This is a genomic window from Micromonospora sp. Mcm103 (genome assembly GCF_024519755.1).
GTDB lineage: Bacteria > Actinomycetota > Actinomycetes > Mycobacteriales > Micromonosporaceae > Micromonospora > Micromonospora aurantiaca.
The window spans coordinates 1-111,987 of record NZ_JALJRJ010000020.1 but is presented as its reverse complement, the minus strand read 5'-3'; the positions used below and the strand labels follow the sequence as shown (position 1 = coordinate 111,987).

Annotated in this window: 112 protein-coding genes and 2 pseudogenes (1 of these 114 only partly in view); 60 read left to right on the top strand and 54 right to left on the bottom strand. The window is 72.9% G+C overall.

Features of this window, described 5'->3' with window-relative positions:
* Nucleotides 1-479, top strand: the 3' portion of a protein-coding gene (locus OC439_RS23410; protein WP_262015312.1) for a PIN domain-containing protein. It extends 595 nt beyond the left edge of the window; only the last 479 of its 1,074 coding nucleotides appear in the window; its start codon lies off the left edge, out of view; it ends in the stop codon at nt 477-479.
* 326 nt (nt 480-805) lie between these two features.
* Here the strand turns inward: OC439_RS23410 and OC439_RS23405 are convergent, their stop codons facing one another.
* Nucleotides 806-2,062: a hypothetical protein gene (locus OC439_RS23405; protein WP_262015311.1), complete on the bottom strand. Its 1,257-nt coding sequence runs from the start codon at nt 2,060-2,062 to the stop codon at nt 806-808.
* A gap of 91 nt (nt 2,063-2,153) precedes the next feature.
* Between OC439_RS23405 and OC439_RS23400 the strand changes: the two genes are divergently transcribed.
* Together OC439_RS23400 and OC439_RS23395 are read left to right on the top strand one after the other, a co-directional pair.
* The gene (locus OC439_RS23400; RefSeq protein WP_262015310.1) at nt 2,154-2,627 is read left to right on the top strand and encodes a molybdenum cofactor biosysynthesis protein; all 474 of its coding nucleotides are present in this window, start codon (nt 2,154-2,156) and stop codon (nt 2,625-2,627) included.
* 148 nt (nt 2,628-2,775) lie between these two features.
* Nucleotides 2,776-3,342, top strand: coding sequence for a sigma-70 family RNA polymerase sigma factor (locus OC439_RS23395; protein ID WP_262015309.1), 567 nt, complete (start codon nt 2,776-2,778; stop codon nt 3,340-3,342).
* A 92-nt stretch (nt 3,343-3,434) separates the two neighbouring features.
* On the opposite strand, the gene OC439_RS23390 is transcribed toward OC439_RS23395, so the two are convergent.
* Nucleotides 3,435-4,169, bottom strand: a complete 735-nt coding sequence (locus OC439_RS23390) for a zf-HC2 domain-containing protein (RefSeq protein WP_262015308.1) — start codon at nt 4,167-4,169, stop codon at nt 3,435-3,437.
* Between the two features lie 49 nt (nt 4,170-4,218).
* Nucleotides 4,219-5,619: an acyl-CoA synthetase gene (locus tag OC439_RS23385; RefSeq protein WP_262015307.1), complete on the bottom strand. Its 1,401-nt coding sequence runs from the start codon at nt 5,617-5,619 to the stop codon at nt 4,219-4,221.
* A gap of 116 nt (nt 5,620-5,735) precedes the next feature.
* On the opposite strand from OC439_RS23385, the gene OC439_RS23380 reads away from it, so the two are divergent.
* Nucleotides 5,736-6,863 (top strand): CaiB/BaiF CoA transferase family protein, encoded by a 1,128-nt coding sequence (locus tag OC439_RS23380; RefSeq protein ID WP_262015306.1) that lies wholly within the window; start codon nt 5,736-5,738, stop codon nt 6,861-6,863.
* Between the two features lie 25 nt (nt 6,864-6,888).
* Here OC439_RS23380 and OC439_RS23375 read toward each other — a convergent pair whose 3' ends face one another.
* Entirely contained in the window at nt 6,889-7,305 is a 417-nt protein-coding gene (locus tag OC439_RS23375; protein ID WP_262015325.1) for an ASCH domain-containing protein, read from the bottom strand.
* A gap of 480 nt (nt 7,306-7,785) precedes the next feature.
* Nucleotides 7,786-8,175: pseudogene (locus tag OC439_RS23370) on the bottom strand (alpha/beta hydrolase); the annotation flags it as partial.
* 108 nt (nt 8,176-8,283) lie between these two features.
* Between OC439_RS23370 and OC439_RS23365 the strand changes: the two are divergent.
* Complete coding sequence (locus tag OC439_RS23365) at nt 8,284-8,820, top strand: GNAT family N-acetyltransferase (protein WP_262015305.1); 537 nt, start codon at nt 8,284-8,286, stop codon at nt 8,818-8,820.
* Nucleotide 8,821: 1 nt separating this feature from the next.
* Here OC439_RS23365 and OC439_RS23360 read toward each other — a convergent pair whose 3' ends face one another.
* A complete protein-coding gene (locus tag OC439_RS23360) occupies nt 8,822-9,232 on the bottom strand; it encodes an MmcQ/YjbR family DNA-binding protein (RefSeq protein ID WP_262015304.1) in 411 nt (136 codons plus the stop codon).
* Between the two features lie 169 nt (nt 9,233-9,401).
* Here OC439_RS23360 and OC439_RS23355 point away from each other — a divergent pair, with 169 nt between their 5' ends.
* The 4 genes from OC439_RS23355 to OC439_RS23340 all read left to right on the top strand — a co-directional run bounded on the left by OC439_RS23355 (nt 9,402) and on the right by OC439_RS23340 (nt 13,335).
* Nucleotides 9,402-10,517 (top strand): WD40/YVTN/BNR-like repeat-containing protein, encoded by a 1,116-nt coding sequence (locus OC439_RS23355; protein ID WP_262015303.1) that lies wholly within the window; start codon nt 9,402-9,404, stop codon nt 10,515-10,517.
* On the top strand, nt 10,514-10,810 hold the full coding sequence (locus OC439_RS23350) for a MoaD/ThiS family protein (protein WP_135240025.1): 297 nt from the start codon (nt 10,514-10,516) through the stop codon (nt 10,808-10,810). The genes OC439_RS23355 and OC439_RS23350 overlap by 4 nt, the downstream gene beginning before the upstream one ends.
* 120 nt (nt 10,811-10,930) lie before the next feature.
* Nucleotides 10,931-12,853, top strand: a complete 1,923-nt coding sequence (locus OC439_RS23345; RefSeq protein ID WP_262015302.1) for a beta-propeller domain-containing protein — start codon at nt 10,931-10,933, stop codon at nt 12,851-12,853.
* 56 nt (nt 12,854-12,909) lie between these two features.
* The gene (locus OC439_RS23340) at nt 12,910-13,335 is read left to right on the top strand and encodes an integrase (protein WP_262015301.1); all 426 of its coding nucleotides are present in this window, start codon (nt 12,910-12,912) and stop codon (nt 13,333-13,335) included.
* Nucleotides 13,336-13,376: 41 nt separating this feature from the next.
* Here OC439_RS23340 and OC439_RS23335 read toward each other — a convergent pair whose 3' ends face one another.
* From OC439_RS23335 to OC439_RS23295, 9 genes are all read right to left on the bottom strand, one after another.
* Nucleotides 13,377-13,991, bottom strand: a complete 615-nt coding sequence (locus tag OC439_RS23335; protein ID WP_262015300.1) for a hypothetical protein — start codon at nt 13,989-13,991, stop codon at nt 13,377-13,379.
* A complete protein-coding gene (locus tag OC439_RS23330) occupies nt 13,988-15,340 on the bottom strand; it encodes a hypothetical protein (protein ID WP_262015299.1) in 1,353 nt (450 codons plus the stop codon). The genes OC439_RS23335 and OC439_RS23330 overlap by 4 nt, the downstream gene beginning before the upstream one ends.
* Entirely contained in the window at nt 15,337-16,134 is a 798-nt protein-coding gene (locus OC439_RS23325) for an ABC transporter ATP-binding protein (RefSeq protein ID WP_262015298.1), read from the bottom strand. Before OC439_RS23325 ends, OC439_RS23330 begins: the two co-directional genes overlap by 4 nt.
* 73 nt (nt 16,135-16,207) lie before the next feature.
* Nucleotides 16,208-17,020, bottom strand: a complete 813-nt coding sequence (locus OC439_RS23320; RefSeq protein ID WP_262015297.1) for a zf-HC2 domain-containing protein — start codon at nt 17,018-17,020, stop codon at nt 16,208-16,210.
* Nucleotides 17,017-17,601, bottom strand: coding sequence for an RNA polymerase sigma factor (locus OC439_RS23315; protein WP_262015296.1), 585 nt, complete (start codon nt 17,599-17,601; stop codon nt 17,017-17,019). Before OC439_RS23315 ends, OC439_RS23320 begins: the two co-directional genes overlap by 4 nt.
* Before the next feature lie 64 nt (nt 17,602-17,665).
* Nucleotides 17,666-18,832, bottom strand: coding sequence for an SGNH/GDSL hydrolase family protein (locus OC439_RS23310; RefSeq protein WP_262015295.1), 1,167 nt, complete (start codon nt 18,830-18,832; stop codon nt 17,666-17,668).
* A 74-nt stretch (nt 18,833-18,906) separates the two neighbouring features.
* Entirely contained in the window at nt 18,907-19,746 is an 840-nt protein-coding gene (locus tag OC439_RS23305) for a sugar phosphate isomerase/epimerase family protein (protein WP_262015294.1), read from the bottom strand.
* Entirely contained in the window at nt 19,743-20,906 is a 1,164-nt protein-coding gene (locus OC439_RS23300) for a dihydrodipicolinate synthase family protein (RefSeq protein ID WP_262015293.1), read from the bottom strand. Before OC439_RS23300 ends, OC439_RS23305 begins: the two co-directional genes overlap by 4 nt.
* A complete protein-coding gene (locus tag OC439_RS23295; protein WP_262015292.1) occupies nt 20,903-22,054 on the bottom strand; it encodes a Gfo/Idh/MocA family protein in 1,152 nt (383 codons plus the stop codon). The genes OC439_RS23300 and OC439_RS23295 overlap by 4 nt, the downstream gene beginning before the upstream one ends.
* 103 nt (nt 22,055-22,157) lie before the next feature.
* Here OC439_RS23295 and OC439_RS23290 point away from each other — a divergent pair, with 103 nt between their 5' ends.
* Together OC439_RS23290 and OC439_RS23285 are read left to right on the top strand one after the other, a co-directional pair.
* Nucleotides 22,158-23,177 (top strand): LacI family DNA-binding transcriptional regulator, encoded by a 1,020-nt coding sequence (locus tag OC439_RS23290; protein ID WP_135240037.1) that lies wholly within the window; start codon nt 22,158-22,160, stop codon nt 23,175-23,177.
* A 39-nt stretch (nt 23,178-23,216) separates the two neighbouring features.
* The gene (locus OC439_RS23285) at nt 23,217-23,726 is read left to right on the top strand and encodes a pyridoxamine 5'-phosphate oxidase family protein (protein ID WP_262015291.1); all 510 of its coding nucleotides are present in this window, start codon (nt 23,217-23,219) and stop codon (nt 23,724-23,726) included.
* Between the two features lie 40 nt (nt 23,727-23,766).
* Here the strand turns inward: OC439_RS23285 and OC439_RS23280 are convergent, their stop codons facing one another.
* Nucleotides 23,767-24,387: a class I SAM-dependent methyltransferase gene (locus OC439_RS23280; protein WP_262015290.1), complete on the bottom strand. Its 621-nt coding sequence runs from the start codon at nt 24,385-24,387 to the stop codon at nt 23,767-23,769.
* Between the two features lie 73 nt (nt 24,388-24,460).
* Nucleotides 24,461-25,405, bottom strand: a complete 945-nt coding sequence (locus OC439_RS23275; RefSeq protein ID WP_262015289.1) for a sugar phosphate isomerase/epimerase family protein — start codon at nt 25,403-25,405, stop codon at nt 24,461-24,463.
* Nucleotides 25,406-25,552: 147 nt separating this feature from the next.
* Here OC439_RS23275 and OC439_RS23270 point away from each other — a divergent pair, with 147 nt between their 5' ends.
* Complete coding sequence (locus tag OC439_RS23270) at nt 25,553-25,966, top strand: NUDIX hydrolase (RefSeq protein ID WP_262015288.1); 414 nt, start codon at nt 25,553-25,555, stop codon at nt 25,964-25,966.
* On the opposite strand, the gene OC439_RS23265 is transcribed toward OC439_RS23270, so the two are convergent.
* On the bottom strand, nt 25,963-26,853 hold the full coding sequence (locus OC439_RS23265; protein ID WP_262015287.1) for an arginase family protein: 891 nt from the start codon (nt 26,851-26,853) through the stop codon (nt 25,963-25,965). The genes OC439_RS23270 and OC439_RS23265 overlap by 4 nt on opposite strands.
* Before the next feature lie 22 nt (nt 26,854-26,875).
* A complete protein-coding gene (locus tag OC439_RS23260; protein ID WP_262015286.1) occupies nt 26,876-27,607 on the bottom strand; it encodes a class I SAM-dependent methyltransferase in 732 nt (243 codons plus the stop codon).
* A gap of 79 nt (nt 27,608-27,686) precedes the next feature.
* Here OC439_RS23260 and OC439_RS23255 point away from each other — a divergent pair, with 79 nt between their 5' ends.
* A complete protein-coding gene (locus tag OC439_RS23255; protein ID WP_262015285.1) occupies nt 27,687-28,154 on the top strand; it encodes a hypothetical protein in 468 nt (155 codons plus the stop codon).
* Here OC439_RS23255 and OC439_RS23250 read toward each other — a convergent pair.
* From OC439_RS23250 to OC439_RS23240, 3 genes are all read right to left on the bottom strand, one after another.
* Nucleotides 28,096-28,527: a hypothetical protein gene (locus tag OC439_RS23250; RefSeq protein ID WP_262015284.1), complete on the bottom strand. Its 432-nt coding sequence runs from the start codon at nt 28,525-28,527 to the stop codon at nt 28,096-28,098. The genes OC439_RS23255 and OC439_RS23250 overlap by 59 nt on opposite strands.
* Nucleotides 28,528-28,625: 98 nt before the next feature.
* Nucleotides 28,626-30,320, bottom strand: coding sequence for a DUF6119 family protein (locus tag OC439_RS23245; protein ID WP_262015283.1), 1,695 nt, complete (start codon nt 30,318-30,320; stop codon nt 28,626-28,628).
* A 99-nt stretch (nt 30,321-30,419) separates the two neighbouring features.
* Nucleotides 30,420-30,992 (bottom strand): DUF4352 domain-containing protein, encoded by a 573-nt coding sequence (locus OC439_RS23240; RefSeq protein WP_262015282.1) that lies wholly within the window; start codon nt 30,990-30,992, stop codon nt 30,420-30,422.
* Nucleotides 30,993-31,091: 99 nt separating this feature from the next.
* Here OC439_RS23240 and OC439_RS23235 point away from each other — a divergent pair, with 99 nt between their 5' ends.
* From OC439_RS23235 to OC439_RS23200, 8 genes are all read left to right on the top strand, one after another.
* Nucleotides 31,092-32,996 carry an N-6 DNA methylase gene (locus OC439_RS23235; protein ID WP_262015281.1) on the top strand — a complete coding sequence of 635 codons (1,905 nt, stop codon included), beginning with the start codon at nt 31,092-31,094 and terminating at the stop codon, nt 32,994-32,996.
* Nucleotides 32,997-33,207: 211 nt separating this feature from the next.
* Entirely contained in the window at nt 33,208-35,169 is a 1,962-nt protein-coding gene (locus OC439_RS23230; RefSeq protein WP_262015280.1) for a class I SAM-dependent DNA methyltransferase, read from the top strand.
* Nucleotides 35,166-36,371 (top strand): restriction endonuclease subunit S, encoded by a 1,206-nt coding sequence (locus tag OC439_RS23225; RefSeq protein WP_262015279.1) that lies wholly within the window; start codon nt 35,166-35,168, stop codon nt 36,369-36,371. Before OC439_RS23230 ends, OC439_RS23225 begins: the two co-directional genes overlap by 4 nt.
* Nucleotides 36,368-39,415 (top strand): type I restriction endonuclease subunit R, encoded by a 3,048-nt coding sequence (locus OC439_RS23220; RefSeq protein ID WP_262015278.1) that lies wholly within the window; start codon nt 36,368-36,370, stop codon nt 39,413-39,415. Before OC439_RS23225 ends, OC439_RS23220 begins: the two co-directional genes overlap by 4 nt.
* A 29-nt stretch (nt 39,416-39,444) precedes the next feature.
* Nucleotides 39,445-40,227 carry a hypothetical protein gene (locus OC439_RS23215; RefSeq protein WP_262015277.1) on the top strand — a complete coding sequence of 261 codons (783 nt, stop codon included), beginning with the start codon at nt 39,445-39,447 and terminating at the stop codon, nt 40,225-40,227.
* Between the two features lie 46 nt (nt 40,228-40,273).
* The gene (locus OC439_RS23210; RefSeq protein WP_262015276.1) at nt 40,274-41,896 is read left to right on the top strand and encodes a serine/threonine-protein kinase; all 1,623 of its coding nucleotides are present in this window, start codon (nt 40,274-40,276) and stop codon (nt 41,894-41,896) included.
* A 5-nt stretch (nt 41,897-41,901) separates the two neighbouring features.
* Nucleotides 41,902-43,053: a hypothetical protein gene (locus tag OC439_RS23205; protein ID WP_262015275.1), complete on the top strand. Its 1,152-nt coding sequence runs from the start codon at nt 41,902-41,904 to the stop codon at nt 43,051-43,053.
* The gene (locus OC439_RS23200) at nt 43,050-43,742 is read left to right on the top strand and encodes a DUF6308 family protein (protein WP_262015274.1); all 693 of its coding nucleotides are present in this window, start codon (nt 43,050-43,052) and stop codon (nt 43,740-43,742) included. Before OC439_RS23205 ends, OC439_RS23200 begins: the two co-directional genes overlap by 4 nt.
* A 43-nt stretch (nt 43,743-43,785) precedes the next feature.
* Here OC439_RS23200 and OC439_RS23195 read toward each other — a convergent pair whose 3' ends face one another.
* Nucleotides 43,786-43,986 (bottom strand): DUF397 domain-containing protein, encoded by a 201-nt coding sequence (locus OC439_RS23195; RefSeq protein ID WP_262015273.1) that lies wholly within the window; start codon nt 43,984-43,986, stop codon nt 43,786-43,788.
* On the bottom strand, nt 43,979-44,863 hold the full coding sequence (locus OC439_RS23190) for a helix-turn-helix domain-containing protein (RefSeq protein ID WP_262015272.1): 885 nt from the start codon (nt 44,861-44,863) through the stop codon (nt 43,979-43,981). The genes OC439_RS23195 and OC439_RS23190 overlap by 8 nt, the downstream gene beginning before the upstream one ends.
* Nucleotides 44,864-45,183: 320 nt before the next feature.
* Between OC439_RS23190 and OC439_RS23185 the strand changes: the two genes are divergently transcribed.
* From OC439_RS23185 to OC439_RS23165, 5 genes are all read left to right on the top strand, one after another.
* Entirely contained in the window at nt 45,184-45,465 is a 282-nt protein-coding gene (locus OC439_RS23185; protein ID WP_073829583.1) for a DivIVA domain-containing protein, read from the top strand.
* The gene (locus OC439_RS23180; protein ID WP_262015271.1) at nt 45,462-45,713 is read left to right on the top strand and encodes a hypothetical protein; all 252 of its coding nucleotides are present in this window, start codon (nt 45,462-45,464) and stop codon (nt 45,711-45,713) included. The genes OC439_RS23185 and OC439_RS23180 overlap by 4 nt, the downstream gene beginning before the upstream one ends.
* A gap of 136 nt (nt 45,714-45,849) precedes the next feature.
* A complete protein-coding gene (locus OC439_RS23175) occupies nt 45,850-46,440 on the top strand; it encodes a DUF7019 family protein (protein ID WP_262015270.1) in 591 nt (196 codons plus the stop codon).
* A 9-nt stretch (nt 46,441-46,449) separates the two neighbouring features.
* Complete coding sequence (locus tag OC439_RS23170) at nt 46,450-49,905, top strand: protein kinase domain-containing protein (RefSeq protein WP_262015269.1); 3,456 nt, start codon at nt 46,450-46,452, stop codon at nt 49,903-49,905.
* A 4-nt stretch (nt 49,906-49,909) separates the two neighbouring features.
* A complete protein-coding gene (locus tag OC439_RS23165) occupies nt 49,910-50,521 on the top strand; it encodes a hypothetical protein (protein WP_262015268.1) in 612 nt (203 codons plus the stop codon).
* 23 nt (nt 50,522-50,544) lie between these two features.
* Here OC439_RS23165 and OC439_RS23160 read toward each other — a convergent pair.
* Nucleotides 50,545-50,806: pseudogene (locus OC439_RS23160) on the bottom strand (DNA-binding response regulator); the annotation flags it as partial.
* Nucleotides 50,807-50,924: 118 nt separating this feature from the next.
* Here OC439_RS23160 and OC439_RS23155 point away from each other — a divergent pair.
* Nucleotides 50,925-51,716 (top strand): class I SAM-dependent methyltransferase, encoded by a 792-nt coding sequence (locus OC439_RS23155; RefSeq protein ID WP_262015267.1) that lies wholly within the window; start codon nt 50,925-50,927, stop codon nt 51,714-51,716.
* A gap of 22 nt (nt 51,717-51,738) precedes the next feature.
* Here OC439_RS23155 and OC439_RS23150 read toward each other — a convergent pair whose 3' ends face one another.
* The 6 genes from OC439_RS23150 to OC439_RS23125 all read right to left on the bottom strand — a co-directional run bounded on the left by OC439_RS23150 (nt 51,739) and on the right by OC439_RS23125 (nt 54,520).
* On the bottom strand, nt 51,739-52,023 hold the full coding sequence (locus OC439_RS23150; RefSeq protein ID WP_262015266.1) for a hypothetical protein: 285 nt from the start codon (nt 52,021-52,023) through the stop codon (nt 51,739-51,741).
* Nucleotides 52,024-52,086: 63 nt separating this feature from the next.
* Entirely contained in the window at nt 52,087-52,296 is a 210-nt protein-coding gene (locus OC439_RS23145; protein WP_262015265.1) for a DUF4926 domain-containing protein, read from the bottom strand.
* A 2-nt stretch (nt 52,297-52,298) separates the two neighbouring features.
* On the bottom strand, nt 52,299-52,619 hold the full coding sequence (locus tag OC439_RS23140; protein WP_262015264.1) for a hypothetical protein: 321 nt from the start codon (nt 52,617-52,619) through the stop codon (nt 52,299-52,301).
* The gene (locus tag OC439_RS23135) at nt 52,619-53,815 is read right to left on the bottom strand and encodes a WXG100 family type VII secretion target (RefSeq protein ID WP_262015263.1); all 1,197 of its coding nucleotides are present in this window, start codon (nt 53,813-53,815) and stop codon (nt 52,619-52,621) included. The genes OC439_RS23140 and OC439_RS23135 overlap by 1 nt, the downstream gene beginning before the upstream one ends.
* Nucleotides 53,812-54,132, bottom strand: coding sequence for an ESX-1 secretion-associated protein (locus tag OC439_RS23130; protein WP_262015262.1), 321 nt, complete (start codon nt 54,130-54,132; stop codon nt 53,812-53,814). The genes OC439_RS23135 and OC439_RS23130 overlap by 4 nt, the downstream gene beginning before the upstream one ends.
* Nucleotides 54,119-54,520 (bottom strand): YbaB/EbfC family nucleoid-associated protein, encoded by a 402-nt coding sequence (locus OC439_RS23125; RefSeq protein WP_262015261.1) that lies wholly within the window; start codon nt 54,518-54,520, stop codon nt 54,119-54,121. The genes OC439_RS23130 and OC439_RS23125 overlap by 14 nt, the downstream gene beginning before the upstream one ends.
* Before the next feature lie 164 nt (nt 54,521-54,684).
* Between OC439_RS23125 and OC439_RS23120 the strand changes: the two genes are divergently transcribed.
* Genes OC439_RS23120 through OC439_RS23100 form a run of 5 tightly spaced genes read left to right on the top strand, consistent with a single transcriptional unit; the run spans nt 54,685 to nt 57,278 of the window.
* On the top strand, nt 54,685-55,542 hold the full coding sequence (locus OC439_RS23120) for a hypothetical protein (RefSeq protein ID WP_262015260.1): 858 nt from the start codon (nt 54,685-54,687) through the stop codon (nt 55,540-55,542).
* Nucleotides 55,543-55,561: 19 nt separating this feature from the next.
* Nucleotides 55,562-55,888, top strand: coding sequence for a hypothetical protein (locus OC439_RS23115; protein WP_120569993.1), 327 nt, complete (start codon nt 55,562-55,564; stop codon nt 55,886-55,888).
* A 1-nt stretch (nt 55,889) separates the two neighbouring features.
* A complete protein-coding gene (locus OC439_RS23110) occupies nt 55,890-56,384 on the top strand; it encodes a hypothetical protein (RefSeq protein ID WP_262015259.1) in 495 nt (164 codons plus the stop codon).
* The gene (locus OC439_RS23105; protein ID WP_030502361.1) at nt 56,377-56,862 is read left to right on the top strand and encodes an EndoU domain-containing protein; all 486 of its coding nucleotides are present in this window, start codon (nt 56,377-56,379) and stop codon (nt 56,860-56,862) included. The genes OC439_RS23110 and OC439_RS23105 overlap by 8 nt, the downstream gene beginning before the upstream one ends.
* Before the next feature lie 2 nt (nt 56,863-56,864).
* Nucleotides 56,865-57,278, top strand: coding sequence for a hypothetical protein (locus OC439_RS23100; protein ID WP_128136620.1), 414 nt, complete (start codon nt 56,865-56,867; stop codon nt 57,276-57,278).
* 6 nt (nt 57,279-57,284) lie between these two features.
* Here OC439_RS23100 and OC439_RS23095 read toward each other — a convergent pair whose 3' ends face one another.
* Both OC439_RS23095 and OC439_RS23090 read right to left on the bottom strand, forming a co-directional pair.
* Nucleotides 57,285-58,652, bottom strand: coding sequence for a pyridoxal phosphate-dependent decarboxylase family protein (locus OC439_RS23095; protein WP_262015258.1), 1,368 nt, complete (start codon nt 58,650-58,652; stop codon nt 57,285-57,287).
* A 41-nt stretch (nt 58,653-58,693) separates the two neighbouring features.
* Nucleotides 58,694-60,661 carry a BTAD domain-containing putative transcriptional regulator gene (locus OC439_RS23090; protein WP_262015257.1) on the bottom strand — a complete coding sequence of 656 codons (1,968 nt, stop codon included), beginning with the start codon at nt 60,659-60,661 and terminating at the stop codon, nt 58,694-58,696.
* Between the two features lie 95 nt (nt 60,662-60,756).
* On the opposite strand from OC439_RS23090, the gene OC439_RS23085 reads away from it, so the two are divergent.
* Complete coding sequence (locus OC439_RS23085; protein ID WP_262015256.1) at nt 60,757-61,638, top strand: alpha/beta fold hydrolase; 882 nt, start codon at nt 60,757-60,759, stop codon at nt 61,636-61,638.
* A 49-nt stretch (nt 61,639-61,687) separates the two neighbouring features.
* Here the strand turns inward: OC439_RS23085 and OC439_RS23080 are convergent, their stop codons facing one another.
* Nucleotides 61,688-62,659 (bottom strand): ABC transporter permease subunit, encoded by a 972-nt coding sequence (locus OC439_RS23080; RefSeq protein ID WP_262015255.1) that lies wholly within the window; start codon nt 62,657-62,659, stop codon nt 61,688-61,690.
* Nucleotides 62,656-63,489, bottom strand: coding sequence for an ABC transporter ATP-binding protein (locus OC439_RS23075; protein ID WP_262015254.1), 834 nt, complete (start codon nt 63,487-63,489; stop codon nt 62,656-62,658). The genes OC439_RS23080 and OC439_RS23075 overlap by 4 nt, the downstream gene beginning before the upstream one ends.
* A 119-nt stretch (nt 63,490-63,608) precedes the next feature.
* Between OC439_RS23075 and OC439_RS23070 the strand changes: the two genes are divergently transcribed.
* The 4 genes from OC439_RS23070 to OC439_RS23055 all read left to right on the top strand — a co-directional run bounded on the left by OC439_RS23070 (nt 63,609) and on the right by OC439_RS23055 (nt 67,217).
* Nucleotides 63,609-64,730, top strand: a complete 1,122-nt coding sequence (locus OC439_RS23070; protein WP_262015253.1) for a sensor histidine kinase — start codon at nt 63,609-63,611, stop codon at nt 64,728-64,730.
* Nucleotides 64,730-65,377 (top strand): response regulator, encoded by a 648-nt coding sequence (locus OC439_RS23065; protein ID WP_262015252.1) that lies wholly within the window; start codon nt 64,730-64,732, stop codon nt 65,375-65,377. Before OC439_RS23070 ends, OC439_RS23065 begins: the two co-directional genes overlap by 1 nt.
* Nucleotides 65,378-65,442: 65 nt before the next feature.
* Nucleotides 65,443-66,411, top strand: coding sequence for an ATP-binding cassette domain-containing protein (locus OC439_RS23060; protein WP_262015251.1), 969 nt, complete (start codon nt 65,443-65,445; stop codon nt 66,409-66,411).
* Entirely contained in the window at nt 66,408-67,217 is an 810-nt protein-coding gene (locus OC439_RS23055; RefSeq protein WP_262015250.1) for an ABC transporter permease, read from the top strand. The genes OC439_RS23060 and OC439_RS23055 overlap by 4 nt, the downstream gene beginning before the upstream one ends.
* A gap of 45 nt (nt 67,218-67,262) precedes the next feature.
* Here the strand turns inward: OC439_RS23055 and helR are convergent, their stop codons facing one another.
* A complete protein-coding gene (gene helR / locus OC439_RS23050) occupies nt 67,263-69,434 on the bottom strand; it encodes an RNA polymerase recycling motor ATPase HelR (RefSeq protein ID WP_262015249.1) in 2,172 nt (723 codons plus the stop codon).
* A gap of 224 nt (nt 69,435-69,658) precedes the next feature.
* Between helR and OC439_RS23045 the strand changes: the two genes are divergently transcribed.
* From OC439_RS23045 to OC439_RS23025, 5 genes are all read left to right on the top strand, one after another.
* Nucleotides 69,659-70,450, top strand: coding sequence for a TetR/AcrR family transcriptional regulator (locus OC439_RS23045; RefSeq protein ID WP_262015248.1), 792 nt, complete (start codon nt 69,659-69,661; stop codon nt 70,448-70,450).
* 102 nt (nt 70,451-70,552) lie between these two features.
* Nucleotides 70,553-70,699, top strand: a complete 147-nt coding sequence (locus tag OC439_RS23040) for a hypothetical protein (RefSeq protein WP_262015247.1) — start codon at nt 70,553-70,555, stop codon at nt 70,697-70,699.
* A complete protein-coding gene (locus tag OC439_RS23035; protein WP_262015246.1) occupies nt 70,699-71,913 on the top strand; it encodes a YeiH family protein in 1,215 nt (404 codons plus the stop codon). The genes OC439_RS23040 and OC439_RS23035 overlap by 1 nt, the downstream gene beginning before the upstream one ends.
* A 36-nt stretch (nt 71,914-71,949) precedes the next feature.
* Complete coding sequence (locus tag OC439_RS23030) at nt 71,950-72,483, top strand: flavin reductase family protein (RefSeq protein ID WP_262015245.1); 534 nt, start codon at nt 71,950-71,952, stop codon at nt 72,481-72,483.
* Between the two features lie 23 nt (nt 72,484-72,506).
* Nucleotides 72,507-72,818 (top strand): NIPSNAP family protein, encoded by a 312-nt coding sequence (locus OC439_RS23025; RefSeq protein WP_262015244.1) that lies wholly within the window; start codon nt 72,507-72,509, stop codon nt 72,816-72,818.
* A gap of 33 nt (nt 72,819-72,851) precedes the next feature.
* Here the strand turns inward: OC439_RS23025 and OC439_RS23020 are convergent, their stop codons facing one another.
* Entirely contained in the window at nt 72,852-73,862 is a 1,011-nt protein-coding gene (locus tag OC439_RS23020; protein ID WP_262015243.1) for a WYL domain-containing protein, read from the bottom strand.
* Nucleotides 73,863-73,948: 86 nt separating this feature from the next.
* Between OC439_RS23020 and OC439_RS23015 the strand changes: the two genes are divergently transcribed.
* Nucleotides 73,949-74,527 (top strand): DinB family protein, encoded by a 579-nt coding sequence (locus OC439_RS23015; protein WP_262015242.1) that lies wholly within the window; start codon nt 73,949-73,951, stop codon nt 74,525-74,527.
* 20 nt (nt 74,528-74,547) lie between these two features.
* Nucleotides 74,548-75,639 carry a winged helix DNA-binding domain-containing protein gene (locus tag OC439_RS23010; protein ID WP_262015241.1) on the top strand — a complete coding sequence of 364 codons (1,092 nt, stop codon included), beginning with the start codon at nt 74,548-74,550 and terminating at the stop codon, nt 75,637-75,639.
* Between the two features lie 8 nt (nt 75,640-75,647).
* On the opposite strand, the gene OC439_RS23005 is transcribed toward OC439_RS23010, so the two are convergent.
* A complete protein-coding gene (locus OC439_RS23005; RefSeq protein WP_262015240.1) occupies nt 75,648-76,859 on the bottom strand; it encodes a MalY/PatB family protein in 1,212 nt (403 codons plus the stop codon).
* 34 nt (nt 76,860-76,893) lie between these two features.
* Between OC439_RS23005 and OC439_RS23000 the strand changes: the two genes are divergently transcribed.
* Nucleotides 76,894-77,463: a GNAT family N-acetyltransferase gene (locus tag OC439_RS23000; protein ID WP_262015239.1), complete on the top strand. Its 570-nt coding sequence runs from the start codon at nt 76,894-76,896 to the stop codon at nt 77,461-77,463.
* Here OC439_RS23000 and OC439_RS22995 read toward each other — a convergent pair.
* From OC439_RS22995 to OC439_RS22985, 3 genes are read right to left on the bottom strand one after another with little or no spacing between them, the layout of a single operon-like run.
* A complete protein-coding gene (locus tag OC439_RS22995; protein WP_262015238.1) occupies nt 77,450-78,451 on the bottom strand; it encodes a PQQ-like beta-propeller repeat protein in 1,002 nt (333 codons plus the stop codon). The two genes, OC439_RS23000 and OC439_RS22995, sit on opposite strands and share 14 nt — an antisense overlap.
* Nucleotides 78,448-79,269: an MOSC domain-containing protein gene (locus tag OC439_RS22990; protein WP_262015324.1), complete on the bottom strand. Its 822-nt coding sequence runs from the start codon at nt 79,267-79,269 to the stop codon at nt 78,448-78,450. Before OC439_RS22990 ends, OC439_RS22995 begins: the two co-directional genes overlap by 4 nt.
* A gap of 10 nt (nt 79,270-79,279) precedes the next feature.
* Entirely contained in the window at nt 79,280-80,908 is a 1,629-nt protein-coding gene (locus OC439_RS22985) for an isovaleryl-CoA dehydrogenase (protein ID WP_262015237.1), read from the bottom strand.
* Between the two features lie 178 nt (nt 80,909-81,086).
* On the opposite strand from OC439_RS22985, the gene OC439_RS22980 reads away from it, so the two are divergent.
* Genes OC439_RS22980 through OC439_RS22955 form a run of 6 tightly spaced genes read left to right on the top strand, consistent with a single transcriptional unit; the run spans nt 81,087 to nt 88,290 of the window.
* On the top strand, nt 81,087-82,625 hold the full coding sequence (locus OC439_RS22980; protein ID WP_262015236.1) for an ABC transporter substrate-binding protein: 1,539 nt from the start codon (nt 81,087-81,089) through the stop codon (nt 82,623-82,625).
* Nucleotides 82,625-83,569: an ABC transporter permease gene (locus tag OC439_RS22975; RefSeq protein ID WP_013476859.1), complete on the top strand. Its 945-nt coding sequence runs from the start codon at nt 82,625-82,627 to the stop codon at nt 83,567-83,569. The genes OC439_RS22980 and OC439_RS22975 overlap by 1 nt, the downstream gene beginning before the upstream one ends.
* The gene (locus OC439_RS22970; RefSeq protein ID WP_013476858.1) at nt 83,566-84,447 is read left to right on the top strand and encodes an ABC transporter permease; all 882 of its coding nucleotides are present in this window, start codon (nt 83,566-83,568) and stop codon (nt 84,445-84,447) included. Before OC439_RS22975 ends, OC439_RS22970 begins: the two co-directional genes overlap by 4 nt.
* On the top strand, nt 84,444-85,457 hold the full coding sequence (locus tag OC439_RS22965) for an ABC transporter ATP-binding protein (protein ID WP_262015235.1): 1,014 nt from the start codon (nt 84,444-84,446) through the stop codon (nt 85,455-85,457). Before OC439_RS22970 ends, OC439_RS22965 begins: the two co-directional genes overlap by 4 nt.
* Nucleotides 85,454-86,491, top strand: a complete 1,038-nt coding sequence (locus OC439_RS22960; protein WP_262015234.1) for an ABC transporter ATP-binding protein — start codon at nt 85,454-85,456, stop codon at nt 86,489-86,491. Before OC439_RS22965 ends, OC439_RS22960 begins: the two co-directional genes overlap by 4 nt.
* Nucleotides 86,492-86,502: 11 nt before the next feature.
* Nucleotides 86,503-88,290: a gamma-glutamyltransferase family protein gene (locus OC439_RS22955; RefSeq protein WP_262015233.1), complete on the top strand. Its 1,788-nt coding sequence runs from the start codon at nt 86,503-86,505 to the stop codon at nt 88,288-88,290.
* 135 nt (nt 88,291-88,425) lie between these two features.
* Here the strand turns inward: OC439_RS22955 and sthA are convergent, their stop codons facing one another.
* Entirely contained in the window at nt 88,426-89,829 is a 1,404-nt protein-coding gene (gene sthA, locus OC439_RS22950; protein ID WP_262015232.1) for a Si-specific NAD(P)(+) transhydrogenase, read from the bottom strand.
* 82 nt (nt 89,830-89,911) lie between these two features.
* On the opposite strand from sthA, the gene OC439_RS22945 reads away from it, so the two are divergent.
* Nucleotides 89,912-91,390 (top strand): M1 family metallopeptidase, encoded by a 1,479-nt coding sequence (locus OC439_RS22945; RefSeq protein WP_262015231.1) that lies wholly within the window; start codon nt 89,912-89,914, stop codon nt 91,388-91,390.
* Between the two features lie 44 nt (nt 91,391-91,434).
* Here OC439_RS22945 and OC439_RS22940 read toward each other — a convergent pair whose 3' ends face one another.
* Nucleotides 91,435-92,832, bottom strand: coding sequence for a glycosyl hydrolase family 18 protein (locus tag OC439_RS22940; protein ID WP_262015230.1), 1,398 nt, complete (start codon nt 92,830-92,832; stop codon nt 91,435-91,437).
* A 142-nt stretch (nt 92,833-92,974) separates the two neighbouring features.
* Between OC439_RS22940 and OC439_RS22935 the strand changes: the two genes are divergently transcribed.
* Nucleotides 92,975-94,219, top strand: a complete 1,245-nt coding sequence (locus OC439_RS22935; RefSeq protein ID WP_262015229.1) for an ROK family transcriptional regulator — start codon at nt 92,975-92,977, stop codon at nt 94,217-94,219.
* A 25-nt stretch (nt 94,220-94,244) separates the two neighbouring features.
* Here OC439_RS22935 and OC439_RS22930 read toward each other — a convergent pair whose 3' ends face one another.
* The 9 genes from OC439_RS22930 to OC439_RS22890 form a co-directional block, all read right to left on the bottom strand.
* Nucleotides 94,245-95,657, bottom strand: coding sequence for a GH1 family beta-glucosidase (locus tag OC439_RS22930; RefSeq protein WP_262015228.1), 1,413 nt, complete (start codon nt 95,655-95,657; stop codon nt 94,245-94,247).
* Nucleotides 95,658-95,696: 39 nt separating this feature from the next.
* The gene (locus OC439_RS22925; protein ID WP_262015227.1) at nt 95,697-96,704 is read right to left on the bottom strand and encodes an ABC transporter ATP-binding protein; all 1,008 of its coding nucleotides are present in this window, start codon (nt 96,702-96,704) and stop codon (nt 95,697-95,699) included.
* A complete protein-coding gene (locus OC439_RS22920) occupies nt 96,701-97,747 on the bottom strand; it encodes an ABC transporter permease (protein ID WP_262015226.1) in 1,047 nt (348 codons plus the stop codon). The genes OC439_RS22925 and OC439_RS22920 overlap by 4 nt, the downstream gene beginning before the upstream one ends.
* A gap of 3 nt (nt 97,748-97,750) precedes the next feature.
* Nucleotides 97,751-98,728, bottom strand: coding sequence for an ABC transporter permease (locus OC439_RS22915; protein WP_262015225.1), 978 nt, complete (start codon nt 98,726-98,728; stop codon nt 97,751-97,753).
* Nucleotides 98,725-99,834 (bottom strand): ABC transporter ATP-binding protein, encoded by a 1,110-nt coding sequence (locus OC439_RS22910; protein ID WP_262015224.1) that lies wholly within the window; start codon nt 99,832-99,834, stop codon nt 98,725-98,727. Before OC439_RS22910 ends, OC439_RS22915 begins: the two co-directional genes overlap by 4 nt.
* Nucleotides 99,835-99,920: 86 nt before the next feature.
* Nucleotides 99,921-101,597, bottom strand: coding sequence for an ABC transporter substrate-binding protein (locus tag OC439_RS22905; protein ID WP_262015223.1), 1,677 nt, complete (start codon nt 101,595-101,597; stop codon nt 99,921-99,923).
* A gap of 119 nt (nt 101,598-101,716) precedes the next feature.
* Nucleotides 101,717-102,775: a LacI family DNA-binding transcriptional regulator gene (locus tag OC439_RS22900; RefSeq protein ID WP_262015222.1), complete on the bottom strand. Its 1,059-nt coding sequence runs from the start codon at nt 102,773-102,775 to the stop codon at nt 101,717-101,719.
* A 228-nt stretch (nt 102,776-103,003) separates the two neighbouring features.
* Entirely contained in the window at nt 103,004-103,726 is a 723-nt protein-coding gene (locus OC439_RS22895) for an FkbM family methyltransferase (protein WP_262015323.1), read from the bottom strand.
* 673 nt (nt 103,727-104,399) lie between these two features.
* Entirely contained in the window at nt 104,400-104,780 is a 381-nt protein-coding gene (locus tag OC439_RS22890) for a YccF domain-containing protein (protein ID WP_262015221.1), read from the bottom strand.
* A 128-nt stretch (nt 104,781-104,908) separates the two neighbouring features.
* Between OC439_RS22890 and OC439_RS22885 the strand changes: the two genes are divergently transcribed.
* From OC439_RS22885 to OC439_RS22865, 5 genes are read left to right on the top strand one after another with little or no spacing between them, the layout of a single operon-like run.
* Nucleotides 104,909-106,036, top strand: a complete 1,128-nt coding sequence (locus OC439_RS22885; RefSeq protein WP_262015220.1) for an FUSC family protein — start codon at nt 104,909-104,911, stop codon at nt 106,034-106,036.
* A gap of 10 nt (nt 106,037-106,046) precedes the next feature.
* Complete coding sequence (locus OC439_RS22880) at nt 106,047-107,156, top strand: M24 family metallopeptidase (protein WP_262015219.1); 1,110 nt, start codon at nt 106,047-106,049, stop codon at nt 107,154-107,156.
* Nucleotides 107,153-108,295: an acyl-CoA dehydrogenase family protein gene (locus tag OC439_RS22875; protein ID WP_013286268.1), complete on the top strand. Its 1,143-nt coding sequence runs from the start codon at nt 107,153-107,155 to the stop codon at nt 108,293-108,295. The genes OC439_RS22880 and OC439_RS22875 overlap by 4 nt, the downstream gene beginning before the upstream one ends.
* 9 nt (nt 108,296-108,304) lie before the next feature.
* Nucleotides 108,305-108,520 carry a DUF433 domain-containing protein gene (locus OC439_RS22870; RefSeq protein WP_262015218.1) on the top strand — a complete coding sequence of 72 codons (216 nt, stop codon included), beginning with the start codon at nt 108,305-108,307 and terminating at the stop codon, nt 108,518-108,520.
* A gap of 59 nt (nt 108,521-108,579) precedes the next feature.
* Nucleotides 108,580-109,083 carry an Lrp/AsnC family transcriptional regulator gene (locus OC439_RS22865; RefSeq protein WP_128138189.1) on the top strand — a complete coding sequence of 168 codons (504 nt, stop codon included), beginning with the start codon at nt 108,580-108,582 and terminating at the stop codon, nt 109,081-109,083.
* On the opposite strand, the gene OC439_RS22860 is transcribed toward OC439_RS22865, so the two are convergent.
* Nucleotides 109,016-109,627 (bottom strand): histidine phosphatase family protein, encoded by a 612-nt coding sequence (locus OC439_RS22860; RefSeq protein ID WP_262015217.1) that lies wholly within the window; start codon nt 109,625-109,627, stop codon nt 109,016-109,018. The genes OC439_RS22865 and OC439_RS22860 overlap by 68 nt on opposite strands.
* Nucleotides 109,628-109,692: 65 nt before the next feature.
* Nucleotides 109,693-110,667 carry a DMT family transporter gene (locus OC439_RS22855; RefSeq protein WP_262015216.1) on the bottom strand — a complete coding sequence of 325 codons (975 nt, stop codon included), beginning with the start codon at nt 110,665-110,667 and terminating at the stop codon, nt 109,693-109,695.
* 73 nt (nt 110,668-110,740) lie between these two features.
* Between OC439_RS22855 and OC439_RS22850 the strand changes: the two genes are divergently transcribed.
* Complete coding sequence (locus OC439_RS22850) at nt 110,741-111,625, top strand: LysR substrate-binding domain-containing protein (RefSeq protein WP_262015215.1); 885 nt, start codon at nt 110,741-110,743, stop codon at nt 111,623-111,625.
* A gap of 131 nt (nt 111,626-111,756) precedes the next feature.
* Nucleotides 111,757-111,951 carry a CsbD family protein gene (locus tag OC439_RS22845; RefSeq protein WP_073829538.1) on the top strand — a complete coding sequence of 65 codons (195 nt, stop codon included), beginning with the start codon at nt 111,757-111,759 and terminating at the stop codon, nt 111,949-111,951.
* Nucleotides 111,952-111,987 lie beyond the last annotated feature (36 nt).

Sequence of the window (111,987 nt, the reverse complement as noted above, 5' to 3'; positions counted from 1 at the left end):
CGCTCGCCGTCCAGCTGGTGCAGACGGTGGCCGGCATGCAGGGCAGCTCCAGTGGCGACGTGACCGCCTCCGCGCTCAAGCGCGCGCTGCTGCGCAAGGACCCCACGTTCAGCGAGTCCGACTACGGCTTCCGGACCTTCGGTGAACTGCTGCGCCACCTCGCGGCGCACAACGTGGTGGAACTGGCCGCCGGACCGGCGAAGGGCGACCCGGAGGTGTCCCTTCCCGAGCAGGGCGACCGGGAGGTCGCGTTCGGGCTGCTGCGCTCCGTGGTGGTGGACCTCGCCGCGGACGGCGGGGCGGTGGCGCTGTCCGGCCTGAAGGACCAGCTGCGGCGGGCTCGGCCCGACTTCAGCGAGAAGAAGCTCGGCTACCGCAGCTTCCTCCAGTTCTGCAAGGCCGCCGCGACGGGCGGCGTGGTGGAGTTGCGCTGGAGCCCCGACGACGGCGACTACCTCCTCACTCCCCAGACCCCCTGACCGGGCCCTCCCCGCCCTCCGCCGCCGCCGCCCGCCCGCCGCCCCCGCGATCTTGCACTTGCTGACCCCTGAAAGCGGGATGAATCGCCCATCCCGAGGGCAGTAAGTGCAAGATCGTCGGGGCTCGGGGACACCTCGGCTTGATCCACGCCAGCTCGGCGAGGTGGCGGGGTCCGAGGCCGCCGGATGCCGCCACCTCGGCGCACTGGTGTCGATCAAGCAGCTTCCGCGGCAACCGCCCGGGCGCGGACACCTCGTTCGCCGTCCTCGGCGGGACGTGAGGACGGCGGCACCTTCGTTCCCGGCCGGCACTCGGCTCTGCGAGGTCAGGAGAGGGCCGGGTCTACCTGGACTGTCGCGCCGAGCCCTACCGCGAGGCCGAGCCGTCGGCCGACCTGGCCCACCAGGCCCAGCAGGGGCGGCTCGAAGGAGACGGTCGGGCTCGGGCCGCCGGTGGGGCCGGGCTCCCCGGTCGGGTCCGGGTCGCTCGTCGGGCTCGCGGTCGGCGCCGGAGTCACCTGGCCGGCGGGAGGGCTGGGCGGCTCGACAGGTGTCGACGGGCGGTCGCCGACCCGTGCCGGCGGCGACCCGGCGACGGGCGGTGCGGTGGTGAGGATCCGCGCCCCGGACTCCGCGGTCGCCGCCGGGGGACGCTTCGGTGGCGGCGCGGGCCGGGTCGGCCGGACCACCGGCGACGACGGGTCGACTGGAGTCGCCACGGGCGGCACCCCAGGCGCGGGGGGTGCGGCTGTGGTGGCGGGCGCGGTCGCCTGTCCGTGCGCCGGGTCGGTCTGCCCGGCTGTCGCCGTCCAGGTGCCGGCGGACGTGACGCCCAGCAGCACGGCCACCGCCGCGACGCCCGCTGCGGCCAGCCGCTGGGGGAGTGCCCGGTCGGCCGGGGCGTCCCACGGGCCGAGCGGCCGCGGCGGCCGGGGCCGCTCGGCCCGGTGGGCGGACCGCAGCGCCTCGACGTCCTCGACGAACGCCTCCCGCGTACCGGTGGCGTCGGCGTGGGCCAGGGTGAGGTAGAACCTGGCGTTCGCCGCGCCCGGGGCGGGTAGGCGCAGGCCCGCCGGGGCGCCGCCGTCGGCGTCGTGCAGCAGGGTGACCGGACGGTCCGGGTGGTGCCCGAGACCGCGTACGTCCCGCAGGGGCCAGTCCCGCCGGGCGTCGTGCCCGGCGAAGGCCACGCGCCGGTCGGTCACCACGGCGGCGCCGCTGTCCACCACGCGTAGTCCCGCCGGCAGCGGGCCGTCGGCCGGGTCGAGACAGCCGGCGAGCGTGCGACCCGGCACGGGCAGCCCGGGCAGGTGCCGGGCCGTGACCTCGACCAGGTCGACTGTGGGCAGGATGCGGTAGACGACCTCGCCGTCGTCCAGCGGCACCGGCAGTGCGGTGCCGGGCAGTGCGCAGCCGCGGAAGCCCGCCGCCTCCATCGACAGGCGGTCGAGGTGGTCGGCGCGGCGGCGCCAGATCCGGGCCGCCGCCTCGTACGCCTGCCGCCGGCGCTCGTTCTCGCGCCGCGCCCAGGCCAGTCGCCGCTGCGGATGAGCCCCGATCGCGTCGGGTCGCCTCGCCGTCACACCTGGTACAACGCCCTGCGGAGAGCCCGGATACGTGAGCGCGGCTATCGTCCGGTTTGGCGGTGGTATGCCCGCGATTAGACTTCGGGGCATGGCGCGGATCGTCCAGTTGCTGGCCTCACCCGTGCACCGGTACGTGGGCCGCCCGGCTGACGGACCCGCCCCCGCGCCACCTGGTGAACTGGTCGGCCGGGTGGAGCTACGCGCCGGGCTCGGCATCGTCGGTGACCGCTACTTCGGCCGCCCCGCGCACCGGCAGGCGAGCGTCACGCTGATCGCGCGGGAGTCGCTGCCGCCCGGCGCGGACCTCACCCAGCTGCGGCGCAACGTGCTCACCGAGGGCATCCCGGTGGACGATCTGGTGGGCCGCGTGCTCACGCTCGACTCCGGCGACGGCCCGGTCCGGCTGCGGGTGCACCGGGCCGCGCCGCCCTGCGCCTGGCTCGACGTGGTGGTCGCCCCCGGTACGTGGAAGGCGATGCGCCGCCGCGGCGGCGTCCGGTGCGCCCCGCTCACCGACGGCGTGCTGCGGGTCGGACCGGTCACCGTGTCCGTCGACGACTGACGGCGAGGGAACTTTCCCGGCCCGCCGGCCGACCAACCGGAGGGCGAGCGGCACTGCGGCGCCGGCAGGAGGGACGCGGAATGAACCGAGCGGGGCGCGCATCCGTACCGTCAGGCATGAGCATGCCGGATCGGCGGGCCGGCCGCGGATGAGCCTGGACGCCGACGACGAGCAGGTGACCGGGTGGGCGCGCCGCGCCGCCCGGGGCGACCAGCTGGCCGCTGCCGCGTTCGTGCGGGCCCTCCAGGCGCCGGTGTGGCGTTTCCTCGCTCATCTGGCCGGGCCGGCCGAGGCCGACGACCTGGCCCAGGAGACGTTCCTGCGCGCGCTGCGCAGCCTGCCCGGCTTCGCGGGCCGGTCGTCGGCGCGTACCTGGATCTTCACGATCGCCCGCCGCGTCGCGGTGGATCATGTGCGGGCGGCGACCGCCCGGCCCCGGGTGGCCGCGCTGCCGGACTGGCAGGCCGCCGCCGAGGCGGCCGGCGCGGTGACCGGCGGCGGGGACGACGGCGTGGTGCTGCGCGGTCTCATCGCCACGCTGGCGCCGGACCGGCGGGAGGCGTTCGTGGCGACCCAGGTGCTCGGCCTGTCCTACGCCGAGGCGGCCGAGGTGTGCGGCTGCCCGGTGGGCACCATCCGCTCCCGCGTGGCCCGCGCCCGGGAGGACCTGGTCGCCGCCTGGTCCGGCGACGCCCGCGACCGCCGGGCCCGCTGACACCACGACCGCCGCGGACCGGCCGGGACCGCGACCGGCCGGAACCGGACTGCCGAAGGACGCCGCGACCCGGAGACCCGCGCGGCGGGCCGTCAGGCGGCGCGCCGGTCGCGGGCCTGTGCGGGGTACGGGCCGGGCGGCACCAGCCGCAGCGCCGGCGCGGCCGGTTCCTCGGCCGGCAGCGCCCACCGCGAGCCCCCCGACCGGCGCTGCCCGGGCGGGGTGTCGCCGGGGCGCCGGCCGAGGCGGGACAGCACCAGCATCACGGCCCAGCCGACCAGCAGGAATCCGTGGCTGACCAGCCGGGTCATCGCCACCTGCCCGGTGATCAGGTCGTTGACGGACAGCAGTACGAGCGTGGCGACGAACGCGCTGAGCATCGGCAGCAGGCCGGACGGGGCGGACCGGCGCGCGGCCACGTAGAGGAACCCGGCACCGACGGCGACGTTCCACGCCGCCGACTCGTGCCACAAGTGCTGGCCGGAGGCGTGTGCGTGCTCGACGACCGCCTCCCGGCCGATCTGGGCCAGGCCGAGGACGAGCTGCACCGCGCCGAGCAGGCCGAGCGCCCCGCGCAGGCCGAGCGTGATCCGGTGGCGGCGGCTGGGCCGGGGCGGGGGAGCGGCGGCCAGGACCGCGTCGACCAGGTCGGGCACCTGCGGGGCGAGCTGCGTACGGGCCCGCCGGGTCACCGACGCCGCGGAGTCGAACCAGCCGCGGCAGCCGGCGCATCCGTTCAGGTGCGCCTCGGCCGCCTCGATCTCCGAGCCGGACGCCTCACCGTCCAGCTGTGCCGACAGGATCTCCCGCCACTGCTCACACGCCATGTAGGGATAGTCGTCGCCAGAGCCGCGCTGGTTCCCGGCGGGGTGCGGGTCACGCCTCGGTCAGGCGGGATTTCTGCACCTTGCCCATCGCGTTGCGGGGCAGCGCGCCGACCAGCCGTACCTGCCGGGGGCGCTTGTGCGCGGACAGGTGCCGCGCCACGAAGTCGATCAGTTCGGTCTCGGCCACGCCGTCGCCGACCACGTACGCGGTCACCTGCTGGCCCAGGTCGGGGTGGGGCGTGCCGACCACCGCCGCCTCCCGCACGCCCGGGTGGGCCAGCAGGGCGTCCTCCACCTCGCCGGCCCCGATCCGGTAGCCGCCGCTCTTGATCAGGTCGGTGGCGGCCCGGCCGACGATCCGGTGCGCGCCGTCCGGGTCGACCGTCGCGATGTCGCCGGTGCGGAACCAGCCGTCGGCGGTGCGGGTGGCCGCGTCTGCGTCCGGCCGGTTCAGGTAGCCGTCGAACAGCGTGCCGCCGCGTACCTGCAGCTCACCCATTGCGGCGCCGTCGGCGGGCAGCGGGCCGCCCTGCTCGTCCACCACCCGCGTGTGCACGCCGGGCAGCGGCACGCCCACCGTGCCGGGCCGCCGGGGACCGTCCGCGCGGGCGCTCACCGTCACGAGCGTCTCGGTCATGCCGTACCGCTCCAGCGGCCGGTGCCCGGTCAGCCCGGCCAGCGCCGCGAAGACCGGCTCGGGCAGCGCCGCGCTGCCGGACACGAGCAGCCGGGCGCCGCGCAGCGCACGCGCCGCCGCCGGTTGCGCCGCGATCCGCGACCAGATCGTGGGTACGCCGAAGTACAGCGAGCCGCCGGCTGCCGCGTACCGCTCGGGGTGGGGCCGGCCGACGTGGTGCAGCCGGCTGCCGACGCGCAGCGGGCCGAGCACGCCGAGCACCAGCCCGTGGACGTGGAACAGCGGCAGGCCGTGTGCCAGCACGTCGTCCGGGGTCCAGGCCCACGCCTCGGCGAGCCCGTCCAGGCAGGCGGCGACGGCGCGGCGGGACAGCACCGCGCCCTTCGGCGCGCCGGTGGTGCCGGAGGTGTAGAGGATCAGCGCGGTGGCCGCCGGGTCCGGTTCGGGATGTGTGGTGTCCGCGCGCCGGGCCAGGTCCAGCGGTACGACAGGCGGCGAGCCGGCGTGCGGTGTGCCGGGCGGCGCGAGCAGCAGCTCCGCGCCGGAGTCGCGCAGGATGTGGTCGCGTTCCATCGGGCCGGCGTCGGGCGGCACCGGCACCACCGCCGCGCCGGCGAGCAGCCCGCCGACCACGCCGACCACCGTCTCCAGACTGGCCGTGGCGGGCACCGCCACCCGGGTCGCGCCGCGCAGGTCGTCGGCGACGGCGGCGGCCGCCCGGCGCAGTTCCACCCAGGACAGCGACCGGTCGCCCACCCGGACCGCGCCGGGGCGTTCGTCGGTGGACCCGGCGAGCCGGCTCAGCAGCGACACGCGCACCCCTTTCCGGTATGTCCGCCCGATGTACCGCGACCGTAGCCGGGCCGGCCACCCCTGCCGGGTGTGCCGTCGGGTATGTGTCATCGTGGTCGGCGGCGAGGGAGGGTGGCATGTCGGGTCCGTTGCACGGGGTGCTGGTCGCCGACTTCTCCCGGATCCTCGCCGGCCCGTACGCGACGATGCTCCTGGCCGACCTCGGCGCGGACGTGGTCAAGGTGGAGGCGCCCGGCGGCGACGACACCCGCGGCTGGCGGCCCCCGGTTCGCGACGACGTCTCCACCTACTACCTGGCGGTCAACCGCAACAAGCGCTCACTGGTGCTCGACCTGACCGATCCCGGCGACCTGACGCTGGCGCACCGGCTGGCTGACCGGGCGGACGTGCTGATCCAGAACTTCCGTCCGGGCGCGCTGCGCCGCTTCGGCCTCGACCACGACACGGTCACCGCCCGCAACGCCCGCCTGGTGTACGCCTCGATCAGCGGCTTCGGCGACGCCGGGGGCGCCGACCTGCCCGGGTACGACCTCATGGTGCAGGCCGCGGCCGGGCTGATGAGCCTCACCGGGGACGCGGACGGCCCGCCCTACAAGGCCGGGGTGGCGGTGTTCGACGTGATCGCCGGGCTGCACGCGGCGGTCGGGATCCTGGCCGCGCTGCGGCACCGCGACGAGACCGGGCGCGGGCAGCACGTCACAGTGGACCTGCTCTCCTCGGCGCTGTCCGGGCTGGTCAACCACACCAGCGCGTACGTCGCGGGTGCGGCGGCCCCGCACCGGATGGGCAACGCGCACCCGAGCATCGTGCCGTACGAGCCGCTGCCCACCGCCGACGGCGAACTGGTGGTGATCGCCGGGAACGACGGCCAGTTCCGTACCCTCTGCCGGGTGCTCGGCGTGCCGGAGCTGGCCGACGACGCGCGGTTCCGCCGCAACGCCGACCGGGTCGCGCACCGCGACGAGCTGCGGCCGCTGCTGGTGGCGGCGCTGTCCCGGCGCGGCAGCGGGCACTGGTTCGCCGAGCTGCGCGCCGCGGGCGTACCGTGCAGCCCGATCAACTCGGTGGCCGAGGGGGTGGCGCTGGCGCAAAGGCTCGGCCTGGACCCGGTGGTGACGACCAGCGGGGTACCGGGCATCCGGAACCCGATCGGCCTGTCCGGGGCGCCGCCCCGCTACGACCTGCCGCCCCCGGAGCTGGACGAGCACGGCGCCGAACTGCGCGCCTGGCTCGCCGCGGAGTGAACCGCGCGATCAGCCCGGGCCGCCGTCAGAGCGTCTCGACCAGCCGGAAGCGTTCCAGCACGGCCGCTGTGTCGTCGTCGACGGTGAACGCCGGGTCGCCGAGCCAGCCGCGGTAGTCGTCGCCGTGCCAGAACCGCTCGTGGCCGGCCCGCCAGGCGGCGACCGTCTCGAACCCCTCGCCCTCGTCCCGGGCGTGGTCGAGATCGACGTCACCGAGGCGGGCGACGCGGACCTCGACCAGCTCGATCACCGCCACCGGCCGCCCTTCGGAGTCGATGACCGCCGAGCGGGTGCCGACTGCCGGCAGTGGCTCACCCTCGATCTCGTAGTCCTGGAGCAGCCCGGTGGTGGTGGTCTTGCTCCCGTCGAGTACCGCGGCGACGAGCTGGTCGCGCAGCGGGCCGGGGAAGGCGAACTCGAAGGTGGGCAGGTCGGCGTCCATGCGCGGCAGCGTCCGGCCGAGCCAGTCCAGGAGCACCCGCTCGTACTGCGGGCTGACGCTGTCCAGGTCCTCACCCTCGCCGTGCGTGGGCGCGTGGTCGCAGCCGGCCAGCCGGGCCACCGTCAGCTCCGCGTCGCGGGCCGCCCGCCGCCACACCGCGAGGCTGTCCTCGATCGGGATCCACGCGTCCGTCTCGCCGTAGCAGAGCAGCACCGGGCAGGTCAGCCGCGCCAGCACCGGCGCCGGGTCGTAGTCCATGTCGGTCCAGGTGCCGGGCGTGGCGGGCAGTTGCTCGGGCAGGAACGCCAGCGGGAACCACGGCCGCCGCGCTGCCGCGTCGATCGCCGCCTGCGCCACCGGGCGCGGCACCTCGCCGCGCTGGTACCCCTCGGCGACGCGGCGCAGCTCGGCCAGCCCGGCGAGGTCGGCCGGCCCGTAGCCGTTGCGGCGGAGCTGCTCGGCGGTGCCGTGGCGCATCTGGACCGCGGGGCTCACCGCGCTGCACCCGACGAGGACGAGGAAGTCGACCGGGTGCCGGGTGGCGGTCAGCGCCGCCGCCCACGCGCCCTGGCTGAACCCCCAGAGCCCGACCGGGGCCGTCCCGACGTGCCGGCGCAGCTCGGTGAGCGCGGCGGACGCGTCGTCGGCCTGGTCGGCCAGCGGCACGTCGTGCCCGTCGATCCGGGGGCGGCGGTCGTAGCGCAGCACCGCGATCCCGGCCGGCGGCAGCAGCCGGGCCAGGTGTTCGTAGAGGAAGTAGGACCGCTGCCCGGCGTGCGAGCCGTGCAGCACCACCAGGCCGCCGCGTACCGGCCCGGCCGGCAGGTCGAGGACCGCCGGCAGGCCCGCCGCGCCGACAATCGTCTCCATGCCGGGCAGTGAACCACGAACCGTCCCGCCCGGTGGTCCCGGTCGCCGTCCGGGACACCCGCGTGCGTACGCTGACCAGGTACGTCGCCGCGACCGTGGAGAACCGCCATGACCAGCCCCGCATCCCGTACCGTCCGGGTCGCCCGCGCCGAGGACGTGACCGCCCTCGTCGACCTGATCGAGTCGGCGTACCGGGGTGAGCGCAGCCGGCAGGGCTGGACCCACGAGGCGGACCTGCTGGCCGGGCAGCGCACCGACCCGGAGATGGTCGCCGCGGCGGTCACCGGCCCGGGCGGCGTAGTGCTGGTCGCCGAGCAGGACGGCGACCTGGTGGCCTGCTGCCAGCTGGAACGCCGCGACGACCACGTCTACTTCGGCATGTTCGCTGTCGCCCCCGGCCGGCAGGGCGGCGGCCTGGGCCGGGAGCTGCTGGCCGAGGCCGAGCGCTACGCCGCCGAGCAGTGGCACGCCGGTGAAATGCGGATGACGGTGATCGTCCAGCGCGACGACCTGATCGCCTGGTACGAGCGGCGCGGCTACGTACGCACCGGCGAGCTGAGCCCGTTCCCGTACGGCGACGAGCGGTTCGGTGTGCCGCTGCGGCCGGACCTGGCGTTCGAGACGCTGCGCAAGAAGCTCGGCTGACTCAGCCGGGCCGGTCGACGAGCGCGACGAGCTTCTTCGGGGCCAGCACGCAGTAGCTCTCGGTGAGCAGCTCGGTGACCTCGGTCCAGTCCGTGTCCGCGTCCAGCCGCAGGCCCACCACGTCGGCGGCCCAGTCCGGCTTGAAGAAGTGCGGCCCGGCCGCGAGCAGCCCGGCGATCTCGTCGCCGGGGGAGCGGAACGTCATCACGCAGACCGGCTCGTCGGTCGCCGCGGCCCGCGCGTACGCCGCCTGGTGGCCGGGGTCGACGGTGAGCACGTGGGCGAACGTGCGGCCGCGGATCCGCCACCGCACGCCCACCCAGGCCGCTTCCTCGTAGGTCTCCGGCAGGCCGAGGCAGACCGGCCGCAGTCGGTCGAGGTGCTCGGGTGGGACGTCTCCGGGGCCGGTCATGTGCGCAGGCTAGCCGCAGCCCCCGACATTCCGGCCGCACCGGCGTGGCGACCCCGCCGTAGGGCGTCCGACCAGGAAATGTCGTACACGGGGAGTACGACAGCGATGAGTTTCGGTGAGCCGCACGGTCAGTGCCGGGAGAACCCCCTTCAGGACGGAAGGACGAGACATGAGCGGCATACGAGTACTTGTCGGCACGCGCAAGGGCGCGTTCATCCTGACCTCGGACGGCAAGCGTGACGACTGGACCGTCGACGGACCGCACTTCGGCGGCTGGGAGATCTACCACCTGACAGGTTCACCCGTCGAACCGGACCGGCTGTACGCGTCCCAGTCCGGCGGCTGGTTCGGGCAGCTGATCCAGCGCTCGGACGACGGCGGCCGGACCTGGACGACGGCCGGCAACGACTTCGCCTACAGCGGCGAGGTGGGGCAGCACCTCTGGTACGACGGCACCCCACGGCCGTGGGAGTTCAAGCGGATCTGGCACCTGGAGCCGTCCCGCCACGACCCCGACACCGTGTACGCGGGCGGCGAGGACGCCGCCCTCTACCTGAGCACCGACGGCGGCCAGAAGTGGTCCGAGCTGACCGCCCTGCGGCAGCACCCGACCGGCCCGTCGTGGCAGCCCGGTGCGGGCGGGATGTGCCTGCACACGATCCTGCTCGACCCGGCCGACCGGGACCGGATCTACGTGGCGATCTCGGCGGCCGGCGCGTTCCGCAGCGACGACGGCGGCGCGAGCTGGCTGCCGATCAACAAAGGGCTGCGCTCGGGCGAGATCCCGGACACCGACTCCGAGGTCGGGCACTGCGTGCACCGTCTCGCGCAGCACCCGTCCCGGCCGGACACGCTGTTCATGCAGAAGCACTGGGACGTCATGCGCACCGACGACGCGGGCGCGAACTGGCGGGAGGTCAGCGGCGATCTGCCGACGGACTTCGGCTTCCCGATCGCGGTGCACGCGCACGAACCGGAGACGGTCTACGTGGTGCCGATCACCAGCGACTCGCTGCACTACCCGCCGGAGGGCAAGCTGCGCGTCTACCGCAGCCGCACCGGCGGCGAGCACTGGGAGCCGCTGACCGAGGGCCTGCCGCAGTCGCACTGTTACGTCAACGTGCTGCGCGACGCGATGGCCGTCGACACGCTCGACCCGTGCGGCGTCTACTTCGGCACCACCGGCGGGCAGGTCTACCACTCGGCCGACGGCGGCGACACCTGGGCGCCGATCGTGCGCGACCTGCCGGCCGTGCTCTCGGTCGAGGTCCAGGTGCTGCCGTGATCCGGGTGGTGCTGCCGGCGCACCTGAAGAACCTGGCGCACGTCGCCGGCGAGGTACGCGTCGAGGTGGCCGGGCCGCCCACCCAGCGGGAGGTGCTCGACGCCCTGGAGACCGCGTACCCGATGCTGCTCGGCACGATCCGCGACCGGCACAGCGGGCAGCGCCGGCCGTTCGTCCGCTTCTACGCCTGCGAACTGGACCTCTCCAACGAGTCCCCGGACGCGCCGCTGCCGGAGGAGGTGGTCGCCGGCAAGGAGCCGTTCATCGTGCTCGGCGCGATGGCCGGCGGTTGAGCGGCGCGACCGGCGGTTGCGCACCGATCGGCGGTTGAGCGGCGCGGCCGGGAACCGTGCCCGTCACCGCCACGTCTGACCGGCATGACAGGTCACGGACCCCGGACGCTTGGATGGACGATGGCCGCCGCGCTGGCTCTCGCCGGCTGCACCGCGTCGCCCCCGGCCGCCGACCCGCCGGCCGCCGGCCCGCCCGCCGGGCAGGTCGTGCCGGCCGGCGGGCTGCGGCTGGTGGCGTTCGACGGCTGCGACGAGGCGCTGCGGCAGCTCCGCACGGCCGCGAAGGCGGCGGTCGGCCCGTGGGGTTTCGGGCCGGACGTCCTCCGGCAGTTCAGCGCGGAACGGGCGACGGCGCTCGGCGGCGCCGCCAAGGACGCGGGCGCGGCGGCTCACTCCGGCACCAACGTGCACGAGGCCGGTGTGGACGAACCGGACATGGTCAAGACCGACGGGCGGCGGATCGTCACGGTCACCCGGGGCGTGCTGTCGGTGGTCGATCCGGCGAGCCGCCGCGTGACCGGCCGGCTGGCGCTCGATCCCGATGCCGAGCGGTTCGCCGGTGACGAGGGGAGCCTGCTGCTGCACGGCGACCGTGCGCTCGTGCTGCTGCACGCGGGACGGATCGTCAAGGGCCCCGTACCGGACGGGCAGACCCGCCCGGGCAGGACCCCGCAGGCCCGGCTGGTCCTGCTGGACCTCGCCGGACCGCCCCGCGTGGTCGGGGAGTACCGGATCGACGGTCTCCTGGTCGACGCCCGGCAGTCCGGCACGACCGCCCGGGTGGTGATCCGGTCCGCGCCCCGGCTCGACTTCCCCTTCCGCTCCGACCGCAAGACCGACGCCCAGCGGATCGCGGCCAACCGGGCGATCATCGACAAGGCTGCGCTCGACGACTGGCTGCCCCGCTACGAGATCCGCGACGGCGTGCGGACCGTCGGCACCGGACGGGTGGGCTGCGACCGGGTCAGCCGGCCGGCCGGCTTCTCCGGCGCCTCGATGGTCACGGTGCTCAGCTTCGACCTGGGCGCGTCCGCGCTCGACGCCGGTGACCCGGTCACCGTGGTCGCCGACGGTGAGACCGTCTACAGCAACGGTCCGCGCCTCTACGTCGCCAACGACCAGCGCTGGCGGACGTGGCGCGGCGCGCCGTCCGGGGCGCGTGACGCCGGCACCGAGATCTACCAGTTCGACACCGCGGGGGCAACGCCACGCTTCGTCGCCGCCGGGTCGGTGCCCGGCTGGCTGATCGACCAGTACGCGTTGTCCGAGTGGGACGGTCACCTGCGGGTCGCCACCACCACCGGCGACACGTGGCGGCGGGAGAGGTCCTCCCAGTCCGGCGTCTACGTGCTGCGCGCCGACGGGGCCACGCTGAAGCGGGTCGGCGCGGTCACCGGCCTCGGCAAGGGCGAGCAGATCTTCGCGGTGCGGTTCGTCGGCGGCACCGGATACGTGGTCACGTTCCGGCAGACCGACCCGCTGTACGGCGTGGACCTGCGCGACCCGGCCGCGCCCCGGGTGACCGGTGAGCTGAAGATCAACGGGTACTCGGCGTACCTGCACCCGGCCGGCGACGGCCGCCTGATCGGCGTCGGCCAGGACGCGACCGGCCAGGGTCGGGTGACCGGCACCCAGGTGTCGCTGTTCGACGTGGCCGACCCGGCCCGGCCGGCCCGGATCGCTCAGCACCATGTCCCGGGCGGCTGGTCCGAGGCGGAGAACGACCCGCACGCGTTCCTGTACTGGGAGCCGGAGCGCCTGGTGGTGATCCCGGTGACCCGGCCGGGCGTGGTCACCGACCGCGCCGACGGCGTCAAGGGCACCCCGTCCGGCGGCGTGCTGGCGTTGCGCGTCGGCGACAAGGGCTTCACCGTGGCCGGTGCGGTCGACCACCCGGGCGTCCTGGCCGGCGACGGCAGGGAGTGGGCGCCGATCCGCCGCTCGCTGATGGTCGACGGCGTGCTCTGGACGGTCTCCGACGCCGGCCTCAAGGCGACCGCCCTGTCCGGCATGACCACCCTGGCCTGGGTGCCGCTGACCTGACCCCGACTCGACGAAACCCCGTGGCGGGTGCGGGCGTCGTCCCGGATGATCGGGCCGTGCGTAAACGACTGCGGCGACTGTGGATCGACGGGCGCGCCTTCACCTGGCGGGCGGAGATCCGGCATGTGCGGGGCGACGCCGACTGCCACCGCTGCATCCGGCTCCGGATCTGGGGCGGCGGGAAGACATGCGAGGCGCTCCAGGCGGACCTGCTGTCGACCACGTGGGGGACACCCTGGCTACCCTGTGCCGTCGACGACGCCTACCCGACGCCGGCCGACGTACGCGCCGTCGTCGAGTACGCCCTGCGGCACGGATGGCAGCCCGAGCGGCGCGGCGGCACATACCCGCTTGCTGAACGGGAGCACGCATCGCGGTTCCGGTTGCCCGGATTCCTGCTCACCGACCGGCTGCGCGGGCCGGAGGGCGGCGACCCGACGCGGCGCGTCGCGTCGGCAGGGGCCGCCACGAACGGCGGCTGACCGGACCTCGCCGCGCCACGAGCGCGACGAGGTCCGGCACGTCACTGTTCCAGCGCCGCCTCGGCCGCCGCGACCTGCGGCCCCACCCGCAGCGCGTACGCGACCACGCCGCCGAGCAGGAACGTCGTGGCGGTGACCGCGGCGATCCGGTTGCCCGGCTCCTGTGCCATCCACAGCGCCACCTGCCGCCACTCCGGCCCGCCCGGCGCGACCAGCAACGCGCCCAGCGCGGCCCAGGCGGTCGGCACCTGCCAGGCGGCCCGTGCTCCGGCGAGCGCGGCACCGAGTCCGACCAGCCCGATCAGGCCACCGGTGTTGCGGGCCAGCACGGACAGCGGCCCGAAGTCGGCGCCGAGCACGCGGGCGGCGGCCAGCAGGCCGACCACCAGTGCGCCGTACCCGAGCAGGTGCCCGGCCCGGCGCGGCGCCCACTGCCACGCGGCGGTCCGCTCCAGCGCCGGGTCGGTGCCGGCGAGCGTCGGCCCGAGCGGCGCCACCGCCAGCGCGGTGGTGAGCACGGCCAGGCCGGCGGGCACCTCGGGGCGGTCGGTGAAGGCGGACCAGGCGGCGGCCATCACGGCGACGGCGACAGCGGATCCGGCCAGGGCAGCGGGTAGCCGGCGGGACCGCACGTACAGCGGCAGCCAGCGGGTCACGGCGCGGCCCGTCCGGTGAGCGCCGGCATCAGGTCCGGCTCGCACCGCGCGGCCGCGTCCCGCAACGCGGTGACCCGCCGTAACTGCTCCGGCCCGGGCAGGGCGCGCAGCTGCCGCACCCCGGCCCGGATCTCCTCCTGCTGCTCGTCGGCGTACCGGTATCCGGTCCAGGAGTCCCACAGCCGTACGGTCTCGGCGTCGAGCAGCCAGGCCGCGACGATCGCCGGGGCGATGTCGTCGCCACTGCGCCCGCAGCCGTACCACATGGTGCCGCCGCCCAGGGCGATGCGCTCGGCCACGTCGGCGACCCGGCCGCTGTCCGGGTCGACCTCCAGGAGGAACTGCACGGTGTCCGGGGCCGGCTTGGGCCGGTGCCACTGCTCGCTGTCGTTGCTGCCGATGGTGTCCAGCCGCAGTTCCACCGCGCGGGTCGGTGCGTCCGGCAGCTTCGCCAGCGCGTCGAGCCCGCGGCGGGCCTCGGGAGTGATCTGGGGCAGCAGGTGCGCGTTGACGGCGGTGACGCACACCTGCGGCGTGCCGTCGGCGCAGACGTAGCGGCGCGCAGACTGGTCGAGCTGCCAGATGCCGGCCGGACCCGGTGCGCTGATCAGCAGGAGTCCCGCGACACCGGCGGCGAGGCTCGCCGCCGCGCCGGCCCGGAGCGGCCACGACCGGCCCGCCGTCAGCAGCAGTCCGGCGAGGACCAGCCCGACACCCAGCGCCAGGCGGCTGAGCAGCAGCCGGTCGGACAGCGTCTCCCACGGCGTGTCCGGCGGCCAGGAGATCATGAGGGACGCGTTCGTCAGTCGGCTACCGGCCGGACCGCCGAGCATGGCGGTGCCCTCCTGCGCCACCAGGCCGGCGGCGGCCAGCAGCGGCGGCAGCAGCGGTGAGGACCACAGCCGGCCTACCGCCACGCCGACCCAGGCCGCGCCCACCAGCACCAGCACGTCGATCAGGGGCCCGGCGAATCCGCGTACGCCGAGGTAGGCGCCGCCGGAGGCGATCACCGCCGCGCTGGCGGCGACCACGAGCAGGTGCGCGGCGGCGGCGGCGACGCCGAGCGCTGTCATCGCCGGCAGCGCGCGCTGCCAGCGGGGCCGGCCGGTGCTGTTCATCAGTTCGTCGGCGCGGGTACGGCGGTCCCGGCGGCCGAGCACCGCGCCACCGGCGAGCGCGAGCGGCATCAGCAAAAAGACGTTGGAGGCGTGCACGTAGCCCAGCCGCAGCCACTGTCCCTGCCAGAAGTCGTACATGCTGGCGGTGCCGAGGACGCCGACGGCGATCAGCAGCACCGCCACGACCGGCGCGTTGGAGCGGCGCAGTTCGACGCGTACCTGTCGGATCATCGGGCGCTCCGGTGCTGCTGGAGGAGGTATGAGTAGCCGCGCTCGGCGGCGCTGTCGCCGACGCCGCCGGTCTCGCCGTGGCGGACCAGGTCGGCGGGCAGGCCCTGGAACACGCGGGCGCCGTGATCCATCAGGATGACGTCGGAGCAGGCCGCGACCACGTCCTCCACCAGGTGGGTGGAGACCAGCACGCAGGCGTCCGCGCCGAGTTCGCGGATCAGCTCACGGAACTCGACCCGCTGTTCCGGGTCCAGGCCGACAGTCGGTTCGTCGAGCAGCAGCAGGTCCGGTTCGTTCACGATCGCCTGGGCGATGCCGGCCCGGCGCAGCATGCCGCCGGACAGCGACTTGAGCTTGGCGTCGGCCCGGTCGGTGAGGCGTACCCGGTCGATGGCCCGCTGGGCCGCGCCCGGCACCGCCGAGGCGGGCATCTCCCGCAGCCAGGCCACGTACTCGACGTACTCCCGGACGGTGAACCGGGGGTAGTAGCCGAACTGCTGCGGCAGGTAGCCGAGCCGGCGGCGCACCGGCCGCAGCTCACGCGACGCGGTGGCGTCCGCGCCGAGCAGCCGCAGCACGCCGGCGTGCGGCTTGACCACTGTGGCGAGCGCACGCATCAGGGTGCTCTTCCCGGCGCCGTTCGGGCCGAGCAGCCCGTGCACGCCGGCGCCGAGCGTCAGGCCCAGGTTGTCGACGGCCAGGTGCCGCCCGGCCTTCACCGACAGCCCCACCGCCTCGATCCGCCAGGCGTGCCGGGTCGGCGCCACCTCGTCGGCGCTCACTGCGCGTACCAATGTCGTCTCCTTCTCGGGGCAGGGTGGGCCACGGCGCCGGCGGGGCGCCGTGGCGTGGTTCCGGGGGCCGGCGTCAGCCGGCGGGCCGCCGCAGGTGTTCGGCGCGGAGCGCGGTCAGCGCGGTGAGCACGACGGCGGCCGCCGCCCAGGCGGGCATGGTGGCGGGCCGGAGCAGGGCCTCGGTCGCGGCGGCGGCGCGGGCCGCGTCGGTGTCGCCGGTGAACGACACGGCCGCGACCGCGGTGAGCCAGCCGCCGCCGAGGACGGCGGCGGCGAGCGGCACGCCGACGCGGCTGCCGAGCAGCAGCGTCGCGGCGGTGAACGTCAGGCAGGGCAGCAGCCACAGCGCGGGGTTGCGGCCCACGGCGAGCCCGGCCACCGCGAGCACCGGCGCGACCAGGAGCAGAACCGCGAGGGTACGGCGAAGCAGCAGTTCCATCCCGGCGCGGGCGGTGCCGGCGACCACCTCCCAGTTCGGGTTGGCGCGGCGGGACCAGGCCACCGCGAGCCCGGCCAGCGGCGCCACCGGCGCGAGCAGCAGCACCGCCGAGGGCTGCTCCGGGTAGTTGCGGTCCAGCAGCACCGCGGCGAGGATCGCCGTGCAGGTCATGGCCGCCCAGGCCAGCAGCGACCAGTCGGTCCAGCGCAGCCACCACCGTCGCAGCGGGCGCCGGCGCACCGGCTGCGGCCCGGTGCGGGCCTGTTCCAGGATCGTCACCCGGGCGTCGCCGAGCAGCGCCCGCAGTGGCGGGGCGGCCAGCTCGCCGAGCCGGTCGCGGCACTCGGCGCAGCCCTCCAGGTGCACCTCGATCGTCCAGGTGGTGGCGTCGTCGGGGCTGCCCGCCGCGTACGCGGCCAGTGCCGGCGGGGGAACGTGAGCGGTCATGCCAGTGCCTCCCGTAGCGCGTTGCGGGCACGCCGCGCCCGGCTCTTCACGGTGCCCTCCGGCACCCCCAGCAGGACGGAGGTCTCCCGGACGGTCAGTCCGTCCAGGACCATCGCGGCGAGCACCGCCCGCAGCTCCGGGGCCAGCGCGTCCAGTGCGGCGCCCACCTCCGAGCCGAACGACCCGGCGAGCGCCTCGTCCTCGGCGGCCGGCGTGCTGCGGACCGGAAGGACGTCGGTCGGCACCTCCTGCACCCGGGCGCGGCGGCGCAGCGCGTCGACCAGGCGCCGGGCCGCGATGGTCCAGATCCAGCCGGCCGCCGAACCACCCGGCGCGTCCGCGCCGTCGGAGCGCCGTAGCCCGCTGAACGAGCCGGCGGCCCGCCACACCGTGAGGTACGTGTCCTGGAGGACCTCGGCGACGATGCCGTCGTCGGCGCACCGCCGCCGCAGCCGGATCGCGAGCCACGGCGACGTCCGCCGGTACAGCTCGTCGAACGCGTCCAGGTCGGCGCGCGCGACCCGCCGCAGCAGTCGCTCCTCGTCCTGTTGGCTTCCTCCCACGCCTAGATGGTCGTTCACGGCACCTCCGACGGATCACGGCGCGGCGTGACCTGGGTCACACCGCGCCGTGGGTGGGTGTCCGTCACTCCGGTGCGGCGAACGGTCCCTTCGGTCCGAACGCCAGCGCGGCGAACCGCTCGCCGATGCGGCGGTCGGCGGTCGGGTCGGGGTGCAGCTCGTCGGGCAGCGGCAGTTCGGCGTAGTCGGCCTCGCCGTACAGCTCCAGCCCGTCGAGGTAGTGCAGGTTCGGGTCGGCGCCGGCCCGGGACGCCACGATCCGGGCCAGCTCGGCGCGGATGACGCGCAGCGAGAGCCGGCCGGATGCCACGTCGGCCGGGTCGCCGGTGGCCCGGAACCGCACCCGGCCGTCGACGAGGTCGACCGCGCCAGGGCCGGGCGTGTCCTCCTGGACCGGGCACAGGATCGACGACACGACCAGCAGCGGGGTCTCCGGATGCCCCTCCCGGATGGTGTCCAGGAAGCCGTGCACGGCGGGGCCGAACGCGCGCAGCCGCATCAGGTCGGCGTTGACCACGTTGATGCCGATCTTGACGCTGATCAGGTCGGCCGGGGTGTCGCGCATCGCGCGCGCGGTGAACGGGTCGAGCAGAGCGCTGCCGCTGAACCCGAGGTTGACCAGCTCCACGCCGGCGAGCGTGGCGGCGATCGCCGGCCAGGTGCCGGTGGGGCTCTCCGCGTCCGAGCCGTGGCTGATCGAGCTGCCGTGGTGCAGCCACATCCGGCGGACGCCCGTGCCGGCCGGCTCGACCGGCGCGTCGGTGCGCAGGGCCACCAGTTCGGTGATCTCCCGCTGCGGCAGCCAGATCACCACCTCCTTGTCGGTGGCGGGCAGGTCGGTGAAGCGCACCGTGGCGACCGGGCCCGGCTCGACGCCGGACGTGCCGGTGGCCAGGTCGACGGTGAGCACCTTGCCGCCGTCGGCGGTGGCCTGCCCGGTGAGGTGTCCGTCGACGACCAGGTCGTAGCGGCCGTCCGGACGCGGCCCGGTGCCCCGGTAGACCATCTTCATCGGCAGTACGTCCAGCTCCACGACGGTGGCGCGGGTGCGGAACACCAGCCGTACGCCCGAGGGCATCGCCTCCGCCATCGTCAGCTGCGGGTCGACGTTCTGCGCCCGGGCCCACGCGGGCAGCCGGTGCGGCAGCACCCCGTCCGCTGTCTGTTCCAGGTCGAGCGCGCCGCGCAGCAGGTCGGTGGTGATCGGGGTGGTGAGGTGCGGGGATCCCATGATCCCGATCCTGCCCCCGGATTCGGGCGAGCGGCCACCTGATTTATCCGACAGGCCGGACTCGTGACGCTGGGTCAGTCCGTGAGCACCCGGTCCACGTACCGGGCAGTCATGGTGGCGAGGACGACGTCCGGGTCGGTGGCCCACACCTCGGCGTTGAAGATCTCCACCTCGACGTCACCGGTGTAGCCGGCGGCCTCCACCGCGCGGCGCAGCGGCGGGAAGTCGATGTGCCCGTCGCCCATCATGCCGCGCCCGAGCAGCACGTCGGCCGGCAGCGGGGTGAGGAAGTCGCAGATCTGGAAGCTCGCGATCCGTGCCCCGGCGCGGGCGATCTGCCGCCACACGTCCGGATCCCACCAGACGTGGAACGTGTCCACCACGACGCCGACCTGTTCGGCCGGGAACGCCTCGGCCAGGTCGAGCGCCTGTCCGAGCGTGGACAGCACCGCCCGGTCGGCACAGTACATCGGGTGCAGCGGCTCCAGCGCGAGGCGTACCCCGCGCTCGGCCGCGTACGGCGCCAGCTCGGCCAGCGCGTCGGCGACTCGCTGCCGCGCGCCCGCCAGGTCGCGTGAGCCGGGCGGCAGGCCACCGACGACGAGCACCAGGCAGGCGGCACGCAGTTCGGCGGCCTCGTCGATCGCGCGCCGGTTGTCCGCTAGGGCCTCGGCCCGTCCGGCGGCGTCGGCGGCGGTGAGGAACCCGCCCCGGCACAGCGACGACACCCGCAGCCCGGCGTCGGCGACGAGCCGCGCGGCGGCCGGTACGCCGATCTCCGCCACCGGCTCACGCCACAGCCCGATCGCCGGGACGCCGGCGCGCACACAGCCGTCGACCGCCTGCGCCACCGACCAGCGCTGCGTGGTGCGCTGGTTGAGCGACAGCCGCGCCAGCCGAGCATCGGCGGTCATCCGGGCACGCCCGCGACGTCCAGGTACGCGCGCATCCGCCGCGCCGCCAGCTCCGGGTCACCGAGCAGCCCGGCGGCGTCGGCCAGCCGGAACGCCTGGACCAGGTGCGGGACGCCGCGCCCGCCGTGCAGGCCGCCGACCATGGTGAAGCCGGGTTGCCGCCCGTTGAGCCAGGAAAGGAACGCGATGCCGGTCTTGTAGTACGGCGTGGGCGGGGCGAACAGGTGCCGGGACAGCGGCACCGTCGGGTCCAGGATCGCCCGGAACCCGGCCCTGTCGTCCGCGTCGAGCCGTCCCAGTGCCGCCGACGCGGCCGGGGCGATCGCCGCGAACGCGCCGAGCAGCGCGTGGCTGAACCGCTTCCCGTCGCCCTCGATCAGCTCCGGGTAGTGGTAGTCGTCGCCGGTGTAGACCCGCACGGCCGGTGGCAGCAGCTCTCGCAGCCGCACCTCCCGGCCGGCGTCCAGCAGCGACACCTTCACCCCGTCGACCAGGTCGGCGTGGGCGTGCACCAGCGCGGCGAACGTGGCGGTGGCCTCGTCCAGGTCGGTCGAACCCCAGTAGCCGGACAGCGCCGGGTCGAACATGTCGCCGAGCCAGTGCAGCACCACCGGCGCGCCGGCCTCCCGCAGCACCCGCTCGTAGACGCGCAGGTAGTCGTCCGGGCCGGTGGCGAGCGCGGCGAGGTGCCGGCTGGCCATCAGCACCGGCGTGGCACCGCACTCCTGGACCACCGCGACCTGCTCGGCGTACGCGGCGACCACCTCGTCGAGCGTGCCGGGGACGCCGGTGAGCTGGTCGGTGCCGGCCCCGGCGACGATGCGTCCGCCGCAGGCGGCGGCCTCGGCGGCGCTGCGCCGGATCAGCTCACGCGTGGCCGCCCAGTCCAGCCCCATCCCGCGCTGCGCCGTGTCCATCGCCTCGGCCACACCGAGGCCCCACGACCACAGATCACGCCGCACCGCGAGCGTCGCGTCCCAGTCCAGCCCCGCCGGGCGGCCGGGGGAGTTGTCGGCGTACGGGTCGGCGACGACGTGCGCGGCCGCGTACGCGATCCGGCCGGCCGGCGGCCCGGACGGTCGTTGCCACGCGGGCGGTTCGCGCAGCGTCAGCTTCTCGGTGCCGCCGTCCGGTGTGGGCAGCGTGATGCGTGCGCTCACCGGGGGATCTCCTCGATCGTCACCCGCCGCCCCTCGCGGGCCGAGCGCAGCCCGGCCTCTGCGAGTTGCACGCCGCGCGCACCTGCGAGGAAGTCCCACGGGAACGGCTCGTCGTCGACGACGTGGCGCAGGAACGCCTCCCACTGCACCTTGAACGCGTTGTCGTGCTCGCCGTTGTCCGGCACGGTCTGCCACTGCGCGCGGAACGGCTCGGTGACCGGCAGGTCGGGGTTCCACACCGGCATCGGGGTGGCGCCGCGGTGCTGGATGCGGCAGTCGCGCAGCCCGGCGACAGCGCTGCCGTGCGTGCCGTCGACCTGGAACTCGACCAGTTCGTCCCGGTGCACCCGGACCGCCCAGGAGGAGTTGACCTGCGCGACGATCCCACCGGCCAGTTCGAAGATGCCGTACGCGGCGTCGTCGGCGGTGGCCCGGTAGCGGGTGCCGGTCTCGTCGACGCGTTCGGGGATGTGCGTGGCGGTGACAGCGGTGACGGCGGTGACCGGGGCGATGATCTGCTCCAGCACGTAGTGCCAGTGCGGGAACATGTCCAGCGTGATGCCGCCGCCGTCCTCGGCGCGGTAGTTCCAGCTCGGACGTTGGGCGGCCTGCCAGTCGCCTTCGAACACCCAGTAGCCGAACTCGCCGCGCACGGACAGGATCCGGCCGAAGAAGCCGCCGTCGACGAGCCGCTTGAGTTTGCGTAGGCCGGGCAGGAACAGTTTGTCCTGCACGACACCGTTGCGGACGCCCTTGGTGGCGGCGAGCCGGGCCAGCTCCAGCGAGGCGAGGAACCCCTCGGCGAGCGGCTTCTCGGTGTAGACGTGCTTGCCGGCCTCGATCGCCGCCCGGATCGCCTTCTCCCGCGCGGTGGTCACCTGCGCGTCGAAGTAGATCTGGTGGGCGTCGTCGGCGAGCGCCGCGTCCAGGTCTGTCGTGTACGCCGTCAGTCCGTGCCGGGCGGCGACGGCGGCGAGCCGGTTCTCGTCGCGGCCGACGAGGGTCAGCTCGGGCCAGATGCGGCTGCCGTCGCGGGCCGGCACGCCGCCCTGGTCCCGGATGGCGAGCAGGGACCGGACGAGGTGCTGCCGGTAGCCCATCCGGCCGGTGACGCCGTTGAGGATGATGCCGACGGACGTGCGTTCCACTGGGCCTCCCCGCAGGTGAATGCGCTTTCAGTAAGCGCTTTCAGGGTGCTACCGTAGCCAGGCCGGAACACCGGGTCAAGACGTTCCGCAGGGAGACGCATCGATGTCGCACGTGACGCTGGAAGACGTGGCCAGAGCGGCCGACGTCTCCCTGGCCACCGCCTCCCGGGCGCTCAACGGCAGGCGTGTCACCCCGCACCTGCACGACCGCGTGCTGGCCGCCGCCGCGCGCCTCGCGTACACCCCGAACGCCCACGCCCGCGCGCTGGCCGGCGCGTCCCGGCGCAGCGTCGGCGTCGTCTGCCACGACGTCACCGACCCCTACTTCGCCGCCGTCGCCGGCGGCGTCATGCGGGTCGCCGCCGACAACGACCTGCTGGTCATGCTCGCCAGCACCTTCCGCGACCCGGAACGCGAGATCGCGTACGTGTCGATGCTGCGCGCCGAACGCGCCCCGGCGATCCTGCTCATCGGCTCCGGCTTCGAGGATCCGCGCTGGGAGCGGGCGATGGCCGCCGAGCTGGCGCCCTACCTCGACGGTGGTGGCCGGGTCGCGGTGGTCAGCCGGCACCGCACCCTGAAGGTCGACAGCGTGCTGCCGGAGAACCGGGCCGGCGCCGCCGAGCTGGCCCGCACGCTGCTGGGCCTGGGGCACCGTCGCTTCGCGGTGCTGTCCGGTCCGCCCGAGCTGACCACTGTCGCCGACCGGCTCGGCGGGTTCCGCGACGAGCTGGCCGCCGCCGGTGTGGCGCTCGACCCGGGCGCGGTGGCCGAGGCGGCGTTCACCCGCGACGGCGGCTACCGGGCGATGACCGAGCTGCTCGACCGCGGGCTCGACGCCACCTGCGTCTTCGCGTGCACCGACGTGATGGCCGTCGGCGCGTACGCGGCGCTGCGCGACCGCGGGTTGTCGGTCCCCGGCGACGTCTCGGTCGCCGGCTTCGACGACATCCCGGTCGTGCGTGACCTCACCCCGCCGCTGACCACAGTGGCGCTGCCGCTGCACCGGCTCGGCGAGGAGGCGATGAAGCTGGCCCTGACCGAGAACGCCGGTCGCCGCCGCCGGATCGTGCGCCTGCCCGGCGAGGTGGTGCTGCGCGCCAGCACCGCGCCTGTGGCCTGAGCCCGGCCGGTAGGGTGCCGTCATGATCGAGGACGCGCCGTGCCGCTGACGAACCCCTGGCTGACCGGACCGACGCCGACGAGGAAGCTGGACCGGGACCGCCTGGAGGAACGCATCCTCAACCTGCTGTCGTCGCAGAACATGTGCGTGCTCGCCACGGTGGGGCCGGACGGGCCGCTGGCCACGCCGGTGCGCTACTACCCGCTCGGCTTCACGCTGATGTTCACCGCCGCGCCGCGCTCACCGAAGATGCGCAACATCGCCGCCGACCCGCGGGTGTCCGTGGGTGTCTTCGCGCCGCTGGTCGGCCTGGCCAGCAGCCGCGGCGCCCAGGTGTTCGGCACCGCCCGGGTACTCGGCCCGGAGCACCCCGACCGGGCCCGCCACTGGGCCGCGTTCCGGTGGGAGAACGAACACGCCGAGCGGGGGAGGTCGCTGTCCGAGCCGCCCGAGGACCCGCTCGTCGTGATCGAGGCCGACCGGATCGTCTACACCGAACACTGGCTGCGCCGCGAGGGCTACGCCCCACGCCAGCACTGGCGTCGCTGACGCCGCTCACCGTCCTTTCGGTGGTGTCGCGGCGGGCGCGCTACGGGCCGGCGGGGGAGCGGGTGGCGCGCAGCAGGTTGCCGGCCAGGCGCAGGTCCGCGCCGCCGACCTCGGCGAGCACGTCGATCGGCTCGATCGTGACGTGCGTCCAGAGCGGGTCGGGGAAGGCCGAGCGCAGCGTGTCCGCGTCCAGGCCCCAGCCCTCGCCCGCGTCCGGCGAGACCGCCAGCACGAACACCACGCCGCCGGGCGCGGTCAGGCGCGGCAGCAGCGCCAGGTAGTCGCGTACGGCAGCGCCCCGCCGGTCCAGCGAGTGCAGCAGGCCGGAGTCGAACACCGAGTCGTACGGCACCGGCGGCACCGGGATCGCCGTCGCGTCGCACACCTCGAAGCGCACCGGCAGACCCGCCGCGGCAGCCTTGGCCCGGGCCTGGTCGATAGCCACCGGTGAGATGTCGACGCCCGTCACGTCGTGGCCGCGGCGGGCCAGCGTGAGCGCCAGCTCACCGGTGCCGCAGCCGACGTCGAGCACGCGCGGGCCGCGTACCCCGGTGTCGAGGACCGCGGCGAGCGCCGGCTGCGGGCCGCCGATCTCCCAGGGCGGCCGGTCGGTGGCCCGGTAGAGGCGGTCGTAGTGGACGTCGTCCGGCTCGTCGGTCATCGCGTACCCCCTCGGTCGGCGCGGCCACCCCCGAGCGTGTCACGTCCGGCGGCGATCAGTGCCCCGCCGGGGGTCAGAACCGCAGGCGGCGCAGGTAGCGGTAGCCGACGGCGGCGGTCTGCTGCGGCGTTACATCAGGGGTGTCGTTCTCCACGATGTACTCCATCACCTGGTGCCCCCGGAAGATCCGCGCGAAGTCGATCATCCCGGTGCCCAGGTCGGCCATGTCGCCGGTGGCCGGGTCGCGATCCTTGACGTGGTACTGCAACACCCGCTGTGGCGCCGAGCGGATCACGTCGAGCGTGAAGCCCTCCGGGTCGTCGACGCCCTCGCCGGAGGTGATGCCGCCGGTGACCGCCCAGTAGATGTCGATCTCCAGGTGGACCAGGCGCGGGTCGAGTTCCTCGGTCAGCACGTCCCACGGTCGGCGCCCGTTGCCGAAGTCGATGGTGAACTCGTGCGCGTGGTTGTGGTAGCCGTACCGCAGGCCCGCCTTGCGCGCGACGGTGGCCTCGACGTTCATCTGCTCCGCCCAGCGCTTCCAGTCGTCCTCGCGGTCGGAGTTCAGGTACGGCACCACCATGAACCGCTGGCCCAGCGTCCGGGCGTTCGCGATCTTCTGGTCCAGCGCGGCGGCGTCGGCGGCGATGCCGTCGTGGCTGGAACTGGCCTTGATGCCGATGCCGTCCAGGAAACGGCGCAGCTCCCGCGCGGTACGGCCGAAGTAGCCGAGCGCCAGCTCGACCCGGGGGTAGCCGATGCGGGCCAGGTGCGCCAGCGTCGCGTCGTAGCCGGGCGAGCCGTTGAGCGCGTCGCGGACGGTCCAGAGCTGGAGGCTGATCAGTTCCTTCGGCACCGGGCGCCGGCCGTGGTGGTGCCCGCCGCCGGCCTGGGCGGCAGTCGCGCCGAGCCCGGTGGCGAGCCCGATTCCGGCCAATGCCGCCAGGGAGCCGCGCAGCAGGTCGCGCCGGTCCAGCGACTGCCGCAGCGCGGCCTGTCCGTCGAATCCGTAGCACATCGTCGTACTCCTTCGTCGCCTGTGCGCCGACGCTACAAAAGCCATGTCCATATGTCTATGGCTTTCGGTGCTACGTATCCAACTTTCGATCTGGATAGCAGAAAGTTGGCGCTGCGCGTCGCCGGTGCCGCGTGGCAGGCTCAGGACGTGGCCGCATACGACGTCGCTCTCGTCCTGCTCGTCGACCCGACCGGCGCGATCCTCATGCAGCACCGCGACGGCAACACCTCGGTGTCGCCGTACCAGTGGAGCCTGCCCGGCGGCAGCATCGAGCCCGGCGAGACACCGGAGCAGGCCGCCCGGCGCGAGCTACGCGAGGAGACCGGCCTGACCGCCGGTGACCTGCACCTGCTGTGGAGCGGCCCCCGCCCGCACGAGGACGGCTTTCCGCACACCGTCACCGTGTACGTGTTCCGCGGCGCCACCGACGCCCGGCAGGAGGACGTGGTGCTCGGCGAGGGACAGGCGATGGTGTTCGTGCCCCGCGACCAGGTGCTCGACCGCGAGCTGGCGGTGAGCGCCGCGAAGGTGCTGCCGCTGCACCTCGCGGAGACCGCCTAACGCCCGGTCAGCGCCCCGGCCAGCACGCCGGCGAACCGGGGGAGCAGCTCGTCGTCCGGCAGATGATCCGGGTTGATCTCGGTGACCGACAACCCGGCGAATCGCGGGCTCGCCACCAGCTCCGCCAGCGTCGCCGCCGCCTCGTCCAGGCTGAGCCCGAACGGCTCCGGCACGTCCGCCAGCGGCGCGTCCACGAAACTCAGCACGTCCACGTCGAAGTGCACCACGAACCGGTCGGCCGCGCCCTCGGCAACCGACCGGGCCCGGCGCGCCGCCGCCCGCGCGTCGGCGTGCACCTCGTCGGCCGGCACGTACGCCAGCCCCAGCTCCGCCACCAGTTCCCGCTCGTGGTCACCGCGGGGCAGCGAGTCCCCGTACACCACCACCCGCTCCGGCGACAGCAGCGGCACCGCCGGCCCGACACCGGCCACCTCGGGCAGCGTCCCCGGCAGGCCCAGCATGTGCGCCAGTCCCATCGCGTCCAGGTTGCCGTTCGCGCGGGTCACCGGCGTGTAGAGATCCGGGCCGCCGTCCACGTACACCAGCGCGGGCGACAGCCCGGCCCGCGCGCAACCGGCGACCAGGCCGACGGTCACCGTGCAGTCGCCGCCGAGCACCAGCGGCGCGCGCCCCCGGCCCAGCGCCGCCGCGACCCGGTCGGCCACCGCCGAGGCGACGGCGGCCACCGCGCTCGCGTTCTGACCCCTGGGGTACGCCGGATCCGGCCGCCACCGGAAGCCCGGCACGTCACCGGCGTCCTCGACGTCGGCGCCCAGCCGGTCGAGCAGGCCCGCGGCGCGCAGGGCGGCGGGTGCGCGCTCGACGCCGGGAGTGTGGGCACCGGCGCTCGACGGCGCCCCGACGACCGTCCACTGACGATGATCCATCGCCCCACCCTAACCGCGTGTTTCAGCGCAGCACGAGCAGATCGAGGGCGTCGACGACCGGGCCGTCGACCGTCCTTGCTGCCTCCCGCAACCGGTCGACGCCGGCGGCGTACTCCGCATCGGTGATGAGCTGAAGCGGCGTGTGCGCCTCCCGGCGCAGGCCGGCCGCCGCCTCCCGCAGCGAGGATGCGGTGACCTGCGGGACCGCCTCGACCGCCGCGGTGGCGAAGCCGGCGGCGGCGAATGCGGCCCCGACGTCGGCGATGCTCGGGTACGTGTCCAGCACGCGGATCGCCTCCGGGAAGTAGTCGAACAGCGTGATCGCCTCGTGCCGTCCGGCGAACGCGGATCGGACGAGTACCGGGGCCCCGGGCCGCAGCACCCGGCGCAGCTCGCGTGCCGTCGCGGCCAGGTCGGGGACGTGGTGGATGACTGTGGACAGCCACGCGCCGTCGACGCTGCCGTCGGCCAGGGGGATGTGCTCGGCGTCGCCTGCTAAGAGCGGCGCGAACGCGCACCGGGCGCGCATCGCCGCCGAAGGCTCGACGGCGACGACCTCGATGCCGGGGAACCAGTCGGTGAACGCGCGCGCCCAGCTGCCGGTCCCGGCACCGAGGTCGAGCAGTCGCGTGCCGGGGCGCGGGGTGAGGTGGCGGGCGACGGCGGCCCGCCAAGCCGTGAGACCGTCGTCGGTGAGGTGCCGGGTCGCGGCGAACGCCTCGGCGTCGGCGTCGTGGTACGCGATGCGGGCCATACGCGAAAGCCAACTCCCCGGCGGGCCGCTGAGGCAAGACACTGTGGCGGATCTGGCTCGGCTTCGGAGAGGGGTAGGGGTGCGGTATCGGATCCACTTCGAGGCCGGGCTGCCGGCGGATGCCGTGCGTGCGTTCCTGCTGACGGAGTACGGCGTCGCGCCGGAGAGCGTGTACGTCGGGCGGGTCGAGGACCGGGCCGTCGACGACCCACGGCCGGTGGCGATGCTCACCCCGCCCGACGAGGACGAGGGCTTCGGCTGGATCCTCACCGGCGATACCGAACTGGCCGACGCCACCGGCCACGGCGAGCGCGATCTCGCGGTCACCCTCGCCCGCGAGTTCGGCGTACGGGCGCTCGTCGACGACGGCGGCATCCATCCTGACCGGTGGCTGCTGGTGAGCGCCGACGGCAGCAGCGGCCGGGTGCTGACCGACCCCGACGCCGCCGCCGACGGGGACCTGCGGATCGTGCACGCGCTCGAACCGATCAGCGGGGAGCCGCAGCTCGCCGTCGTACCGCCGCCGGACTGGGCCCGCGACTGGTGACCCGGCGGGTCCACCGTCCGGTCGCGTACCCGCTGCCACCCGTGCGGCGCCGCCGCCTGGCGCCGGTCGCGGCGACGACTGGCGCGGGCACCGCCGTCCACTGGACGGGCAGGCCGTGGCCGGGTGACGGATCGGGTTGCGGGGGACGGATGGTGCCGTGTTCCTCGGCGAGCCGGACGGCGTTGTCGAGGAGGTGCCCGGCCGAGGCGACCCGGCCGTAGTGGGCCGCGGTGAGCGCGAGCGTGACAGCGTCGCCGACGCGCCGGCACGGCGGGCAGCCGGTGTGGAGGACGCACCGGCGAAGCGGAAGGGCGCGCTCGTGCAGGGCAGCGGGGAGCAGGCTCAGGGCGTGGCGGAACTCGTCGGGTCGCATCGTTCCTCCTGGGTGGTCGAAGGCGCGGCGGCAGGCAGGGGTGACCGGCCCGGCGGGCGCGCGGTGCGCCGGGCGGTCGGATCCGGAAGCGGTGCCGGTCAGGCGGGCGGGATGGCGACGACCTCGACGTCGACGCCCTCCGTGCGCAGCGTCTTCACCGCCTGGTAGAGCGCGACCTGCGCGAACGTGAACAGCGATTCCACGGTGACGGTGCGGCCGGCACTCAGGGCGATGGCGTAGACCACGGTGCGCGGGCGGAAGTCCTCGGGCAGGTCCGGCCCGCCCGGCTGCGCGCGCACCAGGTCGCGGAACCGGTTACGGGCCTGCTTGTCGTAGCGCAACGCGTCGAACGACGTGACGCCCTGCGCGAAGAGGTGACTGAGCGGCGAGCTGCCCGATGCCCGCTTGACGTGGATCAGCTCACCGTTCGGTCCGAGCAGGTCGCACGCCTCGATCCCCCGGGGATGCTGCCGGGTGCGGAGGAGCTTCTTGTCCAGCAGCACCAGGCCCGGATGCTTCTTTGCTGCCTCGCGGTTGTAGCAGTCCTCGTTCGCCAGATCCTCCGTCCACGGCGGCAACACGACGCTGGACAGCCGGTTCAGGATGCGAGCCACCTCCTGGCGCAGGAACTCGCGGTGGCGGTCGCCGATCTCGTACCACTGACCCTCGTGCAGCAGCATGTGGCTGCCGCCGACGGCGACCTCGGCGGTTATCCACCGGGACACCGGCGTCGATGCCATCTCCTCGGTACCGGCGGCGTCGGCGTAGAGCGTCAGCGTCCCGTTGCGCAGCCCGGGCCACCGGTCACCGTCCAGGGCACGGGCGGTGTGCGACAGGATGGTCGACAGGTCCAGGTCCGTGGTCAGGGTCGGGCGTCGCCCGGATCGGGGCACGCGAACCCGGTACGAGGCGACGTGCTCGACGTCGGCCACCAGGCTGCCCGGCACCGCGACGCCGAGATCCGGAGGGTCGGGCAGGCCGAGCCGCCGGTCGAGAACCTCGATCAGCGCCGGGTGCCGGGAGTCGTTGGGGCGCAGAGGCCGGATCTGCTCGATGAACTCCAGGTCGGCGAGCGGCGACTCCTGCCGGCACACCCGGTCGATCTCCCGCAGATCGGCGAGCAGCCGCTCGGGGGAGACGCCGAGAGGGATGCGCAGCGCGTCGCTGCCCTCGACCTTCACCGCACCGCGTGCCCGCTGGCACGCCGTCAGGTTCGGGTTGTCGACGCGGCCGGACACCTGGCCGACGATCTCCCCCCACTTGTCGATGCCGTACCTCCAGATGGGCTGGCCACCCGGAACCAGGCTCCGGTCCACCCGGCCGCTGGCACCCACCACCCGGCGGCGCACCTGGCGGATGTCGGCGGGCTGAAGCGTCCGCACGGCGAAGGAGACTCCGAACGTCGGGTCCACCTTCTCCAGCTCGATCATGAACCGGCCCAGGGTGCCGAAGGTCAGGGCGTACGCCCGGTCGTCCACCCCAAGCAGCAGGGCGCCGCCACCGCTGCTGTAGCCGATGGTCACGTCACTGCCGACCAGGCCGGACAGGACGCCACACCACTCGGCCCGGTCACGCGGCGCGCTGCCGTGCACCAGCAGCGCCGGTGCGTCGAGGACCCGGTGCGGGGTGGGCTCGAAGCCGTGCCGCCGCAGGTAGTCCACATTGAGCGCGGAACGTATGCCGTCTTCGGTGGCCGGAACAGTGAGTCGGTAGACCGTCATCGGGTAGGTGCCGGACAGCGGCTGCCCGTCGTCGGCCAGCGGTGAGTTGTCCGGGTTGTTCGCACTGCGCATGTCGATCTCCTCGCGTAGGGAATCGGGTTGGCGGTGGTGCGGCGGGGTGGCGCCGGAGGGCGGGGTTCGCGGATCCCGCCCCGGCCGGCGCAGGTCAGGTCAGCTCAGGGAGACGGTCACGCCGCCGGAGAACGGCGAGTCGTGCAGCTCCAGGCGAGTGAGCTTGACGTTCTTCGGGATGTCGAAGACGACCACGCCGGTGACCTGGTTGCCGGGGTTGATGTCGTTGAGGAACGTCTCGGCGTTCTTGTTGGCGTAGATGGCGGCCGAGCCGTCGGCGGAATACTCGGTGCCGTTGGCGGCGTACGCCTTCTGGCTGCTGCCGTCGAACATCTGCGACTCCTTGCCGATGTTCTTCACATTAAGCGTGACCAGGCAGAACTGGCCCTGCGCCTTGGCGCCGAACGCCGACGAGCCGACCTTGCTGACGCCGCACTTGGCGGACTTGACGGTGAACTCGAACTTGCCGTCGCGGGCCGGCTGGCCGATCTTCGCGGTCTTCGGCTTGTCGTCGCTCTTGCCGGCGTCCGCCTTGCCGCCGTCGGTGTCTCCGGCGGCCGCCTCGGTGCCGGACTCCGCCTTGCTGCCGGTGGTCTCGTCGGTAGTGCCGGCACCGCAGCCCAGGGCGACGAGGGCGCCGGCGATCAGGGCGAGCGTGGTGGTCTTGCGCATCGGTTTCCTCCTGCTGTGAACGTGGCGGCGTCAATGAGAGCATCATCTGTGAACGCTGTCAACAAGCATCATGCTTGACAGGTGTGACACACTCCGAACGTGCAGGAGACACCGACAATCACCGCAGCGGAGATCGCCCGACTCGCCGGTGTCGGCCGGGCCGCCGTCAGCAACTGGCGCAAACGACACGGGGACTTCCCCGAGCCGGTCGGCGGCAGCGCCACCAGTCCCGAGTTCGACTTGGCGCAGGTCGAGCAATGGCTGCACGCCCAGGGCAAGCTTCCGGAACTCGCCACCGCCGACCGGCTCTGGCGGCACCTCGCCGCAGCCGGTCCCTCACCGGCCGCCGGGCTCGCCGCCGTCGGTGCCCGGCTGCTCGCCTGGCAACGCGGCCAGCGCCCCACCCGCCCGGCAGACCCGCAGCTCAAGGCGCTAGCACCGGACATCGACGCGCTCGCCGACGAACTCGGCCCACAGGGCGCCTTCGACGCGCTCTGGCAGCGCTTCTCCGCACCCGGCCCGGCCCGCCCGCACGCCACCCCCGACGACGTTGCCGACCTGATGGCTGGGCTCGCCGCCGTAGCCGGCGGCTCCGTCCTCGACCCCGCCGCCGGCACCGGCGCCACCCTGCGCGCCGCCGTCCGCGCCGGCTGCACCTCCGCGTACGGGCAGGAACTCGACCCCGACCTCGCCCGGCTCGCCGGACTGTGGCTGGCGCTGCGCGACGTACCGGGCGAGGTGAGCACCGGCGACTCGCTGCGCGCCGACGACTACTCCGGACGCACGTTCGACGCGGTCGTCTGCCACCCACCCTTCGGCGCCAGCAACTGGGGCGACGAGGAACTCGGCCACGACCCCCGCTGGATCGTCGGCACCACCCCACGTACCGAACCGGAGCTGGCCTGGGTCCAGCACGCGCTGGCCCACCTGCGGCCCGGCGGCCACGCCGTACTCCTGATGCCGCCCGCCGTGGCCGGCCGACGACCCGGCCGCCGCATCCGCGCCGAACTGCTGCGCCGCGGCGTGCTACGCGCCGTCATCGCGCTGCCGCCGGGGGCGGCCGCGCCGCACGGCGTACCCCTGCACCTGTGGGTGCTGCGCCGCCCACCAGCCGACGCGCCGCCACCGGCGCGGACGCTGCTCGTCGACGCCGTCACCGGCGACCACACCCGCATCCTCGACACCTGGCGGTTCTTCGCCAACGACGGCGAGATCGACGAGCCCGGTTACGCCCGCGCCGTCCCGGTCATCGAACTGCTCGACGAGGAGATCGACCTCACCCCCGCACGTCGCCAGCCCGCCGTCGCGGGCGAGGCGACAGGCGAACATCTGGTACGCACACGCGAGCGCCTCGCCGCCATCGTCGCCGACCTACCCACGTTGATGCCGCAGGTCACGCCCGCAGCCGACGAGGGTCAGGGAGAGTTCCTCACGGTCGGCGAGCTGGTCCGGGCCGGCGCGTTGCAGCTTCTGGGGCCAATCCGAGGCGCTGCCTCCGGCGAAGACGGTGGGCCGGCCGGTGACGGGAGGCCAGTGCTGACCGTGCCGGACGTGCTCGGCGGTGGCGAGCCCTCGGGCCGCGACGACGGGCGGCTCGGGCAGGAGATCGCCCTGGCCGCCGGGGACGTGGTGGTGCCGATGATCGCGCGGCAGCTCACCGCGCTGGTGGTGACGGCGGAGGGCGCGCTGTTGGGGCGCAACCTGTATCTGTTGCGGCCCAATCCCGCCGCGTTGGTTTCATGGTTCCTGGCCGGCCAACTTCGGACGTCGACGAACGAGCGGCAGGCGTCGAGCTTGTCGGGGACGCTGCGGTTCGACGTGCGGCGGGCGCAGGTGCGGCGGGTGTCGCGCGAGGAACAGGAGCGGTACGGGGAGGCGTTCCGGCGGTTGGACGCGTTCGAGTCGGCGCTGCGGCAGGCGGCGACGCTTGGGGCGGAACTGGTGCAGCTCACCGCCGACGGGCTGGCCCGTGGCGCGGTCTGCCCCACGGATGGGCCAAGGTGATTCCCCGGCGGACATTCCTTCGGTCAGATATCCGACGCGGGGGCGGCGCTCTGGTGACAGATGCGGAAGCCTGCGGGCCGGTGGCCCGCCGTGCATCCTCCGCCTGAGACGACACGCTGACGCTCGGTTGATCGTTTCGGCCGAGTGGGCGACTACAACGATGCAGGACGGCAGTGATACTGCTTGTCTTAAGGCAATCGAAAGGAAACTGGTGAGCACCAAGCACCAAGAGTTGGCCAACTTCATCTGGTCCGTGGCCGACCTGCTCCGCGGTGACTACAAGCAGTCCGAGTACGGACGAGTGGTCCTACCGTTGACAGTGTTGCGACGGCTGGATTGCGTGCTGGAGCCGACGAAGGACGCGGTGCTCGCCCGGCACCAGCAGCTCAAGGACGCCGGCGTGCAGAACGTGGACCCGGTGCTGCGGAGGGCAGCTGGGCTGTCGTTCTACAACACGAGCGAGATGTCGTTCCGCAAGCTGCTCGGCGACCAGGACCACGTCGCCCTCAACCTGCGCGCCTACATCGGCGGCTTCTCTCCGGGTGCTGTCGACGTGCTGGACAAGTACGGCTTCGACACCCAGATCAGCCGCCTCGCCGAGGCCGGGTTGCTCTACCAGGTGGTCGCGAAGTTCGCCGACATCGACCTGCACCCGGACGTGGTGTCCAACCACCAGATGGGTTATGTCTTCGAGGAGTTGATCCGTCGCTTCTCGGAAATCAGCAACGAGACCGCCGGTGAGCACTTCACGCCGCGCGAGGTCATCCGGCTGATGGTCAACCTGCTGCTGGCTCCCGACGAGGACGACCTCGTCACCCCCGGCATCGTCCGGAAGATCTACGACCCGGCCTGCGGCACCGGCGGCATGCTCACCGAGGCGCAGGAGCACATCCAGGCCCACAACCCGCACGCCACCGTCGAGGTCTACGGGCAGGAGCTCAACGGCGAGACGTACGCGATCTGCCGCTCCGACATGATGCTCAAGGGCGGCGACCCGACGAAGATCGCCTTCGGGAACTCGTTCAACCAGGACGGCCACGAGGGCGAACGATTCGACTACATGCTCGCCAATCCGCCGTTCGGCGTGGAGTGGAAGAAGGTCGAGAAGTTCGTCAAGGACGAGGCGGCCCGCGGCCACGCCGGCCGGTTCGGCGCCGGGCTGCCCCGGATCAACGACGGCTCGCTGCTCTTCCTTCAGCACATGATCTCGAAGATGAAGCGCCCCGAGGACGGCGGCAGCCGCCTCGCCATCGTCTTCAACGGCTCGCCGCTGTTCACCGGCGCTGCTGGGTCGGGGGAGTCGGAGATCCGCCGCTGGATCCTGGAGAACGACCTCCTGGAGGGCATCGTCGCGCTGCCCGACCAGCTCTTCTACAACACCGGCATCTCCACGTACTTCTGGATCCTCACCAACCGCAAGGCGCCGGCTCGTCGTCGGAAGGTCGTGCTGCTCGACGGCCGCGACTACTGGACGAAGATGCGCAAGAGCCTCGGCGACAAGCGCAAGATGCTCACCGACGAGCACATTACCGAGCTGACGAAGGCGTACGTGAACGCGCTGGCCATCGCGGACGATTCGGAGCACCCGCAGCACGCCAAGGTGAAGGTCTTCAAGACCACCGACTTCGGCTACCAGCGGATCACCGTCGAGCGCCCGCTGCGGTTGCGCTTCGAGGTCACCGAGGAGACGGTCGCGCTTCTCGCGGAGGCGAAGGCGGTCCTCAAGTACGCCGAGCGGGAGACGCTCCTGGCGACGGCGAAGTCGCTGATCGGTACGTCGTCAGCGACGCGCGCCGAGTTCGCAATGAAGCTGAACGGGCTGGGGAAGCTGCCGGCAGCGGTGGAGAAGGCGGTGTGGGAGGCGTTCTCGGTCAGCGACCCGGAAGGCGAGGTGCAGACCGACCGCAAAGGCAACCCGCTGCCGGACGCCGACCTGCGCGACAACGAGAACGTGCCCCTAGGTGAAGACATCCACGACTATCTCAAGCGAGAAGTGCTCCCGCACGTGCCGGACGCGTGGATGGATGAGTCCAAGACTAAGATTGGGTACGAGATTCCGTTCACCCGTCATTTCTACGTCTACCAGCCGCCTAGGCCTCTCGCTCAGATCGACGCCGAGATTAAGGCCTTGGAGGCTGAAATCCAATCCCTGCTCGGCGAGGTGGCAGGATGACTTGGTCGACAGTGCGGCTAGGCAGTGTGGTCGAAACGCTAGTGCCTCAGCGAGATAAGCCTGACCCACTAACGGGGGAGATCCCGTGGGTGCGGATCGAGGACTTTTCTGGCCGGGATCTTTCGGAATCGAAGTCGGGCCAAGGCGTAACTGCCGAACAAGTCAGAACTATGAATCTGCGGGTCTTTCCGCCTGGAACTGTGCTCTGCAGTTGTAGTTGCTCGATGGGGGCGACCGCAATTGCAACTGCGCCGCTTGTGAGCAACCAGACATTTATCGGTCTTGTTCCCCGGCGCGACATGGACTCTCGTTTTCTTTTTTACCTGATGGGGTCAATGCGGGAGGAGCTACAATCGCAGGCGACGGGGGCTATCCAGCAGTATCTGTCAAGAGACGATTTCCGTTCTCTTCGAGTGCCTCTTCCGCCGATTGGAGAGCAGCGGCGGATCGCCGACTTTCTCGATGCAGAGACGGGGCGCATCGACAAGGTGCGGGTGGCCCGAGGCCGGATGCACGAACTTCTGCGGCTCAAGCGCGAGGGAGTCATCGAACACTTCCTCGGCAACGAGGAACGCAGCGTTGATCTGGTGCCTCTCAAGCACCTTGTCGAGGCTGTGACGGTTGGGATCGTCGTTACCCCAGCCGCATGGTATGTAGACAGCGGTGGAGTGCCTGCGCTGCGCGGCGTCAACATCAAGCCGGGCAGGATCGATGCCAAAGACCTCGTCCGGATCAGCCAGGAGGGCCACCTTGTTCATCACAAGTCCCGGCTGAGGTCAGGTGATCTCGTTGTGGTGCGTACCGGTCAGGCAGGTGCTGCCGCTGTCGTAACCCCGGACTTTGATGGGGCCAACTGTGTTGACCTGGTGATCGTTCGGCCAGGGCCGTCGCTCATCCCAAGATTCGCCGAATACCTGTTGAACTCAAGCTACGCAAGGCGGCGAGTCGCGGAATTCGCGGTGGGAAGCATCCAGTCCCATTTCAATGTTGCTGCCATGAAGGCCATGCCGGTACCTCGCCACTCCCCGATGGATCAGCACCGAATTGTTGATGAGATCGATAAAGCCACTGAGCCCATCGACACAGCGGTGAGCCTGATGAGGAGGCAGGATCATCTACTGGCTGAGCGGCGACAGGCCCTAATCACGGCGGCAATCGCCGGACACATCGACGTGACGACGGCGCGGGGGGCGGACGTGTGAGTCAGGTCCATCTGGAACTGTCGTTCGAGACGGCTATCGCCGGGGCGCTGCTCGGCACCGGATGGCTGCGCGGTGTCGCCAGCAACTTCGACCGTCAGCTAGCGCTGGACACAGCCGAGTTGTTCGCATTCGTCGGTGCTACTCAGCCCGACGATTGGGCGAAACTGCTGGCGTACCACGGCAACGACCCGGACGTGGCGCAACGGCACTTCGCCCAACACCTGGCCAGACAGATTGATGAGCGCGGCCCGCTCGACGTCCTTCGCCGGGGGGTCAAGGACAAGGGCGTTCTGTTCCGGCTCGCCTACTTCAAGCCCGCCCACGCCATCACCGACGACGCGCTCACGCTCTACCGCGCCAACCGCCTCACCGTCACCCGACAGCTCGCGTACTCGACCAGCAACAACAACACCCTCGACCTGGTCCTGTTCGTCAACGGCATCCCCCTCGCCACCGCCGAGTTGAAGAACCCGCTCACCGGCCAGACCGTCGAGGACGCCAAGGAGCAGTACCGCAAGACCCGCGACCCGAAGGAACTGATCTTCGCCCGGCGTACCCTCGTGCACTTCGCGGTCGACCCCGACCTGGTCTTCGTCACGACGAAGCTGGCGAGGGAGAAGACCCGGTTCCTGCCGTTCAACACCGGGTCGAACGGGCCCGGCGTGTCCGGTGGGGCGGGCAACCCGCCGGCCACGGACAAGGGTTACCGCAGCTCCTATCTCTGGGAGCAGATCTGGCACCCCGACGTGTTCATGGACCTGGTGCGGCGGTTCCTGCACTACGACAAGGAAACCAAGGCGCTGATCTTCCCGCGTTACCACCAGTGGCACGCGGTCACCCGGCTCACCGACCATGCGGCCCGCCACGGGTCGGGCCACAACTACCTGGTCATGCACTCGGCCGGGTCGGGCAAGTCGAACACCATCGCCTGGCTGGCGCACCGGCTGTCCAGCCTGCACACCGCGCCCGACATCACAAAGGACGGCCTGCGCCCCAACGAGCCGGTCTTCGACAAGGTCATCATCATCACTGACCGCGTGGTGCTGGACCGGCAGTTGCAGGACACGGTGTTCCAGTTCGAGCACGTGCCCGGCGTGGTGCAGCGGATCGACAAGGATTCCGCGCAACTCGCCGCCGCGCTTCAGGGTGAGACGGCCAAGGTCGTCATCACCACGATGCAGAAGTTCCCCTACGTGCTCAACCAGGTGCAGGGCCTGAAGGGGAAGCGCTTCGCGGTCATCGTCGACGAGGCGCACTCGTCGCAGTCCGGCGACTCGGCCGCCGCGCTGAAGAAGGTGCTGCTCAAGCTCGGCAGCGACGACGTGGACGAGTCGGGTGACCTGCTCACGGCCTCGGCGCTGGCCCGTGGCCGGCACGAGACGCTGTCGTACTTCGCGTTCACCGCCACCCCGAAGCCGAAGACGCTCGAACTGTTCGGCACGCCGCACCCGGTCACCGGCAACCCGCAACCGTTCCACACGTACTCGATGCGGCAGGCCATCGACGAGGGGTTCATCCTCGACGTGCTGCGCAACTACCTGACCTACAAGTCGTACTGGAAGCTGGCCAACGCCAACCCCGACGACCCGGAGGTCGACCCGAAGAAGGCCGGCGCCCAGCTCGCCCGCTTCGCCAGCCTGCACCCCACGATGCAGGCCCAGAAGGCGGAGATCATCGTCGAGCACTTCCGCAAGCACACCGCGCCGCGCCTCGGCGGGCGAGCGAAGGCCATGGTGGTCACCGGCTCCCGCGAGGCCGCCGTCCGTCTGCACACCGCCATCAAGAAGTACGTCGAGATGCAGGGCTATGTCGGCTGCGACTCCCTCGTGGCGTTCTCCGGTGATCTGGAGGTCGACGGCGTCGAGCACACCGAGGCGCGGATCAACGGCTTCGGCGAGGGCGAGCTTCCCGGCAAGTTCGGCTACACCGCCGCCGCCGACAAGTACGCCGGCACGCCGAAGGCCAAGCAGGACACCGAGTACAAGATCCTGGTCGTGGCTGAGAAGTACCAGACCGGCTTCGACCAGCCGCTGCTCACCACCATGTACGTCGACAAGCTGCTCAAGAACGTCGCCGCGGTGCAGACCCTGTCGCGGCTCAACCGCACCCACCCGCTCAAGAGCCAGGGTGACGTGTTCGTCCTCGACTTCGTCAACGAGGCCGGCGACATCGCCGAGCAGTTCAAGCCGTACTTCGAAACCGCCGCCACCACCCCCACCGACCCGAATCTGCTCTACACCGCGCAGAACACGGTCACGGGCTACCCGGTCCTCGTCGACTCGGAGATGCAGGCGTACGCCGAGGCGCTGCTGGAGGCGGAGCGGAAGGCGACCACGGAGACCGGTCTCCAGCGGGCCCACGCCGCCCTCTACCGCTTCACCGAGCCGGCCGTCCAGCGCTTCAACGCCCTGGCCGCCGACGACCCGGAGGCCGCGGACGGCTTCCGGTCCGCGCTGCGCGACTACACCCGGATGTACGCGTTCCTCAGCCAGGTGGTGCCCTACCACGACGAGGAGCTGGAGCGGCTCTACCTGTACGGACGGGCGCTGCTCAACCGGCTCCCGCGTCGGCAGGACCCGTCCGTCGACATCGGTGAGGTGCAGTTGACCCACCTGCGGGTCAGCAAGACCGGTGAGCACGACGCCTCGCTGACCCCCGAGGGGGAACAGATGCTGCCCGGCTTCGTCGGCGGTGGCGCCGGCTCGCAACACGACCCGGAGAAGGTCGCGCTCTCGGATCTGATCGACGCGTTCAACGACCGGTTCGGCATCGGCCTGGGGGAGGCGGACAAGGTCTGGGTCGAGCAGCAGATCGTCGCCCTGGCCGAGGACGGCACGCTGGAAGCCGCAGCGCTCGTCAACGACGAGAGCAACTTCGGCGTCGTCTGCGACAAGCGGATCGAGGACGTGATCCTGTCCCGCCACGACGACAACGGCAAGCTGATGCAGCGCTACCTCGACGACGAGAGCCTGCGCTCGCAGCTCAACCAGTTCGCACGCCGGCAGGCGTACCAGATGATCCGCCGCCGCAAGGGCATCGCCTGAGCCTTCGCACCTCGCTGAGAGGAGGACGGTTGTCCCCGTCCGAGCCCACCTTCCACCTCTGGATCGCGGTGGACGAGTCCCGGGTCATGACCGCGCTCACCCCGCTGCAAGTGACCCGCTCGCCACGTCGTCACGAGTGGGGCAGCATCACCGACCTGCGGGCGGTCCCGACTGCCCCGGAGTCGTCCAAGGTTCCCGGCGTCGTCGTGCTCTGCACTATCGCGGTGCTCGTCTCCGCCGTGCTCTGCTTGTCAGGTGCTCCACTGCTGGTCATCCTGTTTCTGGTCGCGCTCTTGCTTGGCCTCGGGCTCGCCGGCATCACGGCGACGAAGCCGCCACCTCAGATCGAGGCGCCCGACCAGGCGGCCTTTTCGGCCCTGCACCACACCCTGACCGAGGCCGAGGACCGGGAAGACTTCCTCGACCTGGTGCAGTTGGCGGAGCGAGTCGGACGGGCGCTGCCCGAGGTGGACCGCGTGATGGATGCGGCAGAGGGCGGGCAGATCCTGGCGCAGGCGCTCTGGGAGGCGAGCGACGTGCTCAGCCGCCGGCAGCAGTTGCGTACTCAGATGGGGCGCCGGCAGCCTAGCCCGGCGGAGGACTCGACGAGCAGCGTGGGGAAGGCGCTGACCGAACAGCGGCAGCGCGTGACAACGCTGTGGGACGAGACGGCGGCGGAACTGACCCGGGTGCGTAACGCGCTCGAACTCGCTGCCGTGGCGGCCGAGAACGCGGCGCACGATCCCGGTGCGGACGACGCGGTCCGGGAGGCTTATCAGGAGTTGCTCGACATCTATGGGGAGCGGTACTAGCCGACGACTCGTTGGTGTCGTCTGACAGGGCTGCCGGGGGAGAAGGATGCACGCACAGGAACGAGTCGCGGATCGATACGAACTGACGTATCCGATCGGTCACGGCGGTATGGGGGAGGTGTGGGCGGGTTTCGACGAGAAGCTCGACCGGCCCGTCGCCATCAAGTTCCTGCGTAAGCTCGCCGTGTCCGAAGGCGACCGTGACACCGCTGTCGACCGGTTCATCCGTGAGGCACGGGTGACCGCCCGCCTGGACCACCCCGGCGTGCCGAGCGTGCACGACGTCGGCCACCATGGCGACGACCTCTACATCGTCATGCAGCTCGTGCCGGGCGTGCTTCTGTCCGATCTGATCGCCGAACGCGGCTGGCTCGCCGTGCCGTGGGCGGCCGCCATCGGCACACAGATCTGCTCGGTACTGGCGGTGGCGCATGCCGCCTCACTCGTGCACCGTGACCTGAAGCCGCAGAACGTCATGGTGACCCCCAGCGGCGCCGTCAAAGTCCTGGACTTCGGGGTGGCCGCTCTGCTCGGACCGGACGTGCCCCGGCTGACCGCCACCGGCCACACGCTGGGCACGCCCACATACATGGCTCCCGAGCAGGCGCTGAACAGTGCCGTGGGCCCGCGCACCGACCTCTACGCGCTCGGTTGCGTGTTGTTCGAGCTGCTCACCGGTCAGCCGCCGTACCGGGCCGACAACCCGCTCGGCATGCTGCACCGACACTTGAACGACCCTGTCCCGTCGGTGCAGGAGCACCGCGCGGGCGTGCCGGACGTCCTGGTGCACCTCCTCGTACGGCTGCTCGCCAAGGACCCGCAGCACCGGCCCGAGTCGGCGGCCGAGGTCTACGAGCTGCTGGCGCCGTTCGGAGCGGTCGATGCCGAGAAGGCAGCCGACGCGGCCCCGACGGTGGCGGACGGGCAGCGGGTCGACCCGACAATGCCGTACCGGTATCCGTTCGGGCCGCTGCCGCCCCGCTCCCCGCTGCCGCCGACGCGCGTCGACATCGTCCGTCCACGAGCAGCGGCAGAGATTGTCGAGCCGCCGTCGCTCGACCAGCTCGCCGAGGTGGAGGAGCGGGCCTGGGAGCTTGCCGAGGAAGAGCGGTTCACCCAGGCCGCCGAGCTGCTCGAATCGGTGTTGCGGCCGATCAGCGGCGGGCATGCGGCCAGGCAACCGCGGATCTTGGAGCTGCGGCTCAACCTGGCGAACCTGTACGTCCTGGCCGGGGCGTTCCGGCAAGCACTTCCGGAGTTTCAGCGGCTCGTCGTCGATCTCGCCAAGCGGCCCGTGCCGGACGAGGAGTTGATCTGGCAGTGTCGGCAGCAGGCGGCGAGCTGCCAGGCGGAGCTGGGCGAGGCGACCGAGGCGTTGAGAGAACTGCGGGCGCTTCTCGCCGAGGAACAGCAGGTGATGCGGCCGGACTCGCCGGAACTCTTTCCCTTGCGGCAGCAGATCGCCATGCTTATCGCTGGCCTGGGTGACGTTCCCGAGGCGCGGCATCAACTGGAGGGACTGCGGCGCGACATCGGCGCGCTCCACGGATCAGGGTCTGCGCCGGCATCTGAGATTCAAGCGCTATTGAACCACCTGCATCGGCTGGGGGAAGAGACGCCCGGATCGACGGGCCGGACTTCGTCCGGGGCAACACAGCGTGAAAGATGAGGAGCATGTTCGAACTGGAAGACGCCATCAAGCAATGCCTTGACCGGTCGGCGCGCTTCCGGCGCCAACACCAGCGCATCGGTGAGCAGAACACCAAGGCCGGACTCATCGAGCCGATCATCGGCGCACTGGGCTGGGACCTTTTCGACGTCGACGAGGTCCATCGTGAGTATCGGCGCCGTGGCGCGGACAACCCCGTGGACTACGCTCTCCTGCTGCTGCGCACCCCACGCCTGTTCATCGAGGCCAAAGGGCTCGGTGAGAATCTCGACGATCCGCGCTGGGCCAACCAGACCATCAGTTATGCCACCGTCGCGGGTGTGGAGTGGGTTGCCCTGACGGATGGGGCGGAATGGCGCGTCTACAACGCCCACGCTCCGGTCCCCATCGAGCACAAGCTCTTTCGCGCGGTGCGGCTCGAGGAGGACCTCGAGGGCGCTGTCGAGCTGCTCTCCTTGCTCAGCAAGGAGAACATGCGCGACAACCGCATCGAAGAGTTGTGGAAGGGCTACTTCGTCGACCGGCAGGTACATGCGGAGCTGCGAAAACTGTTCGAGGCAGGAGAGCCTGCACCCGAGATGGTGGCGATGCTCGATCGCCGGCTCGGCCGACTTACGCGGGATGAGGTGCGATCCAGCCTCGTCAGAGTGCGCGCTAGCTTCGATTTCCCGTCGTCCGCCGCGTCTGCCACCGGCAGTGGCACCGGTCCGGCGGTGGTGGCCCGTGCGGCAATGCCGCCAGCAGCCGCGCCTCCTGTATTGCCGACCCCGCGGCCTCCTCGATCGCAACCACCTGGGTCCGCGACCCGTCGTACCGCCAAGCGACCGGTTTCGGATGCGGAGCGCGCAATCAAGCTTGTCGACCTGATCAGGGCTGGCCGACTGCGTCCCGGTACCGAACTGTATGCGAAATACCTCGGCAAACAGTATGTTGCCGAGTTGCTCGCCGATGGCACCATCCGGTACGGCAACCGTACTCATGCGTCCCCCAGCGCCGCCGGTGAGGCGGTGAAGATTGATGTGTACGGACCAGAGATCAGTGCCACACGTAGGGCAACCGACGGGCTGGACTTCTGGTCCGCCGAGGATGCCCGAGCCGGTGATGTGGTGGCGCTCAAGGAGATTCGGCGGCGCGTGGCGATCGGAAGTGGGGCATGAGACGTCCACTGTCTCTCGTCGAAGTCCTTGCGGTCCTGGACAGTCCTCGCTCGGTACCCGAGCTTCAAGCGTACTTCGGGCTCGGAGGTGCGACGCCTCGTACCGGTAGCCAGTTCGAGCGGCTCGGTGGCGGTGGGGACCGCCCGGATTCTTGTAACGTCATCACCGCCGACGACCTGATAGCGATCGAGTTGCTCAGCGTGCGGGTGCCCCCTCAGACGGCCCTCGACCTGCTGCAGGGGCAGCTTGGCCGGGAGCTGTCGGCTCACCTGGCCGGGATCCCGACCGACGTCGACCTGAGCGATGAGGGTGCCCTTGCCTTCGTTGACGATGGAAGCCACGCCGACCGAGCATGGCGTCTTCTCAAAAGGGCCGACGGTATCGGCTGGGTGATTGCAGGAAAGCTGCTGGCGCGAAAGCGCCCCGCGCTGGTGCCCGTTTACGACGAAATCGTCTCCTGCGCGTTCGGGACCCGCAAGAAATTCTGGCGCTGGCTGCACGGCCGTCTTCGCGAGGACAGTGGCATGCTCGTTGGGCGCCTCGCGGAACTGCAGGCTCAGGCGAGGTTGCCGCAGAAGGTATCGCGCCTGCGCACCCTCGACGTGGTGTTCTGGATGCGGCACCGAAGCGAGCACACGGCATACCGATGCCCTGGTCTACGGCCGCAAGATGTCGGCCAGAGCCGGTAGCGCGCTAGTGCCCGAATCTGATGACTACACCCTGACGCCCGCCTCAGGCCGACCTGTCGCTTCTCATCGTGGCCACGAACGCGGCCCAGGCAGCCGGCTCGAAGCTCAATAGCGGGCCGCCGAGGTCTTTGGAATCCCGTACCGCGACCATGCCGGGGAGGTTGGTGGCGACCTCGACGCAGTTGCCGCCGTTGTCGCCGCTGCGGGTGCTCTTGCGCCAGGCGGCGCCGGTCAGGTCAGTCATGGCGTATCTCTCCGATGACCCTCTTGATCATGTCTCTCGATTCTGCCTCACTCAACGCCAGCGCATCCAGCCCGGTCCAGGCGTTTTCATAGGCGCGCAACTCGTCTGGCTTGTCCAGGTAGAGCGCTCCCGTGAGGGACTCGCTGTAGACGACGGACGGCTCGGGGGCTCGACCTCCCTTGCTGGTAGGAAAGTCGAGGATGACGAACGAGCCGGCGACTGACCCCGGGTGAGGACCGGCCGCGAAGGGCACGACGTGCAGGGAAACATTCGGTAGTTCGGAGCATTCGAGCAAACGGGTGAGCTGGCCGGTCATGACCCCTGGTCCATGAACCGTCCTCCGGAGTACCGCCTCGGACAACACTGTGTCCAAGCGTGGGGGCTGCGGCAGCCTGCGGGTTAGGAGACTCTGCCGCTGGAGTCGCACCTCGACCGCGCGCTCGCGTTCTTCAACGCTGAGTCGGCTGCCGGGCTGGTAGAGGCCCAGAGCATAGGCGCGAGTCTGAAGCAAGCCGGGGATCAAATTGTCGCCGTATTCCCGGAGGTGGGCGGCGGCGGATTCCAGGCCGACGTACAGCTCGAACCAGCTCGGCACCGCGTCCCCGTACGCGTGCCACCACCCCTTCGACTTCGTCTCGGCCGCGAGCCCTCGCATCGCCTCGGTCATCTCCGCGGACACGCCGTACAGCTCGCACATCGCCTTGACGTCCAGCACCCGCACCGACCCGAGGCCGCACTCGATGCGCCAGATCTTCTGCCGGCTGTACTCCAGCGCCTCGGCGGCGGCGTCGAGGGTCACGCCGGCCTCGTTGCGGAACTGGCGCAGCAGTCGGCCGAGCTGTCGGCGCGGCACGGTCGAACCGATGTCTTCCGCCATCCGGGCACTCCCTGGTTCCATCCGGCAACAACGAGTGACATTGCTCTGCAACGTCTACTCGTTCCCACGAAATAAGTCAATGCACAACCTGGAAAGTCGTGCTTGGAACGTTGCGCATCCACTGCGCACTGTCACAGGATGGCTACCGGCACGGCGGCCTGGCGATCTCTACGGCCGGCCGCTGTGCCTGTCGATCGGTGATCCGTTGAGCAGCCCTGGTGCCGTACCGCTGAACGGAGCTGCGGTGTCAGGGCGGGGTGGGCCCGCCGGCGCGGGACGGGCAGGCGGCCCACCCCATCCACGACAGGGAGGACAGGTTGATGAGCGTCCGTAACGATGGGCCGGGGCGGGGCAGCGGGACGACCGCGTACCCCTCACTGCTGCCGTGGCAGGTGCGCGAGCGCCGCTTCCCGCCCGCCCGGTTCGGGCGCCGCGGCCTCGACCCCGATGCGGTGTACGCCTACCTCGGCCGGGTCGCCGGCGACATGGCCTCGCTCCACGCCGAGATCACCAGGCACCGCCAGGAGACCCTGCGGATCAAGGTGGCGCTCCGCCGCTGGCAGTCCGAGCAGGCGCGGCAGGCGAACGGCGAGCGCCGGTGACCGGGCGCTGGGTCATCCACCTGCCGGTGACCGCCGCCGACCTGCCCGCCGCGCAGCGCCTGGCCCGCGTCGTGGCACGGTGGACCGGGGTGCTGCCGCAGGCCGACCCGGGTGAGACGACCGTGTCGGCCGAGGACGACCAGAACGTACGCCATCGGGTTTTCTGCGACCTGCTCATGCCCGGCGGCCGGCGGTGCCTGCTCCGCGCCGATCACGACGGCCCCTGCTCCCGCCGCGTCCATCGCTGACGTGCTCAGCAGGGAGGTGGTCGCGTTGGTGCGAGGGGCCCGCGCGGACACCGATCGTCCTCGATCGAGGGTCAGCATCGCGAGCGTGCGCAACGTAGGGTGGGCTTCGGACGTCTCCCCGTAACCGGAGTGCATCTTGAGCCTCAAGTACTACCTCTATCTGTCGCATCTCAAGATCGGGCTCCTTGCGGCACAGGTAGCCTCCTCCGCGCAACACGAGACCGAACTCGCCGTGGACCTGAAGGTCGTCCGCTACAGCCGCAAGGCGGTCCTGCCCGAGCGCCACGACCTCGACAAGCTGGAGAAGGTGATCCGGCACCTGCAGGACGCCGACCAGATCGGCGCCGCTTACGAGGAGCGCCCCTACGTCCAGGCCTGCCTGGAGATGCGCTGGCAGGTCTTCCCCACCGCCGGCATCGTGGTCTTCGCGGGGACGCTCGACGACCAGGTCATCGTCCTCGGCGGGTCGGCGTCGCACGTGGTCGGTGGCGGTGACGCCGAACCGGTCGGATCGGTCCCGCCGTACCTGTTCCGCAAGCTCCAGGAACTGCGAGCCGACCCGGGCGAGTTCGACGACGAGCGTTTCCACGAGACCCTGTCGCAGATCGGGGCGGGGCTCCCCGGTCCCGCGCAACGGGTCGAGTTCGTCGCCAAGCGGCTGGCCGAGAAGTCAGGGGCGAACGGCGTGCTGCTGGGCAGCCCGATCTACGTGGCACTCGTCGACTAGGGCCTCGGCGTGGACGCGGGGCAGGTCATCCGGTGGCGGCCGGGGGAGACCGTCCTCGACACGTTCCGCATCGAGGAGGTGGTCGAGACGGGCGGAATGGGATTCGTCTACCGCGCCCATCACCTCGCCTGGGGCGTCGACCTGGCGGTGAAGACGCCGCGCCCCGACCTTGCAGCGGCGCCCGGGATCCTCGATCTGCTCGCTCAGGAGGCGCAGGCCTGGACCGAACTGGACCCGCACCCGAACGTGGTGGGCTGCAACTACGTGCAGCGCGTCGGGGCGTACCCGGTGGTCTTCGCCGAATGGGTCGCGGGCGGCGACCTGACCGCGGCGGTGCGGGACGGGCGGTGCCGCGATCTCCCGCGGGCCCTGGACGTCGCGATCCAGATGCTGCGCGGCATCGGCCACGCGCACGCGGCAGGTCTGGTGCATCAGGACATCAAGCCCTCAAACGTCATGTACGACGGTGAGACCGCACGGGTGACCGACTTCGGAACGGCCAAGGCGAAAGCGTCCGTGTCGCACAGCGCAGACGGTGGCGCCGAGACCTCGTACGCGACGCTCGGCGGATTCACACCGCAGTACTGCTCCCCGGAGCAGGTCGACCCGGACGGAAGGATCGGCCGGACCAGCGACATGTGGTCCTGGGCGCTGACGGTGATCGAGCTGCTGCACGGGCGCCGGCTCTGGAAGTGGGGACACGACGGTGCGGATGCGCTGGCGTCGCTACGCGGCGATCTCCCGCGGCCGCTGCGCGACCTCCTGTCCGGCTGCCTGGTGCGCGACCCCCGGTCGAGGATCGGCGACACCGCCGAGGCGGAGGCCGTCCTGCTGAGCGTCTACGCGGACTGCGCGTCTGGTCCCTACCCGCACCCCGACCGGGTGTCGCCGTCTCTCAAGGCCGACGGCTTGTCCAACAAGGCGCTGTCCCTGTGGGACCTCGGCGACCAACGCCGGGCGATCGAGATGTTCGAGCGGGCCAAGGAGATCGACCCGCACAACGTCCGCGCGGTCTACAACCACGGGCTCCTCAAATGGGCCGACGGCCTGGTCACCGACGAGATCCTCCTGTCGGAACTGCGCGCCACTGGCGACTCCTGGGAGGCGGACTACCTGGCCGCGATGGTGCACATGGAACGCGGCGACGGCGTCCTCGCGGCCCGGCACCTGGCTGAGGCGGACCGCAAGCATCCGTATTCTCCGGAGATCGCGGCCGCGCGGGAGCGCTGCGCCCGGCTGGAGCCGAGGGGCACGCTCGAGGTGTTCGGGCAGATGTCCGGCCAGGTCGTCGCGATGGCCTGCGATCACGACGCGACACACGTGGTGGTGGCCGAGAGGTCAGGGCGGGTGCGGGTCTGGGACGCGTTCGCGGGCCGGGTGGTCGCGGAACTCGCCGCCTCCGGCCCGGCTCCCGTCGACGTCGCGATCGACCACGCCGGAGCGCGGGTCCTCGTCTGCTACCAGGATTCCCGCGTCGAGCGGTGGCTGCTCGCCGACGGCACGGCCCACCTCGAAGGCCGGCTGGACGGAGGAACAGCCGTGGCACTCAGCCCCGAGGGTGGCTTCGCGGCTGTGGGCACGGCCGACGGCCGCGTCCTCGTCTTCCGCACCGGCGCGTGGGAGCCGGTCGCCCACATCTGGCCCCACGACGGCACTGTCACCCGGGTAATCCTCGGCCCGGACGCCGAGGTGTGCGTCTCCGCCTCACTGGGCCGTCGCGGCTCCGCCGTCGACCACCGGGTGGAGCAGTGGTGGCCCCTGCGGGACACGAGGATGCGGGGCCTGCACATACCCGCCGACGAGATGGACGGCGGCGGCCAGAAAGTCGCCCTGGCGCCGGACGGGTCGACCGTCCTGAGGATCGGCTACCAGTCCCTGACCATGGTGGACATGCGGGTCTGGGACGAACCGCGACGGTGGGAGATCCCCTGGCTGACCGGATACCGCATGCTCGGCGTCTCCGGCCGGGCCGGCTGGGCCCTGCTCGACCCCGGGACCGGCGACCTTCAGGTCCTCGAACTCGCCATCCGTCGATGCGTCCGCACCTTCCCGAAGGACTGGGCGCGGGGTTCGCGTCGCGTCGCGACGGCGTTCAGCGGGGACTGCGGCTACGCCGTCATCGCCGAATCGGACGGCTACAGTGGCCAGACTTCGCTCTCCCGACTCCCCATGCCGCTCAGCGGACACCTCGCACCCTGGTCGTACGCGCCGCCCCGCCCGGTCGGTGCCCTCGCGCGCGACGAGCGGGCGTTCGACCAGGTCATGGAACGCGTCGAGGCGATGATCGCGGCCGGAGAGGATCGGCGCGCGGCAGACGCGATCCGCGAGGCGCGTGCCGTTCCCGGCCACGAACGGCACCCGCGGCTACGCCGGGCCTCCGGGGCAGTGGGCCGGAACCTGCGGCGCACCGGACTTACCGGCATCTGGCTGGAGCAGGAGCTGTCCGATGCCATGCTCGCCCGTGGCGCCTTCGACATCGGCGCCTCCGGCCGCTTGTTCGCCTTCCCGGCCAACATCGACGAGGTCGAGATCTTCGACCTGGAGACGCTGGAGAAGGCAGGCGGGGTCACCGAGCGGCGGAACCCCGCCACCAGCCTGTCCTTCGCCAGAGGCGGCCGGGACGTGATCATCGGCTACTCGGACGGATCGGTGGCCTGCCACGACACCAGGACGTTCCAGCCCCGGTTCAAGGTGGCCGGCGCCCTGCCCCGCGACGACGGGAACACCACGCTCGACATCTCGGGCGACCTGCTGGCGGTCGGCTTCGGCCATGGATTGGCGACGGTGTGGTCGCTGGAGGCGGCTGCCTGCGTCGCGACGGTCCGCACCGGACCCGGCACGATCGTCGGCGTCACGGCCGATGAGGCGTCCCGCTCGATCGCCGTGCAGCTGCGAACCCACGACGCGGCGACCGTGGAGGTCCGGTCGATGGACACCGGGAAGTCCGTGAAGACCTTCGCGGACGTCGATCCGCACACGGAGATCCGGTTCGCCTCCGGGATGCTGCTGCTGGCCGAGATGACCCGCCTGACCGCGTGGCGACCGGGTGACAGGCGCCCGTCGTACCGGCTCGACCGGGTCAAGCACAGCTCGTCGGCGGCGCTGGCCTTCACGGACTCCCGTCGGCTCGCCGTCATCGCCGGGCTGACCGGCTTCGTCGTGTGGGACGCCGCGAGCGGAGAGCTGGTGTTCGACGGGAGGGCTCTCGACGGCCCGGCCGGGAGCCTCTCCGGGGTCGAGGAGGTGGCGGTGTCGCCCGACGGGAGGTTCGCGGTGGCCGGAGACCCGGGAGAGCAGACCGTCGACGTCTGGGACCTGCGCGCCGGACGCCGGATCCGCTCACTGCACGGTCACCACGTCCGGGTCAACGCGATACGCGCCGACGACGCGTTCGGCACCGTCGTCACCGGCGACCACCAGGGCAATGTCCGCATCTGGGGCCTCGATTGGGACTACGGAGAGTGATCCGATGACCGGACGCCGCCAGCGCGATGAACTGCGAGCCGCGTTCCTGGCCAACCGGGAGCGTGTCAGAACCTGGCTCGACGCCTGGGAGATTCCCGAAGTGGTGTGGACCGACGAGTTCAACGAGATCCCTCTGCCCTGGATCGTGCGGGAGCGGGAAAGGGAGAGCTGGCTCAAGCGCCACGCACCCTTCCTGGACGCGTACGACTGGTTGTTCGTCGGACGGCCGCTGACCCCGGGGGTCCGCGAGGTGCGGGCACTGTGGCACTTCGGGCCGGCACACCGGTTCGCGGAACTCGATCTGACGATCACCAGCGTCTGCGACCCCGAGTACCTGGCGGAGAAGCTGACCCTGGCGGTTCACCACGCCGGCTTGAAGGGCTGGCGTGACGCGGACGCGCAGCCGCTCTATCAATGGCTCGTCGAGGGTGTGCACACGATGCCCCTCGGCAACGGCGTGCGGGGCAGCAACCGTTCGGGGTTCGTCCTGTTGCGTTTCACCCGCCTTCCGACCTCCGACGGCGACGTGATCGTGCGTCTGACCGCAGCGGAGACCGATCGCGCCCTGGACGGCTCACCTCTCGACGACGACGGGGTGTCGGTTCCTGGCGGCTAGACCAGCGGCACTGTGCGACACGGCCGCAGCACCTCCAGCTCACGCGGCGTCAGCCCCACGTCCGTCGGCGTGCCCTCGGCGGGACGGATCCGGCCGACCAGTTGCCGCGTCACCTCGGGCGCGAGCAGCGCGGCGCCGGAGGCGACGGTGCGGATGCCGGCCAGCAGGCGGGTCGCCGCAATCGCCCACCGCGGCCGTGTCCGGCTGCGCGTCGATGATGGTGGCGAATCCGGTACGGATCAGGGCCTGGTCGTCGCAGACGAGCACCCGGATCGGCGTGGTCACGACGCGCTCCCGGTGGGGATCCGCGCCCGGACGACGAAGCCGTCGCCGGCCGGCGGTTGGGGCGTGCCTTGAGCAGAACTGCTGGCCTCGGGACGGTCGCGGCGGGCAGGCTGCCGGCATGGCGACGGGCTTCGGCGGTGAGGTGGCGACCTACTACGCACGGCATCGGCGCGGCTATCCGCCCGAGGTGCTCGACGCCCTGGCGGCAGCCTTCCGTCTCGGCGCCGACGACACGGTGGTCGACCTCGGCTGCGGCACGGGCCAGCTGAGCATCCCGCTCGCCGACCGGGTGGGCGCGGTCATCGGCATGGACCCCGAGCCGGACATGCTGGCGATCGCCCGGCGTACCGCAGCGGACGGGGGGACCGCCAACGCCACGTGGGTGCTCGGCGGCGACAGTGATGTGCCCGCGTTGTCCCGGCTGCTCGGCGGGGGGAGTGTCGGTGCGCTGACCGTCGCCGTCGCCATTCACTTCATGGACCGCGACACCCTGTTCCAGGCGGCCCGGCCGTTGGTGCGCCCCGGAGGTGGCATCGCCGTCGTCACCAACGGCGAACCCCTGTGGATGCAGGACACCGAGTGGTCGCGCGCGCTGCGGCGATGCCTGGAACGGATGCTCGGCCACCCCGTCGCGGGGAGATGCCAGACCGACGAGGACGGGCGTCGGCGCAACCGGGAGGCGCTCGTGCGTGCCGGTTATCGGTACGAGGAGACGTCGGTGCGGTACGACGCGCCGCTCACGGTCGACGACATGGTGGGCGGCATCTTCTCTGCCATGTCCGCCGAACATCTGCCGTCCTCGCGGCAGCACGCGGCGTTCACCGCCGACGTACGCGATGCCCTCGGCGGAAGGACCGAGGTGACCGAGCGGGTCACCGTCCGGTTGCAGTGCGGGATCCTCGGCTCATAGCCGATCACCCGACGGGGTTCAGCTACGTCACCAGGCGGTAGTTGGGAATGCCCTTGGTGCGTTCCTCGATCGGTGCGGCAGTGGACAGGGCGGTCACTCCGGCGGGAACCGGAGCGCGGGAGACATGGATGCCCTCCAGGCAGGTGTCGCACCAGAACGAGACGTAGCCGTACCCGGAGCCGGGCGGCGTGGTGAACACCATGCGCAGGGTCCGGTGACCGCAGTTCGGGCACTGGTGGTCGGACTCGGCCGGCAGGGTGCGGTAGACGACCTCGTACGCGTCCAGCCACTCGTCGAATGAAGCCATCCTGTACTCCTCGGGCCTGACCGGCGGCTTCCGACCATCGGTCTCGCGAGCACCGGATCACCCCTAGGAAGTCCTAGGTGGGATCTCGCTGAGCCTGTCCGCGGTGAGTGCGACGCTGCTGACCGTGCGACCGTTCTCGTCGGCGAACTCCACCTCGTAGGCGCTGTCGTGTCGGTGGTACACGTGGACGATGGTGCCGACCGCGCCGGCTGGCAGGTTCTCCTCGGGCAGGGCCTCCTTGATCTCGACCACGTCGTGCAGACCCAGGGCCACCGCTACTCCACCGGTAACCTGTAGGTCGCGGCGACGAGTTCTCGAAGGTGTGCCAGCACATCGGGTTTCTGGTCCGTCTCCGGCAGGTCCCGTTCGCCCTCTGCGACCAGAGCGGCACGCCAGTGGCTGACGACTTCGCGCTGGGCCTCCGGTGACAGGTCGTCCAGCCAGAACGAGCCGAGGTTGTTGTCGATGATCTCCTGAAGGTGCTCGGCGGCGTGTCTGTCCGACAGCCGGGACACGAGAAAATCCAGCGTCCAGTCGAACAGGCCCCCGGTCGCTGTCCAGTCGATCCCGGGCCGGAGGACGATGAGACCGGCCATTACTTCCCCACGATGAAGACGCGCGGGCCGAGCCCGCGATCGGCTATGAACTGTTCGACCATGGCTGTCTGCTGCGCCGAGAACCTGGAGACGTCGACCGGAACGAGTTCAGCCTTCTCCAGGTGCCTTTCGATCTGGTACTGAAGTTGTGGCCACTGCCGGTCGAAATACTGACCGGGGAAGTTGCCCACCGCATCATAGGTGCGTCCCGCGCCGTCCACCCAGTCCGCCGAGGAGTCCGGCGGCGCCCGCCGCAGCCGTACCCCGAGCTGCTGCTCGATCCTGACGGCCGTCTCGGCCTCGGCCGGCCGGAACCGGCCGGTCGCAGGATCCATGCCCAGACCACGAACCCGCTGTTCCTCATCCACTTTCGGGATACGGGAAGGGTCCGCATCCCCGCCGGGTTTCGACGGGCCGGGCGGCGACTCCGGTGAACGGTGTGTCAGTCGGCGCAGCGCCTCCTTCAGCTTCTCGATCAGGTCGCCGAGCCGGCGCATCTCCGGCATCAGCCGCCGCAGACTCGCCAGCAATCCCCGCAACAACCGCCCGATCCGCGCCGCCCACGACGCCACGGTCGTCGTCACCTGCTCCACCACCAGCGGCGTCGCCAGCCCGGCCGTGGCGACCAGTTCGGCCGCGTACACGATCAGGCGGGACACGCAGGCGGCGATGGCGTCGCGGACCAGCAGCCGCACGGCCGCGACCAGGCCGGCGGCGCCCTCGGTGATCGCGGCCATCGCCTCGGCGCCCTGCGCCAGCCCGGTGACGGCCTGCTGCTGCTCGGCCGCCCAGCGGCGGTAGCCGGTGGCGGCGGCGCCCGTCCACCCGGCGACCTCGGTGCGGACGGCGTGGGCCAGCTCGGCGGCGTCCTCGCGCAGCGACGCGGCGACGTTGCGCCAGGTCTGCGCGTGCGCGGTGATCTCGGCGGGGTCGCCGGCGAGCCAGTCGAGGGCCTCGCTGAGCGGCTTGACGTGCTCGATGAGCCAGGCGATGCCGTACTGGAGGAGGGCCCCGGCCGGGTCGGACACGAGGGCGAGCGCGTCGAGGCCGGCGCTGACGACGCCGAGGCTGCCGTCGATCCAGCTGCCGGTGCGTACGCCCTGGGCGATGAGTTCGATGTCCTCGCAGATCCACACGCCCGCCCAGGGACTCGGGCCGGAGTCCGCCGCAGCGGCGACCAGGGGGTTCGTGGTCACCGACGCTGCCGTACCCGGTCGAGCAGGTCCGCGGCGTGCGCGTCGGAGGCGCGGTAGCGCTCGGCGCTCGACCGCAGCTTCCCGGCGGTGTCCCGGACCGAGGTGGCGGCGGTGCCGATGCCGTCGGTGAGCGTCCGCTGGAGACCGTCGAGCAGGACCGGCATGATCGCGCAGAGCTGCCCGTACGCGTCGGCGCTCAGCCGGACGTGCTGTCCGGCCTGCCGCGCGGTGTCGATGCTCTCGGCGCAGCGGCCGAGGTGGGCGGCGTGCGCGGTCAGGTCGTCCGGGTCGACCTGGAGGCCGTCACCGGGCGGCATCCGGCGCGTCCGGGTCGGGGCCGAGCCGTCGCTGGTGGGACTCGACGATCGCTCGCGCGGCCGGGTCGTCCGCGCCGAGCGTCTCGGTGGTGGCCTCGGTGAGCTGTCGCAGCAGGTCGGCGCGGGCGTCCCGGGTGACCGCCAGGATCTGCCGGGCGGTGTGTGCGGCGGAGTGCTGCCGGACGCGTTCGTCGAGTCGCAGGCCGGTGAGCAGCCCGGACGCGTCGACGGTGACCTCGACCAGCCCGTCGGCGCTGCGGGCGGTGCCGATCAGCGCCTGTGTGCGGGCGGACAGGTCACGGGCGCGTGCCGCCCGGTCGGTCAGCGACGACTCCCACTCGTCGAGCCGTCGTGCCGCCGCGTCCATCGCGGCCTCGTCCGCCCACATGACGACCCTCCCCAGAGGACAACGGTGCCCGACACGGTAGCAACCGGTAGCGCTTCGTGTGGGCCCCGTGACGGCACGGTGATGAGCGTGCTCCCCTGTGGAGGGACATCCGGGCGTGCCGGGCGTTGCTAGGGTCTGGTTGACCGTGACGGGGAGGCAACGGGATGACACAGGACGCCGCGGCCGACGACTACGCGCTGCGCGTCTCCGGCTACCGCGAGGAGCTGGCGGCCCTGCGCGCCGGCGCGCATCCCGCTGGCAGCGGGACCGCCGACGGCCACACCGCCGGCGGGGTGACCGCCGAGGCGCACGGCCGGGCCGCCGACGGCCAGGTCGAGGTGACGGCGGAGGACGGGAGGCTGCGCTCCGTCGAGCTGGCCGCGCCGTTGATGCGGTTGTCCGAGGACGAGCTGGGCCGCCTGGTCGAGCAGGCGGTGAACGACGCGCTGACCGCGTCCCGGCGCAGCCTGGCGAGCAGCGAACCGGTGGCCGACCTGTCCGCGCTGACCGGAAGCCTCGGGGCCGTCCTCGCCGAGAGCGAGGCGGCGATGCGCCGGCTCCACGGCGCGATCGCCGACGCCGTCGCCACGGCCGGTCCGGCGACCGGGCTCGGCGGGGACGTCCCGGCGAACGGCCCGGCGGATCTCCTGCACCAGGTCATGGACGTGCTGGGCGCCGCGACCGGCGGCACGCCGCCCGAGGACGGCGGGGACGAGCGGTGGAGCGGGTCCGATGACGCCGGGACCGTGCGCGCGGAGGTCGACGGCTCGGCCCGGCTGACCCGGCTGGAGGTCACCCGCCCGCCCCGCCGGCTGTCCTCGGCGGAGCTCGGCGAGTCGGTGGTGGTCGCGGTCAACCGCGCGCTGGAGCAGATCCCCCCGGCGGCGGCGCCGCAGGGGCTCGGCTCGGCCGCGCTCGACGCGCGGCTGCGCGACCTTCAGGAAGCGAGCGTCCGCCAGATGTCCGCGCTCACCGGAGCGCTGACCGGCGTGATGCAGACCATCCGGGACCCGGGACGATGACCGACGGAGAGGAGCGCTGATGGCCCGCGAGATCGAGATCGATCCCGAATCGATCATCGGGGCGGGTGACGACATCGTCGCCTCCGCGCAGCGTCTGCGCGCCGCGCTGTCCGCGTTCGACGCCGAGCTGGCGGCCTTCGGCACCCCGTGGGGCAACGACGACCTCGGCTCGCTCATCGGGATGGTGTACGAGACGATCCGCGACCTGGCGCTGGAGAGCTACGACGCGAACCTCGTCGAGATCGAGGACATCGGCAAGCTGAGCCGGGTGATGGGCCTCAACTACCAGGAGACCGAACGCATGATCACCGAGAGTCTCGGCCGCTTCCGTGAGGTGCTCGGCTGACATGGGAATGACCCTGCCCGGAGAACTGGTGTCACTGCTCGGCATGCTCGGCTACACCTGGCCCGAGGCCGACGAGACGAAGCTGCTGGAGATGGGCCAGGCGTGGCTCGCCTTCCCGGACCGGCTCCGGACGCCGGTGGCCGACGCCGACCGATCGGCGCAGCAGATGTGGACCCAGAATCGCGACGACGCCATCGAACGTTTCCAGACGAGCTGGCAGGCCGCCGACTCGGCGAAGACCAACCTGGACGACGGGGCCTCCGCGGCGGCGCTCATCGGAACCGGGCTCATGGTGTGCGCCGGGATCGTCCTCGCCTTGAAGATCAACGTGATCGTGCAGCTGACGCTCCTGGCGATTCAGATCGCGCAGGCGGTCGCCACGGCGGTGGTCACCTTCGGCGCCTCCCTGCTGGAGATCCCGATCTTCAAGCTCATCACCGGTGTCCTCATCGACCAGTTGCTCAACCTGGCCACCGAAGCGGTGCTCGGTGGGTAAGCGGGGAAAGGCCGGTCTCTTCACGCCGGTGGAGAAGTGGCTCCGGGCCCGGATGCGGCACCGCCGCTACGCGCACATCTTCCGCGGTCACGTGAACACCAACGCCAATCCGCCCCGGGGCACCGGCTTCCACCACCGGTTCATGGGGGAGAACCCGCCGGGTGCCCGGGTCCGCGTCGACGCGGACGGCCGCGAGATGATCCTCGAACGGCACGCCGACGGCACGTACCGCGCCCGCGTCGACGTGCAGGACGACGGCGGGGTCTGGCGCCAGAAGCGCGGTTCGAGCACCTTCTTCCCGGACAACTGGACGCCGCAGCGGGTCGACGAGACGATCGAGGGCGCGTTCCGGTCCGGCGGCCCGCACCCGGACGACCCCAACAAATGGCAGGGGAGGGCGAACGGGCTGCTCGTCGAGGGCTTCTACAATCCCGGTGGCACGACGTGGTACTCGGCTTGGCCGGTGGGGGGACGCTAGCTGTGGGTGACATCCAGTTCGGGCGCAATCAGAACGGCGCGCCCACCATGACCAGCGGTGACGCGCGTTTCCGCCCGTTCGCCTCCCAGCTCGTCAGCGACATCCAGACGTACGCCCCGGACTGCCTTGAGCTGCTGCAGTGCATCGACGACGTGATGTCCGGGCGCTCGGACTACGAGGAGTACGAGGGCAACTCCGCAGTGGTGCGCTGCACGCCGACCGGCGTCAGCGTGGACAGCCTCGGCCCGGTGCCGTCGGGAGCGTCGTACACGGTCGACGAGGCCCGCACGGTGATCCTCGCCTACTTCGACTTCCTCGCCCCCTCGCCGGAGGAGAAGAAGCGCCACCTCGCCACTTGGGAGCGGGAGCACGGCGGCCCGTTCCCCGGGCGGCACCTGCTGCGTCTGCCCGGCTGACGCCGCTCAGCGGGCCAGCCGGGCGATCGCCGCCACGGACCGGTCCACGTCGGCCTCAGTGGTGGTCGCGTTCGACACCGAGATCCGCATCAGCCGCCGCCCCCGCCACGTCGTCCCACCGGCCCAGGACGTCCCGTCGGCCTGCACCGCGGCCACCACCCGGTCGGTGCGCGCGTCGTCGCCGAACCCGACCAGCACCTGGTTGAGCGCCACGTCGTTCACCACCTCGAACCCGGCCGCGCTCAGCCCGTCGGCGAACCGCCGGGCCAGCGCGCAACACCGCTCGACCAGCGCGGCGACGCCGTCGCGGCCCAGCTCCCGCAGGCCCGCCCAGACCGCGAAACCACGGGCGCGGCGCGAGGACTCCGCGGTCAGCTCCGCGCCTACGGGCACACCGCCGGAACCCACGAGGTACGCGGCCGCGAGCGACATGGCCGCCGCGTGCGCGTCGGGCCGGGCGCAGAACGCGAACGCGGTGTCGTACGGCAGGTTCAGCCACTTGTGGCCGTCGCAGGCCCACGAGTCGGCCGCCTCCAGCCCGTCCACCAGGTGCCGGGTCGACGGGCTGACGGCCGCCCACAGCCCGAACGCGCCGTCCACGTGCGCCCAGCCGCCGTACCGGTGGACCAGGTCGCAGGCGCGGCGCAGGTCGTCGCACGCGCCGGTGTTCACGTTGCCCGCCTGCAGGCAGACGATGGTCGGTCCGGGACCGGCGTCGCGCAGCGCCGCCGCCAGCGCGTGCGGGTCGATGGCGCCCTGCGGGCCGGTGGGCACCGGGCGCAGCGCGTCGGTGCCGAGGCCGAGCAGCCGCAGCGACCTGTCGACGGTGGCGTGCCGTTCGGCGCCGGCGAACACGCGCACCGCCGGTGCGCCGGACAGGCCGCGCCGTTCCACGTCCCAGCCGGAGTCGGCGAGCACCTGGTGGCGGGCGGCGGCGAGCCCGGCGGTGTTCGCGGCCTGCCCGCCGGTGACGAACCCGACGGACGCGGTCGCCGGGATGCCGAGCAGTTCCTTGAGCCAGGTACCGGCGGCCGCCTCGGCGGCCACCGCGGCGGGGGAGGTGACGGCGTTGAACGCGTTCTGGTCCCACCCGGCGGCCAGCATGTCCGCGGCGGTGGCGGCGGGCAAGGCGCCGCCGATGACGAAGCCGAAGTAGCGCGGCCCGGCGGTGGCAACGAGTCCCGGTTCGGCGGCGGCCACCAACTCCGCGAGGACCTGCTCGGGCGGGGTGGGCGCATCAGGCAGCGGGCCGGCGAACGCCTCGTTCAGCGCGGCCTGGTCCACGGGTACGCCGACCGGCCGGTCCGGCAGGGACAGCCGGTAGTCGGCCGCGTGGTCGGCGGCGCGCCGGAACAGGTGCCTCAGCTCGTCCATCGCCGCACCCTAGCCGAGGGCGCGGGCCATCCGAGCCGCCCTCATGAACGGTCCCGACCGCCGGTCACCGCGAGTGCGGCGTCGAGGCGGTCCAGGTGCAGGGCCACGGGCCCGACGGTGAGCAGGCCACTGCCCGCCCCGGCCAGCTCACCCGCCGCCGGGGCGAGCGCGGCCCGGGCCCGCAGCATCGCGTCCCGGTCGTCCAGCGCCACGGCGGCCCGGCCGGTCAGGCACCACAGCGCCTCCATGAGCAGGTCACGCGGCGGCGCCGGGGTGCGGCGCAACGCCGTGGCGGCCTCGCCGCGCCGCCCGTCGGCGAGCAGGAGCAGCGGGCGGGCCCACGGCGCGTACGGCCCCCAGTCGGTGTCGGCGGGGAAGACGGCCGGCAGGTCGTGCCACACCCGCAGGCAGAGCAGCGCCAGCGACGCCAGCCCGCGTTCCACGCCGGGCATCCCGCAGCCGGCCAGCCGGGTCGCCCACGACCGGTACGCGGCCTCCGCCTCCGGGTACGCGGCGCCGGTGGCGGCGGTCCGCATGGCCCGGTAGCCGCCGGTGAACACGCCGACGAGCGGGCTCTCGTGCCGGGCGGCGAGCCGGTCCGCCGCCTCGGCGTGCGCGTCGGCGCTGGTGAAGTCGGCGAGAGCGCTCCGCGCCTGCACCCGGATCAGGTGCCCGAGGATCTCCACTGTGGCCAGGCCGTGCCGGGCGGCGAGCGCTACCAGTTCCACCCCGATCGCGTCCCGCTCGGCGGCCAGCCCGGTCCGGTGGAACGTCTGCATGTACACGCCGTTGAGGGCCTGGGCCAGCAGTGCCGGGTCGGCCACCCGCCGGGCGATCGCCTCCGCGTCCCGCGCCGCCTCGGCAGGTCGCGGCGACGCCGTACCGCGGGACTCGATCGCGACGGTGGCCAGCAGCCGGGCCCGGGTCGCCTCCGGCGCGTCCGGGCCCAGCCCGGCCAGGGCCCGCTCCGCCGCCGCCACGACCCGGGCCGCCTGCGCCGGGTCGTCCGAGCGGGTCCAGATCGCGGGTACGTCGTATCCGCCGATCACCCGCGCGGTGAACTCCGGGTCGCCCAGTTGCTCGGCCGCCGTGATGGCCGCCTCGCGCTGGTCCCGGGCGGCTTCCAGCCCGCCCGGCCCGGTCACCGCGAGGCTGCGCAGCAGCCCGACGGTGGACTCCAGCCGGGCCCGCGCGCCGGGCACCACGCTGCGCTCGTACGCCGCTGCGGTCTCCGCCCAGACCCGCGCCGGACCGGTCGGCTCGGGTTCGGCCTGGCGCAGCAGGTCGGTCTCCAGCCGCCGCAGCCGCGGTCCGGGGTCCAGGCCGAGCTGGTCGCGCAGCAGTTCCCGGGCGCGGCGCAGCACGGCGAGCGCGTCGGCCTGCCGTCCGGCCCGGTAGAGCGCCGACGCCAGCAGCGCCCACCCGTCCTCCCGCCACGGGTACGCGGCGACGTGCGCGTCGAGATCGGGTACGGCGTCGGCGGCCCGGTCCAGCGCCAGCAGCGCCTCGGCCCGCCGCTCCACGGCGGTGAGCCGGATCTGGTCGAGCCGGGACCGTTCGGCCTGCGCCCACGGCTGGTCGAAGTCGGCGTACGCGGGCCCGCGCCACCAGCCCAGCGCCTCGTCGAGCCGGTCCAGCGACGCACGGGGCAGCGCGTCGGCGACAGCGGTCACGGTGTCCTCGAACCGCCAGGCGTCGACGGTGTCCGGGGCGGCGCGCAGCGCGTACCCCGGTCCGTCGGTGACCAGCAGCCGGGCCGGCTCGCGTGGCGGACGGTGCGGTTCCAGGCGGCGGCGCAGCGCCGAGACGAACGTGCGGACCGCGCCCACCGCACCGGCCGGCGGGTCGTCCCACAGGTCGTCGACGATCTGCCCGACCGGCACGGTCCGGCCCCGGGCGGCGACCAGCCGCGCCAGCACGGCCCGGTGCCGGGGCCCCTTGAGGTCGACCGGCACACCCGCGTCGTCCCAGGCCGTGACCGGACCCAGCACACCGAAACCGACAGGCACCGACCCCTCCTCGCCAGGGGTCACCGTATCGCGCTCATCGGTTGCTCATCGGGTGCCGCCACGCTGGTCAGGTACGACGAGACGAAAGAGGGATCATGATGAGCACCGCCATCGCGGGATTCGACTACCAGCGCGTTCCGGGCGCCGAGGGTGTGACGCTGAACGTGGCGGTGGGCGGCTCCGGCAGCCCGGTCGTGCTGCTGCACGGTTTCCCGCAGACCCACCTGATGTGGCGGCACGTCGCCGCCGACCTGGCCGGCGAGCACACGGTGATCTGCCCGGACCTGCGCGGCTACGGCGCCAGCGACAAACCGGCCGCTGATACCGAGGACACGTACAGCAAGCGGACGATGGCCGCCGACGTGGTGGCTCTGGCCCGCGCGCTCGGGCACGAGCGGTTCGCGCTGGCCGGGCGCGACCGGGGTGCCCTGGTCGCGGTCCGGGCCGGCCTGGACCACCCGGACGCGGTCACCCATCTGGCGTCGCTTGATGTGCTGCCCACCCTCGACATGTGGGACGTGCTGCACGGCGTGAACGCCTCGGTGGCGTTCCACCTGTACCTGATGGCCCAGCCGCCCGGCCTGCCCGAGACGATGATCGCGGGCAGCGCCGACGCGTTCTTCGGGCACTTCCTCGACGCCTGGGCCGGTGACCCGGCGGCCATGCCGGCGGAGGTGCGCGCCGAGTACCTGCGGGCCTCCCGGGAGGCGGTCGACTCGATCGTCGCCGACTACCGGGCGTCGGCCGGGATCGACGTGACGCACGACCGGGCGGACCGGGACGCCGGGCGGCGGCTGGCCATGCCTACCACCGTCATCCAGCAGGACTGGGGCGCCGCGCTCGGCTACGACGCGGCGGCGGTGTGGCGGGCGTGGGCCCCGGACCTGGAGCACCGCACCACCACTGCCGGGCACTTCATGGCCGAGGAAGCGCCGGGCGAGATCGCCGAGGCGCTGCGGGCGCTGCTCAAGCGGTAGGTACGGCGGTCCGGGCGCGCGTGGCGCCCGGACCGTCCGCCCCGTCCGCTCAGCCGGCCCGTCTCCGGACGTGCCACAGGCCGAGCGCCGCCAGCAGACCGGCCGCGCCGAGGTGGAGCGCCAGCTCGATCCACTGGAACGCCCAGAACCGGCGGTTCGGCTGGTACGCCAGGTCCACGTGCAGGTCGAGCGCGCCGAGACAGACCGCGGTGTCGCCGAACGTGCCGGTGGCGCCGGTACGCGGCGGGTCATGGAAACAGGTGCCGAACGCGGCGTCGGAGAGCTGCCGCCCGTCGGCGGTCCGCAGCGGGCTGATGTCGGTGACCCACGCACCCGGCACGTCCAGCCCGCCGACCACAGGCGAGCCGGTGATGCTGCCCAGGTTGCGGGCCCGGTTGACCGTGTCGGCGGTCATCGGCACGGTGACCCGCTCCGGCGGCAGGTAGTGCGGGCGCAGCAGGTTCGGCACCGCGAACTGCACCACGACCACGGCCAGGAACACCACTGCCATCGCCGGCAGGGTGCGGCGGAGCAGCAGCCCGGCGACCACGCCGAGGACGAGGCCGAACACGGCGTACCCGACCGGCGCGATGCCGCGCGCGCCGAACAGCACGGTGCTGAACCGGTCACCCGCAACCCGGTCGACGGGCGAGGCCGCCCAGGTCAGCAGCGCGCCGAGCACACCGGCGACGAGCGCGGCGGCGGCCGACAGCACGGTGAGCTTGATCGCCAACCAGCGGCGGCGTGGCACGCTCTGGTTCCACACCAGCCGGTGCGTGCCCTGCTCCAGTTCCCGGGCCACCAGCGGCGCGCCCCAGAACGCGCCGATCAGCGCGGGCAGCAGCGCGAACCCGCCGGCCAGGAACAGCATCGTCTGCGCGTACCGGCCGGGCAGCCGGGCCGGGTCGGGCTCGGCGCGGATGTCCGCGCCGAGGCGCAGCAGGTAGGCGCCGGCCAGCACCAGCAGGACGGCGCCGACGAGCGCCGGGAGGCGGAACTGCCGCAGCGTCATCCGGATCATCGGGTCACCGCCGGGCGGGCGGCGGCCCGGGACAGGTACGCCAGGACCAGTTCCTCCAGCGTGACCGGCGCGCCGTCGCGTACCGCCGGGCCCCGGACCACGACGCGGCCGGGCTCGGCCCAGACCACCTCGGCCCCGGCGGACGCGGCGGCGGTCCGGTGGTGTGTGGCGAGCAGGTCCGGGACCGGACCGGCCACCTGCACCCGGGCGGCACAGAGCACGACCAGGTGGTCGCAGACCTGCGCCACGTCGCCGAGCAGGTGCGAGGAGAGCACCGCGCCCGCGCCGAGTTCCCGCACGAAACCGGCCAGCCCGTGCATGAACTCGCGCCGCGCCAGCGGGTCCAGTGCGGCGGCCGGCTCGTCGAGGATCAGCAGCTCGGGACGCTTCGCGGCAGCCAGTGCGAGGGCCAGTTGCGCGCGCTGGCCGCCGGAGAGCCGGCCCGCCTTCTGCGCCGGATCCAGGCCGACCTCGTCGACGCGCCGCCGGGCCAGCGCCGCGTCCCAGGACGGGTTCAGCCAGGCGCCCATCCGCAGGTGCTCGGCGACGGTCAGGGAGGCGTAGACCGGCGTGTCCTGGGCGACGAAGCCGACCCGGGCCAGGTGCGCGGCGTCGGCGGCCGGCGGTGAGCCGAGCACCGTCAGCGAACCCGAGGTGGGCGCGATCAGCCCGCAGGCCAGTTGCAGCAGCGTGGACTTGCCGGCGCCGTTGGGGCCGACCAGGCCGACCACGTGCCCGCGCGGAACGCTCAGGTCGCAGTCGGCAAGCGCGGTGCGGCGGCCGTACCGTTTGGTCAGCCGCTCGGCGTGCAGGGCGAGTGGTGGATGCATGCGACTCATCCTGGGCACGCCCGGACCGGCGGGCATCGGTCCGGAGCAGGGTCCGGCACTCGGACGGCCCCTACTTTCGGCCGGTTCGCGGCGGCCCGCGATCTCCTAACGTGCTGGGCATGGCTGGTGAACGGATCACCCGGGTGGCGGCGACGGCAGGGCTCGCCGTGGTGCTGCTCGCCGCGATCGGCGTCCAGGCGGTGGCGATCGCCGCGAGCTGGGGACTGCCGTACTGGCTCCCCGGCGGCACGGCCGCCGTCGTGGTCGGCGCGCTCGCTCTGGTACGCGACAGGCAGCGCGTCGTCACCGCCACCGCCGGACTCGTCGTCGCCGGGTCGGCCGTCGTCGCGGCCCGGCTGTTCGACCTGCCCACCGAGCCGGGGCCGGCGCTGGCGCTCGCGTCGGCCGTCCTGGTCGGATCGGCGGTACGCGCGCTGCCGCCGCTGCCCGCCGGCCTGATCGGCGCCGGTGGTCTCGTGGTGGCGGCCGGGGCGTGGCTGGCCGCCCGGCCGGGGGCGGGCGGGTCGGGGGTGGTCGCGTTCAACGGGCTGTGCTGGCTCGGCGGGGTCGCCGCCGGGCTCACGCTGCGGCTGCTCGACGAGCGGGCGAAGGTCACAGCCGAGCGGGTACGCCGCGACGAGCGGCTGGAACTGGCCCGGGAGCTGCACGACGTGGTGGCCCACCACGTCACCGGCATGGTGGTGCAGGCGCAGGCCGCCCACCTGGTCGGGCGGCGGGACCCGCAGCGCGCCACGGAGTCGCTGGCCGGCATCGAGGCGGCAGGCGGCGAGGCGATGCGGGCCATGCGCCGCCTGGTCGGGCTGCTGCGGGACACCGCTGACGCGCCGCCGGCCTCGGCCGGTACCGAGCAGATCGAGGAACTCGTCGAGCGGTTCCGCCGGCAGGGCCCGCCGGTGCGGCTGCGGCTGCCGGCGGAGACGGCCTGGCCGCCGGAGGTCACCAGCACCGTGCACCGGATCGTCCGGGAGGCGCTGACGAACGTGGCCCGCCACGCGCCGCACACCGGCCAGGTCACCGTCGACGTGGCGCAGGAGCCGGACGCGGTGGTGGTCGAGGTGACCGACGACGCGTCCGGCGCGCCCGCCGAGTCCCGGGGCGGATACGGCCTGATCGGCCTGCGCGAGCGCGTCGAGGCCCTCGGCGGCACGCTGACCGCCGGTCCCCGCCCGGATGGCGCCGGGTGGTCGGTGCGGGCGGTAGTGCCGAACGGGAGGGCGTGATGACGATCCGGGTGTTGCTCGCCGACGACCAGGCGATGGTTCGCGGCGGGCTGCGGCTGATCCTGGAGGACCAGCCCGACATCACAGTGGTGGCCGAGGCGTCCGACGGTGTCGACGCGGTCGCCCAGGCCCGCCGCCTGCGACCCGATGTCTGCCTGGTGGACATCCGGATGCCGCGCCTCGACGGGCTCCAGGTGACGCGGGCGCTCGCCGGGCCCGAGGTGGCCGACCCGCTGCGGGTCGTCGTGGTCACCACGTTCGACCTGGACGAGTACGTCTACGGCGCGCTGCGCGGGGGAGCGGCCGGGTTCCTGCTCAAGGACGCCGGTCCGGCGCTGCTGGTGGAGGCCGTGCGGGCGGCGTACCAGGGTGACGCGCTCGTGTCCCCGTCGGTGACGGTCCGGCTGCTGCGGCACCTGACGCCGCCCGCGCCACCCCGGGACGAGCGCCGCCCGGCGTTGTCCGAGCGGGAGATCGAGGTGGTACGCGAGATCGCCCGGGGCCGGACCAACCTGGAGATCGGCGCGGAGCTGTTCATCTCGCTGAGCACCGTGAAGAGCCACGTCTCGACGGTGCAGACGAAGCTCGGCCTGCGGAACCGTACCGAGATCGCGGTCTGGGCGTGGGAGCACCGGCTGGTCGACTGAATCATTGGCGGACGCCATACCGTACGTTGTACGTTAGTGCCCTCGTCGACGGAGGGGGAACAGACGTGGAACACGCGATCCTCGCGGAGGGCCTGCGTAAGCGATACGGGGACACGGCCGCGCTCGATGGATTCGACCTGCGGGTGCCACCGGGCACCGTGTGCGGGCTGCTCGGCCCGAACGGCGCCGGCAAGACCACAGCCGTCCGCATCCTCGCGACGCTGCTGCGCTTCGACGCCGGGCGAGCAGAGGTCGCCGGCTACGACGTGGCCGGGCAGGCCGACCGGGTGCGCCACCGCATCGGCCTGGTCGGGCAGCACCCGGCGGTGGACGAGGCGCTCAGCGGGCGGGAGAACCTGGTCATCTTCGGCCGTCTGTTCCACCTGGACCGGGCCGGGGCGCGACGGCGGGCCGGCGAACTGCTCGACCGGTTCGGGCTCGCCGACGCCGCCGACCGGCCGGTACGCACGTACTCCGGTGGCATGCGCCGCCGCCTCGACCTGGCCGCCGGGATGATCCTCGCGCCGTCGGTGCTGTTCCTCGACGAGCCGACCACGGCGCTGGACCCGCGCGGGCGCAACGAGGTGTGGGAGGCGGTACGGGATCTGGTGCGCGCCGGCACCACGGTGCTGCTCACCACGCAGTACCTGGACGAGGCCGACCAGCTCGCCGACCGCGTCTGCGTGCTCGACGCCGGGCGGGTGATCGCCGAGGGCACCCCCGACGCGCTCAAGTCCCGCCTCGGCGGCGACCGGATCGAGCTGGTCGTCCGCGACGCCGCCGACCTGGCCACCGCCGCCGGACGGCTGCGCGCCGTCGCCCGCGCCGAACCGGCAGTCGACAGGGACCGCCGGGCGGTCAGCGCCCAGGTCGGCGACCGGGCCGGCGCGCTGACCGAGGTGCTGCGCACGCTCGACGCCGACGGCGTGGACGTGGCCGACGTGGCGCTGCGGCGACCCACACTGGACGAGGTGTTCCTCCAGCTCACCGGCGGGCCGTCCGCCGACCGGACCGGCGTGGAGGTGACCGCGTGACCGCGACGGTGACCCCGGCCCGGCGCGCGTCGCTGGCCGGTGACGGCCTGACGCTGACCGGTCGTGCGCTGGCGCACTGGCGGCGTGAGCCCGGCCCGCTGGTCGGCTCGCTGGGCTTCGACATCCTGATGGTGCTGATGTTCGCGTACCTGTTCGGCGGCGCGCTCCAGGTACCAGGCGGTGGCAGCTACCGCGAGTTCCTGATGCCCGGCATGTTCGCCATGACGATGGTCTTCGGCATCAGCATGACCACCATGGCGGTCTCGGCGGACCTGGAGCGCGGCGTCACCGACCGGCTGCGATCGATGCCGGTGTCCCGGCTGGCCCCGCTGCTCGGCCGCGCTGTGGCCGACCTGATGTTCGCGGTGGTGACGCTCGCCGTCATGCTGCTCGTCGGCCTGGCGATCGGGTGGCGGGCGCGCGGCGACGTCGGTGACACGCTCGCCGCGCTCGGGCTGATCCTGCTGCTGCGGTTCGCGCTGGTCTGGGTTGGCGTCTTCCTCGGCCTGACGGTGAAGGGGCAGAGCGCGGTGACGGCCGTGCAGACGCTGGAGTTCCCGCTGGGCTTCCTGTCCAGCGCGTTCGTGGCGCCGTCCACCATGCCCGCGTGGCTGGGCGCGGTCGCCGAGTGGAATCCGCTGTCCGCGACCGTCGGGGCCACCCGCGAGCTGTTCGGCAACCCCGGGTGGGGCGGCGACTCGTGGGTGGCCGCGCATCACCCGCTGCTGGCGGTGCTCTGGCCGCTGGTGCTGGTCGCGGTGTTCCTGCCGCTGTCGCTGCGCCGGTACCGGGCGCTGAGCCGCTGAGCCGGACCCCGGGGGCGGGTGCGTGCGCCGCCCCCGGGGGCACGGTCACGGCCCGGTGAGCACGACCAGTTCGCCGGTGGCCCGGGTCATTGCGACGTACCGGTCCACCGCACCGGCGACCCCGTCGCCGAACGCATCCGGGTCGACCAGTACGACCAGGTCGAACTCCAGCCCCTTGGCCAGCACCGGGCTCAGCGACCGGACCCGCTCCGAGGCCGGGAACGCCGGATCGCCGATGACGCACGCGACGCCCTCGCGGTGTGCGGCGAGCCAGCCGTCCACCACCGCGCGCAGCTCGGCGCGGGCGCCGTATCGCACCGGAGCGCCGTCGCGGATGGACGTGGGCACGTTGGCATCCGGCAGCACGGCCCGGATCACCGGTTCGGCCGCCGCCATCACCTGGGCCGGAGTGCGGTAGTTGACTGACAGCGTCGCCACCTCGACGCGGTCGAACCCGGCCCGCGCCAGCCGCTGCGGCCACGACTCGGTGAACCCGTGCCGCGCCTGCGCCCGGTCACCGACCACAGTGAAGCTGCGCGACGGGCAGCGCGCCAGCAGCATCTGCCACTGCGCATCGGTCAGCTCCTGCGCCTCGTCCACCACGACGTGCGCGAACGGCCCGGCCAGCAGGTCCGGATCGACCGCGCTCAACACGCTGGAGTCGACCAGGCTGGTGCGCATGTCCTCGCCGTACAGCATGGTCATCAGACCCTCGCCGTCGTCGTAGGCGTGCGACGCGATCAGCGCGTCGACCACCGTGTCCATCTCGGCACGCTGCGCGGCCAGCACCCCCTCGTCGCGGCGCCGCCGCAGCGACGCCTCCGGGTCGCCGACCCGCCGCCGGGCCGCGTCCAGCCACGGCAGGTCCGCCACCGTCCAGGCTCGAGGGTCGGCCCGCCGCAGCGTACGGATCTCCTCGACGCTCAGCCACGGGGCGCACCGGCGCAGGTAGGCCGGCACCGACCACAGGTCGGCCACCACGTCGAGCGGGTCGAGCAGCGGCCACGCCCGGCCGAACGCGGTGACCAGTTCGCGGTCGCGCCCCAGCGCCCGGCGGACCGCCTCCTCCGGCTCGTCGCCGCGGTACTTCTCCAGCAGGATCGTGAGCAGTTCCTCCCACACCTCGTCGCGGGCCTCGTTGTGCGGGACACCCGGCCCGGCCGCCTCGAACGCCGTCGCCCAGTCGTCGGCGGTCAGCCGCAGCTCGGCGTCCCCGACCCCGACAGTCATTCCGGCCGTGGGCGGCTCCTCGTAGAAGCGGACCGCGGCGTCGACAGCGCGCACCAGTTCCCCGGACGCCTTCAGCCGCGCCACCTCCGGGTCGGTCTCCGGCGCCGCCGCCGCGCCCTCCGGCACCAGGTCGGCGAGCGTGCAGATCTGCACGTCCTCCTCACCCAGGCTGGGCAGCACGTCGGAGACGTAGTTCAGGTACGGCTGGTGCGGCCCGACCACCAGCACCCCGCCCCGGCGCTCGCCCAGCCGCGGGTCGGCGTGCAGCAGGTACGCGGTGCGGTGCAGCGCCACCACCGTCTTGCCGGTGCCGGGACCGCCGTCCACCACCAGCGCGCCCCGGGAACCGGCCCGGATGATCGCGTCCTGGTCGGCCTGGATGGTGCCGAGCACGTCGCGCATCCGCGCCGACCGGGTCGCGCCCAGGCTGGCGATGAACGCCGACTGGTCGTCCAGCGCGGCGTGCCCGGCCAGCCCGTCGGCGGTGAACACCTCGTCCCAGTAGTCGGTGATCCGGCCCGCGGTCCACCGGTACCGGCGGCGGCTGACCAGGCCCATCGGGTCGGCGTGCGTCGCGCCGAAGAACGGCTCGGCGGCGGGGGAGCGCCAGTCCAGCAGCAACCGGCCACCCGCGCCGTCGGTCAGGCCGAGCCGGCCCACGTACACCGGTTCGCCGCCGTCCGCGCCGACCATCCGGCCCAGGCACAGGTCCAGGCCGTAACGGCGCAGCGTACGCAGGCGCGCGCTCAGCCGCCGGACCTCCTGGTCCCGGTCGACCGCCTGCCGGCCCCGGCCGCCCGCGGCCCGGCGCGTCGCGTCGAGCCGGTCGGTCAGGTCGGCGATCGAGCGGCGCAGGCTGTCCGCGATGGCGGCGAAGTGCCGCTCGTCGGCGGCGATCAGCTCGGGGTCGGCCTTCGCCGACAGTCGCTCGGGTAGATCGAAAACGCTCGTGGCAGGCAGATTCAACTCGTCTCCGATCACGGGCACGGCCGAGCCTCCGCTCTTCGCGGCTTTTCGAATGGCACGGCAATGGGTTACGGCCGGCAATTGTGCGCCCCGACCCCGGTCTTGCGGCAAGACCGGGGGTGCGCTATATGTTGGTAGTGGCGGGAGAACCCGCCATTCTTTTTGCGCGAACAATTCTCGGGCTGCCCTTTTCCGGCGTCCCGCCGCCGTCCGGTGACCGGCCCGGCCGGTAGGATGACGGCACCATGTCGAAGGAGCGCCGGCGCAAGGCCGATCCCGCCCGCAGCCTGGCCCTTCTCTGGCGCACCCGGGAACCGGCCAGCCGTGGCGCCGGTCCCGGTCTCAGCGTCGACCGGATCGTGCGCACCGCGATCGAGATCGCCGACGCCGAGGGCATCGACGCGCTCACCATGCGCCGGGTCAGCGAGGCGCTCGGCGTGGGCACCATGTCCGTCTACACGTACGTGCCGGGTAAGGCGGAACTGCTCGACGTCATGGTGGACGCCGTCCTCGGTGACCTGCCGCGCCCGGCCGACGTGCCGGGTGGCTGGCGGGGCCGGCTGGAACGCATCGCGCGGGACAACCTCGCTCTCTACCGGGCCCACCCGTGGCTGCTGCGCGCCGAGACGACCCGGCCGGTGCTCGGCCCGAACGTGCTCGCCAAGTACGACTACGAGCTGCACGCCGTGGCGGACATCGGGCTCGACGACGTGGAGATGGACGCGGTGCTCACGCTCGTGCTGGGGCACGCCAAGAACGCGGCCCGGGTCGCGCTGGACGTGGCCGAGCTGGAACGTGAGACCGGGATGACCGACGACCAGTGGTGGCGGACGCACGGGCCCTGGCTGGAGAAGTTCATGACCGCCGGCAGCTTCCCGCTCGCCGCGCGGGTCGGCACCGCCGCGGGCATGGCGCACGGCGCGGCGTACGGGCCGGACCACGCCTTCGAGTTCGGCCTCCAGCGGGTGCTCGACGGCATCTCGGTGGTGGTGGCCGAGCGTGCCGGTGGCGAGCCGACGCCCGGAAAGACCTTGTAATCCTACTAGTTAAGTAGGAAACTCTCGTTGGGGTCGACGATCCCCCGTCACCCCTCGCCTCCGGCTGCCCTCCGTCGCCCGCGCGTACCCGTAGGAGCCCGCATGAGCAACGCGCCCACGCCACCCGAACCGCCCACCGCTGGCCACTCCCGGCTCGCCCTCAACGAGGACTGGGCAGCCACCGTCCTCGGCCTCGCGCTGCTGCTCCTGGTGCTGGCCGGCGCCATCCCCGCCGGGCTGGTGCCGTGATGGCCGGCGCCCCGGAATCCGCCACCCACAGCACCGCCGCCGGGTCGTCCGCGGCCTCCACCGCGGACGCCCCGGCCGCCGCGACCTCAGTGGACCGACCGACACCGTCGGACGCCACGCCCTCGGCCGATCTGCGTTCCGGCGCGTTCTGGGTGTGGACCGTCCTGGGCCTGCTGGTGGTGTTCGGTCTCGCCGCGCTCACCCGCTACCTCGAACAGAACGTGCCGGTCTGGGCCGAGGGCAGCGCGGTCGAGGACGTGGCCGCCGCGATCGAGTACCCGGTCTACGCGATCCTGCTCGGCCTGCTCGGCAACCTCGTCGTCACCGTGACCGGCCTGCGGGACCGGATCTCCGCCGCGTTCCGTACCGAGTTCTTCATCAAGACCGGCCTGGTGCTGCTCGGCGCCTCGATCAACCTGGCAGTCATCGCGAGCGCCGCCGGTCCCGCCATCGCCCAGGCGCTGCTGCTGATCAGCGGCGTGTTCCTGTTCACCTGGTGGCTGGCCGGGCGGTTCGGCCTGGACGAGAAGCTGCGGGCGCTGCTCGCCTCGGCGGTGTCGATCTGCGGGGTGAGCGCCGCGATCGCCGCCGCCGGCGCGGTCCGGGCACGCCGGGAACAGCTCGCGTACACGGCCAGCCTGGTCATCGCGTTCGCGCTGCCGTCGATCTTCCTGCTGCCGTGGCTGGCCGACGTGCTCGGCCTCTCCGACGCGGTCGCCGGCGCCTGGATCGGCGGCAACATCGACACCACCGCCGCCGTGACCGCCGCCGGCGCGCTCGCCGGTGAGGACGCGCTCCAGATCGCCAGCATCGTCAAGGTCACCCAGAACGCGCTGATGGGCGTGGTCGCGGTGGCGCTCACCGCGTACTTCGCGCTGCGGGTGGAGCGGCGGCCGGACGCCCCACGCCCCGGGCTCGGCGAGCTGTGGCGCCGGTTCCCGAAGTTCGTCCTCGGGTTCGTCGCCGCCTCGGTGATCGCCACCTGGTACCTCGACGCCGCGGGCGCGGACGGCAAGGCCACGATGGCGGTCGTCACCGACCTGCGCGTCTGGTTCCTCATCCTGGCCTTCGTCAGCATCGGCCTGGAGGTCCGCGTGTCGTCGCTGCGCGAGGCCGGCTGGCGGCCGGCGACCGTGTTCGCCGCCGCCACCGTGTTCAACCTGGTGCTGGCCCTCGGGCTGGCGTCGGTGCTGTTCCACGGTTTCACGGTCTGACCGCCGTCCCGCCCCCGTACACCTTGGAGGAACGCCGTGACCGAGCCCGCCGACACCCCGGTCGACGCCGACGCCGACGCGCTGCGGACGCTGCTGCGGCACCAGGCCAGCACCGTCACAGTGGTCACCGCCGCCGGTCCGCCCGCGGCCGGGTTCACCGCCACCTCGTTCACCGCGGTGTCGCTGCGACCGCCGATCGTCTCGTTCTGCCTGGACCGGGGGTCGTCGAGCTGGCCGGTGGTGTCCCGGGCCCGGCACGTCGGGGTGCACCTGCTCGGGCACGGCCAGCACGAGCTGGCCCGGACGTTCGCCACCAGCGGGATCGACCGGTTCGCCGAGCCGACCCGCTGGCGGCCCGGCCCGGAAGGGGTGCCGGTCCTCGACGACACACTGGCCTGGCTGCTGTGCCGGGTGGTGGACCGGGTCGTCGTCGGGGACCACGCCGTGGTGCTTGCCGAACCGGAACTGCTCCGGCACGCCGACGTCGGCTCGCCGCTGCTCTACCACCGGGGGCGGTACGCGGGCCTGGCCGACACGACCGACCCCGGCGACCACCGCTCCGCCGCCTGACCGGCCGCCGCTATCGTGGCCGCGTGATCACCTGCGTCGTGCACTACACGATCGACCCCGCGCAGCTCGAGGCGTTCGAGCGTTTCGCCCGTACCTGGATGCGGCTGGTGGCACGGCACGGCGGCGTGCACCACGGCTACTTCCTGCCCGCCGAGGGCGCCAGCGACCGGGCCGAGGCGCTGTTCAGCTTCTCCAGCCTGGCGGCGTACGAGCAGTACCGGGCCCGGTTCGGAGTGGACCCGGAGTTCGTCGCCGCCGACCGGATCCGCGACGAGTCGGGCTGCGTCCTGCGGTACGAGCGCACGTTCATGCGCCCGCTCCTGCCCACCGACTGACACCCCCGGCACGACCGGGGCAGTGGGAGGCGGTCAACCGCTGCGCGGCGCGTCCGGGGCCTGGGCGGCGGCGGCGTAACGGCGGGCCAGGCGGGCGAACGCCTCGCGCAGCTCCGGCGGCCCGACCACCTCGATGTCGGCGTCGTAGCGGCCGAGCACGGCGGCCAGCCCGGGCCACGACCAGGCGCCCAGCACCAGCCGGCAGCGGTCCGGGCCCAGCGCCTCCACGATCCCGTCGCGGGTCCACCCGGACACCACCCGGGCGGGCAGGTCGAGGATCACCTCCCCGCGGCAGGGCCAGTCGCCCGGCCCGGTGGCGCCCTTGAACCGGCCGGCGACGTACGCGGCCACGTCCCCGCCGGGCAGCTCGCGGGGCGTGAACCGGGGGCCGGTGGGCGTACGCGGGCTGATCCGGTCGACCCGGAACGTGCGCCAGTCGTCGCGATCGAGGTCCCAGGCGACGAGGTACCAGCGGCCGCCCCAGGTGACCAGGTGGTGCGGCTGCACCCGGCGCGGCGGCCGGCCCGCGACCGGCGGCGTCGTGGACACCGACTCGTAGTCGAAGCGCAGCTCCTCGCGGGCGTGCACGGCGGCGCTCAACGTCATCAGCAGCGCCGGTTCCACCCGGTGCTGTGCCGGCGTGCCGGCGCGTTGCACGTCGACCACCCGCAGCGCGTCCACCCGGTGCCGCAGCCGCGCCGGCATCACCTGCCGCACCGTGGTCAGCGCCCGCGCGGCCGCCTCCTCGATGCCGGTCACCCCACCGGCGGCGGTCTGCAACGCCACGGTGAGGGCGACCGCCTGCTCGTCGTCGAAGAGCAGCGGCGGCAGCGCCGAGCCGGCGCCCAGCCGGTAGCCGCCGTCCGGCCCCTTGGCGCTCTCGATCGGATAGCCCAGCTCCCGCAGCCGGTCGACGTCGCGGCGCACCGTACGCGGGCTGACCCGCAGCCGTTCGGCGAGCAGCGATCCGGGCCAGTCGCGTCGCGCCTGCAACAGGGACAGCAGGGCGAGCAGTCGGGCGGAGGTCTTCGGCACGACACGCATTCTGCCGCGAGAAGAGGACACTTCCTGACCGCTATGCCTGCGAGGGTGGACCCGTACCCGATCAGGACCGGAAGGAACCGATGACGATGACCGGCACCACCACGACCCCCACCACCCTGGACGCCGAGCGGACCGACCTGCTGGCCGAGCTCGCCGAGGCCCGGAACATGCTGATCAACACGGTCCGTGGCCTGACCGACGAGCAGGCCGGGCAGAAGCCGACCGTCAGCGCGCTCTGCCTGGGCGGCCTGATCAAGCACGTCGCGTCCACCGAGGAGGCGTGGCTGCGGTTCGTGGTCGAGGGCCCCTCGGCGATGTCCTTCGCCATGCCCGAGGGCGTCACCTGGGAGGACTTCATGTCCGGGCAGGCCCGCGAGCTGCCGCAGTGGGCGATCGAGCGGGGACGGGACTTCCAGATGCTGCCCGAGGACACGCTGCCGGCCATCCTCGACCGGTACGCCCGCGTCGCCGCCCGTACCGAGGAGATCGTGGCCGGCGTCGAGGACCTGTCGGCCACCTGGCCGGTCCCGGACGCGCCGTGGAACGAGCCCGGTTCGGTCCGCAGCGTCCGGCGGGTGCTGATCCACGTCATCGCCGAGACCACGCAGCACGCCGGGCACGCGGACATCCTGCGCGAGAGCATCGACGGCCAGACCACCACCTGAGCCGGCCGGAGAACGAAGCCGTGACAGTGCTCGACCGGCGTGCGCTCAACCGGGCGACGCTCGCCCGGCACCTGCTGCTCGACCGCGCCGACCTGCCGGTGGCCGACGCGGTGGCGCACCTGTGCGGGTTGCAGGCCCAGGAGCCGCAGGAGCCGTACGTCGGGCTCTGGTCGCGGCTGCGGGCCTTCGACCCGGCGGTCCTGTCGGACCTGCTGGTGCGCCGCCGCCTGGTGCGTACCCACCTGATGCGCCGCACCGTGCACCTGCTCGCCGCGGACGACGTGCTGGCCTGGCGGTCCCGGCACGACGCGATGCTGCGGCAGCGGGTGCTGGGCGTCTACCGCGGCGAGTTCGACGGGGTCGACCTCGACGAACTCGCCGCGGCGGCCCGGGAGATCCTGGCCGACGGCGAGCCCCGCACCACCGCCGAGATCGTGGGGGCGCTCGCCCCGCGCTGGCCGGAGACTGACCGGCGGGCGCTCGGCGAGATCGTGCTCGCGCTGGTGCCGGCCGTGCAGGCGCCGCCGCGCGGACTGTGGCGGACCACGGCCGGCGTCCGTACCGTCGCTCTGGCCCGGTGGCTGGGCCGCGACGCCGAACCGCCCGGCCCGGACGGCGACGACCCGGCCGGGCGGGCGCTGGTGCGACGGTACCTGGCCGCGTTCGGGCCGGCCGCGTCGGCGGACCTGCGCGCCTGGTGCGGCCTCGCCGGGCTACCGGCGGCGGTGGCCGCGGTCCGCGGGGAGCTGGTGGCCTTCCGGGACGCGCGGGGCCGCACGCTGCTGGACCTGCCGGGCGCGCCCCGGCCCGACCCGGACACCCCCGCGCCGGTACGGTTCCTGCCCGCCTTCGACAACGCCGTGCTCGGCTACCACGACCGCAGCCGGATCATCGACGACGCCCACCGCGACCTCTCCGTGGCCGGGGCCCGGTTCGTGCTCGTCGACGGCCGGGTCGCCGCCACCTGGACGGTCGACGCGGGCGTCGTGGTGGTCACGCCGCTGCGCGCGTTCACCCGCGCCGAGCGCACGGCGGTCACCGCCGAGGGCGGCGCCGTGGCGTCGTTCCTGTCCGAGGGCGACAACCAGGGGGTACGCGTGGCCGCCCGTTGAGCCGCACGTCAGGCGGTCGCCGCCGCCCGGCCCATCCGGGCGACCGCCTCGGTGAGCACGGCGGGGGAGGTGGCGAAGTTGAGCCGCACGAACCCGGCGCCGCCGCTGCCGAAGACGTGCCCGGAGCTGAGCGCCACCCGGGCCCGGTCGAGGAACATCCGCGCCGGACCGGCCATGTCGCTCGCCACGCCCGGTCCGTCGCCCGCCTCGGTGGGTACGCCGAGGCGCCGGCAGTCCAGCCAGGCCAGGTACGTGCCCTCGGGCGGCTGCCACGACACGGTCGGCAGGTGGTCGCTCAGCAGTGACCCGAGCAGCGCCCGGTTCGCGTCGAGGCCGTCGAGCAGCCGGTCCAGCCACGGCCCGCCGGCTCGGAACGCGGCCGTGTGCGCGAGCACCCCGAGGTGGCTGGGGCCGTGACTGACCTCCTCCGGCATCCGGGCCAGGTCGTCCGCCGCGTCCGGCCCGGCGACCGCCAGCGCCGCCTTGAGCCCGGCCAGGTTCCACGCCTTCGACGCGGACACCAGCGCGAACGCGTTCTCCGCACCCGGCACCGTCAGGTACGGGGTGAACCGCGCGCCGGGCAGCGCCAGCGGCGAGTGGATCTCGTCGGCCACCACGCGTACGCCGTGCCGCGCGGCCAGCTCGGCGACGGTGGCCAGCTCGTCGGGCCGGTGCACCACACCGGTCGGGTTGTGCGGGTTGCAGAGCAGGAACGCCGGGCGGTCGCCGATCGCGCGGGCCCGCCGGAACGCCTCCTCCAGCGCGGCCGGATCGAGCCGCAGGTCCGCGCCGAGCGGCGCCTCGAGGACCTGCCGGCCGGCGTTGGCGACGAACGCGTAGAACGGCGGGTAGACCGGGGGAGTGACCACCACCGCGTCACCCGGGCCGGTGACCAGGCGCAGCACCTCGACCGTACCCATCATCACGTCCGGTACGAGCGAGGTCCGGCCGACCGGGAAGTCGGCCCAGCCCCACCGCTGCGCGGCGAACCCGCCGACCGCCTCGGCGTACCCGGTGCCGTACGCGTAGCCGGTGTCGCCCAGCTCGACCGCCCGGCGCAGCGCCTCGGCCACCGGCGGCGCCAGCGGCACGTCCTGCTCGGCGACCCACAGCGGCAGCACGTCCGGCGGGTACAGCCGCCACTTCACGCTGGTGCGCTGCCGGAGCTGGTCGAGCGTGAGCTGGGTGAGCGGGTTGCCGTCGTCGGCGGAAACGACCATGCGGCCCACCCTAGGTTCCTCCTACCATCGCCGGATGACCCACCCGGCGTACCCGCTGCGCACGCCCCGGATGCTCCTGCGGCCGGTCACGCTCGACGACCTCGACGACGTGCACGCCTGGCAGCGCCGCCCGGACGTGGTCCGCTGGATGGCCGGCGCCGCGCCGCGTACCCGGGCGGAGTCCCTGTCGTCGGTGACCGCGATGGCCGGCGAGGACGCGCTGCGCGCGGAGGGCGACTGCCTGACGCTCGCCGTGGTGCGCGACGCGCGGGTGATCGGCGCGGTCGAGCTGGTGTGGCGCAGCGCCGCGGACCGCACCGCCGAGCTGGGCTACGTCTTCCACCCCGACCACGGCGGCCGGGGGCTGGCCACGGAGGCGGCCGGCGCGCTGCTGGACTGGGGTTTCGGCGCGTTCGGGCTGCACCGGGTGATGGCCCGCTGCCACGCGGACAACGCGCCGTCGGCGCGCCTGATGGCCCGGCTCGGCATGCGGCGGGAGGCGCGGCACGTGCGCAGCTACCGGTTCCGGGACGGCTGGGCCGACCAGCTCGTCTACGCGATCCTGGCCGACGAGTGGCGGTCCCGGCCGGTCAGGTCGGGCTGAACGCGCTCAGTCCACCCGCCCCGGCGAGCAGCACGGTCTCCGGGTCGAGGGCGTGCAGGGAGTCGATCCGGCGTAGCGCGGTGGTCCGCTCGTGGACGCCGTCGTCGTCCACGAGCAGGAGGACGCCGGACCGTCGAGCCACCACGTGACTGTCGCCGACCGGCGCGACGCCCTCCGCCGGCGGATCGCCCGGACCCACCCGCCGGTGGACGGCGCCGGTGGTAACATCGACGGCGGTCAGGCCGCCCCGGTTGTCGCGTACCCAGGCGAGGGTGCCCGTGACGGAGGGCGAGTCCGGGGTGAGGTCGGCCTCGGCGCGGAAGAACTCCTCGCCGTCGCCGGATCCGAGGTGGACCCGCCGGATCGTGCGCGGGCCGCACCGGAGCAGCACGTGGTCGTCGTCGACGGTGACGAGGGCCGGGGAGTGGTCGCTGTCCGTCAGCGGCTCGGGCAGGGCGAGCCGGCGCACCTCGTCGCCGCTGCCGGCGTTGAGTATTCGCAGCTCGGACCCTCCATGGGCACCCACCACGACGACGCCACCGGCAACCGCGGGCCGTACCGTGGCCACCCGCGCGGCGGTGGCCCACCGCGTCGTCCCGGTCTCCCGGTCCAGCGCGCGCAGTGCGGTGTAGCCGCGCCACCCGCCCACCAGCACGGTGTCCCCGCCCACCACGAGATGACCGGTGTACGGTGGCACCGCCGTGCGCCACGCCAGCGCTCCGGTGCGCAGGTCGAGGCAGTCCACCTCGTCCCGGTTCTGCGGCAGCGCCCAGCACCGCTCGCCCGCAACGACCACCGCTCGGGGCCAGGTGCCCAGCGGTACGTCCCAGCGCGCGTCGCCGGTCGCGGCGTCCAGCCCGACCAGGCGGGTGGCGCGTTCGTGCGCCACCACGTACCCCGACGTCACCGCGACCGCCTGCGGCCCACGCAGGTGTGACGGCCTGCTCCACCGCACCCGGGCCGGTGGCAGGCGGGTGCGGCCGGTCATGTCGCCTCGCACTCGTCTCCGACCCGGATCTCCCCGGTGGTCAGCGGGACCAGCCGGACGCCGAACCAGGTCTTGCCGTCGTAGCGCCGGTGCCGGGCCAGCGTGCGGATCGGTTCCTTCCCGCGCGCCAGGGTCTCCGGGTCGATGAGCGTCACCGAGCAGCGGTCGCAGCGTTCGGACACCCGGAAGTCGACGGCGCCGATGCGCACCCGCGTCCAGCCGTCCTCGGCGAACGGTCCGAGCGGTCCGTCCAGCACCACAGTCGGCCGGAACCGGGCCATCGCCAGCGGCTCCGGCGCGGGCTCGCCGCGTTCCAGCGCGCCCTCGACGATCCAGTCCCGCAGCCGCCGCAGCGACGGCGCCGTGGCGACCAGCAGCGGTCCGGCGTCGGAGAGGTTCAGCGGATCACCGGGTCCACCGCCGTGTTCGGCAGACATCGGCCGGCGGCGCGGATCGTCCAGCCAGGCCAGCCGTACGGGACGGCCCAGCCGGGCGGAGAGCCAGTCGTGGGCCTCGTCGGCGGCGAGCCGGACCGTGTCCAGCCGGGACACGTCGGTCGGGACCGGCGGGCCGTCGACCGGTTCGGCGACCGTCAGCGACGACCCGTCGCGGGCGGTGAGCGTGATCGACCCGGGGCCGGGCGCGGCGGTCAGGCCGAGCAGCGCCGGCAGGGCGGTCGAGCCCAGTTTGCCGCCGTCCGGGCGCAGCACCAGCCAGCGGCGGTCGTGACGCAGCCCCCACGGCTCGACGTCGGCCCGATCGACGTCCACGCCGCCGAGGGACTTGACCGGATACAGGTGTACCGAGGCGAGCCGCATCACCACGCCGTCAGCCGACCTTCGGGGTGGCGCGGTCGATGATCGCTGTCAGGTCCAGCCCGCCCGGCAGCGTCCCGTACGCCTGCCCGTGGTCGCCGTCGAGCCGGGACGCGCAGAACGCGTCGGCGACCGCCGGGTGGCCGTGGCGCACCAGCAGCGCGCCCTGCAGCACCAGCGCCAGCCGCTCCACCACCCGCCGGGCGCGCAGCTCCAGGTCGGTGTGGTCGGCCAGCTCGTCGCGGACCCGTCGCACCGCCGCGTCCAGCCGGGCGTCCGCGCCGGCCGCGGCGGCCACCTCCGCCTCGTACGCGGCGAGCACCTGCGGTTCCCGGGTGAGCGCGCGCAGCACGTCGAGGGCGGCGACGTTGCCGGAGCCCTCCCAGATCGAGTTCAGCGGCGACTCACGGAACAGCCGCGGCATGCCGGACTCCTCCACGTAGCCGTTGCCGCCCAGGCACTCCAGCGCCTCGGCGGCGTGCCCCGGCCAGCGCTTGCACACCCAGTACTTGCCGACTGCCAAGGCGAGACGCTTGAACGCGGTCTCGCCGTCGTCGCCGCGCGCGGACCGGTCGGTCGCGCCGGCCAGCCGGACCATCAGGACGGTGGCGGCCTCGGACTCCACCGCCAGGTCGGCCAGCACGTTGCGCATCAGCGGCTGGTCGGCCAGGTAGTCGCCGAACGCCCGCCGGTGGGTGGCGTGGTGCACGGCGGTGGTCACGCCGTGGCGCATCCCGGCCGCCGCGCCGATCACGCAGTCCAGCCGGGTCAGGTTGACCATGTCGATGATGGTGCGCACGCCCCGGCCCTCGTCGCCGACGCGCCACGCCACCGCGTGCTCGTACTCGACCTCGGCGGAGGCGTTGGAGCGGTTGCCGAGCTTGTCCTTGAGCCGCATCAGCCGCATCGGGTTACGGGTGCCGTCGGGCAGCACCCGGGGGACCAGGAAGCAGGTGAGGCCGCCGGGCGCCTGGGCGAGGGTGAGGAAAAGGTCGCACATGGGCGCCGAGGTGAACCACTTGTGCCCGACGAGCCGGTAGCTGCCGTCCGGCTCCGGCCGGGCCGTGGTGGTGTTGGCGCGCACGTCCGAGCCGCCCTGCTTCTCGGTCATCGACATGCCGGCGAGCAGGCCGCGCTTGGTCTGCGGCGGGCGCAGCCCGAAGTCGTACTCACGGGTGGTGAGCAGCGGCTCGTAGCGGGCGGCCAGGTCCGGGCTGTGCCGCAGCGCGGGCACGGCCGCGTAGGTCATCGAGATCGGGCAGCCGTGCCCGGCGTCGGGCCGCCACAGGTAGAAGCCGGCCGCGCGGGCCACGTGCGCGCCCGGCCGGTCGTCGGCCCACGGCGCGGCGTGCAGGCCGTGACCGACGGCGGTACGCATCAGCTCGTGCCAGGACGGGTGGAACTCCACCTCGTCGACGCGGTGGCCGTACCGGTCGTGGGTGCGCAGCACCGGCGGGTGCTCGTTGGCGAGCCGGCCGTGCTCGGCGGCCTCCTCGCCACCGGCGAGCCGGCCCAGCTCGTGCAGCCCGGGCAGCGCCCAGCCGGCGCCCTCGCGGGCCACGCCGTCGCACAGCGCCGGGTCGTCGGCGGTGTCGTGGCCGACCATCGGCGGGACCTGGTTGACGACCTCGTGTGTGGTCACGGCGGCAACTCCCAGCGCAGGTGGCGGATCAGATCGGGGCCCGGATTGAACCACCGTTCACTCCGTACCGGCAACACCCGTCGACCAGTCAATTTGGCTGGATTCGTTTGACATCATCCGGCTCGGAGATAAGACTCGCCGAAACTTTCTTTTGTCCGGGAAGTGGCTAGGGGGGCCTGTGTCCAGGAAGAAGCTCGGCGTGCTCGGCGCCGCACTCACACTGACCGTCGGCGTCCTGTCCGGATGCACCGGAGGCGAGGCGGTCGACGTCGGTGGCGGGGGGAACGCCGGCGGCGCCGGTGGTGTCCTCAACGCCGCGATCGGCGGCGAACCCGACCAGCTCGACCCGCACAAGACCTCGGCGTACTACAGCTTCCAGGTGTTGGAGAACGTCTACGACACGCTCGTCGAGCCGGACGCCGACCTGAAGATGGTGCCGTCGCTGGCGACGAAGTGGACCACCAGCGACGACCAGCTCACCTGGACCTTCACGCTGCGCGAGGGTGTGAAGTTCTCCGACGGGTCGCCGCTGACCTCCGAGGACGTCGTCTACTCGTTCGAGCGGATCATCAAGGAGAAGCTGAACAACGCGTACAAGTTCGCCACCGTCAAGTCGGTCACCGGGCCCGATCCGGCCACAGTGGTGGTGACGCTCAGCGCGCCCACGCCGAACCTGCTCGCCAACCTCGGCGGGTTCAAGGGCGTGGCGATCGTGGAGAAGTCAAACGTGGAGTCCGGCGCGGTGAAGACCGCACCGGTCGGCAGCGGCCCGTTCAAGGTGGCCGGCTACACCTCCGGCGACAGCGTCAAGCTGGTCCGCAACGACGCGTACTGGGGGGACAAGCCGAAGCTGGACGGCGTCACGTTCACCTTCGTCAAGGATCCGACGGTGGCGCTGCAGAACCTGCGCAGCGGCCAGGTCCAGTGGACCGACAACCTGCCGCCGCAGCAGGTGAAGTCGTTGCAGGACGGCGACGACCCGGTGGTGAAGTCGGCGGCCTCCACCGACTACTGGTACGTGGCGCTCAACGAGGCCCGCAAGCCGTTCGACAACCCCGAGGTGCGGCGCGCCGTCGGGTACGCGCTGGACCGCGAGGCGATCACCAAGGCGGCCAAGTTCGGGCTGGCCACCGTCAACCAGACCGCCATCCCGAAGGCCAGCGCGTTCTACTACGACTACGCGCCCTACAGCCACGACCCGGGCAAGGCGAAGCAGATGCTCGGCCAGGCCGGCGTCAGCAACCTGACCATGGACCTGATGGTCACCAGCGAGTACCCGGAGACGGTCACCGCCGCGCAGGTCATCGCCGCGCAGCTCAAGGACGTCGGCATCACCGTCAAGATCCGTACGCTGGACTTCGCCCAGTGGCTCGACGAGCAGGCCAAGGGCAACTTCGACGGGTTCATGCTCGGCTGGCTCGGCAACATCGACCCGGACGAGTTCTACTACGCCCAGCACCACAGCGGCGGCACGTTCAACTTCCACAAGTACAAGAACCCGGCGGTGGACAAGCTGCTCGACGACGCCCGTACCCAGACCGACCAGGGCGCCCGCAAGCAGGCGTACGAGCAGGCGGCGAAGCAGATCGTCGACGACGCCAGCTACCTCTACCTCTACAACCCGGACGTGGTGCAGGGCTGGTCGAAGAAGGTCTCCGGCTACGACGTGCGCACCGATCGGGCGATCCGGTTCCGGTCGGTCGCCCTGGCGAAGTGATGGCCCGCTTCGTCCTGCGGCGGGTCCTCCAGTCGGCGGTCGTGCTGGTCGGCGTCACGCTCGTGGTGTTCCTGCTGCTGCAACTGGTGCCGGGTGACCCGGTCCGGGTGGCGCTCGGCACCCGGTTCGACCCGCAGACGTACGAGGCGCTGCGGGAACGCGCCGGCCTCGACCAGCCGCTGCCGGTGCAGTACGCCAGCTACCTCGGGCACGCGCTCACCGGTGACCTGGGGGTCAGCTTCCGCACCGGCCAGCCGGTGAGCCAGATCGTGCTGGAACGGCTGCCCGCCACGCTGTCGCTCGCCGTCACCGCTGTGGTGTTCGCGCTGCTCGTCGCGTTTCCGCTGGGCATCGTCGCGGCGGTACGCAGCGGCTCCGCCGTCGACCATGCCGCCCGCGTGTTCAGCCAGTTCGGCGTCTCCGTGCCGGACTTCTGGATGGGCATCATGGGCATCCTGCTGTTCGCCGGGGTGCTCGGCTGGCTGCCCCCGTCCGGTTACGTGGCGCTGACCGACGACCCCGGCCGGTGGGCCACCCACGTGGCGCTGCCGGCGGTCACCGTCGGCCTGGTCACCGCGTCGATCCTCACCCGGTTCATCCGCTCCTCGGTGCTGGAGGTGCTCTCCGCCGACTACGTGCGGACCGCCGAGGCGAAGGGGCTGCGCAACCGGGTGGTGATCGTGCGGCACGTGTTGCGCAACGCGCTCATCCCGGTGGTCACCGTGGTCGCGGTGCAGCTCGCCAGCCTGCTCGGCGGCGTCATCGTGATCGAGGTGCTGTTCGCCTGGCCCGGTATCGGCCGGCTCACCTTCGACGCCGTGCAGGCCCGCGACTATCCCGTCCTGCAGGGCGCGGTGCTGCTCGTCGCGGCGCTGTTCCTGCTTGTCAACCTGCTGGTGGACATCCTCTACGCCCGCCTCGACCCGAGGATCACGGTCAAGTGAGCGCCACGACCGAGAGCACCGGACGCCGCGTCCTGGACGCGCTGCGCCGCGACCCGCTCGCCGTGGGCGGCACGATCGTGCTCGTGCTGCTCGTCGTGGTCGGTGTGGCCGGCCCGTGGCTCGCCCCGGCCGGAGTGAACGACGTCGACGTGGACCAGATGCTGCGACCGCCCAGCGGCGCGCACCCGTTCGGCACCGACGAGCTGGGCCGTGACGTGCTCAGCCGGGTGCTCGTCGCGGCCCGCGTGTCACTGCAGGTCGGCGCCGTCAGCGTCGGCATCGCGCTGGTCGCCGGGGTGACGCTCGGGCTGTTCGCCGGCTACTACCGGGGCTGGCTGGACAGCGTGCTCATGCGCTGCATGGACGTGCTGTTCGCGTTCCCGGTGCTGCTGCTGGCGGTCGCCATCGTGGCGGTGCTCGGCCCCGGCCTGCTCACCGCCATGGTCGCCATCGGCGTGGTCTACACGCCCATCTTCGCCCGGATCACCCGCGCCGGCGTGCTCTCCGTACGCGAGCAGGTGTTCGTCCGGGCCGCCGTCTCCATCGGCGCGTCCGACCTGCGCATCATGCGCCGGCACGTGCTGCCGAACATCGCCGCGCCGCTGATCGTGCAGACGTCGCTGTCGCTGGCGTTCGCGATCCTCTCCGAGGCCGCGCTGTCCTTCCTCGGCCTCGGCATCCAGCCGCCCGCGCCGGCCTGGGGCCGGATGCTGTTCGACGGGCGCGGCTTCGTCACCGACGCGTGGTGGCTGGGCGTGTTCCCGGGCGCGGCGATCTTCCTCACCGTGCTGGCGTTCAACCTGGTCGGCGACGCGCTGCGCGACGTGCTCGACCCGCGCCAGCTCACCCTGGGCGAGGCCCGCAGGAGCACCCCATGACCGACCGCATGCCGAGCCAGCGCCGGCACCCCACGACCGACTCGACAGTGCTGTCGGTGGACGACCTCACCGTCACCGTCGGCACCCGACGCGGCCCGGTCCGTGCCGTCGCCGGGGTGTCCTGGCAGGTGCGGCAGGGGGAGACGTTCGCACTGGTCGGCGAGTCCGGAAGCGGCAAGAGCATGACCCTGCTCGCCGCCACCGGCCTCGCCCCGCGCGCCGCCACGGTCACCGGCCGGGTGCGGCTGCTCGACCACGAACTGACCGCGCTGCCCGACGACCGCCGCCGCAAGGTCCGCGGCCGGCACGTCGGGTTCGTCTTCCAGGATCCGATGACCTCGCTCAACCCGGTGCTGCCGGTGGGCCGGCAGGTCACCGAGGCGGCCGAGGAACACCTCGGGCTGACCCGCCGCGCCGCCCGCGACCGGGCGGTGGAACTGCTGGAACTGGTCGGCATCCCGTCGGCCGCCCAGCGGGTCGACGCGTACCCGCACCAGTTCTCCGGTGGCATGCGCCAGCGCGTCGCCATCGCGATGGCGCTCGCCTGCGAGCCGGACCTGCTGATCGCCGACGAGCCGACCACTGCGCTCGACGTCACCACGCAGGCGCAGATCATCGAGCTGGTCGCCGACCTGCAGGCGCGGCTGGGCACCGCAGTCGTCTGGGTCACCCACGACCTGGGCGTGGTGGCGGGCATCGCCGACACCGTGGCGGTCATGTACGGGGGACGCATCGTCGAGCAGGGCCCTGTCGACGCGGTGTTCGACACGCCCACCCATCCGTACACCCGGGCGTTGCTGGCGGCCCGGCCGGACCCGTCGCGGCGCGGCGAGGACCTGGTCGCCATTCCCGGCTCGCCGCCGAGCCCGCTGGACCTGCCGCCCGGCTGCGCGTTCTGGCCGCGCTGCCCGGTCCGCGCCGATCCCCGCTGCGAGCACGAGCTGCCCCCGCTGACGCCGGTCGGCGACGGGCACACGGTCCGTACCTTCTACCGTGGAGAGGCCGGATGAGCGCCGACACCCCGGACCTGGTCGCCGAACTGGACGACCTGAAGGTGCACTTCCCGACGCCGGCCGGCACGGTCCGCGCGGTCGACGGCGTCAGCCTCGCGGTACGCCGGGGCGAGACGCTGGGACTCGTCGGCGAGTCGGGCAGCGGCAAGTCCACCGCCGGCCTGGCGCTGCTGCGGCTCGTCGATCCGACCGGCGGGCGGGTCCGGGTGGCGGGCGAGGACGTGACCCGCTGGTCGCGCCGCCGCCTGCGCGCGACCCGCCGCCACGTGGCGATGGTCTTCCAGGATCCGCAGGCGTCGCTGGATCCACGCCGGACGGTCGGTGACAGCATCGCCGAGCCGCTGATCGTGCACCGGCTCGCCAGCTCCGCCGCCGCCCGCCGGGCCCGGATCGCGGAGCTGCTGGACCTGGTCGGCCTGCGCGCCGACACCGCCGGCCGGTATCCGCACGAGCTGTCCGGCGGCCAGCGCCAGCGCGTCGGTGTGGCCCGGGCACTGGCCGGGGAGCCGGACCTGATCGTCCTGGACGAGCCGATCGCCTCGCTGGACCTGAGCGTGCAGGCGCAGATCATGAACCTGCTCCGGCACCTGCAACGCGACCTCGGGCTGACCTACCTGTTCATCGCGCACGACCTGGCCGCCGTCGAGCACATGAGCGACCGGATCGCGGTGATGTACCTGGGCCGCATCGTCGAGACCGGCCCACCCGAGCGGATCTACCGGCACCCGGCGCACCCCTACACGGCGGCGCTGCTGTCCGCGGTGCCGGTCGCCGACCCCCGGGTCGAGCGGGAGCGCCGCCGGATCGTGCTGACCGGCGACATCCCCAGCCCGGTGGACCCGCCGAGCGGTTGCCGCTTCCGTACCCGATGCCCCCAGGCCCGCCCCTCGTGCGCCGAGACCGATCCGGCGCTCGCCGAGGTCGGCCCGGGCCACGACGCGGCGTGCCTGTTCCCGCTCGACGGCGAGCGCGACGGCGGCCCGGGGGAGGAGGGCGCGACGACGCGCGCGGACGCCGCCGGCACGGCGTAGGCTCACCGCCGATGACGTTCACCACCCGGCCGACGCTGCGCGGCACGTTCGGCATGGTCTCGTCCACGCACTGGCTGGCCAGCCAGTCCGCGATGGGTGTGCTGGAACGCGGCGGCAACGCCTTCGACGCCGCTGTCGCCGCCGGGTTCGTGCTGCACGTCGTGGAGCCGCACCTCAACGGCCCGGCCGGTGAGGTGCCCGCGATCCTCGCCACCGCGACCGACCCCACCCCGCGGGTGCTCTGCGGCCAGGGCCCCGCGCCGGCGGCCGCGACTGTGGCGCACTTCCGGTCGCTCGGCCTGGACCTCGTGCCGGGCGCCGGCCCGCTCGCCGCGGTCGTGCCGGGCGCCGTCGACGCCTGGCTGTTGCTGCTGCGCGACCACGGCACCCGCACGCTCGCCGAGGTGCTGGAACCGGCGATCGGCTACGCCGCCGCCGGCCACCCGCTGGTCGGCGCCGCCGGGCAGACCGTCGCGCGGGTCCGGTCACTGTTCACCGACGACTGGCCGACCTCCGCGCGGCTCTGGCTCCGCGACGGCCGCCCGCCAGCGCCGGGGGAGATGGTCACCAACCCGGCGTACGCGGACACGCTGCGCCGCCTCGTCGACGCGGGACGGGCCGCCGGTCCGGACCGCCAGGCGCAGATCGAGGCGGCCCGGCGCGCCTGGCGGGAGGGTTTCGTCGCCGAGGCGATCGACGCGTTCAGCCGGCTGCCGTTCCGCGACTCCAGCGGGCGTGCGCACGCCGGGCTGGTCACCGGCGACGACCTGGCCGGATGGTCGGCCACCTGGGAGGAACCGGTCACGCTGGACTGGCACGGGCACACGATCGCCAAGACCGGCTTCTGGGGCCAGGGCCCGGTGCTGCTCCAGACGCTCTCCATCCTGGACGCGCTCGACGACCCGCGTGTCCACGACCCGTCGAGCCTGGAGGGCATCCACGCGCAGGCCGAGGCGCTGAAGCTCGCGTTCGCCGATCGGGAGGCGTGGTACGGCGACACTGATGTTCCGGCCTCCGCGCTGCTGTCGGCCGAGTACGCCAGTGCGCGGGCCGCGCTGGTCGGCGACCGTGCCGACACGACGCTGCGCCCCGGCAGCCCGGCGGGCGAGCCGCCTCGGCTCCCGTCCCACCTGCGTGCCGACGCGGGTCGCGGGGCCGTCCCGCAGGATCCGAGCACCGGCGAACCCACGGTACGGGCGGACGGCGTGACCCGCGGCGACACCTGCCACGTCGACGTGGTGGACCGGTGGGGCAACATCATCTCCGCCACGCCCAGCGGCGGCTGGCTGCAGAGCTCACCCACCATTCCGGAGCTGGGCTTCCCGCTCGGCAGCCGGTTGCAGATGTGCTGGCTGGAGGAGGGGCTCGCCTCCACGCTGCGGCCGGGGCGTCGTCCGCGTACGACGCTCAGCCCGACGCTCGTGCTCCGCGACGGCGAGCCGGTGATGGCCTGCGGCACGCCCGGCGGCGACCAGCAGGACCAGTGGCAGCTGCTGTTCCTGCTGCGGCACCTGGCCGGCGGGCAGGAGTTGCAGGAGGCGATCGACGCCCCGACGTGGCACACCGCGAGTTTCCCGGCGTCGTTCTATCCGCGCGAGGTCGAGCCGGGCGTGCTGGTGCTGGAGGACCGGATCGACGCCGACGTGCTGTCCGGCCTGCGCGCCAGGGGCCACACCGTACGCCTGTCCGACCCGTGGAGCCTGGGCCGCATGTGCGCGGTGACCCACGACCCGCGTACCGGGGTCCTGTCCGCCGCGGCGAATCCCCGAGGCGCCCAGGGCTACGCCACAGGCCGCTGACCGACCCTCCCGCCCTCTCTCCCCGTCGATCTTGCACTTGCTGCCCGGGCATAGTCGGCATAACGGGCGCGAGTCGGGCCGAAAGTGCAAGATCAACGAGGGCCGGGACGGGGCGGGGGGAGAGGGCAGGGTTCGTCAGGTGTCGATGCGGGTGATGTTGCGGATCTTGTTGGCGGCGTCCAGGGCGGCCACCTTGTACGCCTCGGCAAGCGTCGGGTAGTTGAAGACGGCGTCCAACAGGTAGTCGACGGTGCCGCCGCAGCCCATCACGGCCTGCCCGATGTGGACGATCTCGGTGGCGCCGGTGCCGAACACGTGCACCCCGAGCAGCCTCCCGTCCTCGGGTGAGACCAGCAGCTTCAGCATCCCGTACGAGTCGCCGACGATCTGGCCCCGGGCCAGCTCCCGGTAGCGGGCGATGCCCACCTCGAACGGGACGGACGCATCCGTCAGCTCCTCCTCGGTCTTCCCGACGAAGCTGATCTCCGGAATGGTGTAGATGCCGATCGGTTGCAGGTCCGACATGCCGCGCGCCGGTTCGCCGCACGCGTGCTGGGCGGCCAGGCGGCCCTGTTCCATCGAGGTGGACGCCAGCGCGGGGAAGCCGATCACGTCACCGACGGCGTAGATGTTCTCGACGGCGGTGCGGTAGTCGGCGTCGACGGTGATCCGGCCCCGGTGGTCGGCGGTGAGCCCGGCCGCCTCCAGCGCGAGGTCGTCGGTCTGCCCCTGCCGGCCGGCGGAGTACATCACCGTGTCGGCGGCGATCTTCTTGCCGCTGCGCAGGACGCAGAGCGCGGCGCTGCGGTGCTTCTCCACGGCGGCCACCTCCTCGCCGAAGCGGAAGGTCACCGACAGGTCCCGCAGGTGGTACTTCAGGGATTCGACGATCTCCTCGTCGCAGAAGTCGAGCATCCGCGGGCGGCGCTCGACCACTGTCACCTTGGTGCCGAGCGCGGCGAACAGGGACGCGTACTCCATGCCGATCACCCCGGCGCCGACGACGACCATGCTGCGCGGGACGGCCTGGAGGTTGATGACGCCGTCGGAGTCGACGATGGTCCGGTCGTCGAAGTCGACGCTGTCCGGGCGGGCCGGGCGGGTGCCGGCGGCGATGACCGCCTTGTCGAAGCTGACCCGGGTCTCCCGGCCGGAGCCGGCGTCCACCCAGACGGAGTGGGCGTCGGCGAACCGGCCGGTGCCGGTGATCAGCGAGACCTTGTTGCGGGCCAGCTGGTTGCGGATGACGTCGGTCTGCCGGGTGATCACGTGCTGGGTGCGGGCGGCCAGGTCGGCGACGGTGATGTCCTCCTTGACCCGGTAGCTGCTGCCGTAGAGGTCGCGCTGGCTGAGCCCGGTCAGGTAGAGGACCGCCTCGCGCAACGTCTTGGACGGCACGGTGCCGGTGTTTATGCACACCCCGCCGAGCATGTCGCGGCGGTCCACGATCGCGACGCGGCGGCCCAGCTTCGCCGCGGCGATCGCCGCCTTCTGTCCACTCGGTCCGGAGCCCAGCACCAGCAGGTCGTAGTCATACACGAGCGCCAGCCTCGCAGGGTCTCGCAACCGGTGCCAGCCGAGACGCCCCCACGAAGATCGAAAACTGCCGTAGGGTGCGCTGATGCGCCGCCCCGTAACCCTGATCATGGTCCTCGGACCGCTGCTCGTCGCCGGGTGCACCACCACTCCCGCCACCCCGGCCGCGACCCCCTCCGCCTCCACTCCGCCGAGCCCGACCGCGCCCGCCGTCGACTACGCCGCCTGGCAGGCGGGGCGGTCGACGCCGGTGGCCGACCCGGTCTATCCGGCCCGGGGCACCGACGCGCTGGACGTCCTGCACTACGACCTCGCGCTGGAGTGGGCGCCGTCGACCACCACCCTCACCGGCACCGCCACGCTGCGGATCCGGCCGGTGAAGGACGCGCCGAACGTGGTTCTCGACTTCATGCCCTACCAGCTCGACAGCGTCACGCTGGACGGCGCGACGGTTCCGGGCGCGGTGGCGAAGGAGAAGCTGACCGTGTCCGCCCCGGTGGTGGCGGACGAGCCGGTGACCCTGGTGGTCACCTACCACGGCCGGCCGAAGACGACCCCGATGCCGTCGCACCGCAAGGACACCGAGGCCCTGGGTCTCACCGTCACCAAGGAGGGCGGCCTCTGGACCATGCAGGAGCCGTTCGGGGCGTTCACCTGGTACCCGGCGAACGACCAGCCGTCGGACGAGGCCCTCTACGACATCCGGGTGACAGTGCCGGCAGGCTGGTCCGCGATCGCCGGCGGCACGCCCGCCGGTCAGTCCGGCACCACGTTCAGCTACCGGAGCACCGACCCGGTCGCGACCTACCTGACCACGCTCGCGGTGGGGAAGTACCAGAAGCTGACCGCGGCGGGGCCGCGCGGCGTGCCGCTGACCTACTGGTACCGCAAGGGCGCGGACGACAAGCTGCTGCCGTACCTGAAGAAGTCCCCGCAGTACCTGGCCTGGCTGGAGAAGAAGTTCGGCCCGTACCCGTTCCCCTCCGGCGGCGTCGTGGTGGTGGACTCGGCGTCGGGCATGGAGACCCAGCAGATGATCACAATGGGCCGGAAGATCGAGAACACCGCGGCCCGCCGGGACCGCTGGGGCAGCGACCTGCTGCACGAGTACGCCCACCAGTGGTTCGGCAACTCGGTCACGCCCACCACCTGGACGGACCTGTGGCTGAACGAGGGCTGGGCGACGTACATCCAGGACCTGTACACCAAGGAGACGCTGAAGCTCAGCGAGGCCAGCCTGGACCGGTACCTGCGCGAGGGTGACGCCGTCCTGCGCAAGAAGCTGGGCCCGCCCGGCCGGCCCGACCCGAAGCGGTTCGCCGAGGGGAACGTCTACCTGTGTCCGGCGGCGATGCTGCGCGAGATCCACCGGACGGTCGGCGACAAGGCGTTCTTCGCGCTGGCCCGCGCCTGGGTCCAGGAGCAGCGCAACACGCCGCAGGACCGGGCCTCGTTCATCGCCTTCGTCAACAAGCAGACCGGCCGGGACTTCACCGCGCTGATCAACGCCTGGCTGGACTCCCCGACCACACCGAAGAAGATCACCCCGAAGAAGATCGGCTGACCCGCCGCGGGGCCCCGCCGGACGGCGGGGCCCCGCGCCGCGTCTCAGCGGCCCTGCAACGAGCGGACGTTGTCGGCGAACGTCCAGCCCTTCGAGCCGTCCCAGTTGACCGACCAGGTCATCAGGCCCTTCAGGCGGCCCTGGTAGGTGTTCCACGCCTGGGCCACCAGTGCCGGGCTCATGTAGCCGCCGCCGGCGCCGACCTGCGCGGGCAGCCCGGGGACCTGACGGTCCAGCGGTACGCGGATGGTGGTGCCCTGCACGACCAGGCCGGTGTCGAGGCAGTTGGTCTGCGCGACGAAACCGGCCACCGTGCCGGCGGGGTACGAGTCACCGGCGCAGCCGTACATCGAGCCGTTGTAGTACTGCATGTTCAGCCACCACAGCCGCCCGTTGTCGGCGTACTTCTTGACGATCGGCAGGTACGCGCCCCAGATCGAGCCGTAGGTGACGCTGCCGCCGGTGACGTACGCGGTCTCCGGCGCCATGGTGAGCCCGAAGCCGGCCGGCATCTGGGCCAGCACCCCGTCGATGATCCGGATCAGGTTGGCCTGCGAGGGGGAGAGCTGGTTGATGTTCCCGCTGCCGGTCAGGCCGGTCTCGATGTCGATGTCGATGCCGTCGAAGTTGTGCCGCTTGAGGATCGGCACGACGGTGGCGACGAACCGGTCGGCGACGGCGCTGGAGCTGAGGTCGATGCCGGCGGTGGCGCCGCCGATGGACAGCAGCACGGTGAGCCCGGCGGCCTTGGCCTGGCACACCTGCGCGGGGGTGGGCACCTTGACGCCGGCGTCCATGCCGTCCTCCCAGAGCACTGTGCCGTCGGCGCGGATGACCGGGAACGCGGCGGTCACCACGTTGTAGCCGTGCCCGGTGATCCGGGAGTCGGTGACCGGGATCCAGCCGAGGCCGGGGTGTACGCCGTTCGCGGCGCCGTCCCAGTTCTCCCAGTAGCCCTGGAGCACCTTGCCGGCCGGCCGGGACCGCAGCGCGCAGGTGTCCCCGCCCGGCGTGGTCGGGCTGGACGACACCGTGGGCGTGGGCGTGGGCGTGGGCGTGGGCGTGGGCGTGGGCGTCCGCGTCGGGGAAGGGGAGGTGGAGGCGGAAGGGGTGGGCGACGGCGGCCGGGTGGTGGGGCTCGGCGACGGCGTGCCGCCGGTGCAGGCGCCGAGGTCGGTCCAGAGCGCCGGTACGGCAGCAGGGGTCCAGCCCGCGCCGGCCGGCGGGGTGTGCGTGACGAGCGCCTGGTAGAGTCGGCCGCCGTAGGTCGCGCGGCTGCCCGCGGTCCAGGTGACGCCCTCGGCCCAGGCCGGCGCGTCACACGCGACGAGCGCGCCGACGGCGCCGGTCGGTGTGGCGGCGGTGGCGGGCAGGGCAGCGGCGGTGGCGGCGAGCAGCGCGACGCCACCGAGCAGAGCGGTCATCCCACGTCCGAGTCGCATGACATACCTCCTCATCGATGCGCCGGAGGCTATCAGTTAACTTTGTTAAGTGTAAATGCGGCGTACCCTGTCACCACCCCGTTCAGGGCATGAAGCAGGAACGAAAGCCGCCGGCGGGCGGCCGGGAAGGACGGCGGCGGACGTGGACGCCAGACGCACCACGGTGCGCGACATGCGCCGGGCCAACAGGTCGGTCCTGCTGACCCGGATCTGGCTGGACGGCCCGCTCAGCCGGCACGAACTGGGCCAGTCCACCGCGCTGAGCCTGGCCAGCGTCAGCAACCTGGTCGGCGAGATGATCAACGAGGGCCTGGTCGAGGAGGCCGGCTCGGTCGAGTCCGACGGCGGCCGCCCCCGCGTGCTGCTGCGCGTCGCGCCCGGCTACGGCTACCTGGTCGGCGCCGACGTCGGCGAGACCCGCGTCCAGGTGGAGTTGTTCGACCTGAGCATGACCGCGCTGGCCAAGGCGGAGTACCCGATCACGGCGGCCGATCCCGACCCCGAGCGGGTCGCCGCTCACCTGCGGCACGGCCTCGCCGCCGTCACCGAGCAGGCGGGCGTCGACCCGGCCGCGGTGCTCGGCTTCGGCGTCGCCGTCGCCGGCACCGTCGAGCGCACCGCCGACGCCGTCGTGCACGCCCAGACGCTCGGCTGGGACGGCGTGCCGCTCGGCGCGATGCTGCGCGCCGGCACCGACGTACCGGTGCACGTGGACAACGGCGCGAAGACGCTCGGCCAGGCCGAGATGTGGTTCGGCGCCGGCCGCGGCGTCCGGCACGCGGTGGTCGCCCTGGTCGGCTCCGGCGTCGGCGCGAGCGTGGTCGCCGACGGCGTCGGCTACCGCGGCGCGCACAGCAGCGCCGGGGAGTGGGGCCACACCACCATCGTGTACGGGGGCCGCCGCTGCCGCTGCGGCAACCTCGGCTGCCTGGAGGCGTACGTCGGGGCGGAGGCGGTGCTGGACCGGTTCCGCCAGGCCAACCGGGGCCGCCCGGCACCCGGCGCGGACGAGGAGACCGCCTTCGGTGAGCTGCTGCGCTCCACCGGCAGCACCGCCGCGAAGGTGATCGACGAGACGGTCGGCTACCTCGGTGCCGGGGTGGCGAACCTGGTCAACCTGTTCAACCCGGAGCGGGTGGTGCTCGGCGGCTGGGCCGGGCTGGCCCTGGGCGAACGGCACCTGCCCGCGATCCGTGAGGCGACCGCGCGGCACGCGCTGCGCCAGCCGTACGCGCAGACCTCGATCGAGCTGTGCCGGCTCGGACCGGACGCGGTCGCGATGGGCGCGGCCACCCTGCCGATGACCCGGCTGCTGCGCGACGGCGGCGTGGCCCGCGACCCGGCCGCCCGCCCGAGTCCGGCGTGGGGGCAAGGCCGGCGCCACTGACCGGCCCGGCCCCCACGCGGTGGCGTCAGCGCTGCCCGCGTACCCGCCGCACGGTGTCGCGGTACCACAGCGCGCTGCGCTTGGGAGTGCGGCGCTGCGTGTCGTAGTCGACCCGGACGATGCCGAACCGCTTGTCGTAGCCGTACGCCCACTCGAAGTTGTCCAGCAGCGACCAGGCGAAGTAGCCGCGTACGTCGGCGCCGGCCGCCCGGGCCCGGGCCACCGCCCGCAGGTGCTCGGTGAGGAAGCCGACCCGGTCGTCGTCGGTGACGAACCCGTCGGCGTCCGGCTCGTCGTCGAACGCGGCACCGTTCTCGGTGATCACCATGGGGGTGCCCGGGTAGTCGCGGTGCAGGCGGACCAGCAGGTCGGTGAAGGACTCCGGCACGATCTCCCAGTCCATCGCGGTACGTGGCAGGTCACGGCGGACCACCCGGCGTACCGGCTTGCCGTCGTCGTCGCGGTCCCGGCCCTGCTCGTCCACGCCGGAGTGCAGCTGCCCGAAGTAGTAGTTGACCCCGAGCACGTCGATGGGGGTGGCGATGACGTCCAGGTCGCCGTCCTCGACGGGGATGCGTACCCCCTCGGCGGCCAGGTCCGCGATCACGTCCTGCGGGTACTCCCCGCGCAGCACCGGGTCGAGGTACAGCCGGTTGGCCAGCCCGTCGGCGGCCCGCGCCGCGTCCCGGTCCGCAGCGCTGTCGGTCGCCGGGTCGGCGGTGGACAGGTTCAGCGTCAGGCCCAGCTCGATCGGGGAGCGGGCCGCCTCGCGCAGCCGCCGCGTCGCCAGCCCGTGCCCGAGCAGCAGGTGGTGGGCCGCGGCGATGCCGTCACCAAGGTTCCGCCGGCCCGGAGCGTGGTCGCCGTAGGCGTACCCGAGCATCGCCGAGCACCACGGCTCGTTGAGCGTGGTCCAGGTGCGGACCCGGTCGCCGAGCGCGGCGAAGACCAGCTCCGCGTAGTCGGCGAACCGGTACGCGGTGTCCCGGTTCGGCCAGCCGCCCGCGTCCTCCAGTTCCTGCGGCAGGTCCCAGTGGTAGAGCGTCACCCACGGCTCGACGCCCCGGCCGAGCAGCTCGTCCACCAGCCGGTCGTAGAAGGCCAGCCCGGCCACGTTCGCCGGGCCGCGCCCGCCCGGCTGCACCCGCGGCCAGGCCACCGAGAACCGGTACGTGTCCAGTCCCAGGTCGGCGATGAGCGCGACGTCCTGCGGCATCCGGTGGTAGTGGTCGCACGCCACGTCGCCGTTGTCGCCGTTCGCCACCGCGCCCGGCACCCGGCAGAACGTGTCCCAGATGGACGGGGTGCGGCCGTCGGAGGCCACCGCGCCCTCGATCTGGTACGACGACGTCGCCACCCCCCACCGGAAGGTCGGCGGCAGCGTGTCGATCGGGTCCGCGCCGGCGACCGGCGACGGGCGGGTGAGATCGGTGTCCATGGTTCTCCTCGCGGGTAGCGGGTGGTGGTGTCGGGCGGGTCAGCGGGACAGGGGCGCGACGGCCGGGTGCAGCCGGCACGCGACGGCCCGCGCCGGGTCGTCGACGCGCGGGGCGCCGAGCACCGGCACCTGCTCGTCGCACCCGTCGAACGCCTTCGGGCAGCGGGGATGGAACGCGCAGCCGGACGGCATGGCGCGCAGGTCCGGCGGGGAGCCGGGGATGCCGGTCAGCTCGCGGCGCGGTCCGTGCAGCGCCGGGAACGAGTGCAGCAACCCCTCGGTGTACGGGTGCAGCGGTTCCCGGTACAGCCGGGCGGCGGGGGCCTCCTCGACGATCCGGCCGCCGTACATGATCGCGATCCGGTCGGAGAACTCGACAAGCAGCGACAGGTCGTGGGTGATGAACAGCACCGCGAAGCCGAGGCGTTCGCGCAGCTCGGCGAGCTGGCCGAGGATCTGCCGCTGCATCACCACGTCCAGCGCGGTGGTCGGCTCGTCCATGATGACCACCTGCGGTTCCAGCGCCAGCGCCATCGCGATCATGACCCGTTGCCGCATGCCGCCGGAGAGCTGGTGCGGGTAGCTGTCCAGCCGGTCGGCGGAGATGCCGACCAGGCGCAGCAGATCCTTGGCCCGGGCCGACCGGCTCGCCGCCGTGCTCTTCGGCTCGTGTGCCCGGATCACGTCGAGCAGTTGGGTGGAGACCTTGTGCACCGGGTTCAGCGAGTTCATCGCGCCCTGGAACACGATCGACGTCTCCGCCCAGCGGAACGCGCGCAGCTTCGCCGGGCTGAGCGTGAGCACGTCGACCGGCGGGCCGTCGGCCGGGTGGTAGATGACCTGGCCGCCGCTGACCACGCCGGGCGGGGGCAGCAGCCGGGTCAGCCCGTAGGCGAGCGTGGACTTGCCGCTGCCGCTCTCCCCGGCCAGGCCGAGCACCTCGCCGCGGTGCAGCGTCAGGTCGACGTCGCGGACCGCCCGGACCGCGTCCGCGCCGACGCCGTAGTCGACGCACAGCCCGCGGATCTCCAGCACCTGGTCGCTCATGAGGTCGCGTCCTCTCGGATGGGGTCCGCCGGCCGCTGCATCGGGACCGGCGCCGGGTTCGGCGCGAGGACCGGGGTGAATCCGACGCGCATCGCGACGGTGCGCCCGTCGGCGGTACGGATCCGGGTCCGGCCGCCGGTGCGCAGCCGAGGGCTGACGAACTCGTCGATGCCGAAGTTGATCAGCGCCAGCGCGGTGCCGAGCAGCGCGATGGCCAGCCCGGCCGGGACGAACCACCACCAGGCGCCCTGCGCCAGCGCCTGCTGTCCCTGCGCCCAGAACAGGATCGTGCCCCAGTTCCACGACGACACCGACGAGACGCCGATGAACGCCAGGGTGATCTCCGACATCACCGCGAAGATGACGGTGCCGACGAAGCCGGAGGCGATGATCGCGGTCAGGTTGGGCAGGATCTCGAAGCCGATGATCCGCCAGGTCCGCTCGCCGGTGGCCCGTGCCGCCTCGACGTAGTCGCGGCGGCGCAACGACAGCGTCTGGGCGCGCAGCACCCGGGCGCCCCACGCCCACGACGTGAGGCCGATGATGAGCGCCACGAGCATGTCGCTGGCCTGGTCGACCAGGGACGTGACGATGATGATCAGCGGCAGCGCCGGGATCACCAGGAACACGTTCGACACCGCCGACAGGCCCTCGTCGGCTGCGCCGCCCAGGTAGCCGGCGGTCACGCCGATGAGGACGGACAGGATCGTGGCGAGCACGCCGGCGATCAGGCCGACCACCATCACGCTGCGCGCGCCGACCAGGATCTGGCTGAAGATGTCCTGCCCGAGGTGGGTGGTGCCGAACCAGTGCCGGGCCGAGGGCGCCTGGAGCACGTCGGCGCTGCGGGCGTCCGGGTCGTACGGCGCGATCCACGGCCCGATCACCGCCAGGAGCACGTACACCCCGAGGACGGCGAGGCCGGTCGCGGCCTTGGCGTTTGCGACGAAGCGGAACCGGCGGCGGCGGGCCCGGGCCGACGGCTGCGCCATCGCCCCCTGGCCGGGGATGACCTGCTCGATGCTGGACGGGGAGAGTGTCATCGCTCAGCTCCTTCGGGTCCGCGGGTCGAGGAGCAGGTACGCCACATCGGCGAGCAGGTTCGCCACCAGCACGGAGATCGTGATGATCAGGAAGATGCCCTGCATCAGCGGGTAGTCCTTCGATCCCACCGCCTGGAAGAGCTGGAACCCCAGACCCGGGTACGAGAAGACGATCTCCACGAGCAGCGTGCCGCCGACGATGAAACCGAGCGACAGCGCGAACCCGGACACGTTGGGAAGCAGCGCGTTGCGGGCGGCGTAGCTGAGCGCCACCCGGCGCTCGGACAGCCCCTTGGCGTGCGCCACGGTGATGTAGTCCTCGCTGGCGACGGTCACCATCATGTTGCGCATGCTGAGGATCCAGCCGCTCATCGACGACACCAGGATGGTCGCCGCGGGCAGGATGCTGTGCTGGATCGCGCTCGGCACGAAGTACGCGTCGAACGCCGGCACCAGGCCCGGCTCGTAGCCGCCGGAGGAGGGGAAGAAGCTGCCCGGTCCGGCGAACAGCGCGATCGCGACCAGGCCCAGCCAGAAGTACGGGATCGAGGACAGGAACGTGGTGGCCGGCAGCAGCCCGTCGATCCACGAGCCGCGCCGCCAGCCGGCGCCGACGCCGAGCGCGGTGCCGAGCAGGAAGCTGACGATCGTGGTGACGCCGACCAGGCCGACCGTCCACGGCAGGCTGCTCCCGATCACCTCCGACACCGGGGCGGGGAAGAACGTGAACGACAGGCCCAGGTCGCCGCGCAGGAGCTGCCCCCAGTAGGCGACGTACTGCTCCCACAGCGAACGGTCGGAGTCCAGCCCGAACAGCACCCGCAGCGACGCGATCGCGTCGGCGCTGATCCGGCCCTGGTTGCGGGAGATCAGCGACTGCACCGGGTCGCCCGGCACCATCCGCGGGATGAAGAAGTTGAGCGTGATCGCCGCCCAGGCGGTGAACAGGTAGAAGGCCACGCGTTGCAGGAGGAACCTCATCGGGCCGCCTCCGTTCCGGCTGCGGCCACGTCGGTTCCGGTCCTCGCCGCCGCCACGGTCTCGGCGTCGTACAGCCAGCAGGCCGCCCAGTGGCCCGGCGCGTCGTCGACCGGGATCGGCGGCGGCAGGTCGGTGGCGCAGCGCGGCATGGCCGCCGGGCAGCGCGGGTGGAACCGGCACCCGGCCGGCGGGCGGATCAGGCTGGGCGGCTCGCCGTGCCTCCGCTCACCCGCCGCCGCGCCGTCGCCGCCCGCGCCGGTGATCCGCTCCGGGTCCGGCGCCGATTCGATCAGCAACCGGGTGTACGGGTGGGCCGGGCGCTGGGTGACCGTCTCGCTGTCGCCGCCCTCGACCATCCGCCCGGCGTACATGACGATCGTCTCGTCGGCGAAGTAGCGGGCCGAGGCGATGTCGTGGGTGATGTAGAGGATCGCCAGGTCGAGCCGGTCCTTGAGGTCCTGGAGCAGGTTGAGCACGCCGAGGCGGATCGAGACGTCGAGCATGGACACCGGCTCGTCGGCGAGCAGCACCTCGGGGTCGGCGCCGAGCGCCCGCGCGATCGCGACGCGCTGGCGCTGCCCGCCGGACAGCTCGTGCGGGAACGCGTCCAGGTAGCGCTCCGGCGGGGCGAGCGCGACCCGGGTCAGCAGGTCGGCCAGCGCCTTCTCCAGCCCGTCCGGCCCGGCCCCGGCGTTGCCGTGGATGCGCAGCGACCGGGTCAGGTGGTAGCGGACCGTGTGCACCGGGTTCAGCGAGGCGAACGGGTCCTGCAGGATCAGCTGCACCCGGCGCACGTACGCCCGGAACCGGCGCCCGCCGCGTACCCGGGTCGATTCGCCGTGCAGCCGGATGTCGCCGGCGGTGCGCGGGTAGAGCTGGGCCAGCAGCCGGGCCACAGTGGACTTGCCCGAGCCGGACTCGCCGACGAGCGCTGTCACCCGGCCACGGCGCAGCGCGATCGATACGTCGTCGACGGCGTGCACCACCGCCGGGGTGCGGGAGAGGAGGTCACGCAGCCGCCGGCGGACGGGGAAGTGCTTGGTCAGGCCGACGGCCTCCAGCACCACCTCGTCGGCCGGCGCCGGTGCGCTCTCGGTCAACGTCATGCCGCATTCCTGTCTGGGGTTGCCGAAGCGAGGGGCGGGCGCCGCCGGCCCGGCCGGGCGATCGTGGCCGGGCCGGCGGCACCGGGTCAGCCGTTGGCCGGCTTGAGGTGCAGCACCACGTCCACCGCGTTGGGCTGGGTGGGCTGGAGCGCGCCGTACGGGTTCGAGTCGTCCGGCCAGCCGGTCCAGTTCTTCGTGCTGTACGCGCCGCCGATGTTGTCCGCGCCGACCGGGATCATCGGCACCTGCTCGACGAAGATCTTCTGCAGGGTGGCCAGCGCGGTGGTACGGGCGGCGTCGTCGGTGGCGTTGGCGTACGACACCAGCGCGTCGGTGGCCTCCTTGCTCTGGAACCGGCCGAAGTTACCCGCCGGGGAGGCGGTGCCGACCGGCTTGAGCACGCGGCCGTCCATGATGGTCCGGTAGATGTCGTACGGCGTGGCGCCGCTCTCGGTCCACCGGAACGTGGCCTCGAAGTTGCCCTGCTCGACGTTGCGGAACCAGGCGTCCTGGTTGGCCTTGTCGACGGTGGCCGCGATGCCGATCTTCGCCAGGTTGCCCTTCACGATCTCCAGGCTGGTCTGGTAGTCGGACCAGCCGGCCGGGTCGGTGAGCCGGATCGTGACCGGCTTGCCGCTGCGGTCCTTCAGCGTGTTGCCGTCGAGCTTGTAGCCGGCGCCGGTGAGCAGCGCCTTGGCGCCCTCGACGTCGACCTTGTGCTCCTGGCCCTTGTACTCGGGTGCGATGAACGAGTCACCGGCCGGGCTGGGCAGGCCGGTCACGCTCTTGACCTCGGGGTGGAAGTAGCCGGCCTCGGCGGTGGTGAAGATGTCCGCCCGGTCGATCACCATGTTCATCGCCTTGCGCAGCGTCGGGTCGTCGAACGGCTTCTTCGTGGTGTTCAGGTAGAGGCCGTGGATGCCCAGCACCGGCGGCGCCCACATCTTGTGGTTCTTCTGGTCCTTCGCCACGAACACGGTCTGGTAGTTCGGGATGAAGACGAAACTCCACTCCGACTCGCCGTTGGCGAGCGCGGTGGTCTGCGCGCTGTTGTCGGTGTACGACGTGTACCGCAGCTCCTTGACCTTCGGCGCGTCCTGCCAGTAGCCGCTGTCGCGTACCGCGAGCGTCATGCTCGCCGGGGTGAACGACTTCAGCGTGTACGGGCCGCTGCCGACCGGCTGCTTCACCGGGTCGGTGGCCGGGTCGGCGATCTTCTCCCACAGGTGCTTCGGCACGATCGGCACCCGCCACAGCACCTTCTGCTGGTTGACGAACTGCGGGCTGGCCATCGAGATGGTGACCTCGTTGCCGCTGGCCACGGCGTCGGTGTACGGCACGCCCTGGTCGTTGAGGGCCGGGAACTTCTTCACCAGGTTGTAGGTGAACGCGACGTCCTCGGCGGTGACCTTCTGCCCGTCGGACCAGGTGGCGTTCTCCCGGATGGTCACCTTGACCGTCTTGTAGTCCGACGACCACTCGGCCTTGGTGGCCAGCCACGGCTTGAACGGCTCGGCCGGCTTGACCGGGTTCCACATCATCAGCGGCTCGTAGATCTGCCAGCGGTAGCCGAGCGACGCGGCGGCCGAGGTGGTGAGGAACGGGTTGTTGTTCTCCGCCTGCGGGCCGTTGGGCATGCCGACGTTCAGCACTGTCGCGGCCTGGCCGCTCTTCTTGTTGGCGTTCGGGCTGTCGCCGCAGGCGGCGGCGCCGGTGACCATCGCGCCGGCCAGCGCGAGGGCGAGGAGTTGCCGTCTTCTCATGGAGGTCTCCCTCGGTGGTCCCGCATTCGTCGGGCGGGATGTGGTGGATGGAGGGTGTGCGGTGGTGCCACCGGCGGGCGGGCCCGCCGGCGTGGTCGCCGGTACGGCGGGGGGTGGGGTCAGGTGTCGCGGGTGCCCGTCGGCTCCCGCGCGTCTGTCGAGTCCGGTGCGGTCGGGTCGCTTGTGGTCGTCGAGTCGCGGGCGGTGAAGCCGGTGGGGATGACGGTCGGGGTGTCCGGCAGCGGCGTGCCGGCGAGGTGGCCGATGAGCAGGCGGGCCGCGGCCGTACCCATCTCCCGCAGCGGTTGGCGCACGGAGCTCAGCGGAGGGTGGGTGTGCCCGGCCAGCGGAAGGTCGTCGAAGCCGACCACCGCCACGTCCTGCGGGACGCGCCGCCCGGCGTCGCGCAGCGCCTGCAACGCCCCGGCCGCCGACAGGTCGTTGTGTGCGAAGACGGCGTCGAACGGTACGCCGTCGGCGAGCAGCCGCCGCACCGCCGCGCGCCCGCACTCGAAGGTGAAGTCGCCCTCCACCACCCGGTCCGGCTCGACCGGCACGCCCGCGTCGGCGTAGGCGCCGGCGAACCCGGCGAGCCGTTCCCGGGTGCAGCCGAAGCGGCGCAGGCCGGTGACGACGAGCGGCCGGCGCCGGCCGAGTGCCAGCAGGTGCGTGGCGGCGGCCCGCGCGCCCGCCTCGTTCGTGGTCCGCACCGACGGGAAGCCGGGCTGGTGGCCCCGGTCGTCGATGAGGATCACCGGCAGGCCGCGCCGGTGCAGATCGGTGATGTAGTCGAGCGTCCCCTCGGGTTCGACCACGAGCAGGCCGTCGAACGACTTGGCCGAGACCTGGGAGGCGAACCGGCGCATCGACTCGTCGCCGTGGGTGCAGGTGAACAGCAGCATGCCGTAGCCGGCGGCCTCGACCACGTCGGCCGCGCCCTGGAGCACCTCGCCCATCCAGGGCCAGGTCAGCGCCGGGACCAGCATCCCGACCACCCGGGTACGGCCTCGGGCCAGCCCGACCGCGCGGGCGCTCGGCACGTACCCGAGGTCGCTGATCACGGCGCGGACCCGGTCGGCGGTGCGCATGTGCACCTCGCCCTTGCCGTTCAGCACCCGGGAGACCGTCGTCTTGCTCACCCCGGCGCGGGTGGCGACGTCGGCGATGGTGATCGGCACGTGACGCTCCCGGGTCGCAGGGATGAGCGGGGTGTTTCGGAACCGGTTGCGGAAGCGGTTCCGTGGCAGTCAATCCAAGTGGCGCGGCTCACGTCAATCACAGATGAGTAACGATGTACTGCTAAGTTCGAGCCTTGAAAAAAGTGCCCGGGCTGCGTCTCCGCCGATTACGGCGATGAGCAGGGTCGATGCCTTGGTTCTCCGTCGACGGCAGTCCGAAATGGACGCTCAGGGGCGGGCGTACACGTCCCCGGAGTTGGCCTCGTCCGGCAGCGTGCGCAGGTACGCGGCCACAGCGGCGGCCTGACGCCAGCCGGGCAGCGCGAACTCCATCTCGTCACCGATCGCCACGGTGAACCGGGTGAAGCCGAGCGCGGTGAGCCGGTCCAGGCAGCGCGCCGCCGCCACCCGCGCGATGGTGGTGAACTCGAACGACAGCGCCGGGACCGGCCGGCTCAGCCCGGCCAGTACGGCGTCCTCGAAGCCCTCCACGTCGATCTTCACGAACGCCGGAACGCCGTACGCGGCCACGAGTACGTCCAGCGTGGTGCCGGGCACCACGATCTGCGCGTCCCAGGTCTCGCCCGCCCAGCCGGGCGCCCCGTCGGCGGCGCGGACGAACCCGGGGGAGGCGGTGGAGACCGTCGGGTTGGCCGAGTTCACGTGCAGTCGCACCGGCCCGGCGGTACGCCCGCAGGCCGCCTCCACCACTGTCACGCCGTCGTCGCCCGCGTGCATCTCGCGCAGTACCCGGGCGCACAGCGGCTGCGGCTCGACCGCCACCACGCGCGCACCGAGACGGCGGAAGCTGCCCAGCCGGTCGCCCACGTGCGCGCCCACGTCGAAGACCAGGTCGCCGGCGCGGACCAGCGGGGCGTAGAACGCGTCGAGGGCGGCCTCGCGTGCCGGGTCGCCGTGATAGAAGTCCAGCGACCGGCGCAGACCGGACATCGCCGGGTCCGCCTTGAGCGCCTCGATCACCCCGTCCCGCACCCCTCGACGCTAGCCAGCGCCGCGCTGGTGCGAGCCGCATTCGCATCCTTCCCGCCGCCGAGGTGGGGCGATCACCCCATCCTCCTAGGATGCCGTAAGGGTGGCGAGGCCGGTCGCTCACGGCGAACAGGGAGCTGGCCGCCACCACGGGAAGGGGGCTGGTCTCGCGGCCAGCTGGGGCCTCATTGCGGCTGCGGCGCTGACGTTCGCGCTTCAGACGCGCGCCTCCGGGCTCGCGCTCGGGACCTGCGCGATCTTGGTACGAAAAGGCCCTCAGGGGGGCCACTTCGTACCAAGATCTTCATGCCGTCCCGCGTCGCGGGACACTGGTCCCGGTGGCCGAGATCGTGGCGGGTCGTCCTCGGCCGCGAACGTCAAGTCGCCGTGCGACCGTGGTGCGACTGGAACGCCATGGGTGCCAAACAGGGCCGGAGACACCCATGGCGTGCCAGTGGCCGGTGAATCCCCCGTGGCGGGGAGAGGTGGACGGGCGCAGGGGAACGGCCGCGCCGACGGTCGGCCCGTCGGCCACGTCGACTGTTGACGGTCAGCCGCGCCTATTGCTGACGGTCAGCCCTGCCGACCGCCAGCGGTCAGCCGGAACGGCGAGGCGGCCGGACCGCCTACGCGGTTACGGCGTTTCGACGACCTCCTGGCCGAGCGGCCACAGCGCCGCCGGGACCAGCTTGAAGTTCGCCACCCCGAACGGGATGCCGATGATCGTCACGCAGAGCGCGATGCCGGCGAGGATGTGCGACAGGGCCAGCCACCAGCCGGCCAGCACCACCCAGAGCACGTTCGCCAGGCCGGAGGGCAGCCCGGCGCCCGGCTTGCGCACGATCGTGCGGCCGAACGGCCACAGCGAGTACGACGCGAGCCGCAGCGAGGCCACGCCGAAGGGGATGGTGACGACGAGGACGAAGCAGATCAGGGCGGCGATGCCGTAGCCCAGGGCCAGGACGAAGCCGCCGCCGAAGACGAGCCACAGCAGGTTCAGCAGAAAGCGGATCACCACTCGATGATCCCTCGCGTCCGCAAGCGCGTGGCGGCGTGGGAATACCGGCGTGAGTGCCGGGTAGAGGAGGGCGTGATCGAGCCCGAGCCCTCGTGCCTGTGGTGCCCGGGCAGGCGGGCGGTGCGGTGACCCCCGTGGCTCCGGCGGCGCGCCGCGAGATCCGGGAGGCGTACGAGCGGCTGCGCCGGTACTTCATCGTGGCTCTCCAGGCCGGTCTGGCCGCCGGTCTGGCCTGGTACGTGGCGAGCACGCTGCTCAAGAACCCGCAGCCGCTGTTCGCGCCGGCGGCTGCGGTGGGCACCATCGCCGCGGCGATCGGCAACCGGATCCGCCGTACCGCCGAACTGCTCGGCGGTGTGATCGTCGGCGTGCTGGTCGGCGACCTGATCATCAAGCTGATCGGGGCCGGTCCGGTGCAGACCGGCCTGGTGGTCGCGCTGGCGATCTCGCTGGCGGTGGTGATCCGGGGCAACGGCGCCGTGATGGTGCAGGCCGGCAGCACCGCTGTGCTGCTGGGCACCGTGGAGCCCAACGCGCCCGACCTGGCCGTGCCGCGTACCGCGAACGCGCTGGTGGGCGGCGCGGTGGCGGTGGTGGTGGCGCTGCTGCTGTTGCCGTTGAACCCGGTCCGGGTGGTGCACCGCGCGGCCGGGCCCACGCTGGACCTGTTCGCCAACGAGCTGACGGCCACGGCGAACGCGCTCACCGCCCGGGACGCCGGGGAGGCCGAGGGGGCGCTGCGTCGCCTGGAGGCGGCCGAGGTCGAGCGGAAACAGACCACCGAGATCGTCGCGGCGGCCCGCGAGGTGACGTCGCTGTCACCGTGGCGGTGGCGGCGACGGGCCCAGTTGCGCCGCTACGAGAACGCGGGCGCCCACCTGGAGTTGGCGTACACGAACAGCCGCAGCATGGTGCGCCGGGTGGTGGCGTTGCTGGAGGCCGGGGAGCCGGTTCCGGCGGCCCTGCCGGCCGGGGTCGAGGCGTTCGGGCAGTCGCTGCGGCTGCTGCACCGGGACTTCCTGGCCGGGCGGCCGCCGGACATCGCGCGGGCGCGGGCGCGGGACGCCGCGCGGGAGGCCGGCCGGGCGCGTGCCGCCGGTCTGGGTTTCTCCGGCACGATCGTGGCCTCGCAGCTGCTCATCGTGGTCGGCGAGTTGCTCCGGGCATCGGGCATGACCAAGATCGAGGCGGACCGGATGGCCGGCGTCTGCGAGCATCGCCCGGACTCCCGTCCGGACCCAAACGACCGTTAAGCTTCGGGGTGTGGGAATCGAGGAACTGTACCCCGCTGGGCGTCTCGTCGCGGCCCAGCGCGCCACCGCCGCGGCGGGCCTGGACGCGCTGCTGCTCACCCCGGGTTCCGACCTGCGCTACCTGACCGGCTACGACGCCCGCGAGGGGGAGCGGCTGACCTGCCTGGTGCTGCCCGCCGAGGGCGAGCCGACGCTGATCGTGCCGGTGCTGGAGCGGCCGGACGCCGAGGCCGCGCCCGGCACCGGGTACCGGATCGTCGACCACGCCGACGGCACCGACCCGTGGCCGCTGGTGCGCGCGGCGCTGCCCGGCCCGGTCCGCGCCGTCGGGCTGGCCGACCGGATGTGGGCGCAGCAGGTCCTCGCGCTGCGCGACGCGCTGCCCGGCGCGGCCCAGCGGCTCGCCTCCGACGTGCTGCGGGAGATGCGGATCCGCAAGTCGCCGGCCGAGGTGGCGGCGCTGGCCGAGGCGGGCGCCGCGATCGACGCGGTGCACCTGCGGATGGGGGAGTGGCTGCGCCCCGGCCGCACCGAGCGCGAGGTCGCCGCCGACCTCGCCGCCGCGATCCGGGCGGCCGGGCACGCCGCCGTCGACTTCGTCATCGTCGCGGCCGGGCCGAACGGCGCGAGCCCGCACCACGGCATCTCGGACCGCCCGATCGGCGCCGGCGAGCCGGTGGTGGTCGACATCGGCGGCACGATGCCGTCGGGCTACCGCTCCGACTGCACCCGCACGTACGTCGCCGGCGGTCCCGCCCCGGCCGAGTTCGTGGACTACTACGCGGTGCTGTGGGAGGCGCAGCGCGCCGCCGTGGCCGCCGTCGCGCCGGGTGTGACCGCCGAGGCCCTCGACGCGGTCGCCCGCGACGTCATCGCCGCCGCCGGTTTCGGCGACGCCTTCCTGCACCGCACCGGTCACGGCATCGGCCTCGACGGCCACGAGGAGCCGTACGTGGTGACCGGTAACCCCCGGCCGCTTCAGGCCGGCATGGCTTTCTCGGTCGAACCCGGGATCTACCTCGCCGGGCGGCACGGAGCCCGGATCGAGGACATCGTCGTCTGCACGACGGACGGCGGGCAACGGCTCAACACCACCCCCACGGAGCTCATCGCGCTATGAACGTCGACCGGATCCTGCCCACCGACGAGGCCCACGACCTGCTGGACCTCGCCACCGAACTCGCCGACCGGGAGCTGGCTCCGGCCGCCGCCGGTTTCGAGGCCCGCGCCGAGTTCCCCCGGGAGGTGCTGCGCACCCTGGGCCGGGCCGGCCTGCTCGGCCTGCCGTACGCGGAGGAGCACGGCGGCGCGGCGCAGCCGTACGAGGTGTACCTCCAGGTTCTGGAGATCCTCGCCAGCCGGTGGCTGGCAGTGGCCGAGGCGGTCAGCGTGCACACGCTGTCCTGCTACCCCTTGGCCCAGTTCGGCACGGACGAGCAGCGCAAACTGCTGCCGGACATGATCGGCGGGGAGCTGCTCGGTGCGTACTGCCTCTCCGAGCCGCAGGGTGGCTCGGACGCGGCGGCCCTGACCACGCGGGCGGTGCGCGACGGCGACGCGTATGTGGTGACCGGCACCAAGGCGTGGATCACCCACGCCCGGGTGGCCGACTTCTACAACATCTTCTGCCGCACCGGCGGTCCCGGCCCGAAGGGCATCTCCTGCCTGCTGGCCGACCGGTCGACGGCGGGCATCCACCCGCAGGCCGCCGAGCGCACCATGGGCCTGCACGCCTCGCCGATCGCGCAGATCGCCTTCGACGACGCCCGGGTGCCGGCGGAGCGGCTGATCGGCGGCGAGGGCGCCGGGTTCACCATCGCGATGTCCGCGCTGGACTCCGGCCGCCTGGGCATCGCCGCGTGCGCGGTGGGCCTGGCCCAGGGCGCGCTGGACTACGCGGTCGGCTACGCCCGGGAGCGCCGCCAGTTCGGCCGCGCGATCATCGACTTCCAGGGGCTCGGGTTCAACCTGGCCGACGCCGCCACCCAGATCTCCGCCGCGCGGGCGCTCACGCTCGCCGCCGCGCGGCTGCGCGACGCCGGCCGCCCGTACTCGATCGAGGCGGCCAAGGCGAAGCTGTTCGCCACTGACGTGGCGATGCGGGTGACCACCGACGCGGTGCAGGTGCTCGGCGGCGCCGGGTACGTCGCCGACCACCCGGTCGAGCGGTACATGCGGGAGGCCAAGGTGCTCCAGATCGTCGAGGGCACCAACCAGATCCAGCGTCTGGTCATCTCGCGTGCGCTGGCGAAGGGCTAGCCTGTCGCGGTGACCTTCCCCCGGATCACCGTGGACCCCGACGTCATGGGGGGTGCGCCCTGCGTCCGGCAGTCGCGCATCCCCGTGGCCACCCTGCTGGCCATGATGGCCGAGGGCATGTCCGTCACGGACATCCTCACCGACCTGCCGTTCCTGGACGAGGAGGACATCGCGGAGGTGCTGAACTACGCCGCGGACGCGGTGCGCGACCGGACGGCGCGCTGAGCGTCACCACGGCGGGCCGGGTACGGCGTGGGAGCGCTTTTCCGGCTACTGTGCAGCGCGTGGAGGAGATCGACCGTGCCATCGTCGCCGCGCTGACCGGGGACGGTCGGCTGTCGTACACGGATCTGGCCGAGCGGGTGGGCCTGTCGGTGTCGGCCGTGCACCAGCGGGTCCGCCGGCTGGAGCAACGCGGGGTGATCAAGGGGTACGCCGCGCGGGTGTCGTTCGAGGCGCTGGACCTGCCGCTGACCGCGTTCGTGGCGATCCGGCCGTTCGACCCGTCCCAGCCGGACGACGCGCCGGAGCGGCTGGCGCACCTGCCCGAGATCGACTCGTGCTACTCGGTGGCGGGGGAGGACTTCTATCTCCTGCTGGTGCGGGTGGCCGGCCCGGCCGACCTGGAGCGGGTGCTGCAGGAGATCCGTACCGCCGCGAACGTCACCACGCGCACGACAGTGGTGTTGTCCACGCCGTACGAGAACCGGCCGCCGAAGATCAGTGGCGAGCTGACCGGCCGGGGTCGTCCCCGCCCGTCGGCGGAGCCGGCAGGTTCCACCGCCTGAGCACCCGCCGGCCGTGCTCGTGCCCGAGCACGCTGAGCGTGGCGGTGTCCAGCCGCAGCAGCGCCCCGGCCGAGGGCGGCAGCCCGATCCAGCGCGCCCCGAGCACGCGCAGGCTGTGCCCGTGCCCGACGAGCGCGACGTCGCCCTGTTCCAGCAGCGGCGCGATCCGGTCCAGCACGCGGTCCAGGCGGTCGCCCACCTGCTCCGGTGACTCGCCGCCGGGGCCGCCGTCGGTCCAGATCGACCAGCCGGGCCGGTCGGCCTGGATGTCCGCGGTGGTGCGGCCCTCGTACTCGCCGTAGTTCCACTCGGCCAGGTCCGGCTCGATCGCGTCGACGGTGAGCCCGGCCAGGGCGGCGGTGCGGGTGGCCCGCTGCCGGGGGCTGGACAGCACCCGGGCGAAGCGCCGGCCGGCGAGCAGCGGGGCCAGCGCGCCGGCCTGCCGTTCGCCGTCGGGGGTCAGGTCCAGATCGGTGTACGAGGTGTGCCGGTGGGCGGCGCTCCAGCTGGTCTCGCCGTGCCGGATCAGCAGGATCTCGTTCACCGGCCCAGTCAACCACGCCGGGGCGGGCCCGGCCCGCCGCCGACGGTTAACCGGGGAAGCGGGCGCTAGCGGGCCGCCGGCGTGGGTTCGGTCAGGCCGTCGCGTGCCGGGACCGGCCGGCCGGACGCCCGTTCCCGGGCGCGTGCGTCGCCGGGGCGCAGTTGCAGGACCGCGACGGAGGCCAGCACCAGCGCGCCGCCGGCGAGCTGCGCGGGGGTCAGGGCCTCGCCGAGGGTGAGCGTGGCCAGCGCGGCGGTGACCACCGGTTCGAAGGTGGACAGGATGGCCGCGGTCGACGGACCGGTCCGCTTCAGCCCGGCGAAGAACGCCAGCATCGCCACGACCGTGGAGATCACGGCGATGGCGGCCAGCCAGAACCATCCCCGCCACCCGAAGCTCAGGTCGACGCCGCCGGTGACCAGGGCGCGAGCGCCGAGGGTGCCGGCGGCACCCGTCATCACCAGCGCCGACAGCGCCACGGGTGCCAGCCGGTGCACGACGGTGTCGGAGACCAGGATGTAGACCGTGTAGGTGACGGCGGCGGCGAAGGCCAGCAGCGCCCCGAGCGGATGGAAGCCCGCGCCACCGGCGCCGAGCAGGACCAGCAGCGTTCCACCCGAGGCGGCCACCAGCGCCGCACCGCGTCTGGGGCTGAGCCGGTCCCGGCCGAGCAGGACCGCCGCCACCGTCACCAGGACCGGGTACGTGTAGAGGATCAGCGCCAGCAGGGACGCGTCCATCAGTTCGAGCGCGGAGAAGTACAGGCTCGCCTGTGTGGCGTACCCGATCGCGCCCAGCCCGAGGGCGACGGCCACCACCCGCCCGCGCCTCGTCGCCGGCCGCACACCGCCGTCGTCGCCCGGCGCCGCGCGGCGCCGGGCCGGCCGGGTGAGCAGGACGAGCCCGAGCAGTACGGCGGCCAGGCCGAAACGCACCAGCAGCAGAGCCGTCGGGGAGACACCGGCGTCGTACGCGAGCTTGCCGAAGACGGCCATCGCGCCGAAACAGGCGGCGGACAGGAGACACAGCGCGGCACCCACGCGCCAAGGATCACCGGTGCCGACTGCTCGGGTCCAGCGATGAATTCCGCAGGTGAATCATTAGGATTCCCGCATGATCGAGCTGGACCTGCGGCGGTTGCGTTTCCTGCGGGAGTTCGAGGAGCGCGGCACGATGGCCGCTGTCGCCGCGGCTCTGGGCTACAGCCCGTCGACTGTGTCGCAGCAGCTGGCCCTGCTGGAGAAGGAGGCGGGTGTCCGGCTGCTGGGCCGGGCGGGCCGCGGCGTACGGCTCACCGAGGCCGGGCACGTGCTCGCCCGGCACGCCCGGGTGCTGCTGTCGGCGGCGGAGGCGGCGGAGGCCGACCTGGCCGCGCTCGACGGTGACGTCCGGGGGAGCGTACGGGCGGGCGGCCTGCAATCGGCGGCGCGCCGCCTGCTCGTGCCGGCCGTGGCCCGGATGAGAGCCGAGCACCCGCGGGTGCGGGTGGAGATCTTCGAGCTGGAACTCGAACAGTCCCTGCCGGGCCTGCGGCTGGGCGCCGTCGACCTGGTCATCGGCGACGAGTACGACAGTCAGCCCCGCCCCCGCCCGGCGGGGCTCCGTTTCACGCTCCTGCTCGAGGAGCCCTTGCGGCTCGTGCTTCCCGCCGCGCATCCCCTCGCCGGGACCGGGGGACACGTCGCGGTCGCCGACCTGCGGTCCGAGGTGTGGACGGCCTCCGCCGAGGGCACCGGGCACCACGCCATGGTGGTCGGGACGTGCCGCCGTCTCGGCGGCTACGAACCGGACCTGCGGCACCGGTCCAGCGACGCGGACGTGCAGCTGGAGCTGGTCCGGGCCGGGGCGGCGGTCGCCCTGATGCCGGCGCTGGCCCTGCCCGGGGACGACCCGGCGCTGGCGGTGCGGGGCATCGCCGAGACCGCTCTCCGGCGCCGCCTGGTGGCTGTCACCCGGGGCACGCCACCGGCGCCCGCCCTCACCGCGTCCGCGACCTGAACCGGTAGGCACACACTTTCAACCTATTATCCTAGGACGCCCTACGCGATGTGCGCCGGTCAACGGCGTTTGACACGACACGCACCGGGGACGCGACAAGGGCAAGGCGCAGCCGGACGAGGGAGGGCGACATGAGCTTCACCGACAAGGCGAAGAACAAGGCCCAGGAGATGAGCGGCATGGCCAAGGAGCGGATCGGCGACGTGACCGACAACGAGCGGTTGCGGGCCGAGGGCGCCTCCGAGCAGAGCACGGCGCGGGCCCGGCAGGCCGGGGAGCACGCCAAGCAGGCGGGCCGCGACGTCAAGGACGCCTTCAACAAGTGAGTACGCGAACGGCGGGCCACCTCATCGCTGAGGTGG

Coding starts and splice junctions, on each gene's coding strand:
- OC439_RS23095 (WP_262015258.1), bottom strand. CDS start 58,652: ATGGACGAGCTGAGGCACCTGTTCCGGCGCGCCGCCGACCACGCGGCC.
- OC439_RS22975 (WP_013476859.1), top strand. CDS start 82,625: ATGGCCCGCTTCGTCCTGCGGCGGGTCCTCCAGTCGGCGGTCGTGCTG.
- OC439_RS23005 (WP_262015240.1), bottom strand. CDS start 76,859: ATGGTCGTTTCCGCCGACGACGGCAACCCGCTCACCCAGCTCACGCTC.
- OC439_RS23020 (WP_262015243.1), bottom strand. CDS start 73,862: ATGCGTGTCGTGCCGAAGACCTCCGCCCGACTGCTCGCCCTGCTGTCC.
- OC439_RS23245 (WP_262015283.1), bottom strand. CDS start 30,320: ATGCGCAGTGCGAACAACCCGGACAACTCACCGCTGGCCGACGACGGG.
- OC439_RS23130 (WP_262015262.1), bottom strand. CDS start 54,132: ATGCCGCCCGGTGACGGCCTCCAGGTCGACCCGGACGACCTGACCGCG.
- OC439_RS22895 (WP_262015323.1), bottom strand. CDS start 103,726: ATGTCCGGTCTGCGCCGGTCGCTGGACTTCTATCACGGCGACCCGGCA.
- OC439_RS23150 (WP_262015266.1), bottom strand. CDS start 52,023: ATGGCTTCATTCGACGAGTGGCTGGACGCGTACGAGGTCGTCTACCGC.
- OC439_RS23140 (WP_262015264.1), bottom strand. CDS start 52,619: ATGGCCGGTCTCATCGTCCTCCGGCCCGGGATCGACTGGACAGCGACC.
- OC439_RS22990 (WP_262015324.1), bottom strand. CDS start 79,269: ATGCGGCTCGCCTCGGTACACCTGTATCCGGTCAAGTCCCTCGGCGGC.
- OC439_RS22920 (WP_262015226.1), bottom strand. CDS start 97,747: ATGACACTCTCCCCGTCCAGCATCGAGCAGGTCATCCCCGGCCAGGGG.
- OC439_RS23115 (WP_120569993.1), top strand. CDS start 55,562: ATGGCCCGCGAGATCGAGATCGATCCCGAATCGATCATCGGGGCGGGT.
- OC439_RS22960 (WP_262015234.1), top strand. CDS start 85,454: ATGAGCGCCGACACCCCGGACCTGGTCGCCGAACTGGACGACCTGAAG.
- OC439_RS23320 (WP_262015297.1), bottom strand. CDS start 17,020: ATGACCGCTCACGTTCCCCCGCCGGCACTGGCCGCGTACGCGGCGGGC.
- OC439_RS22910 (WP_262015224.1), bottom strand. CDS start 99,834: ATGACGTTGACCGAGAGCGCACCGGCGCCGGCCGACGAGGTGGTGCTG.
- OC439_RS23275 (WP_262015289.1), bottom strand. CDS start 25,405: ATGTGCTACGGATTCGACGGACAGGCCGCGCTGCGGCAGTCGCTGGAC.
- OC439_RS23250 (WP_262015284.1), bottom strand. CDS start 28,527: ATGCGACCCGACGAGTTCCGCCACGCCCTGAGCCTGCTCCCCGCTGCC.
- OC439_RS23265 (WP_262015287.1), bottom strand. CDS start 26,853: ATGGATCATCGTCAGTGGACGGTCGTCGGGGCGCCGTCGAGCGCCGGT.
- OC439_RS23190 (WP_262015272.1), bottom strand. CDS start 44,863: ATGGCGGAAGACATCGGTTCGACCGTGCCGCGCCGACAGCTCGGCCGA.
- OC439_RS23070 (WP_262015253.1), top strand. CDS start 63,609: ATGGCTGGTGAACGGATCACCCGGGTGGCGGCGACGGCAGGGCTCGCC.
- OC439_RS23225 (WP_262015279.1), top strand. CDS start 35,166: ATGACTTGGTCGACAGTGCGGCTAGGCAGTGTGGTCGAAACGCTAGTG.
- OC439_RS23040 (WP_262015247.1), top strand. CDS start 70,553: ATGAGCAACGCGCCCACGCCACCCGAACCGCCCACCGCTGGCCACTCC.
- OC439_RS23380 (WP_262015306.1), top strand. CDS start 5,736: ATGTCGGGTCCGTTGCACGGGGTGCTGGTCGCCGACTTCTCCCGGATC.
- OC439_RS23260 (WP_262015286.1), bottom strand. CDS start 27,607: ATGGCCCGCATCGCGTACCACGACGCCGACGCCGAGGCGTTCGCCGCG.
- OC439_RS22925 (WP_262015227.1), bottom strand. CDS start 96,704: ATGAGCGACCAGGTGCTGGAGATCCGCGGGCTGTGCGTCGACTACGGC.
- OC439_RS23000 (WP_262015239.1), top strand. CDS start 76,894: ATGACCCACCCGGCGTACCCGCTGCGCACGCCCCGGATGCTCCTGCGG.
- OC439_RS23205 (WP_262015275.1), top strand. CDS start 41,902: ATGTTCGAACTGGAAGACGCCATCAAGCAATGCCTTGACCGGTCGGCG.
- OC439_RS23330 (WP_262015299.1), bottom strand. CDS start 15,340: ATGATCCGACAGGTACGCGTCGAACTGCGCCGCTCCAACGCGCCGGTC.
- OC439_RS23195 (WP_262015273.1), bottom strand. CDS start 43,986: ATGACTGACCTGACCGGCGCCGCCTGGCGCAAGAGCACCCGCAGCGGC.
- OC439_RS23355 (WP_262015303.1), top strand. CDS start 9,402: ATGAGCGGCATACGAGTACTTGTCGGCACGCGCAAGGGCGCGTTCATC.
- OC439_RS23310 (WP_262015295.1), bottom strand. CDS start 18,832: ATGGGATCCCCGCACCTCACCACCCCGATCACCACCGACCTGCTGCGC.
- OC439_RS22875 (WP_013286268.1), top strand. CDS start 107,153: ATGAACGTCGACCGGATCCTGCCCACCGACGAGGCCCACGACCTGCTG.
- OC439_RS23015 (WP_262015242.1), top strand. CDS start 73,949: ATGACCGGCACCACCACGACCCCCACCACCCTGGACGCCGAGCGGACC.
- OC439_RS23120 (WP_262015260.1), top strand. CDS start 54,685: ATGACACAGGACGCCGCGGCCGACGACTACGCGCTGCGCGTCTCCGGC.
- OC439_RS22955 (WP_262015233.1), top strand. CDS start 86,503: ATGACGTTCACCACCCGGCCGACGCTGCGCGGCACGTTCGGCATGGTC.
- OC439_RS22945 (WP_262015231.1), top strand. CDS start 89,912: ATGCGCCGCCCCGTAACCCTGATCATGGTCCTCGGACCGCTGCTCGTC.
- OC439_RS23155 (WP_262015267.1), top strand. CDS start 50,925: ATGGCGACGGGCTTCGGCGGTGAGGTGGCGACCTACTACGCACGGCAT.
- OC439_RS22915 (WP_262015225.1), bottom strand. CDS start 98,728: ATGAGGTTCCTCCTGCAACGCGTGGCCTTCTACCTGTTCACCGCCTGG.
- OC439_RS23210 (WP_262015276.1), top strand. CDS start 40,274: ATGCACGCACAGGAACGAGTCGCGGATCGATACGAACTGACGTATCCG.
- OC439_RS23080 (WP_262015255.1), bottom strand. CDS start 62,659: ATGATCCGGATGACGCTGCGGCAGTTCCGCCTCCCGGCGCTCGTCGGC.
- OC439_RS22940 (WP_262015230.1), bottom strand. CDS start 92,832: ATGCGACTCGGACGTGGGATGACCGCTCTGCTCGGTGGCGTCGCGCTG.
- OC439_RS23365 (WP_262015305.1), top strand. CDS start 8,284: ATGACCAGCCCCGCATCCCGTACCGTCCGGGTCGCCCGCGCCGAGGAC.
- OC439_RS23045 (WP_262015248.1), top strand. CDS start 69,659: ATGTCGAAGGAGCGCCGGCGCAAGGCCGATCCCGCCCGCAGCCTGGCC.
- OC439_RS23280 (WP_262015290.1), bottom strand. CDS start 24,387: ATGACCGACGAGCCGGACGACGTCCACTACGACCGCCTCTACCGGGCC.
- OC439_RS23400 (WP_262015310.1), top strand. CDS start 2,154: ATGGCGCGGATCGTCCAGTTGCTGGCCTCACCCGTGCACCGGTACGTG.
- OC439_RS23345 (WP_262015302.1), top strand. CDS start 10,931: ATGGCCGCCGCGCTGGCTCTCGCCGGCTGCACCGCGTCGCCCCCGGCC.
- OC439_RS23065 (WP_262015252.1), top strand. CDS start 64,730: ATGACGATCCGGGTGTTGCTCGCCGACGACCAGGCGATGGTTCGCGGC.
- OC439_RS22995 (WP_262015238.1), bottom strand. CDS start 78,451: ATGACCGGCCGCACCCGCCTGCCACCGGCCCGGGTGCGGTGGAGCAGG.
- OC439_RS23290 (WP_135240037.1), top strand. CDS start 22,158: ATGTCGCACGTGACGCTGGAAGACGTGGCCAGAGCGGCCGACGTCTCC.
- OC439_RS23375 (WP_262015325.1), bottom strand. CDS start 7,305: ATGGACGCCGACCTGCCCACCTTCGAGTTCGCCTTCCCCGGCCCGCTG.
- OC439_RS23085 (WP_262015256.1), top strand. CDS start 60,757: ATGATGAGCACCGCCATCGCGGGATTCGACTACCAGCGCGTTCCGGGC.
- OC439_RS22905 (WP_262015223.1), bottom strand. CDS start 101,597: ATGAGAAGACGGCAACTCCTCGCCCTCGCGCTGGCCGGCGCGATGGTC.
- OC439_RS23110 (WP_262015259.1), top strand. CDS start 55,890: ATGGGAATGACCCTGCCCGGAGAACTGGTGTCACTGCTCGGCATGCTC.
- OC439_RS23185 (WP_073829583.1), top strand. CDS start 45,184: ATGAGCGTCCGTAACGATGGGCCGGGGCGGGGCAGCGGGACGACCGCG.
- OC439_RS23125 (WP_262015261.1), bottom strand. CDS start 54,520: ATGTGGGCGGACGAGGCCGCGATGGACGCGGCGGCACGACGGCTCGAC.
- OC439_RS22965 (WP_262015235.1), top strand. CDS start 84,444: ATGACCGACCGCATGCCGAGCCAGCGCCGGCACCCCACGACCGACTCG.
- OC439_RS23360 (WP_262015304.1), bottom strand. CDS start 9,232: ATGACCGGCCCCGGAGACGTCCCACCCGAGCACCTCGACCGACTGCGG.
- OC439_RS23200 (WP_262015274.1), top strand. CDS start 43,050: ATGAGACGTCCACTGTCTCTCGTCGAAGTCCTTGCGGTCCTGGACAGT.
- OC439_RS23035 (WP_262015246.1), top strand. CDS start 70,699: ATGGCCGGCGCCCCGGAATCCGCCACCCACAGCACCGCCGCCGGGTCG.
- OC439_RS23165 (WP_262015268.1), top strand. CDS start 49,910: ATGACCGGACGCCGCCAGCGCGATGAACTGCGAGCCGCGTTCCTGGCC.
- OC439_RS22850 (WP_262015215.1), top strand. CDS start 110,741: ATGATCGAGCTGGACCTGCGGCGGTTGCGTTTCCTGCGGGAGTTCGAG.
- OC439_RS23395 (WP_262015309.1), top strand. CDS start 2,776: ATGAGCCTGGACGCCGACGACGAGCAGGTGACCGGGTGGGCGCGCCGC.
- OC439_RS22845 (WP_073829538.1), top strand. CDS start 111,757: ATGAGCTTCACCGACAAGGCGAAGAACAAGGCCCAGGAGATGAGCGGC.
- OC439_RS23390 (WP_262015308.1), bottom strand. CDS start 4,169: ATGGCGTGTGAGCAGTGGCGGGAGATCCTGTCGGCACAGCTGGACGGT.
- OC439_RS23240 (WP_262015282.1), bottom strand. CDS start 30,992: ATGCGCAAGACCACCACGCTCGCCCTGATCGCCGGCGCCCTCGTCGCC.
- OC439_RS23075 (WP_262015254.1), bottom strand. CDS start 63,489: ATGCATCCACCACTCGCCCTGCACGCCGAGCGGCTGACCAAACGGTAC.
- OC439_RS23305 (WP_262015294.1), bottom strand. CDS start 19,746: ATGACCGCCGATGCTCGGCTGGCGCGGCTGTCGCTCAACCAGCGCACC.
- OC439_RS22930 (WP_262015228.1), bottom strand. CDS start 95,657: ATGGACACCGATCTCACCCGCCCGTCGCCGGTCGCCGGCGCGGACCCG.